Origin of the sequence: Bacterioplanoides sp. (genome assembly GCF_965219715.1) — a bacterium.
In the GTDB taxonomy this organism is placed as follows: domain Bacteria; phylum Pseudomonadota; class Gammaproteobacteria; order Pseudomonadales; family Oceanobacteraceae; genus Bacterioplanoides.
In genome coordinates this window covers 3,667,501-3,782,843 of sequence record NZ_OZ244785.1, presented here as the reverse complement: position 1 = coordinate 3,782,843, position 115,343 = coordinate 3,667,501, and the positions used below count along the sequence as shown (strand labels likewise).

General features: G+C 48.9%; 99 protein-coding genes and 2 rRNA genes (2 of these 101 only partly in view). 43 read left to right on the top strand and 58 right to left on the bottom strand.

Annotated features, from left to right (window positions below; genetic code table 11):
• On the bottom strand, positions 1-393 hold the 5' portion of the coding sequence (gene sfsA, locus ACOQOZ_RS17535) for a DNA/RNA nuclease SfsA (protein ID WP_420589445.1). Its footprint begins 336 nt before the window's first position; only the first 393 of its 729 coding nucleotides appear in the window; it begins with the start codon at positions 391-393; its stop codon lies beyond the left edge, outside the window.
• Between the two features lie 5 nt (positions 394-398).
• Positions 399-1,586, bottom strand: a complete 1,188-nt coding sequence (locus ACOQOZ_RS17530) for a pyridoxal phosphate-dependent aminotransferase (RefSeq protein WP_420589444.1) — start codon at positions 1,584-1,586, stop codon at positions 399-401.
• A gap of 239 nt (positions 1,587-1,825) precedes the next feature.
• On the opposite strand from ACOQOZ_RS17530, the gene dksA reads away from it, so the two are divergent.
• The 12 genes from dksA to ACOQOZ_RS17470 all read left to right on the top strand — a co-directional run bounded on the left by dksA (position 1,826) and on the right by ACOQOZ_RS17470 (position 17,757).
• Entirely contained in the window at positions 1,826-2,257 is a 432-nt protein-coding gene (dksA, locus tag ACOQOZ_RS17525) for an RNA polymerase-binding protein DksA (RefSeq protein WP_420589443.1), read from the top strand.
• A 219-nt stretch (positions 2,258-2,476) separates the two neighbouring features.
• Entirely contained in the window at positions 2,477-3,373 is an 897-nt protein-coding gene (gene gluQRS / locus ACOQOZ_RS17520) for a tRNA glutamyl-Q(34) synthetase GluQRS (protein ID WP_420589442.1), read from the top strand.
• A gap of 242 nt (positions 3,374-3,615) precedes the next feature.
• A complete protein-coding gene (locus tag ACOQOZ_RS17515) occupies positions 3,616-3,792 on the top strand; it encodes a hypothetical protein (RefSeq protein WP_420589441.1) in 177 nt (58 codons plus the stop codon).
• Positions 3,782-6,709: an ATP-binding protein gene (locus ACOQOZ_RS17510; protein ID WP_420589440.1), complete on the top strand. Its 2,928-nt coding sequence runs from the start codon at positions 3,782-3,784 to the stop codon at positions 6,707-6,709. Before ACOQOZ_RS17515 ends, ACOQOZ_RS17510 begins: the two co-directional genes overlap by 11 nt.
• Entirely contained in the window at positions 6,706-8,112 is a 1,407-nt protein-coding gene (locus ACOQOZ_RS17505; protein ID WP_420589439.1) for a sigma-54-dependent transcriptional regulator, read from the top strand. The genes ACOQOZ_RS17510 and ACOQOZ_RS17505 overlap by 4 nt, the downstream gene beginning before the upstream one ends.
• 1,743 nt (positions 8,113-9,855) lie before the next feature.
• Complete coding sequence (gene pcnB / locus ACOQOZ_RS17500; RefSeq protein WP_420589438.1) at positions 9,856-11,238, top strand: polynucleotide adenylyltransferase PcnB; 1,383 nt, start codon at positions 9,856-9,858, stop codon at positions 11,236-11,238.
• A gap of 5 nt (positions 11,239-11,243) precedes the next feature.
• Complete coding sequence (folK, locus tag ACOQOZ_RS17495; protein ID WP_420589437.1) at positions 11,244-11,738, top strand: 2-amino-4-hydroxy-6-hydroxymethyldihydropteridine diphosphokinase; 495 nt, start codon at positions 11,244-11,246, stop codon at positions 11,736-11,738.
• Positions 11,739-11,852: 114 nt separating this feature from the next.
• Positions 11,853-12,659, top strand: coding sequence for a 3-methyl-2-oxobutanoate hydroxymethyltransferase (panB, locus tag ACOQOZ_RS17490; RefSeq protein ID WP_420589436.1), 807 nt, complete (start codon positions 11,853-11,855; stop codon positions 12,657-12,659).
• A 12-nt stretch (positions 12,660-12,671) separates the two neighbouring features.
• The gene (gene panC, locus ACOQOZ_RS17485) at positions 12,672-13,556 is read left to right on the top strand and encodes a pantoate--beta-alanine ligase (RefSeq protein WP_420589435.1); all 885 of its coding nucleotides are present in this window, start codon (positions 12,672-12,674) and stop codon (positions 13,554-13,556) included.
• Positions 13,557-13,701: 145 nt separating this feature from the next.
• Complete coding sequence (panD, locus tag ACOQOZ_RS17480; protein ID WP_420589434.1) at positions 13,702-14,082, top strand: aspartate 1-decarboxylase; 381 nt, start codon at positions 13,702-13,704, stop codon at positions 14,080-14,082.
• A 193-nt stretch (positions 14,083-14,275) separates the two neighbouring features.
• Positions 14,276-15,931 (top strand): glucose-6-phosphate isomerase, encoded by a 1,656-nt coding sequence (gene pgi, locus ACOQOZ_RS17475; RefSeq protein ID WP_420589433.1) that lies wholly within the window; start codon positions 14,276-14,278, stop codon positions 15,929-15,931.
• A gap of 212 nt (positions 15,932-16,143) precedes the next feature.
• Positions 16,144-17,757 carry a methyl-accepting chemotaxis protein gene (locus tag ACOQOZ_RS17470; protein ID WP_420589432.1) on the top strand — a complete coding sequence of 538 codons (1,614 nt, stop codon included), beginning with the start codon at positions 16,144-16,146 and terminating at the stop codon, positions 17,755-17,757.
• A gap of 20 nt (positions 17,758-17,777) precedes the next feature.
• Here ACOQOZ_RS17470 and bluB read toward each other — a convergent pair whose 3' ends face one another.
• Complete coding sequence (gene bluB / locus ACOQOZ_RS17465) at positions 17,778-18,443, bottom strand: 5,6-dimethylbenzimidazole synthase (RefSeq protein ID WP_420589431.1); 666 nt, start codon at positions 18,441-18,443, stop codon at positions 17,778-17,780.
• Positions 18,444-18,656: 213 nt separating this feature from the next.
• On the opposite strand from bluB, the gene mtnA reads away from it, so the two are divergent.
• The 10 genes from mtnA (at position 18,657) to ACOQOZ_RS17415 (ending at position 27,741) form a co-directional block, all read left to right on the top strand.
• Entirely contained in the window at positions 18,657-19,658 is a 1,002-nt protein-coding gene (gene mtnA, locus ACOQOZ_RS17460) for an S-methyl-5-thioribose-1-phosphate isomerase (RefSeq protein ID WP_420589430.1), read from the top strand.
• An 11-nt stretch (positions 19,659-19,669) separates the two neighbouring features.
• Positions 19,670-20,317: a methylthioribulose 1-phosphate dehydratase gene (locus ACOQOZ_RS17455; RefSeq protein ID WP_420589429.1), complete on the top strand. Its 648-nt coding sequence runs from the start codon at positions 19,670-19,672 to the stop codon at positions 20,315-20,317.
• 41 nt (positions 20,318-20,358) lie between these two features.
• A complete protein-coding gene (locus tag ACOQOZ_RS17450) occupies positions 20,359-20,904 on the top strand; it encodes a 1,2-dihydroxy-3-keto-5-methylthiopentene dioxygenase (protein ID WP_420589428.1) in 546 nt (181 codons plus the stop codon).
• 30 nt (positions 20,905-20,934) lie between these two features.
• The gene (gene mtnC / locus ACOQOZ_RS17445; protein WP_420589427.1) at positions 20,935-21,651 is read left to right on the top strand and encodes an acireductone synthase; all 717 of its coding nucleotides are present in this window, start codon (positions 20,935-20,937) and stop codon (positions 21,649-21,651) included.
• Positions 21,652-21,769: 118 nt separating this feature from the next.
• The gene (locus tag ACOQOZ_RS17440; protein WP_420589426.1) at positions 21,770-22,966 is read left to right on the top strand and encodes a DUF917 domain-containing protein; all 1,197 of its coding nucleotides are present in this window, start codon (positions 21,770-21,772) and stop codon (positions 22,964-22,966) included.
• 2 nt (positions 22,967-22,968) lie between these two features.
• On the top strand, positions 22,969-24,552 hold the full coding sequence (locus tag ACOQOZ_RS17435) for an ATP-binding protein (protein ID WP_420589425.1): 1,584 nt from the start codon (positions 22,969-22,971) through the stop codon (positions 24,550-24,552).
• Positions 24,553-24,629: 77 nt separating this feature from the next.
• The gene (gene puuE, locus ACOQOZ_RS17430; RefSeq protein WP_420589424.1) at positions 24,630-25,559 is read left to right on the top strand and encodes an allantoinase PuuE; all 930 of its coding nucleotides are present in this window, start codon (positions 24,630-24,632) and stop codon (positions 25,557-25,559) included.
• A gap of 162 nt (positions 25,560-25,721) precedes the next feature.
• Positions 25,722-25,904, top strand: coding sequence for a DUF6435 family protein (locus ACOQOZ_RS17425; RefSeq protein ID WP_420589423.1), 183 nt, complete (start codon positions 25,722-25,724; stop codon positions 25,902-25,904).
• A gap of 258 nt (positions 25,905-26,162) precedes the next feature.
• Positions 26,163-26,819: a hypothetical protein gene (locus ACOQOZ_RS17420; protein ID WP_420589422.1), complete on the top strand. Its 657-nt coding sequence runs from the start codon at positions 26,163-26,165 to the stop codon at positions 26,817-26,819.
• A gap of 19 nt (positions 26,820-26,838) precedes the next feature.
• A complete protein-coding gene (locus ACOQOZ_RS17415) occupies positions 26,839-27,741 on the top strand; it encodes a sterol desaturase family protein (RefSeq protein WP_420589421.1) in 903 nt (300 codons plus the stop codon).
• Positions 27,742-27,834: 93 nt separating this feature from the next.
• Here the strand turns inward: ACOQOZ_RS17415 and ACOQOZ_RS17410 are convergent, their stop codons facing one another.
• The 9 genes from ACOQOZ_RS17410 to xdhA all read right to left on the bottom strand — a co-directional run bounded on the left by ACOQOZ_RS17410 (position 27,835) and on the right by xdhA (position 38,258).
• Positions 27,835-29,010, bottom strand: a complete 1,176-nt coding sequence (locus ACOQOZ_RS17410; protein ID WP_420589420.1) for a urate hydroxylase PuuD — start codon at positions 29,008-29,010, stop codon at positions 27,835-27,837.
• Positions 29,010-30,329 (bottom strand): guanine deaminase, encoded by a 1,320-nt coding sequence (gene guaD, locus ACOQOZ_RS17405; RefSeq protein ID WP_420589419.1) that lies wholly within the window; start codon positions 30,327-30,329, stop codon positions 29,010-29,012. The genes ACOQOZ_RS17410 and guaD overlap by 1 nt, the downstream gene beginning before the upstream one ends.
• A gap of 28 nt (positions 30,330-30,357) precedes the next feature.
• Complete coding sequence (locus ACOQOZ_RS17400) at positions 30,358-30,879, bottom strand: ureidoglycolate lyase (RefSeq protein WP_420589418.1); 522 nt, start codon at positions 30,877-30,879, stop codon at positions 30,358-30,360.
• 270 nt (positions 30,880-31,149) lie between these two features.
• Positions 31,150-31,500, bottom strand: a complete 351-nt coding sequence (gene uraH, locus ACOQOZ_RS17395; RefSeq protein WP_420589417.1) for a hydroxyisourate hydrolase — start codon at positions 31,498-31,500, stop codon at positions 31,150-31,152.
• Between the two features lie 3 nt (positions 31,501-31,503).
• Positions 31,504-32,028 carry a 2-oxo-4-hydroxy-4-carboxy-5-ureidoimidazoline decarboxylase gene (uraD, locus tag ACOQOZ_RS17390; protein WP_420589416.1) on the bottom strand — a complete coding sequence of 175 codons (525 nt, stop codon included), beginning with the start codon at positions 32,026-32,028 and terminating at the stop codon, positions 31,504-31,506.
• Position 32,029: 1 nt separating this feature from the next.
• The gene (gene alc, locus ACOQOZ_RS17385; RefSeq protein ID WP_420589415.1) at positions 32,030-33,142 is read right to left on the bottom strand and encodes an allantoicase; all 1,113 of its coding nucleotides are present in this window, start codon (positions 33,140-33,142) and stop codon (positions 32,030-32,032) included.
• A 78-nt stretch (positions 33,143-33,220) separates the two neighbouring features.
• Positions 33,221-34,117 (bottom strand): xanthine dehydrogenase accessory protein XdhC, encoded by an 897-nt coding sequence (xdhC, locus tag ACOQOZ_RS17380; protein ID WP_420589414.1) that lies wholly within the window; start codon positions 34,115-34,117, stop codon positions 33,221-33,223.
• Between the two features lie 171 nt (positions 34,118-34,288).
• Positions 34,289-36,700: a xanthine dehydrogenase molybdopterin binding subunit gene (xdhB, locus tag ACOQOZ_RS17375; protein ID WP_420589413.1), complete on the bottom strand. Its 2,412-nt coding sequence runs from the start codon at positions 36,698-36,700 to the stop codon at positions 34,289-34,291.
• Positions 36,693-38,258: a xanthine dehydrogenase small subunit gene (xdhA, locus tag ACOQOZ_RS17370; protein WP_420589412.1), complete on the bottom strand. Its 1,566-nt coding sequence runs from the start codon at positions 38,256-38,258 to the stop codon at positions 36,693-36,695. The genes xdhB and xdhA overlap by 8 nt, the downstream gene beginning before the upstream one ends.
• Positions 38,259-38,739: 481 nt before the next feature.
• Here xdhA and ACOQOZ_RS17365 point away from each other — a divergent pair, with 481 nt between their 5' ends.
• The 7 genes from ACOQOZ_RS17365 to ACOQOZ_RS17335 all read left to right on the top strand — a co-directional run bounded on the left by ACOQOZ_RS17365 (position 38,740) and on the right by ACOQOZ_RS17335 (position 46,325).
• Entirely contained in the window at positions 38,740-40,296 is a 1,557-nt protein-coding gene (locus tag ACOQOZ_RS17365; RefSeq protein ID WP_420589411.1) for an ABC transporter ATP-binding protein, read from the top strand.
• Complete coding sequence (locus tag ACOQOZ_RS17360; RefSeq protein WP_420589410.1) at positions 40,290-41,378, top strand: ABC transporter permease; 1,089 nt, start codon at positions 40,290-40,292, stop codon at positions 41,376-41,378. Before ACOQOZ_RS17365 ends, ACOQOZ_RS17360 begins: the two co-directional genes overlap by 7 nt.
• A 19-nt stretch (positions 41,379-41,397) precedes the next feature.
• On the top strand, positions 41,398-42,324 hold the full coding sequence (locus ACOQOZ_RS17355; protein ID WP_420589409.1) for an ABC transporter permease: 927 nt from the start codon (positions 41,398-41,400) through the stop codon (positions 42,322-42,324).
• Between the two features lie 56 nt (positions 42,325-42,380).
• Positions 42,381-43,457, top strand: a complete 1,077-nt coding sequence (locus tag ACOQOZ_RS17350; RefSeq protein ID WP_420589408.1) for a BMP family ABC transporter substrate-binding protein — start codon at positions 42,381-42,383, stop codon at positions 43,455-43,457.
• Positions 43,458-43,547: 90 nt separating this feature from the next.
• On the top strand, positions 43,548-44,303 hold the full coding sequence (locus ACOQOZ_RS17345; protein WP_420589407.1) for a hypothetical protein: 756 nt from the start codon (positions 43,548-43,550) through the stop codon (positions 44,301-44,303).
• A 134-nt stretch (positions 44,304-44,437) separates the two neighbouring features.
• Complete coding sequence (locus ACOQOZ_RS17340; protein ID WP_420589406.1) at positions 44,438-45,133, top strand: TetR/AcrR family transcriptional regulator; 696 nt, start codon at positions 44,438-44,440, stop codon at positions 45,131-45,133.
• Positions 45,134-45,386: 253 nt separating this feature from the next.
• Positions 45,387-46,325 (top strand): DMT family transporter, encoded by a 939-nt coding sequence (locus ACOQOZ_RS17335; RefSeq protein ID WP_420589405.1) that lies wholly within the window; start codon positions 45,387-45,389, stop codon positions 46,323-46,325.
• Between the two features lie 49 nt (positions 46,326-46,374).
• Here ACOQOZ_RS17335 and ACOQOZ_RS17330 read toward each other — a convergent pair whose 3' ends face one another.
• The 14 genes from ACOQOZ_RS17330 to ACOQOZ_RS17265 form a co-directional block, all read right to left on the bottom strand.
• The gene (locus ACOQOZ_RS17330; protein ID WP_420589404.1) at positions 46,375-48,006 is read right to left on the bottom strand and encodes a long-chain-fatty-acid--CoA ligase; all 1,632 of its coding nucleotides are present in this window, start codon (positions 48,004-48,006) and stop codon (positions 46,375-46,377) included.
• 277 nt (positions 48,007-48,283) lie between these two features.
• Entirely contained in the window at positions 48,284-48,967 is a 684-nt protein-coding gene (locus ACOQOZ_RS17325; RefSeq protein WP_420589403.1) for a DsbA family oxidoreductase, read from the bottom strand.
• Between the two features lie 84 nt (positions 48,968-49,051).
• Positions 49,052-49,549: a MarR family winged helix-turn-helix transcriptional regulator gene (locus ACOQOZ_RS17320; RefSeq protein ID WP_068658390.1), complete on the bottom strand. Its 498-nt coding sequence runs from the start codon at positions 49,547-49,549 to the stop codon at positions 49,052-49,054.
• A 122-nt stretch (positions 49,550-49,671) separates the two neighbouring features.
• Positions 49,672-50,856, bottom strand: coding sequence for a porin (locus ACOQOZ_RS17315; RefSeq protein WP_420589402.1), 1,185 nt, complete (start codon positions 50,854-50,856; stop codon positions 49,672-49,674).
• 46 nt (positions 50,857-50,902) lie between these two features.
• A complete protein-coding gene (gene choV, locus ACOQOZ_RS17310; protein WP_420589401.1) occupies positions 50,903-52,069 on the bottom strand; it encodes a choline ABC transporter ATP-binding protein in 1,167 nt (388 codons plus the stop codon).
• The gene (gene choW, locus ACOQOZ_RS17305) at positions 52,066-52,899 is read right to left on the bottom strand and encodes a choline ABC transporter permease subunit (RefSeq protein WP_420589400.1); all 834 of its coding nucleotides are present in this window, start codon (positions 52,897-52,899) and stop codon (positions 52,066-52,068) included. Before choW ends, choV begins: the two co-directional genes overlap by 4 nt.
• A 125-nt stretch (positions 52,900-53,024) precedes the next feature.
• Positions 53,025-53,948: a choline ABC transporter substrate-binding protein gene (locus tag ACOQOZ_RS17300; protein ID WP_420589399.1), complete on the bottom strand. Its 924-nt coding sequence runs from the start codon at positions 53,946-53,948 to the stop codon at positions 53,025-53,027.
• Between the two features lie 50 nt (positions 53,949-53,998).
• Positions 53,999-55,702, bottom strand: a complete 1,704-nt coding sequence (gene betA, locus ACOQOZ_RS17295) for a choline dehydrogenase (RefSeq protein WP_420589398.1) — start codon at positions 55,700-55,702, stop codon at positions 53,999-54,001.
• 12 nt (positions 55,703-55,714) lie between these two features.
• Complete coding sequence (betB, locus tag ACOQOZ_RS17290; RefSeq protein ID WP_420589397.1) at positions 55,715-57,169, bottom strand: betaine-aldehyde dehydrogenase; 1,455 nt, start codon at positions 57,167-57,169, stop codon at positions 55,715-55,717.
• On the bottom strand, positions 57,166-57,792 hold the full coding sequence (betI, locus tag ACOQOZ_RS17285) for a transcriptional regulator BetI (protein ID WP_420589396.1): 627 nt from the start codon (positions 57,790-57,792) through the stop codon (positions 57,166-57,168). The genes betB and betI overlap by 4 nt, the downstream gene beginning before the upstream one ends.
• Before the next feature lie 243 nt (positions 57,793-58,035).
• Positions 58,036-59,322 (bottom strand): HD-GYP domain-containing protein, encoded by a 1,287-nt coding sequence (locus ACOQOZ_RS17280; RefSeq protein WP_420589395.1) that lies wholly within the window; start codon positions 59,320-59,322, stop codon positions 58,036-58,038.
• Positions 59,323-59,358: 36 nt separating this feature from the next.
• The gene (gene modF, locus ACOQOZ_RS17275) at positions 59,359-60,798 is read right to left on the bottom strand and encodes a molybdate ABC transporter ATP-binding protein ModF (RefSeq protein ID WP_420589394.1); all 1,440 of its coding nucleotides are present in this window, start codon (positions 60,796-60,798) and stop codon (positions 59,359-59,361) included.
• A 16-nt stretch (positions 60,799-60,814) separates the two neighbouring features.
• Entirely contained in the window at positions 60,815-61,159 is a 345-nt protein-coding gene (locus ACOQOZ_RS17270; RefSeq protein WP_420589393.1) for a histidine triad nucleotide-binding protein, read from the bottom strand.
• Between the two features lie 104 nt (positions 61,160-61,263).
• Positions 61,264-62,523 carry a diguanylate cyclase gene (locus ACOQOZ_RS17265; protein WP_420589392.1) on the bottom strand — a complete coding sequence of 420 codons (1,260 nt, stop codon included), beginning with the start codon at positions 62,521-62,523 and terminating at the stop codon, positions 61,264-61,266.
• Between the two features lie 196 nt (positions 62,524-62,719).
• Here ACOQOZ_RS17265 and coaD point away from each other — a divergent pair, with 196 nt between their 5' ends.
• From coaD to elyC, 4 genes are all read left to right on the top strand, one after another.
• Complete coding sequence (coaD, locus tag ACOQOZ_RS17260; RefSeq protein ID WP_420589391.1) at positions 62,720-63,199, top strand: pantetheine-phosphate adenylyltransferase; 480 nt, start codon at positions 62,720-62,722, stop codon at positions 63,197-63,199.
• A 39-nt stretch (positions 63,200-63,238) separates the two neighbouring features.
• Positions 63,239-63,496 (top strand): YfhL family 4Fe-4S dicluster ferredoxin, encoded by a 258-nt coding sequence (locus ACOQOZ_RS17255; protein ID WP_420589390.1) that lies wholly within the window; start codon positions 63,239-63,241, stop codon positions 63,494-63,496.
• A 278-nt stretch (positions 63,497-63,774) separates the two neighbouring features.
• Entirely contained in the window at positions 63,775-65,496 is a 1,722-nt protein-coding gene (gene ggt, locus ACOQOZ_RS17250) for a gamma-glutamyltransferase (protein ID WP_420589389.1), read from the top strand.
• Positions 65,497-65,506: 10 nt separating this feature from the next.
• A complete protein-coding gene (gene elyC / locus ACOQOZ_RS17245; protein WP_420589388.1) occupies positions 65,507-66,241 on the top strand; it encodes an envelope biogenesis factor ElyC in 735 nt (244 codons plus the stop codon).
• A 70-nt stretch (positions 66,242-66,311) separates the two neighbouring features.
• Here elyC and ACOQOZ_RS17240 read toward each other — a convergent pair whose 3' ends face one another.
• The 5 genes from ACOQOZ_RS17240 to radC form a co-directional block, all read right to left on the bottom strand.
• Positions 66,312-67,139 carry an outer membrane beta-barrel protein gene (locus tag ACOQOZ_RS17240; RefSeq protein ID WP_420589387.1) on the bottom strand — a complete coding sequence of 276 codons (828 nt, stop codon included), beginning with the start codon at positions 67,137-67,139 and terminating at the stop codon, positions 66,312-66,314.
• A gap of 117 nt (positions 67,140-67,256) precedes the next feature.
• Positions 67,257-68,069 (bottom strand): bifunctional DNA-formamidopyrimidine glycosylase/DNA-(apurinic or apyrimidinic site) lyase, encoded by an 813-nt coding sequence (gene mutM / locus ACOQOZ_RS17235; protein ID WP_420589386.1) that lies wholly within the window; start codon positions 68,067-68,069, stop codon positions 67,257-67,259.
• 104 nt (positions 68,070-68,173) lie between these two features.
• The gene (gene rpmG, locus ACOQOZ_RS17230; RefSeq protein ID WP_068658359.1) at positions 68,174-68,332 is read right to left on the bottom strand and encodes a 50S ribosomal protein L33; all 159 of its coding nucleotides are present in this window, start codon (positions 68,330-68,332) and stop codon (positions 68,174-68,176) included.
• Positions 68,333-68,343: 11 nt separating this feature from the next.
• Positions 68,344-68,580, bottom strand: coding sequence for a 50S ribosomal protein L28 (gene rpmB, locus ACOQOZ_RS17225; protein WP_068658357.1), 237 nt, complete (start codon positions 68,578-68,580; stop codon positions 68,344-68,346).
• 336 nt (positions 68,581-68,916) lie between these two features.
• Positions 68,917-69,591: a RadC family protein gene (gene radC / locus ACOQOZ_RS17220; RefSeq protein WP_420589385.1), complete on the bottom strand. Its 675-nt coding sequence runs from the start codon at positions 69,589-69,591 to the stop codon at positions 68,917-68,919.
• A 66-nt stretch (positions 69,592-69,657) separates the two neighbouring features.
• Here radC and coaBC point away from each other — a divergent pair, with 66 nt between their 5' ends.
• The 5 genes from coaBC (at position 69,658) to slmA (ending at position 75,567) form a co-directional block, all read left to right on the top strand.
• Positions 69,658-70,893 (top strand): bifunctional phosphopantothenoylcysteine decarboxylase/phosphopantothenate--cysteine ligase CoaBC, encoded by a 1,236-nt coding sequence (gene coaBC, locus ACOQOZ_RS17215; protein ID WP_420589384.1) that lies wholly within the window; start codon positions 69,658-69,660, stop codon positions 70,891-70,893.
• 4 nt (positions 70,894-70,897) lie between these two features.
• Positions 70,898-71,353: a dUTP diphosphatase gene (dut, locus tag ACOQOZ_RS17210; protein ID WP_420589383.1), complete on the top strand. Its 456-nt coding sequence runs from the start codon at positions 70,898-70,900 to the stop codon at positions 71,351-71,353.
• 68 nt (positions 71,354-71,421) lie between these two features.
• Positions 71,422-73,920 (top strand): phosphomannomutase/phosphoglucomutase, encoded by a 2,499-nt coding sequence (locus tag ACOQOZ_RS17205; protein ID WP_420589382.1) that lies wholly within the window; start codon positions 71,422-71,424, stop codon positions 73,918-73,920.
• 118 nt (positions 73,921-74,038) lie between these two features.
• Positions 74,039-74,941 carry an acetylglutamate kinase gene (argB, locus tag ACOQOZ_RS17200; RefSeq protein WP_420589381.1) on the top strand — a complete coding sequence of 301 codons (903 nt, stop codon included), beginning with the start codon at positions 74,039-74,041 and terminating at the stop codon, positions 74,939-74,941.
• Positions 74,942-74,958: 17 nt separating this feature from the next.
• On the top strand, positions 74,959-75,567 hold the full coding sequence (gene slmA, locus ACOQOZ_RS17195) for a nucleoid occlusion factor SlmA (protein ID WP_420589380.1): 609 nt from the start codon (positions 74,959-74,961) through the stop codon (positions 75,565-75,567).
• 80 nt (positions 75,568-75,647) lie between these two features.
• On the opposite strand, the gene ACOQOZ_RS17190 is transcribed toward slmA, so the two are convergent.
• From ACOQOZ_RS17190 to ACOQOZ_RS17130, 13 genes are all read right to left on the bottom strand, one after another.
• On the bottom strand, positions 75,648-76,055 hold the full coding sequence (locus ACOQOZ_RS17190; RefSeq protein WP_420589379.1) for a ClpXP protease specificity-enhancing factor: 408 nt from the start codon (positions 76,053-76,055) through the stop codon (positions 75,648-75,650).
• An 11-nt stretch (positions 76,056-76,066) separates the two neighbouring features.
• A complete protein-coding gene (gene sspA / locus ACOQOZ_RS17185; RefSeq protein WP_420589378.1) occupies positions 76,067-76,693 on the bottom strand; it encodes a stringent starvation protein SspA in 627 nt (208 codons plus the stop codon).
• A 105-nt stretch (positions 76,694-76,798) separates the two neighbouring features.
• Entirely contained in the window at positions 76,799-77,557 is a 759-nt protein-coding gene (locus ACOQOZ_RS17180) for a cytochrome c1 (RefSeq protein ID WP_420589377.1), read from the bottom strand.
• 2 nt (positions 77,558-77,559) lie between these two features.
• Positions 77,560-78,807, bottom strand: coding sequence for a cytochrome b (locus ACOQOZ_RS17175; protein ID WP_420589376.1), 1,248 nt, complete (start codon positions 78,805-78,807; stop codon positions 77,560-77,562).
• A complete protein-coding gene (gene petA / locus ACOQOZ_RS17170) occupies positions 78,807-79,400 on the bottom strand; it encodes a ubiquinol-cytochrome c reductase iron-sulfur subunit (RefSeq protein WP_420589375.1) in 594 nt (197 codons plus the stop codon). Before petA ends, ACOQOZ_RS17175 begins: the two co-directional genes overlap by 1 nt.
• A 244-nt stretch (positions 79,401-79,644) precedes the next feature.
• Entirely contained in the window at positions 79,645-80,037 is a 393-nt protein-coding gene (gene rpsI / locus ACOQOZ_RS17165) for a 30S ribosomal protein S9 (protein ID WP_420592430.1), read from the bottom strand.
• A gap of 1 nt (position 80,038) precedes the next feature.
• Positions 80,039-80,470 carry a 50S ribosomal protein L13 gene (rplM, locus tag ACOQOZ_RS17160; RefSeq protein WP_420589374.1) on the bottom strand — a complete coding sequence of 144 codons (432 nt, stop codon included), beginning with the start codon at positions 80,468-80,470 and terminating at the stop codon, positions 80,039-80,041.
• A gap of 168 nt (positions 80,471-80,638) precedes the next feature.
• A complete protein-coding gene (locus ACOQOZ_RS17155) occupies positions 80,639-80,950 on the bottom strand; it encodes a hypothetical protein (RefSeq protein ID WP_420589373.1) in 312 nt (103 codons plus the stop codon).
• A 203-nt stretch (positions 80,951-81,153) separates the two neighbouring features.
• Positions 81,154-82,740, bottom strand: coding sequence for a peptide chain release factor 3 (locus tag ACOQOZ_RS17150; RefSeq protein ID WP_420589372.1), 1,587 nt, complete (start codon positions 82,738-82,740; stop codon positions 81,154-81,156).
• 106 nt (positions 82,741-82,846) lie between these two features.
• The gene (locus tag ACOQOZ_RS17145) at positions 82,847-84,820 is read right to left on the bottom strand and encodes a cytochrome-c peroxidase (RefSeq protein ID WP_420589371.1); all 1,974 of its coding nucleotides are present in this window, start codon (positions 84,818-84,820) and stop codon (positions 82,847-82,849) included.
• A 12-nt stretch (positions 84,821-84,832) separates the two neighbouring features.
• Positions 84,833-87,733, bottom strand: coding sequence for a M16 family metallopeptidase (locus ACOQOZ_RS17140; protein WP_420589370.1), 2,901 nt, complete (start codon positions 87,731-87,733; stop codon positions 84,833-84,835).
• A 9-nt stretch (positions 87,734-87,742) separates the two neighbouring features.
• Positions 87,743-90,505, bottom strand: coding sequence for a TonB-dependent receptor plug domain-containing protein (locus tag ACOQOZ_RS17135; RefSeq protein ID WP_420589369.1), 2,763 nt, complete (start codon positions 90,503-90,505; stop codon positions 87,743-87,745).
• A gap of 10 nt (positions 90,506-90,515) precedes the next feature.
• Positions 90,516-93,443 carry a cadherin-like domain-containing protein gene (locus ACOQOZ_RS17130; RefSeq protein WP_420589368.1) on the bottom strand — a complete coding sequence of 976 codons (2,928 nt, stop codon included), beginning with the start codon at positions 93,441-93,443 and terminating at the stop codon, positions 90,516-90,518.
• A gap of 431 nt (positions 93,444-93,874) precedes the next feature.
• Between ACOQOZ_RS17130 and ACOQOZ_RS17125 the strand changes: the two genes are divergently transcribed.
• From ACOQOZ_RS17125 to ACOQOZ_RS17115, 3 genes are read left to right on the top strand one after another with little or no spacing between them, the layout of a single operon-like run.
• Positions 93,875-94,603: a TetR/AcrR family transcriptional regulator gene (locus ACOQOZ_RS17125; RefSeq protein WP_420589367.1), complete on the top strand. Its 729-nt coding sequence runs from the start codon at positions 93,875-93,877 to the stop codon at positions 94,601-94,603.
• Between the two features lie 31 nt (positions 94,604-94,634).
• On the top strand, positions 94,635-95,732 hold the full coding sequence (locus ACOQOZ_RS17120) for an efflux RND transporter periplasmic adaptor subunit (RefSeq protein WP_420589366.1): 1,098 nt from the start codon (positions 94,635-94,637) through the stop codon (positions 95,730-95,732).
• Positions 95,733-95,735: 3 nt separating this feature from the next.
• Entirely contained in the window at positions 95,736-98,825 is a 3,090-nt protein-coding gene (locus tag ACOQOZ_RS17115; RefSeq protein WP_420589365.1) for an efflux RND transporter permease subunit, read from the top strand.
• Between the two features lie 98 nt (positions 98,826-98,923).
• Here the strand turns inward: ACOQOZ_RS17115 and ACOQOZ_RS17110 are convergent, their stop codons facing one another.
• The 3 genes from ACOQOZ_RS17110 to ACOQOZ_RS17100 are packed head-to-tail and all read right to left on the bottom strand — an operon-like array spanning position 98,924 to position 101,502.
• Positions 98,924-99,769, bottom strand: a complete 846-nt coding sequence (locus tag ACOQOZ_RS17110) for a lysophospholipid acyltransferase family protein (RefSeq protein ID WP_420589364.1) — start codon at positions 99,767-99,769, stop codon at positions 98,924-98,926.
• A 1-nt stretch (position 99,770) separates the two neighbouring features.
• Entirely contained in the window at positions 99,771-101,270 is a 1,500-nt protein-coding gene (locus ACOQOZ_RS17105; protein WP_420589363.1) for an AMP-binding protein, read from the bottom strand.
• Between the two features lie 4 nt (positions 101,271-101,274).
• Positions 101,275-101,502: an acyl carrier protein gene (locus tag ACOQOZ_RS17100; protein WP_420589362.1), complete on the bottom strand. Its 228-nt coding sequence runs from the start codon at positions 101,500-101,502 to the stop codon at positions 101,275-101,277.
• Positions 101,503-101,722: 220 nt separating this feature from the next.
• Between ACOQOZ_RS17100 and ACOQOZ_RS17095 the strand changes: the two genes are divergently transcribed.
• On the top strand, positions 101,723-102,970 hold the full coding sequence (locus ACOQOZ_RS17095; protein WP_420589361.1) for an ATP-binding protein: 1,248 nt from the start codon (positions 101,723-101,725) through the stop codon (positions 102,968-102,970).
• Positions 102,960-103,490, top strand: coding sequence for a response regulator transcription factor (locus ACOQOZ_RS17090; RefSeq protein WP_420589360.1), 531 nt, complete (start codon positions 102,960-102,962; stop codon positions 103,488-103,490). The genes ACOQOZ_RS17095 and ACOQOZ_RS17090 overlap by 11 nt, the downstream gene beginning before the upstream one ends.
• 96 nt (positions 103,491-103,586) lie before the next feature.
• Here ACOQOZ_RS17090 and ACOQOZ_RS17085 read toward each other — a convergent pair whose 3' ends face one another.
• The 11 genes from ACOQOZ_RS17085 to ACOQOZ_RS17035 all read right to left on the bottom strand — a co-directional run.
• The gene (locus ACOQOZ_RS17085; protein WP_420589359.1) at positions 103,587-105,008 is read right to left on the bottom strand and encodes an alanine/glycine:cation symporter family protein; all 1,422 of its coding nucleotides are present in this window, start codon (positions 105,006-105,008) and stop codon (positions 103,587-103,589) included.
• A 330-nt stretch (positions 105,009-105,338) separates the two neighbouring features.
• Positions 105,339-106,016, bottom strand: coding sequence for a hypothetical protein (locus tag ACOQOZ_RS17080; protein WP_420589358.1), 678 nt, complete (start codon positions 106,014-106,016; stop codon positions 105,339-105,341).
• A 35-nt stretch (positions 106,017-106,051) separates the two neighbouring features.
• Complete coding sequence (rimI, locus tag ACOQOZ_RS17075; RefSeq protein WP_420589357.1) at positions 106,052-106,504, bottom strand: ribosomal protein S18-alanine N-acetyltransferase; 453 nt, start codon at positions 106,502-106,504, stop codon at positions 106,052-106,054.
• Positions 106,501-107,253, bottom strand: a complete 753-nt coding sequence (locus ACOQOZ_RS17070) for a hypothetical protein (RefSeq protein WP_420589356.1) — start codon at positions 107,251-107,253, stop codon at positions 106,501-106,503. The genes rimI and ACOQOZ_RS17070 overlap by 4 nt, the downstream gene beginning before the upstream one ends.
• Before the next feature lie 12 nt (positions 107,254-107,265).
• Positions 107,266-108,813 (bottom strand): 2-isopropylmalate synthase, encoded by a 1,548-nt coding sequence (locus tag ACOQOZ_RS17065; RefSeq protein WP_420589355.1) that lies wholly within the window; start codon positions 108,811-108,813, stop codon positions 107,266-107,268.
• A 96-nt stretch (positions 108,814-108,909) separates the two neighbouring features.
• Positions 108,910-111,282, bottom strand: a complete 2,373-nt coding sequence (locus ACOQOZ_RS17060) for a DUF6160 family protein (protein ID WP_420589354.1) — start codon at positions 111,280-111,282, stop codon at positions 108,910-108,912.
• Positions 111,282-111,845 (bottom strand): hypothetical protein, encoded by a 564-nt coding sequence (locus ACOQOZ_RS17055; protein ID WP_420589353.1) that lies wholly within the window; start codon positions 111,843-111,845, stop codon positions 111,282-111,284. The genes ACOQOZ_RS17060 and ACOQOZ_RS17055 overlap by 1 nt, the downstream gene beginning before the upstream one ends.
• Before the next feature lie 12 nt (positions 111,846-111,857).
• Positions 111,858-112,922, bottom strand: a complete 1,065-nt coding sequence (locus ACOQOZ_RS17050) for a hypothetical protein (protein WP_420589352.1) — start codon at positions 112,920-112,922, stop codon at positions 111,858-111,860.
• A complete protein-coding gene (locus ACOQOZ_RS17045; RefSeq protein WP_420589351.1) occupies positions 112,912-113,883 on the bottom strand; it encodes a hypothetical protein in 972 nt (323 codons plus the stop codon). Before ACOQOZ_RS17045 ends, ACOQOZ_RS17050 begins: the two co-directional genes overlap by 11 nt.
• Positions 113,884-114,735: 852 nt before the next feature.
• Positions 114,736-114,851: ribosomal RNA gene (rrf, locus tag ACOQOZ_RS17040) — 5S ribosomal RNA — on the bottom strand.
• A gap of 185 nt (positions 114,852-115,036) precedes the next feature.
• Positions 115,037-115,343, bottom strand: a 23S ribosomal RNA gene (locus ACOQOZ_RS17035) (it continues 2,581 nt past the right edge of the window).

Genomic DNA, 115,343 nt, shown 5'->3' with positions numbered 1-115,343 from the left:
CTGAGGTGTATCCGAATCATCCTGATGTAACAGGAAATCCAACCTGCCGTCTTCGACTTTGGGCTCCCCCTGAACACGGCTGTAATCCGTCAGCTCTGAAATGACGTTATTTTCCAGCGCTTCTGCCACCAGCTGATTGGCACGGGCAGTATTGATACAGGCTTTAAACTGTTCCTGAACACCAACCCATTCCCAGCTGTACTGATATTTGCGTTTCGGATTCTGACTATCCGATAACCACACTGGCCAGCCCGGCTCAGCGCAGTTTTTCATCGAGCCGGTATTCGGGCAATGTACGGTAATTTCCGAACCATCTTGGAGACGCACATCCGCTAAAAAGCGTTTATAACGCTTGATGAGTTCGCCTTTAATTAATGGCAAATCATACTGCATAACCGTTACTTCCCCTGGCGTTTTTGTAGCCAGTCGGCAAGACGTTCAACCGCTTCTTTTAACCGCGGCAATTCCGTCGTAAAGGCAAAGCGCACGTGGGTATTGGCCTGATATTCACCAAAATCAATACCCGAAGTAAAGGCTACACCGGTTGCTTTTAACGCCTCAGAACAAAACTCCAGACTGTTATCCGTGAATCGACTGGCATCGGCGTAAATATAGAAAGCACCTTCGGGTTTAACCGGAATTTCAAAGCCAAGCTCTGGCAGTGCTGTTAATAAATAATCCCGACGCTGCTGTAACTCCTGACGACGCTGTTCATAAATTGCCATGGCATCATCATCAAACGCAGCCAACGCTGCAAACTGTGCGGGTGTTGGTGGTGCCAGGAATAAATTCTGAGCCAGAGTATCCATGGTTGGTACCCAGCTCTCCGGCACAACACACCAACCCAGACGCCAGCCAGTCATGCCAAAAAACTTGGAAAAACTGTTAAGAACAACGGCATCATCGGCGACAGATAATACGGTTTGAGGCTCGCTGTCGTAATTGAGTCCCTGATAAATTTCGTCGACCCACAGCTCTCCCTGACCATGCTGTTCACGCTTTTGTCGTACAGAGTCAGACAAAGCGGCCAATTCATCCAGAGATAAGACGGTACCGGTCGGATTCGCCGGGCTCGCTACCAGGGCTACCTTGGTATTTGCCTGCCAGTGTTGAGCAATCAGTTCTGGCGTCAGCTGATATTTACTCTCCGGGCCAGAAGGAACCAGCTGCCCGTGAGACTCAAACGTACGGGCAAAATGACGATTACAGGGATAGCCCGGATCCGCCAATAGCAGACCATCTTTCACTTCCAGTCGCGCCGCACTTAACAGCAATAAAGCACCGGACGCACCGGGCGTTAGCACAATTCGCTGCGGGCTGACGTTCACACCAAAACGACTGTGATAATAAGACGCTATTTTTTCCCGCAACTGCGGTAATCCCAGAGCTGGCGTATATTTGGTGTTACCGGCCTGCATGGCTGTGACTGCTGCATCCACCATCGGTTGAGCCGTAGAGAAATCCGGCTCGCCCACTTCCAGATGAATAATATCTTTGCCCTCGGCCTGCATGGCCTGAGCTTCAGCCAGAATGGCCATCACCTGAAAAGGCTGTATTTCTTGACTGCGTTGAGTGGAATTTGCCATACGAAGGTACTACTTTAGTCAGATAAAGACAGGGGAAACCGCGTGAGGGCGCATATTGTGCCAGAAGAAATGTTAACCGTAATCAAATTCAGCGCAGAAACAGTTGGCGCTGACGATGTTATCTGCTAATTTCCCCGCCTTGTCATTTGGAGCGCCCCTCACAAGTAGCGCATGAGGCGCATGAGGCGCATGGACTTGAATTACCGGTTAACCGGGTTACCAGGTGAGGCAGTAAAACCATGCCAGATAGTAAAGAATTTGCTCTGACCAACTTCACGCCGTACGAAGCGGCTGAAGGCGAAGAGTATATGAACGAAGCTCAGCAAGCTCACTTCACCAGCATTCTCCGCAACTGGAAGCAGGAGTTAATGGAAGAAGTGGATCGCACCAAAGAGCACATGCAAACCGAGTTAAACAACTACGCCGATCCTAACGATCGCGCCAGCCAGGAAGAAGAATTCAACCTGGAACTGCGTACTCGTGATCGTGAGCGTAAGCTGATTAAGAAAATCGATAAGACGCTGGATCTGATCGACGCGGGTGATTACGGCTACTGTGATGCTTGTGGTATCGAGATTGGCATCCGTCGTCTGGAAGCACGTCCAACCGCCGACCTGTGTATCGATTGTAAAACTCTGGCTGAAATCAAAGAGAAGCAGCTGGGCGTTTAATACAGTCTTAATAAGAATTTCGGCTGCATTGTTTTTCAGCCGCCGGATCGGACGGCACTTCCCTGTGCCGGCGATCCTAACGCGACTGCTCATTCAGTACATCCATGTACTTCACCCTTCGGGCAGATACGCTGTGCAAAAAATTGCAATCCTGCTTTTTTGTGTCGCTATGAAAAACAGTTCAACCGACATTCCGAGGCTTACTGATTCGGCATTAATATGTCTTCTTCCTATATCGGCCGTTTCGCCCCCTCTCCTACCGGACCATTACACTTCGGCTCTTTATTAGCCGCGCTTGCCAGTTACCTCGATGCACGCAGCCAGAATGGCCAATGGCTAGTTCGAATCGAAAATCTCGACCCTCCCCGGGAAGATCCTAATGCTGCCGATCAGATTCTGAATATTCTTGATACCTACCAGCTTCATTGGGACGGCGAAGTGCGCTATCAGAGCCAGCGCAATCAAGCCTATCTGGAAATCCTCAATCGCCTGAAACGTTCAAACCATGCCTTTCCTTGTGGTTGCTCACGTAAACAGTTGGCAGGTCAACTTCACAACGGTATGTGTCAGCTGCCAGAGCATCTGCATCAAAGCGGCGATTACGCCTGGCGCTTTTGTGTCGGACGTGGACAGCGCAGCTTTATCGATGGCCTTCAGGGGGAGTATCGCGAATCACTGGAAAACGACATCGGTGATTTTGTGGTGAAGCGCCGTGACGGCCCCTGGTCGTATCAGTTAGCCGTAGTCACCGACGACGCCGATCAGAACGTCACTCATGTGGTGCGTGGTATCGATCTTATCGACTCCACCATTCGCCAGCAGTGTTTACAGCAAGCTCTGGATTTCCCGATACCGCATTATTCTCATATCCCGGTTGCGGTTGAGAGTAACGGCCAGAAGCTCAGCAAACAGAACCTGGCCACCGCTCTGCAACCGGATGAGTCCGGTAACACGCTTTGGGATGCCTTGCTGTGGTTGCGCCAATCTCCACCCGCCGACCTGAGAAACAGCGGTAATGAAGCCGTATTAAAGTGGGCAATCACTCACTGGCAACGTCAGGCACTGGCCGGAATCAAAGAAAACCCCGCACCACTGGATTTTTTGCGCCACAATTAAGCCCAACCAATAACCAGAATTCGGTCAGACTGGCCAATATGCTAATCTGCTGCGTTTTAGACTTCGTATGATCTGAAGGCGTGAAGTCTGATTTCCTTTTATAGCAGCAACAGGACGTTGCGGAAGGGTCGCCAGCACAGGGATTTGCTGTCCGACCCGGCGAATGAAAGTAAATCGGGCTTTACGGCTCGTAGCGGACAATCCAGCGACTCTGACACCGTTAGTTCAGGAAATAACAACACATGTACGATTATCGCCTCGGCTTATTATTGCTGGTTGGCATTTATTTATTCTCACCCATCATGATGGATTGGTGGCTGGACGAAAAAGGCGCCTGGTACAAACCATTCGCCATCTGGTTACTGCTGATTGGCCTGTACATCTGGATGAATATGAAGCGAGGTGACGATGAGCTTTAGTCTCGGTCAGCTCGGCCTGATTATTCTGGGTTATCTCGGCGCTTTATTTACCACAGCCTACGCCGTTGAGCGCAACTGGGTGTCACGTCGCTTAGTGCGCCACCCGATGGTCTACATTCTGTCGCTAGGTGTTTATGCCAGTGCCTGGGCATTTTACGGCTCAGTCGGATTAGCCAATCAATACGGTTATGGCTTCCTCGCTTATTATCTCGGTATTTCCGGCGCCTTTGTTATGTCGCCGATTTTGCTGCGGCCATTGCTGAATATCAGCCGCATCTACCAGCTCAGTTCTCTGGCGGACTTATTAGCCTTCCGTTACCGCTCTCGTTTAGCCGGCATGCTGGTCACCCTGTTTATGCTGGCTGTGGTGATCCCGATGCTGACGCTGCAGATTCGTGCCATCGCCGATACCCTGCATATTCTGAACAGCGAATGGAAAGCCCCTCAGCTGGCGTTTGGTTTCTGTCTGATCATGATTCTGTTCGCGGTACTGTTTGGTGCCCGCCATGTCTCACCGCGTGAAAAACACGAGGGCCTAGTATTCGCCCTGGCGTTTGAGTCACTGCTGAAATTATCCGCCATCATCATTCTGGCGTTGGTCGCTCTGTTTGGCGTGTTCTCTGAAGTGGGTGGTCTGGAACAGTGGCTGATCGACAATCAGGAAAGCCTGAACCAACAAATTACGCTACAAGAAGGTCCGTGGCGTACCCTGCTGCTGGTGTTTTTTGCTGCCGCTGTGGTCATGCCACATATGTTCCATGTGACCTTCACTGAAAATGTAAACAGCCAGGCGCTGCATCCCGCCAGCTGGGGCTTCCCGTTATTTCTGTTAGCCATGGCGATGGCGGTACCACCCATTCTGTGGGCTGGTGTCTATTTAGATATCGATTTACCGGCTGAATATTACGCCCTTGGCATCGGCATGCAGCTGGAATCGCCCTTCCTCGTTGTACTGACTTTCCTTGGTGGTTTGGCTGCGGCCTCTGGCATCATTATTGTGATCACCATTGCCATGGCGGCCATGCTGTTAAATCACGTGGTATTACCACTACATAAACCAAGCCCCCGAGCGGATTTCTATCGCTGGCTACTGTGGGTACGTCGCAGTCTGATTGCTGCCATTCTGTTACTGGCCTACGGCTTCTACGCCGCGGTGGGTGCTGATCTCGATCTGAACCGCTTAGGCTTATTGGCCTTTGTTGCTGCTGTGCAGTTCCTGCCGGGTGTTCTTGGTCTGTTGTACTGGCCAAAATCCAATCGCAAGGGTTTCTTGTTTGGTTTAATTGCCGGCATTATCGCCTGGAGTTACTCCATGCTGTTGCCGTTCTCAGAACTGGCCCTTGGCTGGGATGTGCCATTCCCGCTGCCACCGGTGGATGAAAGCAACTGGCACCTGGCGGCACTGGCTTCCTTTGCTGCCAACCTGGGGTTGTTTGTACTGGTCAGCATCACCACTCGCCAGAAACCGTCTGAAGTATCGGCTGCAGAAGCCTGTTCAATCGATACCGTTTCCCGCCCAACCCGTCGACCCCTGATCGCAGGTACGTCTAATGATGTGATTGTGTCACTGAGCAAACCACTGGGCCGCTACGTCGCTGAACGAGAGGTGTATCAGGCATTGTCCGATCTGGATTTACCGTCCTACGAAGATCGTCCTTATGCTCTGCGTCGTCTGCGTGCACGGCTGGAAGCTAACCTGTCTGGCTTAATGGGGCCCACCGTTGCCCATGACATCATCAGCCGCTACCTGCCATTCCAGGAAAACGCTGAGCTGAGCGAGGACATTTACCAGATTGAACAGCGTCTCGAAGGCTTCCATGACCGTTTAAGTGGACTGGCCGGAGAGCTGGATAACCTGCGCCGCTACCATCGTCAGACTCTTGAGCGCCTGCCGATTGGTGTCTGCTCCCTGGCTGACGATGGTGAAATCCTGATGTGGAACCAGGCGATGGTGGACCTCACCAGTATTGAGTCCGATCAGGTCAGTGGTTCACATCTGGATCGCTTGCCTGCGCCATGGAAAAAACTGCTAAGTGATTTTGTTGCTAACCAACAAATGCACGAACACAAAAAGCGTCTCGAAATTGATGCTCGTCCACGCTGGTACAGCCTGCATAAAGCCTTGATTCAACCTTCCGGCGGTCAACCCGGCGGCATCGTCGTACTGATGGAAGATCAGACCGATACCCAGTTGCTTGAAGAAGAGTTGATGCACAGTGAGCGCTTAGCATCCATTGGACGCCTGGCGGCCGGTGTTGCTCACGAAATTGGCAACCCGATTACCGGCATTGATGGCCTGGCTCAACTGATTCGCTACGAAACCGACAATCCGGATCTGCAGGAAATGGCCGACCAGATTCAGGAGCAAACCAAACGCGTTACTCGTATTGTTCAATCGCTGATGAACTTTGCCCATGCAGGCCATCATTCTACCGAGCATGATGCGGTGGAAGTCGCTCATTGCATTGATGAAGCCATGCAGTTGTTACGTCTGAGTAAACGTAGTCAGGATATTGAGTTTTCCAACGAATGTTCGCCGGATCTGCTGTTGCTGGGGGATGCCCAACGTCTGGTTCAGGTGTTCGTAAACCTGTTAAGTAACGCCCGGGATGCCAGCCAGCGAGGCGACCTCATTCGTGTTACCGCGGAAGCCGACGAACATCAGGTTATCTTGCGAGTGATTGATCAGGGCCACGGCATTCCTGAAGATAAGCTGGATCATATCTTTGAGCCTTTCTTCACCACCAAAGAAGTAGGCAAAGGCACTGGCCTGGGCCTGGCACTGGTATACAGCATTATCGAAGAACATTACGGCCATATCAGCATCGAAAGCCCGGTGACCGAAGATCGCGGAACCTGTGTTAAAGTCAGCTTGCCGCGTTATACCCAAACTGAAGAAGTGGAAACCTCTGCATGAGCCAGATCTTAGTCGTTGAAGACGAATCCATTATCCGCCTGACCCTGCGTAAATTACTGCAGCGTCATCATCATGATGTTACCGATGTGGATAACCTGGACGATGCCAAGGCGCAGAATTTTGAAAACTTCGATCTGGTGATCAGTGATTTACGCCTGCCTGGTGGTGACGGTACCGAACTGATTGAATTAGCCGGTAACACCCCGGTATTAATCATGACCAGTTATGCCAGCCTGCGCTCGGCGGTGGATGCCATGAAGATGGGCGCTGTCGACTACATTGCCAAACCGTTTGATCATGACGAGATGATTCAGGCGGTGGACCGCATCCTGAAAGAATCCCAGATCAAAAGCCAAAGTGGTCAGCAAAGCCCTGCGATGCAGCAGGAAGTCAGTAAAGAATATCCGGTGAGCGGCATCATCGGCAGCTGCGAGCCTATGCTGCTGCTGTTTAAAAAGATCAGCAAAGTCGCACGCACCGATGCCACCGTATTGATTCAGGGTGAATCCGGAACCGGTAAAGAACTGGTCGCCAAAGCACTGCATAACCAAAGCCAGCGAGCCAACGCACCGATGATTTCGGTGAACTGCGCTGCAATTCCGGAAACCCTGATCGAATCTGAATTGTTTGGCCACGAAAAAGGCGCCTTTACCGGTGCGGCTGCACAACGCCAGGGACTGGTGGAAGCTGCCGATGGTGGCACCTTGTTTCTGGATGAAATCGGTGAATTACCTCTGGAAGCCCAGGCACGACTGCTGCGGGTATTGCAGGAGGGTGAAATTCGCCGCGTGGGTTCGGTACAAAGCCAGAAGGTTGATGTCCGGCTGGTTGCCGCAACTCACCGCAACCTGAAAGAGCTCGCCAGCCGTGGTGAGTTCCGTGAGGATTTGTATTACCGCCTGAATGTGGTTGAACTGCATCTGCCACCACTGCGTGATCGTGGTGAGGATGTTATTGAGCTGGCACAGGCCATGTTGAAGCGCGCCTGCGAAAAAATGGCTCAGCCGGAAATGACTTTCAGCGAAGAAGCGTTGTATGCCATTCGCCAATATCAATGGCCAGGGAACGTCCGTGAACTGGAAAATGCCGTTGAACGCGCCGTTATCCTGGCCGATGAAGGTGAGCCTATCGCATCAGAGTTCCTGGGAATCGATATCAGCAGCGACCGCTATGTTAGTCAGACTCTGCAAGACAATCTTCTGCAAAGTGAACCTTATGGGCCAGTTGATACCCAGGAAGAGCAAGGTGATCTATCGTTAGATGATTACTTCGTTCACTTCGTATTAGAAAACGAAGCCAACATGACAGAGACTGACCTGGCGAGAAAACTGGGTATCTCACGCAAAAGCTTATGGGAACGGCGCCAGCGCCTGGGTATTCCCCGTAAGAAGGGTAACAAATAGTGTAACCGCTCGGTTACACTCCACCTCCAATTCAGTCATAACACGCCAAAAACAGTAACACTTTCTGGTGTTTTTACTGATCCCAACCACGTAATCCTAAAAACCAAAACCCGTAAGTCATTGTTTTTAAAGGAATTACCAAAATAAAAACAAAACTTGGCACATCTTTAGCTTTAGTTACAGCAACTAATAACAACAACGCTCATAACAATAAAAATAAAAAAATGAGTGACGTGGTGACAACTGTTACCAACATGGCCCAACAATAAAAATAAAAAAGGGCTTTGAGTTCGAGCAATAACAATAATAAGCCCCGACTCGATGATAGCTGATTCCTTTGTTTGTGCCTGGCGCGACCAAAGCAATCAGCTTTCTTGTTTCTGGAGCACAGAAACCTGTCACTCCTCCCCTTAAATTTCTCTATATCTCACGCTTTACTCAGGACATTCCCTCTACCCGACCATCCCTGTCTAATCTGGTTACACAGTGTTACCTCACTCAGTCATGTGTTACCCACGGAAGCAGAATTGCGTAACACTTTGGTCGTAGAGAAGCTCCCCCCCTGCATAGAAAACCATAACCCATTGTTTTTAAAGAAAATTTTATTTTTGGCACGGTCAATGCTTTATCTCATTCACAACTTCAGGGCGGCACAATAAAAATAACAAACGCCGGAAGCTGAACAACGGGTCTAATAAAAATAACCATACCCGTGCAGAAAACGCCTCGATAATAAAAACAACAGAGGTGGAGTCATTGACTCAATGTTATGAGTTCATTGTTTTGGATACACAGCTTTGGCTGTACCAATAAAAATAACAAAGGGCGTAAAGCCGGTTTATTCAAAACAATGAACTCACCACTCTTATCCCTCTTTTGCTTGACCCCTGACTGAACCCAAATTTGTTTCAAACCAATCATTTCTTATATTTGATGTTTTAGTGCCTATCGCCATGCGAGCGGTTGATTCAGTCACGACGTCGGAAATGACGACATTCCTGCGAACAAACGTTCATTATTTCTTACTCCCGAAAAAACAACCGTCGTTGCGCCAATTTCTCCATTCACCCTGATGCTAAAGAATGATTTTTAGCCAGACAGGTATTCTCAATGACAGGATTCGTCCACATCGGTTACGCAGTGTTACCGAAGTTACGAATTTGTTACTTCAAAGTGTGCGCTGAGTAACACTTTGGTCGAACATTTGGGTAACAAAGTTTCTTCAAGAAATGTAAGTCGTTGTTTTACATAGACTTTCGACTTTTGGCATGCCACCTGCTTTATCCTAGTCAGATCAGACGCACACACTATAAAAATAACAATACAACAATAATAAGCGTCACAAGATCGAAGCAGCGATCAATAAAAATAACAAACAGCTGCTGAGTAGGTTCCACTAACAAAAACAATAAGGAACCTGAGTTATGAATTCATTGTTTTGGATGACCAGCCTTAGGTGCTGTTAAGAATAAGAAAAACAAAGGGCCTTAAGACCCTGTTTATTCAAAACAATGAATTCGCCCCAATTCAAAGCTCACCAGCTTCTCCTGAAATAATAAAAATAACAGATACAGGAAACTGAAAAGCCGCCAGGAGCGGCTTTTTTGTTGTCTGAACTCTGCTCCGCAGCAGGACTTTGACCATGTACAGCACATCACGATCACAGCCAGTTGTTTATTTGCCTCGGGTGAACCGTTACACTCAGCCGCTTTCCAATAACCATCAGCAAAGAACAGTATTTCCGTGAGCCGGTTAACCAAACTGATCAACCCTATCTCCCGCCTGTGGGGTAACAATAAAGCTTCGAAGGATGACGACATCCTGACCGTTATCCCGCGTGATGAGCATAACCTGAGTCGCAGCAACATCAGTGAAAATGCTCTGAAAGTACTGTATCGATTAAACAAAGCCGGTCACCAGGCCTTGCTGGTTGGTGGCGGAGTGCGAGACAACCTGCTGGATCTGCACCCGAAAGATTTTGATGTCGCGACCGATGCGACGCCGGAACAGGTTAATAAGCTGTTTCGCAATTCGCGCCTGATTGGCCGTCGTTTCAAACTGGTTCATGTGGTATTTGGTCGCGACGTTATTGAAGTTGCAACCTTTCGTGCGCCGCCAAAAGAAGAACATTCCAACAAGGTCGCGGCGACCGGCGATCAGGGCATGATTCTGCGCGACAACGTTTATGGCAGCAAAGACGAAGATGCCATGCGTCGCGATTTCACCATCAATGCTTTGTACTACGATATCGCCGATTTCAGTGTTCACGCTTACGCCGGTGGTTGGCAGGATCTGCAACAGCGCCAGATTCGTCTGATTGGTGATCCGGAAACCCGTTACCGTGAAGATCCGGTACGGATGTTACGTGCTATCCGTTTTGCGGTGAAACTCGACTTCGAGATTGAAAAAGAAACCGCGGCGCCAATCAAAGATATGGCGCCACTGCTGCTACAGATTCCTGCAGCGCGCATGTTTGAAGAAGTTCTCAAACTGTTTTTACACGGCCGCGCACTGGATACCTTCCGCCTGTTACGTGAGTACAACCTGTTTGAACCACTGTTCCCGGCCACCGAGCAATGCCTGCGTGATGACCCAATGGCACTGGCCATGGCAGAGAACACCATGCGTAACACCGATGCCCGCATTCGTTCGGGTAAGTCGGTAACACCATACTTCTTCCTCGCCTCACTGATGTGGGCGCCGATGCTGCGGGTACAAAAGGAATTTGAAGATAACGGCTTACCGCCACATCCGGCCATGCAGAAAGCTGCAGACCGGGTGATGTCGCAACAGGCGAAATGTACCGCAATTCCAAAACGTTTCTCGATTCCAATGCGCGAAATCTGGGAAATGCAGCTGCGTCTGCCAAAAACCCGCTCCAAGCGAGTTCACGAGCTGGCACAACATCCAAGGTTCCGCGCCGCTTACGACTTCGTACTGTTACGCGAACAATCCGGTGAGAATCTGGATGGCCTGGGTGATTGGTGGACTCAGTATCAGAAAGACCACCCGCTGCCGCAGAAACAATACAACCGTGGCCCTCGTTCTGAGCATGCTAACGATGATGGTGAAAGACGTCGTCGTCGCCCCCGTCGTAAGCCTCGTTCGCAACGACCACAGCAATAACTGTTATGGCCGTTTGTTACATCGGTCTCGGGGCCAACCTCAATGACCCCGAGCAGCAGATTCGTGATGCCCTGGTTGCCCTGAAACAATTACCGCAAACCCGGTTAACCGCTGTGTCATCTTTGTATGGCAGTAAACCGCTGGGCCCAAAAGATCAGCCAGACTATCTGAATGCGGTCGCCCAGCTACAAACCGAGTTAGAGCCATTGGCGTTACTCGATGTGTTGCAAGCTCAAGAGCAAGCTCAGGGCCGGGTGCGCAAACGCCATTGGGGCGAACGCAATATCGATCTTGATATGATTCTCTACGATGACCTGCAACTGCGCAGTGAGCGTCTCAATCTACCCCATCACGAGATGCACAAACGCAGCTTTGTGCTGCTGCCACTGGCTGAAATAAACCCGGATCTGACCTTGCCGGATGGCCGCAATGTCAGTGCGATTACTCCGGAATTTGACGGCGAATTGCATCGCCTCAAGCCTCTCACCGAGCTTTTGTAAAGCCTCGACCTACGACCATATTTATTGCCCCCGTTCTTGACATAGTTGCCACAATCCGCAACATACGCCTCCACGAAAAAACCTGTGTTTTGCAGGCAAGTTTGGAGAGAAGTCATGAAATCCATCAGTATTCCAGCACTGAAACAGCTGAAAGCCGAACAGCAGAAATTTGCTGTGCTAACGGCCTATGATGCAACGTTTGCTCAGGTGGCGGCCGATGCCGGTGTTGAAGTGTTATTGGTAGGCGATTCCCTGGGAATGGTATTACAGGGCAAAGACAGCACACTGCCGGTAACCGTGGATGAAATGGCCTATCACACAGAAATGGTCGCCCGCGGTAACGCCAAAGCAGAACGCCCGGCGCTGGTGATGACGGATCTGCCGTTTATGAGTTATGGCACGCTGGAGCAAGGTTTGGAAAGCGCTCGCAAAGCCATGCAGGCCGGTGCTCACCTGATCAAAATCGAAGGCGATGAGTGGCTGATTCCACTGATCGAATCCTTGTCCAAACAAGGCGTTCCTGTTTGTGCTCACCTGGGCCTGACACCACAAGCGGTAAACAAGCTGGGTGGTTATAAGGTTCAGGGGCGTGATGAAGCCAAAGCCAATGCCATGGTTGAACACGCACAGAAACTCGAAGCTGCCGGTGCCGACCTGATTCTGCTGGAATGTGTACCCAGCGAACTGGGCAAACGTATTACCGAAGCAGTAGAAGTGCCGGTCATCGGCATTGGTGCCGGTAGCGATACAGACGCTCAGGTTCTCGTGGTGTACGACATGTTAGGTATGAACACGGGCTACGTACCAAAGTTCGTGAAAAACTTTATGACCGATGGTCGTACCATTCCTGAGGCAATTTCGGCTTACGCCGAGCAGGTTAAGAGTGGTGAATTCCCATCGGCTGAGCACGGCTTCGGTTAAGGGGTAACACTGATGATCACCGTTCATACCATCAAAGAATTACGCCAGCACGTTAAGGCCGCTCGACTTGCAGGCCGTGATATCGGCTTTGTGCCTACCATGGGCAATCTGCACGCTGGCCATATCAGCCTGATTGACCGCTCGACCGCCGATGGTTGTTACACCGTCAGCAGCATTTTTGTAAATCCGCTGCAGTTTAACGACAAAAGCGATCTGAGCCGCTACCCCCGCACCTTGCCTGAAGATCAGCAAAAGCTGGAAGCGGCCAACTGTGACTTGCTGTTTGCCCCAAATGTCGAAGAAATGTACCCCGCCGGCCAGGATGAACAGAGTATTGTGCACGTGCCTGTGGTATCTGAAGGTTTGTGTGGCGGCAGTCGCCCGGGTCACTTTGATGGTGTCAGCACCGTAGTTACCAAACTGTTTAATCAGGTGTTACCGGATAAAGCGTATTTTGGTGAAAAGGATTTTCAGCAGGTTGCCGTTATCCGCAAGATGGTTAACGACCTGTGTATGCCGATTGATATCATTCCGGTGCCCACCGCCCGCGCAGCAGATGGGCTGGCGTTAAGTTCGCGTAATGGTTACCTCAGTGAAGAAGAGCGTGAGCTTGCTCCCGGGTTGCATAAAACACTGCTGGAAATAGCCGATGCGCTTAACCGCAGGGAGAATCTGGAACAGATCGTCCTGCAGGCACAGGAACGTCTGAATAACCGTGGGTTCAAAACAGATTATCTGGAAATTCGTCTGGCAGATAACTTGTCACAATTAACCGATAATGCGCTCCAGAGTGGCGAATATGCTAACTCTGCCGTAGTCATTTTAGGCGCGGCTTTCCTTGGCAGCGCACGCCTAATTGATAATATTCAGGTGACATTGAATCAGGCGTTTGAATGAGGCATACTTGCGCGCCTTGCGCCAAGAGGCCAAGAAATGAACAATTCCGGAGTCTCAGAACCCGGTAATTAAGGCTGACGTAAAAGTCAGAAAAAACAGGTTCTGTGACGAAGAAATCGTCCGATTAGTAGAGAAAGGGTTTACCATGCAAACCACCATGTTGAAAGCCAAGCTGCATCAGGCTCGAGTCACTCACTCAGTGCTGAACTACGAAGGCTCTTGTGCCATTGACGGAAAGTTGCTGGATCTCGCCGGTATGCGCGAATTTGAACAGATCCAAATTTATAACATTACTAATGGCAAACGTTTCACTACGTACATCATTCGTGGCGAAGATGACTCCGGTATCATCTCTGTAAACGGCGCCGCAGCTCACCTGGCCAGCGAAGGTGATCGTATCATCATCTGTGCCTATGGCAGCTACGATGACAACGAACTGGCTACCTTCAAGCCAAAAATGGTGTACATGAACGAAGACAATACTGTTAGCCACACCAGTTTTGATATTCCGGTACAGGTTGCATAAGCCAATCTGACCGTCAAAAACGCCGCTTAATGCGGCGTTTTTTATGCCTGCTCGTCAGCAATTTCACCGCCACGCCATATTTGCCAAACAAGACTTTTGCCCCAACGCTGATACCTACTTATACTCGCGCTCTATTGTTACCGTTTTACACGCGTTGTGAATATTTAAGCGCTTTCTCAGGGAATTCAAGATTATGAGCGGCACCAGCCTCACCCAGTCGGCCATCTGGCAACAGCTACAGCAGCATCACGGAGAGATCAAAGAACAACATATGCGCGACTGGTTTGCCGAAGACGTAAACCGTTTCGAGCGTTTTCAGCTGGAAGCCGCAGGCCTGACACTGGACTACTCGAAAAACCGTATCACCGCCGACACCATGTCATTGCTCCACACATTGGCCAAAGAACGTAATCTGCCAGGCCTGATCGACAGTATGTTCAGCGGTGAAGCAATTAACCGCAGTGAAAGGCGACCAGTATTGCATACTGCGTTACGTAACTTCGGCAGCCGCGAGGTGCTGGTCGATGGCATTGATGTTATGCCGGAAATCCGCCAAACCATGCAACGCATGGAAGAGTTCTGCTGGAAAATCCGCCGTAATCAATGGCGTGGATTCAGCAACCAGCCGTTTACCGACGTGGTGTCGATTGGCATTGGTGGCTCATTTCTCGGCCCGAAGCTGGCTTCCAGCTCGCTGAAACCTTATTGGGACAGCGGCCTGACCATCCACTACCTGGCCAATATCGACGGTACGCATATTACTGAGATTCTGAAACGCCTGAATCCGGCCACCACGTTATTTATCGTGCAGTCAAAGTCGTTTGGCACTCAGGAAACCCTGAAGAACGCCATGGCGTGTCGCGAGTGGTTCCTCAACAACGGCGGCACTGAAGTCGATTTACCGAAACACTTCACAGCAGTGTCTTCCAATGTCGAAAAAGCCAAAGCTTTTGGTATCGCAGAAGAGAATATCTTCCCGATGTGGGATTGGGTTGGCGGCCGTTATTCATTATGGTCGGCCATTGGTCTGCCACTGGCGCTGGCAATTGGTATCGATAATTTCCGTGATATGTTGCGCGGTGCTTATGAAATGGATGAGCACTTCCGCACCGCTCCGATTGAACAGAATATGCCGATCACCATGGCTTTGTTGAGCCTGTGGTACGTTAACTTCTTTGGCGTTAACAGCCAGGCCATTCTGCCTTACGATCATTATCTGCGTAGCTTGCCCGCTCACCTGCAACAGCTGGATATGGAGAGTAACGGTAAGTCGGTGACCATTGATGGTTATGAAACCGATTACAACACCGGTCCGATTATCTGGGGTGGTGTTGGTACCAACGGTCAGCATGCTTTCCACCAGCTGTTACACCAGGGCACACATTTCTCGCCGTGTGATTTTATTATGCCAATGTGCAGCCATAACCCGATTGATAACTTCCACGCCATGCTGGTTTCAAACTGCCTCAGCCAGAGTCAGGCACTACTGCAAGGTAAGTCAGAAGAAGAAGCTATCGCAGAACTGGTTGCCGCAGGTATGAGCAAGGCCGAAGCCATTGTTACAGCACCTCAGAAAGTGATTGAAGGTAACCGCCCGAGCAACACTCTGTATTTTCCGAAATCAAAACCACACACCGTTGGTGCACTGATTGCTTTGTATGAACACAAGGTTGCTGCACAAGGTTTCTTATGGGGTATTAACTCATTCGATCAGTGGGGGGTTGAGCTGGGTAAACAACTGGGCGGTAAGGTGCTGGATGCACTTGAAGGCGATGATATTCCACAGCATTTTGATGGTTCGACCAACGGTCTGGTCCGGGCATTCCACGATATGCAGAACCTGCTGTAAAACCCGGATATAAACAAAGGTTATACAAAAGCTTTATTCCCTTGATTTTAAAAGGGAATAAAGCTCAGATCGAACTTCTACCGCAAATCCTTTTCTCGAACTTATTACTGATATTTAAGCCACAGATTGCTCCATCAGGCCATTCTCCTTGAGACTGAAGAAAGCCTCAGCTAAGCCTAAATTCACCCCGACTCAATGCAGTGGTGACCGTTATGCTCAAAGGGCTCTCTTTACGTTCAAAAATTCTGGCAATTGCCGGCGCAGGTGTGCTGTGTTTTTTGTTTTACCTGGGCTACAGCCTGCTGGCCCAACAACAGCAAAATGATCGCCTGAATCATATTCAGAATGTCACCTTTCCACTGACGGAAAAAATCGACCACTCCGGCTTGCTGCTGTTTAAATTGCGTAATGAAATGGCGAATGCGATTACCGAGGGCGACAAAGATAAAATTGCCGAAGCCGCTCAGATTCAACAGAAGCTGAAACAAACCTTCTCCAGAATTGCCTCGCTGTCGCAGCCAGACCAGAGCCAGAATCAAAAACTGGCCAGTGCCTTAACCGATTATTGGGACAGCAGCAGCCAACTGGCCAACGGTATGATTAGTGGCACCATCGATTTCGACCAGATGGCGGGCATGGCACAACAAGCCAATCGTGAATACCAGCATCTCAGCGACCTGCTGGAGCAACGCAGACAGCAAAACTATCAACGCTTTTCTGAGGAAATTGCCGACGTTCAACAGCAGGGCCAGAAAACGATTCAGGTGGGTATGGCCATCGCTGCGGTGATGGTGATTGTGCTGTTATCAACCGCCTGGTTTATCGCCAACCTGATCACCCGCCTGATTAACCGCATTGTTGCCAGCCTTGAGGGAATGTCGAGTGGCCAGGGCGATCTGACAATACGACTGCACACCCGGGCAACCGATGAAATTGGCAGCCTGGTTGGTAACTTTAACGGCTTTATTCATCATCTGCAGTTACTGGTCAAAGTCATGGCTAACCTGGCGTTGGGCGTATCCGGAGGCTCCGATAAGGTATTGGCAATTGCCAGCAGCACACGCCATGGCATTGAAGATCAGCAGAATCAGATCGAACAAGTGGCAACGGCTGTCACACAAATGTCGAGCACCGCCGGTGAGGTCGCCCGCAGCGCCGAGTCTGCGGCTGAGGCAACCCAGCTGGCCAGCAGTGAAACACAGTCTTCGCAACAGGTTATGGAGTCCAGTATTCAGGCCATCAGCTCACTGGCAGAAGAGGTCAACCATGCCCGCGAAGTGATTCAGAATCTGGCCAGCGAAAGTGAACGTATTGGTGCTGCCTCGCAGACCATTCAGGGGATTGCCGAACAAACCAACCTGTTGGCACTAAACGCCGCCATTGAGGCCGCCCGGGCTGGAGAACAAGGCCGCGGATTTGCCGTGGTTGCCGACGAAGTCCGCTCTCTGGCCGCCCGTACGGAAGAAACCACCAGCGACATTCAGAATGTCACCAAACGCTTAAATGCCAGTATGCAACAGGCGGTGGATGTTATGGAAAGCAGTCAGAACAGTGCCATGACCGTGGTGCAGCAATCGCAGCAAACCGAAGCCTCGCTGCGCTCCATCATGCAACACGTGGAAACCATCAATTCAATGAACGCCCAGGTCGCCACAGCGGCTGAAGAACAAAGCAAGGTGGCGAATGAAATCAGCAACAATATTGTGGTGATTAATGAAGTATCCGATCACACGGTCGAAGAAGCAGCATCCACTTCTCGTGCTGCCGAAGAGCTGGCGGAGCAGGCTGAACAGTTACGTAATATTGTGAATGAATTTAAGGTCTGACAAGTGTCTCTGAAGTGATATTAGTACCCCTCGGACAGCACCACTTGTTGTTCTGCTTTACGCTCTTCCCAGCCCAGAGTCTCAAGCTCGGGCTGATCGTAAAACTTATCCACTTTACCAACACACAGATACGCCACCAGCTCACGATCCTGCGGCGCATTGAGCGCCGCTTTCACTTTCTGCGGATCAAGAATACTGACCCAACCGATACCGATATTCAGTGAGCGTGCCATCAGCCACATATTCTGGACTGCACACACCACGCTGTAGCGCCCCATTTCCGGCATACTGGTTTGCCCCAGTACAGGACCCTTCTTCGGGTTATAGAACACTGCAATATTCAGCGGTGATTCGACAATCCCTTCCAGCTTTAATGCCTGATATTGCTCTAATTTGGCGGCATCGTAGTTACCGGCACGAAACTGCTGCAGCGCTTTTTCATTTTCCTCAAAAAAGCTCTCAGCGATTGTGCAGCGACTTTGTTTATCTTTCACCAGCACAAATTCCCACGGCTGGGAAAAACCGACTGACGGAGCGTGTAACGCTGCTTTCAGAATCTTATCGATATCAGATTGGTCGAGTTCATCAGCCAGAAAGCGATTACCACGCACATCGCGCCGGGCAGCCAGCATCTGCATCAGAAGATCACTCTGTTCAGTAGAGAATTGTTGATTGCGATCAGGCATGGAGTCAGGAACCGGCAGCGATAAATCAGAAATGACGAACGCGCTATTGTCCGTAGCTCGGTGCCTATGTGCAATAGTCGATCGGTGTAATAGCGTGTCAGTGCCATCGCCCGGGAAAATGCCTGCATGCTCATAACTGTCGTTAGCGGGTGAAACTGAGCGGGCTTTAGGAGTAAAATGTCGCCCTTCTAATCGCCTTATTCAGGGTTCGGCATGACTCACACAGCCTCCTTTCACGCCATTGAATGGCACAACCAGCAACTGCACCTGCTGGACCAACGTGTCCTGCCACATCAACATCAGGTACTGAGTTATACCTCAGCGGCCGATGTTGCTGATGCGATTCGCGATATGGTGGTGCGTGGTGCCCCGGCCATTGGTATCACGGCGGCCTACGGTTACGCTCTGGATGCTTTAGCAGGCAAAGATTTACAGGCCGCCTATAAAGTGCTGGCAGAATCACGTCCGACAGCGGTCAATCTGTTCTGGGCACTGGACCGTATGGCCAGCCTGGGAACGGAAGATCCACAAGCTTTGGTTGCCGAAGCGAAACGTATTCATGAAGAAGATATCGCTGCCAACCTGGCCATGGGTCAGTTTGGCGCAGCCTTGATTCCGGAAGGCTCCAGTGTTTACACCCACTGCAACACCGGTGCGCTGGCAACCGGTGGTCATGGCACCGCGTTGGGCATTATCCGCAGCGCCTTTGCCGATGACCGTATCAAACAGGTTTATGCCGGAGAAACCCGCCCATGGTTACAGGGAGCACGTCTGACCGCCTGGGAACTGATGCAGGATAATATCCCGGTAAAACTGGTGGCTGATGGCGCAGCCGCTCAGCTGTTCCGTCAGGGCGATATCAGCTGGGTCATTGTTGGCGCCGACCGGATTGCCGCCAACGGTGATACCGCTAATAAAATTGGTACCTATAGCCTGGCGGTGTTAGCTAAACAACACGGGATGAAGTTTATGGTGGCGGCCCCTACCACCACCTTTGATTTATCCATCGCCAGTGGTGACGACATTCCGATTGAACAACGTCCGGTCTCCGAGGTTACCAGCCTGAATGGTCAGGCCATTGCGCCGGAAGGCTGCGACGCCATCAACCCGTCGTTTGACGTCACACCTTCCGATTTGATTGATGCCATCATCACCGAAAAAGGCATGATCCTCGCTCCAAACACTGAAACCGTTTCCATGTTGTTTGCGCGTTAAAGGTCAGGCTGATGACTCAGGTTTACGATATTAATCAGTTTAATCAGGCCACTGATGATTTATGCCGCTACGGTAAAATTCTCTACGACCGGGATTGGTCGCCGGCCACCAGCTCGAATTATTCCATCCGCCTGAATGCCGATTGCTGCGCCTTAACCAGCTCCGGTAAACACAAAGGTGAGCTGAACGCTGATGATATTCTGGTGGTTGATCTGAGCGGCCAGCCGGTTATTCATCCGCAACACAAAATCAGCGGCAAACCATCCGCCGAAACCTTATTACATACCCAGCTGTATCAGCGCGATAAAACCATCGGCGCGGTATTACACACCCACTCTCCAACCTGCGTAGTGTTATCTCAATTGTGGCGAGACGATGTTTTGTCACTAACCGGCTGGGAATTACAAAAAGCTTTCGCTGGTGAAACCAGTCACAAAGGCACAATTCATATCCCACTATTTACCAACGATCAGAATATCGAACGTTTGGCTGGCCAGGTTGAACAACGGATGCAACAACACGGACAAGGGCACGCCTATTTAATTCGTGGCCATGGCGTGTATACCTGGGGAAAAGATATTCAGGAATGTTTCCGCCACCTGGAAGCATTAGAGCATTTGTTGGGTTATCAACTGCAACTGCTGAAAATAAATAATTAAATCGGGTGTGAGTTTCGCACCTGCAATGACCGGAAAAAGCTATGAGTGAAATTCGTATTTATACCGACACGGATATGACGAACCTGCTGTTCACCAGCTCCGATAAAAGTCGCATCACCGAGAAATTAAAAGAGTTGGGTGTTCGTTATGAGCAATGGCAAACGGACACCAGCATCAGCGCAGGTGCGGATCCGGAATTTGTGATGAACGCCTACCGCAAAGACATTGATCGTCTGGTGGCGGAAGAAGGTTATCAAACGGTTGATGTGATCAGCCTGGCATCCGATAACCCGCAAAAATCAGAACTGCGTCAGAAGTTTCTCAGCGAGCATACCCACAGCGAAGATGAAGTGCGGTTTTTTGTTGCTGGTGAAGGTCTGTTTACTCTACACATCGGAGAAAAAGTGGCCGAAGTGTTGTGTACCCAGGGTGATTTAATCAGCGTACCAGCCAATACCCCTCACTGGTTTGATATGGGCCCTAACCCGAATTTCACAGCGATACGCCTGTTTAATAATCCGGAAGGCTGGGTAGCCAACTACACCGGTAACGAAATCGCACAACACTACAACCGCTTAGAAAACTGATTCGCCGATAATCAAAGGGTCGCTTCTCGTATGCCACAGTTTCATGATGTCAAAGTTATCCTGACCGATATCGAAGGCACCACGTCTTCGATCTCTTTTGTGAAGGATGTTTTATTTCCCTACGCCGAAAAAAACCTGCCCGCTTTTCTGCGTCAGCATCATGAAGACCCAACAGTTCAGCAGCACGTACAAGCCACTGTTGAACTGGCAGAGCAGGAAGGTAATCACCTGACTACAGGCAACCTCGATGGTGTTATTGAATGCTTATTGCAGTGGATTCGTGACGACAAGAAAGCCACTCCGCTAAAGGCCTTACAAGGCATGATCTGGAAGCAGGGCTACGAAAATAGTGATTACCAGGCGCATATGTACCCAGATGCCACGGCGCAATTAAAGCAATGGCACAATGAAGGCGTACCTCTTTACGTCTACTCCTCAGGCTCAATACAAGCGCAGAAACTGTTTTATGGCTACAGCCAGGACGGCGATTTATTGCCTCTGTTCAGCGGTCATTTTGATACCACTTCCGGCGGTAAACGCGACGAGCAGTCTTATCGGAATATTCTTGCTGACCTGCAAAAGCAGCATGATATTCAGGCAGATAATGTGCTGTTTTTATCGGATATTGAAGAAGAGCTGGATGCGGCTTACGAAGCAGGTATGCAGACAGTATGGATTCAACGAGAAGCTATAAAAACTAATTCAAGCCATACCTCAAGCACAAGTTTTTCAACGATTGTTATATAAACGCACGATCAGCAGATAGTACAACGTTATTCTGATATTTTTCATTATAAATACTGGCATTATTGATAATTAAGTATAAATTAGATGTACAAAGATTATGCGTAATGGAGTACATACGATGCCATCAGAGAATAACGTTGTCTCGGTTCAGGACATGAAAGCCCTCATTTATGGAGGATGCTTTCTCGCCTCAGGCGGCGGCGGCCCAGTGAGTATGGCGCTGAACTTCCTGGAGAAGATCAATCAAAGTATTCCTCTGATACCCACATCTCAATTAAAACCCGGTAAAAAATCAGCCATTGTGGCAGATCTTGGCTCACCAGATGCCGCTGCCGAGGGACGTGGCTATACAGCTCCGGTTAACGCATACAAATCTCTTAACGCTTACCTTAAACAACAAGAAAACAAAGAAATAGAATATTTCCTTCCCGCTGAAATAGGTGCAGTTAATACTCTGATTCCTTTTTTCATTGCGTCACAGTTTAATCCACCTCTTGCTGTTATCGATGCTGACCCTTCGGGACGAGCAGTGCCGCAAATGAACGAATCGATGCTTGAAGTTAATCAAGTCCCTTGCTGCCCAGCAATTATCGCCTCAGACACTAACGCTAGTGCAAACTGCAAATGGAGTAATGAAAGCTTCCATTCAGAATTGTTTACAAACAAGACCCCTACAGAGCTGGAAGATGCTGCTCGGGAAGTCGTAAGCCAACCAGCCTACGAACAAGTCGGTGGTATGGCGTGCTGGCCTATCGACAGTGACTATCTTTTATCGCAAGAAGCAGAAAGCTCTGTAATTCACAACTCAGTCAGCGCTGCGATTAAAGTTGGACACACCATACTTAATTCACCCGAACCAAGACATTTGGTTGAGACACTTAATGCACTGGGAATAGACAACTACGTTATTGATAACGGTTTGGTGCGCAAAGTAATTAACCGGACCAGTCACGGTTTTGATGTAGGTAAAATAGTATTCGCAACAATGGTTGGGGAGTTATGGGTTTACTATAAAAACGAAAGTCTTTTGGCATGGGACCCGCAAGCCAAGAAACCTCTGGTTATCGCTCCAGACTGTATTAACCTAATGAAGTTTGAGGATAGTGACCGCCTCTATGGTACTTCCCCCATTTCAACAGCCGATGTAAAAGAAGGGCAAGTATGTACGATCTGGGCAACAGCATGCGCTGAAGCAATGCGCAATGAAACAATTGAAAAGCTGTTTTTAACAGACATTGATCAGATTACCTCAGCATTTCCAGAGGATGGTGTGAAAGTTAAAGAGTATATTCCCGTACAACAACTGAACCCATAGTTATGATAAACCGTCAGGATAGGGAGCTATTAGAGTCAAGTTTGTTCTCAAAACTTTGGCAGAACTCTCCCGATAACATGTTTGTCCTTAAAGTTGTGGGTGATGATTTTTACATCGTCACCAGTAACGTCAAACAACAGGAGAAAGCGGAACTTGATGGCCCGAGTATCATCGACGTTCCGCTGCGCGAGTTATTACCTGACGACGTGTATCAACCCATACATCAGAACTATCAAAGATGCGTAGCAGCGAAAGAACCGATCCAGTACTCAGAAGAAGAAATATTCACCAGCAGTGATGGCAGCCCTAATTATTGGAATACAATTCTTCATCCGATGTTAGATGACTCTGGAGATGTCGAACTTATATTTGGGGTATCGCGCAATATAAGTGAATTAATTATCGCCCAAAAGAAAGCTGTAGAGGCTGCTGAAGCCGCTGAAAAGGCCAATAAAGTAAAAACTAATTTTCTGGCCAATATGAGCCATGAAATGCGCACACCACTAAACGGTATCAAAGGGGCCCTGGAACTTATCAAAAGCAGTGAAGACCCGAATGAAATCTCGGAGCTATTAACGGTTATTGAACATTCTGCCGATGCCCTATCACGACAAACGGAAGACGTCCTTGATTATGCAAAACTGGGTAATCAAAAACTGCAGCTTGATGAGCGTATATTTTCCATAATTGATTTATTAAAAACGAACGAAGCACAGCTCAGAAATTTGGCAGAGCAGCAAAATAATAAGCTCATCATCGACATCTGTGATCAGGTTCCAAAGAAACTACTGGGCGATCCGGATCGGATTCAGCAGATTCTTTTAAATCTTGGCAGTAATGCCAACAAGTTTACCGAAAACGGAACCGTTACTATAAAGGTAAAGCACGCCAACAGAGTTGAGAATAAACATCAGATTTATTTTTCTGTACGCGACAGTGGCATTGGTATTCGCGAAGAAGATCAACTCAAGCTATTTAAGCCGTTTAGCCAACTGGATGACTCAACTACAAAAAAGTTTCCAGGAACCGGGCTGGGTCTTGCTATCTGTAAAAACCTGGTTGAACTAATGGGCGGAGGCATAACTGTTAACAGCGCTCCTGCTGTTGGCTCTGAATTCAGTTTCTCTCTTTGGCTGCAAGAACCCCAAGCCTGCCAACTGGAAAAGCACACAAAACCCAAAAACCTATCTCTAGAGCATCTCGATTTACTATTGGTTGAAGACAATCCGACCAATCAGCTGATTACCGGCAAAATGCTACGTAAAGCAGGGGCTAACGTTGTCATTGCCGAACATGGCCGCCAGGCGTTAGAACTGTGTCAGCAACAGACCTTTGATCTGATTTTGATGGATTGGCATATGCCGGTTATGGATGGCCTTCAAGCGACGGAAGAGCTACGAGCGAACGAGGTCAATAACCAACGCACACCAGTCATTGGTTTAACAGCCAATGTTATGGAAAAAGATCGTGAGAAATGTCTGCGAGCGGGTATGAGTGAAGTTATTACTAAGCCAGTTGGCTACAACACGCTAATCGCAACGGTGATCCGTTACTCTCACTCACAAAGCTGTGAATTGTCCGGCTGACAAACAGCACATTCCCAACCACTTAGTCAGCTTTTTGTTTTACACTAAGGCAAAACAAAATACTGAGTACAACATCCATGACCTATCCGCGCGATATGGTTGGCTACGGCCAGCACGCTCCCGACCCTCAATGGCCAAATCCATCTGGTAACGGCAACGCCCGCATTGCGGTTCAGTTTGTGATCAATTACGAGGAAGGTGGCGAGAACTGTATTCTGCACGGCGACAAAGCCTCAGAAGCTTTCCTGTCAGAAATTGTTGGTGCGCAGGCGCTTGAAGGCGTGCGTCATATGAATATGGAATCGATCTACGAGTACGGCAGTCGCGCTGGCTTCTGGCGCCTGCACCGTATGTTCACCCAACGTAATATGCCGGTGACCGTGTATGGCGTAGCCACTGCTCTGCAGCGCAACCCGGAAATTGTGCAGGCGATGAAGGATGCCGATTGGGAAATCGCTTCCCACGGCCTGAAATGGATCGACTACCAATACATCGACAAAGAAGTCGAACGAGAGCACATCGCTGAAGCCATTCGTATCCATACCGAAGTCACCGGTGAACGCCCGCAGGGCTGGTACACCGGTCGTATGAGCCCGAACACGCGTGATCTGGTGGTTGAAGCCGGTGGTTTTGCCTACGACAGCGATTCCTACGCTGATGACCTGCCGTACTGGAGTCATGAGTACGATGAACCACATCTGGTCATTCCTTATACCCTCGACAGTAACGACATGCGGTTTGCCACCAATCAGGGCTTTAACTCGGGTGACCAGTTCTTCACTTACCTGAAAGATTCGTTTGATGTGTTATACGCCGAAGGCACAGAGAATCCGGCAGCGGCAAAAATGCTGAACATTGGTTTGCATTGCCGCCTGGTCGGTCGCCCCGGCCGTGCTGCGGCACTGGCACGCTTCCTGGACTACGTACAAAGCCACGACGACGTCTGGGTTACCCGTAGGATTGATATCGCCGATCACTGGCGCAAAGTGCACCCGGCAACCAAATAATCCGATTTACACCAGCTTCCTCCCTCACCGCCTGTGGTAACAACCCAGGCGGCTTTTTTATCTCCATGCATTAGCCCTGAAAGTTATACCCCTATAAAATTCGTTGTCGTTTCTGGTGCGGAAAATCCCTTAAAATAAAGAAATCCCTGATGAGGCTCCCTCATGTTTTCTTTATTCAAAACCAATCCACTGAAGAAACTGCAAAAGCAATATGACGCCAAACTGGAGAAAGCCATGCTTGCCCAACGCAATGGCGACATCCGCGGTTATTCTGAAATCACCGCAGAAGCCGAAGTCATCTACCTCAAACTGCAACAACTGAAAGCTCAGGACGCTGCCAAATAGCACTGCCCTGCGCTTTCTGATCGATGCAAAACGAATCACGATGTGCCTGCCCGGCGCAGAACACATCGTGACCAGCGTCTCTTATCGTTGCTGGTATTCACTTATCTTCGCCTGTCATCACTTACGATGTGACTTTCCTGCCTCTGCTGCATTCGCTCACAACGGTCTCACACTATCCTGTCAGTACAGCTGCCGTTCATCTTTTTTGTGATACACTAATGTCTCATATAAATTAAATCGCTAAATACGGTGAGAGTGATGAATCTGACAAACTCCATACTGACAAGCGCTGCGATTGTTGCCGCCATCTGGTTGTTAGTGGTCTACCAGCCTGTTTCAGTAAATCAGGCAATTGCTGCTCCGACAGACCGTTCTGACTGGACAACCGAGGCAACCAGCGAGGCCGACGTACCAGCAGCAAGCCCGGCTCCGAACAACGCGGTTCAGCACATCGCCCAGGGGCCGCAGACATCGGCACCGCTGGCATCGGCGTCAGAGCAAACGACAGCCAAATCACAGAGTGGTGCTATCGCAATTCGTGGTGTCAGCGACACCATGCCACTGACAGAAGTTGATCAATTATGGACGGACTTTATTCCGTTACTGGAAAAAACGTCGCAACGCCCGGAACGGATATTCGTTTATTACCGCAATTTTGATTCCGCCTACAGCCAGGCACGTATCACCATTGGTGTTCGTCAGCAATTGCTGCAAACCAACGGTACCAGTGTCGAAATTCCTGTCTTTAAGCGCTATCAGACCCTGTTAGCCAGACAAGATCGCAGCACCGCTGAATTGGCTGCGGGCTGGGACAAAATTGACTACAACCGCACGGTTAAGTCGGTACTGGAAATTCATTATCTGGACGCCGCCTACAATCCATCATCAAGCCAACTTTTTGTTGAATATCAATAATCATTGTTGAGAGAAGCTCATGGAATTTTTATCTCAGTTGTATCCTGCCGAACTCTTCTATTATTACGAACGCTTTGTTGATGACTGGTTCTTTGTGATCGCATTGGCTCTGTTTGTACTAGAGATGCTGCGTTACGCCATCAAAAAACAAATGGATCGTGGCCTGATTGCCGACAGTATTACCAACTACATTACACTGGCATTTTTTATCGGCATTACTTTCCTGGTCGGCCTGGCTTATCTGTCAGTATTTTTCTACGTGTATGACAATTTCCGCATCGCCGATATTCCATTAACCGGCTGGACCGTGATTGGCTGTTTAATTCTTGCCGATCTGGCGTATTACTGGGAGCACCGTTTTCTGCACTCGAATGGCTTTGCCTGGGCGACCCACACAGTGCATCACAGCTCGCCGCATTTTAATATTTCGGTGGCGTACCGTTTCGGACCGCTCGATTGGTTATTCCCAATGTTGTTCCATCTGCCACTGGCGTTGCTGGGCTTCCACCCGCTGTTGATCTTCCTGTGTGAAAAGCTGGTTCAGGTTTATCAGACACTGCTGCACACCGAAACCGTGTATAAAATGCCTAAATTTATTGAAGCCATTATGAATACGGCATCCCACCACCGGGTTCATCATGCAACGAACAGCCAATATCTCGATAAAAATTATGCTGGCATTCTGATTATCTGGGATCGCATGTTTGGCACCTTCGCAGAAGAGCAGGAAAAAGTACGCTACGGTGTGTATCCGCGCATCAATACCAATAACCCGATTAAGGTGTTCTTTGGTGGCTACGCCAAGTTGTTTAAGAAGATAGCGGATGCACCGGACTGGAAGTACCGACTGAATCTGATTGTCAGACCGCCTATCTGGGCCTGGGAACAGGAACAAGCTGCAAAAAAGAATAAGCCAAGCTAACAGTAAAAATAAAAAAGCCTTTGCTACTTACAGGAACTGCACCCCATAAGTTGGACAGTAGCAAAGGCTTTTTGCAGGACACAGTCCCAAACGTTATTCAGATAGCCACAGCAGCAATGCCTGGCGCTCTTCCTCTTTCATTTGAGTCAGGTTACCAAGTGGCATATAGCCGGTTTGCAGAGCAGGAATAGTCTTATCCTTTACCGCCCGGACTTGCTCAGCAGTCTCCAGCACAATGCCAGCCGGCGCAGAAGCAAACGCCGGATTAGTTGGCTGCTGTGCATGACAGGATGAGCAGCGCTGCTCAACAATCACCATCGCCTGTGCATCCGTCAGAATAGCCTCACCCGCTTTGGCTTCGATCTTCTTCGGTGCCATTACTGTCGCCAGAGAAATCAGCATCAGCGCCGCAATTAACAAAATCACGGGTTTAAATTCACCGCGATGACGCAGGTTAAAGAAGTGACGAGCAAAAGCACTGATAAAACCAATAGCCGCCAGCACCAACCAGCCGTACTCATGGCTATAGGTCATCGGGTAGTGATTACTGATCATGATAAAAATCAGCGGCAGGGTAAAATAGTTATTATGAGTCGAGCGTAATTTGGCAAACGCACCATACTTTGGATCCGGTGCTTCACCACGTTGTACCGCTTCAACCAGTGCGCGCTGAGCAGGCATAATGCCGAGAAATACATTACCCGCCATAATGGTGCCAATTATGGCGCCAACATGGATGTAGGCGCCACGCGCAGAGAAAATCTGGTTTGCCGCCCAGGAGGCAAACACCAGAATAGCAAACAGGATAACGCCAAATAATTTACCGTTATGACGTAATGGTGAGCGCACCATTAACTCGTAAATCGCAACTCCGGCGGTAATAAAGCCTAACCCAGCAGCAATGGCTTCACCCTGGGTGAGCTCCATCCGCGAGCTATCAATCAGAAAACTCTCGGCGCCGACATAATAAACCACCCACAGCATAACCATACCGGTCAGCCAGGTGGTGTAAGCTTCCCACTTAAACCAATGCAGATTGGTTGGCATGGCTTCCGGGCCTAACTTGTACTTGGCGACTTCATAAAACCCCCCACCGTGAATGGCCCATAAGTCGCCACCAATGCCTTTATCTTTTTTCCACTGCGGTGGCTCTTCTAGGCTGTTATCCAGCCAAACGAAATAAAACGATGCACCAATCCAGGCAACACCGGCAATAACGTGAAACCAACGGAAAAACAGGTTTAACCACTCGTAAAAATAGGCTTCCATTAACGCTTACCTCCATCACGACGGTGTAACAGCTCACCACCAACATAAGTGGATTTCACAGTGCGGTCGTCACCCAGAATAATCATGGCAAACAATTTTTCTGCCAGTGTTTTGCATTTGCTTTGTTTGAGTGACATCAGAGGTGTGGAGTTAAAATCCATCACAATAAAATCGGCTTCATTACCGGCTTTAAATGAGCCAATTTTATCTTCCAGTTTCAGCGTACGGGCGTTACCCAAAGTTGCCAGATATAAGCTCTTTAATGCTGACAGCTTATTACCGCGCAGCTGGCAGATCTTGTACGCTTCGTTCAAGGTTTGCAGCATGGAGAAGCTGGTACCGCCACCTACATCGGTTGCCACGCTGTAAGCCACTTGTTCTTTTTCCAGTTCGGCGATATCCAGCAGACCCGATCCTAAAAACAGATTCGACGTCGGACAGAAAGAAACACTCGAGCCGGTTTCACGGAAACGTTCGTGCTCACGCGGCGTCAGATGGATACCATGGGCGAACACACTGCGTTTGCCGAGCAGGTTATATTGATCATAAACGTCGAGGTAATCTTTCGATTCCGGGAACAGCTCCTGAACAAAGGCCACTTCATCTTTGTTTTCGGAAATATGCGTTTGCATATACACATCCGGATACTCATCCAGCAGTTGCCCGGCCTTCTCCAGCTGTTCCGGTGTGGAGGTAATCGCAAAGCGTGGTGTTACCGCATACAACTGACGGCCGTTGCCGTGCCAGCGCTCAATTAATTCTTTGCTGTCTTGGTAGCTGCTTTCAACGTCGTCACACAGGAATTCCGGCGCATTGCGATTCATCATCACCTTGCCGCAAATCATACGGGTATTGCGTTTTTCCGATGCTTCGAAGAAGGCATCAACACTTTGTTTATGGACGGTGCCAAACACCAGTGCTGTTGTTGTACCACACTTAACCAGCTCATCCAGAAAGAAGTTGGCGATCTTGCTGGCGTATTCTTTATCTTCAAACTGACGCTCAGCCGGGAAGGTATAATTGTTTAACCAGTCCAGTAATTGTTCGCCATAAGATGCAATCACTTCGACTTGCGGGAAGTGAATATGGGTATCAATCATACCTGGCATAATCAGGTAACCGCTGTAATCAACGATTTCGAAATCTTCCGGCAGATCTTTTTCAACGTCAGAAACCGGACCAGCTTTAATCACTTTGCCGTTTTCAACGACTAACGCACCGTCTTCGAAGAACTCGTAAGCAGCATCTCCGGCAATATCCGGATCATCCAGAAAATGAAGAATGCTGGCTCGATAAACAGTCGTGCTCTTTGTTTTCATTGTATTTCTCATCAACGTTATTAATCAGTTAAAGCCGGATCTCGATCAGCTCATCCTGACTAAAATAAAATTCTTCACAGTTGTTGCCTTCGCCCTTGCGATCAACAACCAGAAAATCACAGACTTTATTTAAACCAAGCACCGGGTGATGCCAGGTATTCATATGATAATTAATTCCCTGATCCGCTTGCGCCAGAAACAGGTGCAGATTTTCAGGTTTCAGATCCTCAACCGCATCCGCCACTAATACCAGATACGGCTCTCCAGACAGCGGGTGAAATGACTGACTGCCACGCGGATGACGTTCCATCATTTCGATACGCATACTGCTTTGGTCAGCGTCCGCCTCTACCATTCTTGGTTGAGCCCGAAAAATGTTAATCACCGCTGTATCTTGCGGGTTTTCGGTTTGTACTTTCACCAGCGAGTCATAACGCTCGGTGTTGCCGCCATTAATCATAATTGGCGTCGTTGTACCCGCTTCAACCACATCACCAAACGGCGCAAAGGCTTCTGCAGTTAATGGTTGAGGTTTTAAAATAAAGGTCATAATTTTTTCTTCTGAGATTCAGAGTCTTCGCAACCTGAAGCATGTATTCTTGCAAGTCGCAGCAAGTACATCCCTGTATGCTCGTTCGCGCCATCCATGGCGCCAAGGCTTGCCCGAACACATACTCCAGATTGCTGATCCGCACAAAAGATGTGATGAATATATTTCTGAGACAGTCTGCACCAGGGATGGGGCAGTCGAGCCTACAGGGACGTATTAACGCCGAGCCGAAAACATATATTCATCATAGTTTTTGTGTTCATCAAAAACTCAGCTTCCTCTGTAAGTCGACATACCATGTGCAGAAATCAACAGCGGTACATGGTAGTGCTCGTCCAGATTTTCGATACGGAACTCGAACGACACACTGGGATAAAAGCAGGTCAGCCCCTGTTTTTCAAAGTAAGGGTCGGTGGCAAATGAAATCTTATAAACACCGGCTTCACGCTGCTGACCAGCCAGCCAATCAAGAATGCGGCCGTCGCTATTGGTTTCACCGCTGGCAATCTCTGCCCAGTTTCCTGCGCCGTCACGCTTTTCCAGCACCACAGCCATACCCGCTGCTGGTTTGCCTAAATGCGTGTCTAACACATGAGTCGTAATCGGAGATGGTGCTGACATTGGTTATTCCTCAGGCAGTAGCTTATTAATTCGAATGGCGGTGATTTTTGCTTGCTCAGCCGCGGCATTTACCAGCTCTTGTTCGCGTGAATTCGGTAAACGTTGCTCCAGTAACTCCAGCATTTCAGCCGCAGACTTACCGGTGGCACAAACAATAAAAATAAAGCCGTTCTTATCGTGGTAATCGTTATTGCCTTTCGCCAGGCGTTCAATCACTTCATCACTGGCTTCATTCACAGAGCTTTGTTCACCAGAAGCCAGTTTTTTGGTGTGTGCGTATTTAGCTTTTAAGCTCGACACATCACCAATTTTTGGATGGCCTTCAAAAGCCTGCAGAAAATCACTTTCGCCAAGCTTACTCCATACAGTTTCAGCAACGCTCAGGCATTGTTCAACATTCGCATAAGGGCGTGCAGCGACCATACCCTCAATCCAGTTTTTTGAGGTGCAACAGTTTTCAAACGCAAACGCGGCGTCCTGTTCATTTAACTGGTTAAGTTGTTCTACGGTATACGTTAAATCTGCCATGTTATTTGCCCGTCACGCTTGCCAATGATTCAGATGGATACCCCCACAGACGAACACGGCTGATGCCACCATCCGGATACATTTTAACGCGTACGTGGGTAAAGGCCTGATCGTTATTCTGCACTTCTTTTTTGAAGGTATGCTCACGGTCATCATACAGACGTGTGCGATCCATAATTGGTTGCCAGTTAATTTCTGACGGCTGTGCACGGCCAGACATTAATGCATCCTGATGAGAATCGGCTTCCAGCGCCGCCACATCGGCGGCTTGTTCTTCGGTCAGCACTGCGGCTTCAATGGCAAAGCTGTGTGGGTAGTTGCCTTTAAAGTGTGCAGTATCCACCAGCACTTTTTCGATGCTGCCTTTGGCGGCTAATTTCAGAATTAACCAGTCATTAAAGCGATCTTTTTCGGCATCACCGATGGTACGACGACGTTTGGTTTCCCAACCGTCACCCATGTTCACACCACGGCCAGGCATGATCATGTTTTCCATATGAGAGAAGAACATATCGGAGCACACAACCGGACGTGCACCGTTTTTGATATAAGCTAAATCAATGAGTTCACCCGGCAGGAACAAATCCGCATCCGGAATCACTTCGCCGTAAACTTTTAACCGAGCGATACCGCCATCCGGGTACATGTTCAGGCGTACATGAGTCCAGACCTGCTCAGACTCAACGGCAAAATAATGTGGTGCACCCGGACCAACCTCAGAGCGAACCACAATTTCAGTCCACTCAGTATTGTCATCCGGATTGCCTTCACTGACACACGCTTCTAAAGAAACGCTCTGTGGTGCGTTACCCAGGAAATGGGCGGTATCAACATTAACACCACGAATAATCCCCTGCGCACCCAGTTTGATGATGCACCAATCGTACTCCAGACCATCATCTGTGGTGCCGTCTGGCAAGAAACGACGACGGCGGCTTTCCCAACCATCCATCAGTTGCCCACGTTCAGTAAACACGCCTTTCTGGAACACCGGATCTTCCAGCTTCAGCAGGTTTTCCATTTCAGCAAAAAAGTCGTTGCTGCAGGCAATCGCCTGACCACCTAATTTACGACTGGCCAGATCGGTGTATAGAGTTTCAAACGGGTCTTTCACAGAATCATCAGTATTCATAGTGTTTTTAAATTGGTGTTTTAAATAGGTGTTATTAAGTGTTTTCGTTTAAATAAAAGATCAATCTGACAGCTTTAATGATGCACCGGTACCCGTGGTATCCACACTACGCTGATCATTGGCCAATTCCTGCTTAATGCTTTTCCAGCTCAGGCCACGCTGTTTTTTATCTGTTTCCGCATCAGTGCCTTGGTGCTGCAGCGCGATTAACTCTCCGGCAATCGAAACAGCAACTTCCATCGGTAACTTACCCGGCACAGCACTTAAGCCCACCGGGCAAATAACCCGCTGAATATCGTCCTGAGAAAAGTCACGGGCTTCCAGGCGACGAATAAAGCGCTGAGCTTTGGTATCAGAACCAATTAAACCAATATGATTGAGCCCCGGATGCTTTAGCGCGGCTTCCGTTAACTCATAATCCAGCTGATGATTATGCGTCAGAATTAATACGTTAGCCCCGGCAGGCAGATTTTCCATCTCGTAGGTTGGATCGTCACTAACAACGGCATTAATATTCGCCGCTGTTTCAGCCGGGAATAACTCCGCACGGCTATCCACCCAGGTCACTTTGCACGGCAAGCCCGATAAAATGTTCATCAGCGCTTTAGCAACATGCCCGGCACCAAACACTGCGACCTGAAAATCGCAGGCGGCAAAGGTTTCAATTAATACGGTTGCACTGCCACCACAGCACTGGCCTAACGACGCACCCAGCGGAAAGTGATCTATTTGTTGTGAATCCACATTAGCAATCAATAGCTCACGTGCTTTATTGGTCACAACAAATTCGAGATGCCCACCACCAATGGTGTCGTAGGTTTTTTCTCCGGTAATCACCATTTTGCTGCTTTGATCGCGTGGTGTAGAACCAGTGCAACCCAATACCGTTACCAGTGCATAGGCTTCGCCTTTATGCTGGCATTTTTGTACCGCATCAAACCAATGTTGAGAGCGCATCAGCAGTTACCTCCGAAGCGTTTGGTGTCAGAGTCTGAATCAAAGCACAACGGTTGGTTGTTATTGTTCGAGGCCGTCTGCGACATGGATGTCGCAGCCGAGCGTACAGGGACGTATTTACCGCGTGCCTTCGAACAAAAATTACCAACTGAGTTGTGCGTTTTCATAAAATCAGCCTTTTGCCTGCACTTCCTGAACCGCAAATAGCACTTTCTCAGGCGTCGCCGGGGTATCCAGACGTGGATTCAGCTTGTAATCACCCACGCTGGCAATCGCATCTCGAATCGCACTCCACACTGAAATACCGTGCATAAACGGAGGCTCACCCACCGCTTTCGAGCGGTAGACAGTCGCTTCACCATTCGGACGGTCTTCCATCAGGTCCACATTAAATTCAAACGGGGTATCACCCACCGCCGGAATTTTATAGGTCGCCGGGCCATTACTGGTTAAGCGGCCATCGTTATTCCAAACCAGCTCTTCGGTGGTTAACCAACCCATGCCCTGAATAAATGCACCTTCGATCTGGCCCACATCAATATCCGGATTTAATGAACGGCCCACATCATGAAGAATATCGACGCGCTGCAAGCGGTGTTCGCCCGTTAAAGTATCAACAATTACTTCACTCACTGCCGCGCCATTAGCGTAATAGTAGAACGGGCGACCTTTTCCAGATTCACGATCGTAGTGAATCTTCGGTGTTTTATAAAAACCGGTCGACGACAGTGGCACACGACCCATATACGCCTGCTGCACAAAATCAGCAAACGGAACGCGTTGTTCTTCACCATCTTTTTGATAAACCAGATGGCTATCGAATAATTTAACGCTATCGACGTCCGCCTGATAATGCTCGTAAGCGAACGCGAATAATCCTTCTTTAATCCGTAAACAGGCATCGCGAGCTGCCATACCGTTTAAGTCGGTACCGGAAGAGGCTGCCGTTGGCGAAGTATTCGGCACTTTATCGGTGCGGGTAGCGGATACCTGAATGGTATCCAGGTCGACCTGGAATTCTTCAGCAACTACTTGAGCTACTTTCAGGAATAACCCCTGGCCCATTTCCGTACCACCGTGATTCAGGTGGATGCTGCCATCAGTGTAAATATGCACCAAAGCGCCCGCCTGATTGAGGAACTGTACGGTGAAAGAAATACCAAATTTAACCGGCGTTAATGCCAGGCCTTTTTTCAGAAGCGGGCTGGTTTTATTAAACTCATTAATCGCTTCACGACGGGCCCAGTAATCAGAGCTTTTTTCTAAATCAGAAATTAATTCCGACAATAAATTGTGTTCAACTTTCTGACCGTAGTGGGTTTCGTCACGCGGATCAATGTCACCGTCGGCGGTGCGGATATGATCATGGGTCACACCGTATAAATTACGCTTACGAATGGTCAGTGGATCTTCACCTAAATGACGGGCAATATCGTCCATCATTAATTCCGCCAGAATCACACCCTGCGGACCACCAAAACCACGATATGCGGTATTTGAGACTTTGTGAGTTTTCGCCCGATGACCGGTAACCGTGGCGTTATTCAGATAATAAGCGTTATCGGAATGGAACATCGCACGGTCAACAATCGCGTCACTTAAATCCGGCGAGTTACCACAATCACCGGTAACAATTAAATCGGCGCCGTGAATAATGCCCTGCTCGTCAAAACCAACATCGTACTGGTTATAGAATGGGTGACGTTTACCCGTCATCACCATGTCGTCATGGCGAGTCATACGGTATTTAACCGGCTTACCGGTTTTATGCGCCATGATGGCGGCAATACAGGCTAATGGTGCGGCCTGAGTTTCTTTACCACCAAAACCACCACCCATACGGCGCACTTCAACCTGCACCTTATTAATGCTGATATCCAACACTTCAGCGACCAGTTTCTGGACTTCGGTCGGATGCTGGCTGGAAGAATACACATGCATGCCACCGTCTTCGGTTGGCAACACAGAACACACCTGGCCTTCGAGATAGAAGTGCTCCTGACCATTAACGTGCATCTGTCCCTGAATACGATGAGCCGCATTATTTAATGCAGTTTCAGAATCACCACGCTTATGCTGGTGAGTCGGGCGAACGAAGAACTTCTGATCCAGAGCTTTTTCAACATCCAGCACCGGCTCGAGAATTTCATATTCAATGTTGGCTTTTTTAACCGCTGCACGGGCAATCTCAATACTGGTCGCGGCCACCGCAAAAATCGGTTGGCCAACGTATTCGCAGATTTCTTCCACCAACACCGGGTCGCCAGAAAAAACGGGGCCAATGTCAACGTGACCCGGTACATCTTCTACCGCAATCACATCAACGACCCCCAAGGTTTCTCTAACTGCGAAGAGATCGATCGACTTAATTTTCGCATGTGGGTAAGCACTGCCACCCACTGCGATGTGCAACTGATTGGGTAATTCCGGCATGTCATCAACATACACGGCTTTACCGGAAACGTGTTTTTCAGCACTTTCGTGCTTCATGCTTTGCCCCGTGTGACCTTTCGACTTTTTTGTCTTTACCGGGCGCTGACGCTGAGCCGCTTCATTTTCAGGAGTATCAATTAACTTACGCATTGTGATTCTCCATCAGGTTAATGGTGTCGCTTGCAGCCACCTGGCTGGAATGGATATTTTCAATACGGGAAATGCTGTCTGGCTGAAGCAACTCCAACGCACATTTCTGCACCAGATTTTTCGCCACCAATAAACGGTATTCATCGGTCGCACGTACGTCGGACATTGGTGTAAAGTCCTCGGACAGCTTTTCTGCCGCCTGACGGAACTGAGTGCCGTTTACCGGTAATCCGGTTAAAGCATTTTCAAGCTCAGCAGCCGCTTTCGGAATGGCAGCCATACCACCAAAGCCTGTGCTGATTGCGGTTACTTTTTTATCTTCAGATAGTGTGACTTTAAACGCTGCCAGAACCGCAGAAATATCGTCTTCCAGGCGCTTGGAAATTTTGTAAACCTTCAGCTGCTCAGCGGCTTTCAGTTTCGGTATCTTGATCGTACGAACGTATTCACCCGGCTGCTGGACGGTTTTCTTATAGTCGACAAAAAAGTCCTGTAATTTCAGCCAGCGCGAGCCGCTATCGTTCACCACACCTGGAGCGGAGGCAAGTTCAATACAGGCGCCTAGCGCTAATAACACCGGCGGCGTGTCACCGATAGGAGAAGCATTGGCAATATTACCGCCAAGGGTGCCGTTGTTGCGTACCTGGCGTGAACCCAGACGCTGCAGCAGTTGAGCAAATTCCGGGAAGTAATGAGCCAGCAGCGGCTCAATATCGCTATAAGTTGCTGCCGCACCAATTAACAGCGCATGCTCTTCATCGTTGATGGTTTTTAACGAATCAATGCTATTGATGGCGATCAGCTTGTCGATGGGCTTAAGGAACTGGGTGACATCCAGTGCCAGATCGGTTGCACCAGCCACCAATCGGGCTTGTGGATATTGCTGCAGCAGCTGTTTTAACTGATCTTCATTCTCTGGCGCCCAGGCCTGTTGCTCAGCGTTACCAAAACCTGCTTGCTCTGTTGCTTCAGCGATATCCGTTTTAACCTCGGGTTGCCATACCTGAACCGCGTTATCACGGTTGTCCGGGTAGTCATTGAGATGGGAGGCAGCTTCGATGATAGGACGATAACCGGTGCAGCGGCACAGGTTGCCCGACAGCGCTTCGATGATCTGATGTTGTGTCGCTTGCTGCTGAGCATCTTCGCCATTGTTAATGGACTCATGCAGCGCCGCCAAAGACATCACAATACCCGGGGTACAAAAGCCACACTGAGAACCATGGTAATCCACCATCGCCTGCTGCGCCGGGTGTAGCTGAGCGTCGCCATCTCCACCATTAAGCGTGCCGCGACCGGTCACCAGCGCATCAACCGTGACAACGCTTTTACCATTCAGCTGAGCAACAAAGGTGATACAGGCATTGATCGCTTTGTAGCGCCACTGACCTTCCTGTTTCTCACCCAGAAGAACGGAGCAGGCACCACAATCACCTGAACCACACCCTTCTTTTGTACCTGTCTGAGCCTGCTGAGATCGTAAATAGCGTAATAATGTCGTATCACTGGCTAAATCTTGTACGATTGTCAGGTTCCCATTCAAAAAAAATCGAACCACGTCTGCGTCTGCCTCTTCATTCTTATAACTGTGATTTCTTCTCACGGAATCACATAGCAATATCCTGACCAATTAGACAACTTAATATATATGTATGGCAAGTGCTGTTATGCGCCAGGCATATTTAGTCAGTTCAAAGCTTTGCTATATCGCTGATTATTTCTGTTACCAAAAGACTTATTCGTTAAAAATTTATAAGCAGTTGTTACCGCAATACCCAATCAATAATAATCTAACCATTCAGTCAGGTTTGCACCAATATAAAACAAGAGGTTATTAATACTGCACCGGATATGTGCATTTATATCCGACAAAAATACCAGTCGACCGAAAACGGAGCGCATTTTCGGCGCATTTAATCCCCCGAATAAGCTGACCTTTTGATTAAATTTTTATTAAAATGCCGCTTTTCTTCCTACACCCCAATAAAAATGGCAGGCGAATTGCTTTGTCATTTCGACCAGGCGGTCAGAAGCTGTATATGAAAAGAATAGAATTAAACAAAATTACCAAACGATATCCGGGGTGTGTTGCCAACGATCAGGTTAGCCTGACGGTCAATGCCGGAGAAACACATGCGCTGTTAGGCGAAAACGGTGCCGGTAAAAGTACCCTGATGAAAATCATTTACGGAGTGGTTGCTCCGGATGAAGGTCAGATGTATTGGCAGGGAGAAGCGGTACGCATCAGCGGCCCATCCCATGCACGGGAACTTGGCATTGGTATGGTGTTTCAGCACTTCTCGTTGTTTGAAACCCTGACGGTGGCAGAAAACATTGCGTTAAGTTTGCCACCAGAAGAAAGCAAAGATCTGTCGGCGTTAAGCCAGCGTATTCGCGAAGTGTCGCAACGTTATGGCATGACTTTGGACCCGGACCGATACGTCAACACCTTATCAATCGGTGAACAGCAGCGGGTCGAAATTGTTCGCTGTTTATTGCAGGACGTAAAACTGCTGATTCTCGATGAGCCAACCTCGGTACTGACTCCCCAGGAAGTGGAAGTGTTATTCCACACCCTGCGTCAGCTTGCTGAAGAAGGCTGCAGCATCTTATTTATCTCCCACAAGCTGGATGAAGTTCGGGCCTTGTGTGATAACGCCACTATTTTGCGTGGCGGCAAAGTTACCGGGCACTGTGACCCACGGGTAACATCCACCGAAGAAATTGCGCGTTTAATGGTGGGTGATGATACGCCACTCAGTGAACATTACGAGCGTGCCGAAGGTGGCGAAGCATTCCTGAATATCCGCGAACTGGATTTTAAATCCGATGATCCGTTCGCCACCGCATTAAAGAATATCAACCTGGAAGTAAAAGCCGGTGAAATTCTTGGTATCGCCGGAGTTGCCGGTAACGGTCAGGAAGAATTATTAAACCTGATCAGCGGTGAAGAAACCTGCAATGCTGAAAGCGTTTTATTTGCTGGTAAAGCGGTAGGTAACCATGGGCCGGAAAAACGCCGCCTGGCAGGCCTGGGCTTTGTACCGGAAGAACGTCTGGGCCGTGGTGCCGTGCCGGATATGTCACTGGAAGACAATGGTTTATTAACCGCCTATCAGGGCAACCTGACGAAAAATGGCTGGATTAATAAAAGTAAAGTGAGAGCTTTCGCTGAAACCATTATCGAAAAATTTAATGTAAAAACCGCTGGCAGCCTGGCACAGGCGAAATCATTGTCCGGTGGTAATTTACAGAAATATATTATCGGCCGGGAAATGCTGCAAAACCCGAAATTACTGGTGTGTTCTCACCCGACCTGGGGAGTCGACATTGGTGCCGCTATTTTAATTCGTCATGCGTTAATTGATTTACGTGATAAAGGCGCAGCCATTCTGGTGGTATCGGAAGATATCGATGAGCTGTATTCCATCAGCGATCGCATTTGTGCGATTTGTGATGGCCGCCTGTCACCTGTTGCCAAAACCGATGACGTCTCAATCAATCAATTAGGCTTGTGGATGGCCGGTGACTTTGATCATCAGAGCAACTCTTCCACTGCTTCATCCACCACCGAGCCGGATCAATCATTATGCTAACGCTGGAAAAACGTCCATCCGACAGTAAGGCGATGTCTTATCTGTCTCCGCTGCTGGCGATTTTGCTGACGCTGTTAAGCGGCGCTTTGTTATTCACCGCCATGGGGAAAGACCCGCTGGCGTCTCTGTATACCTTTTTTGTGTCGCCATTAAGTGATCTCTATGGCTGGACCGAACTGGGAACCAAAGCCGGGCCGCTATTACTGTGTGCCATGGGCCTGATGCTGTGTTTTAAAGCCAAGATCTGGAATATCGGCGCAGAAGGTCAGTTTATTTTAGGTGGCCTGGGTGGTGGTTATATCGCCCTGGAATTAATGGAAGCTGAAGGCCTCTGGGTATTACCGGCTGTTCTGTTTTTTGGTGCTTTGTGTGGCATGGCCTGGGCTGCACTGGCAGCGCTGTTAAAAACCAAATTTAACGCCAATGAAATTCTGACCACCATCATGCTGAACTACATCGCCTTAAACCTGCTGTTGTATGGCGTGCATGGGCCATTAAAAGATCCGGAAGGATTTAATTTTCCGGAGTCAGCGATCTTTTCAGAAGCCGCCACTCTGCCGGTACTGTTTGACGATTACCGCCTGAATATCAGCATTTTCTTTGCCCTGTTTGCGATGGCCGCCATCTGGACTCTGATGTCACGCAGCATGATGGGCTTCCAGATTGCCGTTCTGGGCGAAGACAAATCAGCCGCTGCGTTTGCAGGCTTTAAAGCCAACCGTCTGACCTGGCTGGCATTGTTAGCTTGTGGCGCTCTGGCGGGTTTAGCAGGTGTCAGCGAAGTGACCGGTACCGTTGGCCAGTTAACACCTTATATCTCCCCTGGATATGGCTATGCCGCCATTATTGTTGCCTTTCTTGGGCGCATGCATCCGCTGGGCATTTTGTTCGCCAGTATGCTGCTGGCCCTCACCTACATGGGTGGTGAAATGGCGCAGATGGATTTAGGCCTGCCGAAATCATTGACCGGCTTATTCCAGGGCATGCTGCTGTTTTATCTATTGGCCTGCGATCTGCTGATCAGCTATCGCATCGTAAAAGTTAAAAAACCATCAACCAGCCATTCAGTTGCTGCAGGCTAAACGGGGTTAAAGAAACATTATGGATCTCGATCTGATCGTAAATATTTTATTTGCCACCATTCGTACCGGCACTCCGTTAATTCTGATTGCGCTGGGTGAAATGGTTGCAGAGAAGTCCGGGGTATTAAACCTCGGTCAGGAAGGCATGGTACTGATGGGTGCTGTGTGTGGCTTTATGGCAGCAGTTGTAACCGGCAATGCTGGCCTGGGCGTGGTTGCAGCCATTATTGCTGGCATGGTGGTATCGCTGTTATTTGGTTTTCTGGCGATTTCTCTGGTCACCAATCAGGTTGCCACCGGCCTGGCGCTGACCATTTTTGGTATTGGTTTAAGTGCCTTTTTGGGTGCCGGCTATGTTGGCATGGCCATCGAAGGCATTACGCCATGGGAAATCCCACTGTTAAGCGAGCTGCCAATTGTTGGCAAGATTCTCTTCAGCCAGGACCCTCTGGTGTATTTATCCTGGATTTTATTTGGTCTGATTTTCTGGTGCTTCCGCAGCACTCGCGTCGGCCTGACGGTTCGCGCTGTCGGTGAAAACCCGGAAGCAGCCAACGCCATTGGTATTCCGGTAATGAAAGTTCGTTACGGCGCTGTGTTATTCGGCGGTGCCATGGCAGGCCTGGCAGGTGGCTACCTATCGCTGGCTTACACACCGATGTGGAACGAGGGTATGTCTGCTGGTCGTGGCTGGATTGCATTGGCACTGGTGGTATTCGCCAGCTGGAAAGCCGAACGTATTTTATTAGGCGCGTATTTATTTGGTGCCGCCAGCATTATGCACCTGGTATTGCAGGGACTGGGCTTTGAAGCGTCACCAAACCTGTTAGCCATGTTGCCGTATGTCGCCACCATCGTTGTACTCGTGGTGATTGCTAACGACTCGATTAAAGCCAAGCTGAGCACACCTCTGGCACTGGGGCAGCCGTATCGTCCTCAGGTGTAATCAGCGACACATAAAAAATTAATAACTGAAAGACTATCAGAGAGAAGGAGACCGTTATGGGTCGCAATAAAATCGCAACGCTGCTGTCTGCAGCTACCCTGGCACTGGGTGCCAGCTTCGCTAACGCTGAAGATCCGCTAAAAATCGGCTTCGTATACGTTGGCCCAACCGGCGACGCTGGCTGGACTTACGCCCACGATGAAGCGCGTAAGCACATGGAAGCTCAGCTGGGTGACAAAGTTGAAACCAGCTACGTTGAAAGTGTTGCTGAAGGCCCGGATGCTGAACGTGTTATCCGTCGTCTGGCAAAAGATCACGGCCTTATCTTCACCACCTCTTTCGGTTACATGAACCCAACCCTGAAAGTGGCGAAGCGTTTCCCGAAAGTAAAATTCGAGCACGCTACCGGCTACAAGCAGTCAAAAAACATGGGTAATTATTTTGCCCGTGCTTATCAGGGTCGTTACCTGACCGGTATGGTTGCTGGCAAAATGACCAAGTCTAACGTACTGGGTTACGTGGCTTCTTTCCCGATTCCGGAAGTAATCCGCGGCATCAACGCTTTCACCAAAGGCGCTAAAGAAGTAAATCCTAACGTGACCGTTAAAGTGGTTTGGGCCAGCACCTGGTATGACCCGGCTAAAGAACGTGAAGCGGCAGAAACTCTGATGCTGCAAGGCGCAGACATCCTGACCCAGCACACCGACTCCGCAGCCGTTATTCAGGCAGCAGAATCAAAAGGCAAATACGCTATTGGTTACCACTCTGACATGAGCGCCTATGGTGCCAAAGCACACCTGACAGCAGCCGTTCACAACTGGGGCGATCTGTATGTTGCAAAAGCGAAGTCCGTTATCGACGGTAGCTGGAAGTCTGAAGACCTGTGGCCAGGCATCGCTGAAGGCGCAACCGACTTAGCACCGTTTAACGACGCTGTTCCTGCCGACGTTAAAGCCCTGGTTGAAGCGAAGAAAGCTGAAATCAAAGCTGGCAAAGTACGTGTATTCGACGGCCCGGTTAAAGCTCAGGACGGTACTGTGAAAGCTGAAGCGGGTCAGTCTCTGTCTGACGGCGACCTGAAAGGCATGAACTGGTACATCGACGGCGTTGAAGGCAAGTTACCTCAGTCTTAATCACCCGTATCTTCAATTTTTAAGTTTGAAAAACCTGGTCCGGCTGCGGTGAATCCCGGCCGGGCAACAAAACCTCTGGAGAGAGAAATCATGAAAAAGCAATTATTAACTGCTGCTGTTATCGCTGCGGCTTCAGCTGGCGTTTCTGCTGAGCAATTCTGGGCAGACAACAGTTTTTCTGCTCTGTACGGCAACCAGTACACAATGACCCCTGACAACACCAGCACAGATAACGAGTTAACAACTCTGACTCTGGAGCACGTATCTGGTCATAGCTGGGGTGGTGTATTCTTCTTCGTTGACCGTCATGTGGGTGAAGACGAGTTCCGCGAAACTTACGGTGAAGTATCTCCTAAGTTCACTCTGACTTCTTTCGAGGACAGCATTGTTAAGAACATCAATGCTGCATTCACCTACGAATTTGGTACCTCAGCAAAAGGTGGCGCTAACGCATTCAGCCAGGACAACTACCTGTATGGTATCGGCGCTGATTTAGCGATCCCAGGCATGGACTTCGCAAGCGTTACTTACTACTACGCTCAGCGTAACAACACCTTCAGCAGCAATGATGATGATCACCAGATCACTCTGACTTACGGCTGGCACGCGGGTAACTTCAACATCGATGGTTTCCTGGACTACTCAACCGGTACCAGTAAGCACGATTCCGAGATGAACTTTACTCCACAGTTAACTTACAACCTGGGCCCAGCCTTAGGCGTAAAGAACAAAGTAAAAGTGGGTGTTGAATACAGCTACTGGAATAACAAGTTCGGTCAGAAAGGCGTTGAAGACAGCAAGCGCGACCAAAACGCTGTTAGCCTGCTGCTGAAAGTACATCTGTAATCGCTAATTTAGTGATGATAAATATGTAACAAAGGGGCGCATTCAGCGCCCCTTTTTTGTCTCCCTATGTAGAGTGTGTGTTAAACTGGTCCGACCTTTGTGTCTGCCACTACGCCTTAGGGCGGGAAACAGGAATGACTAAACAGAAGTACAAGCCGGGTAAAATCCGCGAACGTAACAACGAGAATATTCTTGCCGCAGCCGAACAGGAGTTCGTACTGCACGGTTTTAAAGGCACCAGCATGCAGTCCATTGCTGACCGCGCCGGTGTTCCTAAAGCAAACATCCACTATTACTTTAAAAACAAAGCGAATCTGTACCGGGCGCTGCTTGAAAACATCATGCAGGTCTGGAATGAAGTGTTAGCCGACATTACACCGGACAGTGATCCTGCCGATGTATTGAGCCGCTTTATCCGCTCCAAAGTTCAGCTGTCTTACACCCATCCCAACGCATCTAAAATCTTCGCCATGGAAATTATCCAGGGCGCTCCTCACCTGCGTGAGCATCTGAGCCAGAACATGCGTGCCTGGGTTAAAGAACGCTCAGCTGTTATCCAAAGCTGGATTGATCAGGGCAAAATCCGGGCGATCGATCCAACCCACCTGATTTTTATGATCTGGGCGACCACTCAGCACTACGCTGACTTCGAAACCCAGGTACTGGAAGTACTGAATAAACGCCAATACGAGCCGGATGACATTGATCAGATTACCGATTTTCTGATTGATATGATTTTCACCCGCCTCGGCCTGAGCAAACCTGAAATTCAGCCATTCCAGCCTGAATCAGATGATAACGAAGCGGAAGCTGAAGTCATCGCTGAGTAAACGCGACGACTTGTATCCCAATGGCCACAGGGTTACTCTGTGGCCATATCAACTCCCAAATTTCTGTTTTTTATTATGCAAACTCTGGTGCGTACATCATCCACACTGACACTTAGCCTGAAGCTATGGTGGAAGTCTGTGTGTGCAGCCCGGGTTAATCAATAATAACGAACCCATACTGGCTGCGGATTTACGTAGCCAGCTATCCTGAATTCGCAGCCATTTTTTAACTCCCAGGGAAAAGGAGAAAACCATGGCCAGCGCTTCATCAACAACCCATAGCCAGCCACATAATTCGATTCATACTGACGGCAGCTTTCAGCGAAATGGCCTGATCATCGCCGTGATTGCAGCGCTGTTATTTTCCACCAAACCGATTCTGATTAAATACCTGTACCAACTGGGTATTGAGCCACTGCCGCTAATGTGGATTCGTATGCTGATGGCGCTGCCAATCTATCTGGTTGTTGGTATTTATGCCTGGAAGAAACTGCCACAAAAACCGGCTAATTCTCAGCTGTTTAAAGCAGCAATGATTGGCTTGCTCGGCTATTACCTGGCGTCTTATCTCGACTTACAGGGGCTGCAATACATCAGCGCTCAGTTTGAGCGGGTAATTCTGTATGCGTATCCGTCCTTTGTGGTGATACTTGGCGCACTGTTTTTCCAGCAGACATTTAAAGCGAAATTGATTTTCCCTTTGCTGCTGACTTACGGTGGTTTATTACTTATGTATGCCGATGATTTATCAGTTTCCGGCATCTCAGCCGATACGCATCAATGGGGTGTGTTACTGATTCTCGCCAGTGCTTTATCTTTTGCTTTTTATATTTTATTCAGCAAAAAAAGCATCAGCACACTTGGTAGTTTATTGTTCACCAGTATTGCGATGGCCTCTGCATCATTAGCAATCAGTGTTCATCAGTTTGTCGTCAGTGGCGTACAACTACAAAGCTACGGTACAGAGGTGTGGTTTTATCTGGCAGTGCTGTCAATGTTTGCGACAGTGTTGCCATCTTTTATGACCAGCGAAGCGATTAAACGTATCGGCCCACAAAAGGCCAGTATGACAGGGACCTTAGGGCCTGTCGCCACCAGTATCATGGCGATTATCTTCCTGGGGGAAAACCTGAGCATCAGCGGTTTATTCGGAATGCTGCTGGTAATTATTGGTATCCGGAAATTAAGTTGATAAAAAAATACCGGCGATAAAAGCCGGTATTTTTTGGTTCAAAAAGGCGTTATGCACCTTCTAACTCAAGCAGGTAATTCTCATATTTCTGACGCAGCGGCACTTTGTGCAACTTACCGGTTGCGGTGTGTGGTAATTCATCAACAAATACCACGGCATCAGGTGTCCACCATTTAACGATTTTATCTTCCAGATAATCCAGCACGCCCTGCTCATCAATTGACGAACCTTCGTTACGGATCACCAACAGAATTGGTCGTTCATCCCACTTAGCGTGGCGTACACCAATAACACAGCATTCAGCTAATTCCGGATGGCCTACTGCAACATTCTCCAGATCGATCGAACTGATCCATTCGCCACCGGATTTAATCACGTCCTTCGAGCGGTCAACTATGGTCAGATAGTTTTTATCGTCGATGGTTGCCACATCACCGGTATCAAACCAGCCATCAACAAAATTGTCGGCGGCTTCGTTTTTGTAATAACCGTTAATGATCCACGGGCCACGAACCATCAATCGACCGTAAGCAACACCGTCACGTGGCAGTTCATTATTGTTGTCGTCGATGATCTTCATTTCGACACCAAAAATCGGGCGCCCTTGTTTGGCCTGCAGCTGGTAGCGTTCTTCCAGCGGCATATTTTCCATGTGTTTATTGCGCGAGTTTAATGTGCCAATCGGGCTCATTTCCGTCATGCCCCAGGCATGAATCAGGAAGGCGTCGTGTTTTTCCTGGAACGCGCGAATCATTGAAATTGGTGCAGCCGAACCACCAACAATAACATTCTCCACCGAGTCGAGTTTCTTACCAATGCTGTCCATATGATTAAGCAGCATCAGCCAGACCGTTGGAACACCCAATAATAAATCCGGTTCCTCAGCTTCGATTAATTCCCATAACGACGCACCATCCATCCCCGGGCCCGGGAATACCTGTTTAGCACCGGTGATCGCCGCTGAATATGGCGTGCCCCAGGCGTTAACATGGAACATAGGCACAACCGGCAGGAAACAGGAAGTTGATGCCAGACCCATGACTTCTTCACCAATCGATGACAGTGCGTGAATCACGGTGGAGCGGTGGCTGTACACCACGCCTTTCGGATTACCGGTGGTACCGGAGGTGTAACACATTGAGCAGGCACTGCGCTCATCAAACTCCGGCCATTCATATTCGTCGGATTCGGCGGCAATCATGGTCTCGTAACAATGTGCATTGTTGAGGCTGGTTTCTGGCATATGACTCTCGTCACACATCACAATAAAGCCTTCGACAGCGCTGATCTGATCTTTAATCGCTTCCAGCAGCGGCACAAACGTCAGATCCACAAAAATCCAGCGATCTTCCGCATGATTAATAATGTAAACCAGCTGCTCAGCAAACAATCTTGGGTTAATTGTATGCAGTACCGCACCGGTGCCGGAAATACCGTAATACAGCTCATAGTGGCGGTAGTTATTCCAGGCCAGCGTACCAATCCGGTCACCTTGGTTAATGCCTAAACGGCCGAGCAGGTTTGCAATTTTGCGGGCCCGTTTGGCCGCATCACGCATGGTGTAACGATGAATATCACCTTCACAACGACGGCTGACAATTTCGCTACAGCCGTGAGTGGTTTCTGCGTGTTCCAGTAGGCTGGAAATCAGCAGAGGACGATCCATGATCTGGCCTAACATAAGATTCTCCTGTCGGAAGTTTTTATCTTTATTTTTATCAGGATTTCTACACTAAAAGCCCAAACAGAAAAAAACAAGCAGTTGCTTGGTTACGTTTTGTCAGCATAGCTGGACACTGATTGATGCTTTTTTAAACAGACAAGAGGGAGAATGAGGAATGTGCTCACGGATTCTTACATTAATGAGCGATAGCTGTGATAAGGAGGAAAGATTGCTGTCATTAGTGAGATTTATTCGGCAATCTATCCATCCAAGGTGTGATAGCGATAACGACTATTTACGCCATCGGGGCATCATTTTCACTAACAACTTTTCGTAAAGCTTCAATAAAAACATCCACCGGCTGGCCACCACTCACCAGATATTTGTTATTCAGCACCACAGCCGGTACCGACTGAATGCCCATTTGCTGCCATTGCTGCTGCTCTGCCCGAACTTCGTTGACAAAGTGTTGTTGCTGCAGAATGTCGTTGCTTTGTTGTTGATCAAGCCCAACTTCTGCAGCGATTTCCAGTAACTGTTGGCGGTCACTGACATCACGTCCGTCTCTGAAGTAAGCAGTAAATAACGCCAGTTTTAACTGAGTTTGCAGATCATCCGGCCAATCCGGATTCTGACTCAGCTCCCCCGCCCACGACAGCAACTGATGGGCATCAAACGTATTAAAAATTCTCTGCTCATCGCTGAAGTTAAATTCAAACCCGAGATCGGCGCCCATACTGGTAATACGCTCACGAATCTCCTGGCTCTGCTCTGAGGTACTGCCATATTTTTCCGCCAAGTGCTCACGCAGATTCTGACCTTCATCCGCCATCTGAGGATTCAACTCAAATGGGTGCCATTGGATGCGGGCACTGACTTCAGGCAGAGATTGCAGGGCTTTGTTAAGGCTGGCGTAACCAATGGCACACCAGGGACACATAACGTCGGAAATAATATCGATTTGAATAGGAGTACTCATGTTTTGCCTGCGGTTTCAGATGAACTGAAAGTATGACACAGGCAAAAGTACAACAGATGGGATTATGTGTTCTGGGAACCCGGTTCAGGTCTGGGGTTTATTCGCCGAATCAACACGGTCGAGGGCGCCGATATCCAGAACCGGAGCAGCATCAATATGCTGGGCATCCATCATATAAGCAACACGCTCCAGCGACGACAGAATCATGGTTTGCTCCCAATCGTGCAGATCCTGGTACTGACGAATAAAGTCGTCCTGTAACGGCTTAGGCGCGGCCACAAGAGTACCGAATGCCTTGTCAGTCAGATACACATGCACTTTACGCTTATCGGTTTTGCTGCGCTCGCGGTAAACGTATTCGCCACGCTCCAGGCGATCAACAATGGTGGTCACAGTTGCCTGAGACAACGACACCTGACGCGCTACTTCGCCAACCGTCAGATCGCTGTTGTCACGCAATGTTTGCAACACCAGTAACTGCGGTGAAGTAAGACCGGAGGTTTTACTCAGCTTTTTCGAATGCAGATCGGTTGCACGAATAATGCGTCGTAACGCAACCAATACCTGATCGTATCTTTCCATTCAAATTCCCGGATTTCAGTGAATGCTGTAAAAGGCAGATAATAAACGATTGGCCAGGGATAAAACAAAAATCCCCGCAATTGCGGGGATTTTGATGACTTCTTTATACAGATAAATCTGTCTTAGAAGTCCTGACGCAGAGAAATCAGGAACACCTGTGCGTCACCTTCGACTTTCTTACCAGCATCATCTTTCTTGCTCAGAGACGCTTGTTCGAACTCAAAGCGAATCTGATTGCTGTCAGACAGAGTGTAAGTCAGCTGAGCGAATACGTTTGCATCCATTTGACGCTGAGTGTCCGCATCATCGGAGCCCGCGCCAAAACCAGCGTGCAGATTCAGATTTTCGCTTAACTGGTAGTCACCACCCAGTACCCACATATCACGACCGCTATCGCCTTTAGTGTCACGATCAGCAATGTAGTAGTTAAAACCTACGTTAGCTACATCAGAGATATCGTAACGAGCACCAACGCTGGCCACAGAAGGAGATGGAACATCGATATTTGCTTTTTTAGCGGCATCTGATTCGCTAACAACTGATTGTTGGTAAGCGGCAGTCAGCGCTAATTTATCCAGGTTAGACTCAACACCAACCGTTACACCTGTGATACCTGATTTATTCAGGTCAGCTGCTTCAAAGTTAGCCTTTGCTGCAAGCTCAGCCAAGGTAGGAGCATTTTTATTTGCAGGTTCTGGAGCTTCGGTTGTACGAGTATCTTCGTTGATATGTAATGCAACAGTGGCAGTAAAGGTGTCGCCACTAAATGCACCACCACCAAAGGTATAAGCCAGTGTGCTATCGGTACGGAAGGTCTGAGCCATGGAACCTGGCATTACTTCAGTCGCATAATAGTAGGCGCCATAACCATGTACTTCACTGTACTGGGCATTTAAGCCACCGTACATCAGCAGGTAGTTATCCTGAGTACCAGCCGTCAGAGTGTGCTGGCCATTAGAAATGCTTAACCAACCGTAACGAACAAATGGGTTAGCGTTACCATCCAGAATACGTGTACCCAGTTCATATTGGTAAGCAGTTGTCAGGCCGTTTGGTAATTGTGCTTCACCTTTAACACCCAGACGAGAGTTATTACCGTCACTCAGGCTAAAACCCTTCTCATCAGTGTTTGCTTTAGGGGCTTCCAGGCCAGCAAAAATATCAGCGCCACCCAGGTTTTCAGAGTCTGAATAATATTCCAGGCCCAGATCAACACGGCCATACAGGTCCAGTGTTGGCTCAGCGTAAACGCTGCTTGCGAATACAGCAGATGATACGGCAATCGCTAATGTACTTTTCTTTAACATGGTCTTCCTCCGGTTAATTATCAGGCGTTTCCACACCTTTTTAATATCAATCGTTGATGAGCATCTTGCCCAGTAGCGAGTGATATAATTCCTTATCGCCTATAAACCCGACGATTTTATTATTCTCTTCGATAAATACAGAGTGATCTGTATCGTATCGAATTTCCAATACATCTCGCATTGGAGTATTTGCAGCTACTATAGTGCCAGCATTTTTCAGCGACGCAATCTCTTGTTCAGCACTCCAACGTTGCAATTCACAACGCTGATCGCGATAGATTGTCGCCTGCTTATCGGTACTTAACCAATAATCATGACGCTTACTCAGACGCAAACCATTTTCACACTGTTCCAGCTCAGATAAAGGTTTCATCAGATCTTTTGCTAATAAAACATTCATCGGATTGGTATGGGCAACAAAATCCCGTACATAATCATTAGCCGGATTCATCACAATATCCTGAGGATTACTGTGCTGCACGATTTCACCGTCTTTCATAATCGCAATATGATTGCCTATCTTCAGGGCTTCATCGAGATCGTGAGATACGAATAAAATGGTCTTATTCAGTTTAGCCTGCAGCTGTAATAATTCATCTTGTAGCTGGCTGCGGATTAATGGATCCAAGGCAGAGAAAGGTTCATCCATTAACAGGATATCAGACTCTGTCGCCAGTGCCCGCGCCAGACCAACACGCTGCTGCATCCCACCGGATAATTGTCCGGGTTTATGATCAGCCCAGTCAGATAAGCCTACAATTTCCAGCTGATCTTTAACCCGTGACTGTATTTCTTGTTTGCTTAGTCCCTGAATTTCCAGTGGCATAGCAACGTTTTCAGCGACGGTCAGCCATGGCATCAGAGCAAATTTCTGAAACACCATCGAGATCGTTTTCATTCGCAATTCACGCTGAGTCTCAGCTTCAGCAGTTGCGAAGTTAATCATCTGTCCCTGGTATTCAATATTCACTTCACCACGGGAAATCGGATTCAGGCCATTCACACAGCGTAATAAACTGGATTTACCGGAACCAGATAATCCCATCAAGACACAGATTTCTCCGCGCTCTACTTTTAGGGAAGCGTTTTTGACACCAAGAACCTGTCCCGTTTTTTCCAGAATCTGTTCGCGGTCACCACCCTGATCCAACAACGCCAGTGCTGCTTCAGGCTTATCACCAAAAATCACATCCAGGTTTTTAATCTCAATCATGCTGCCACCTGCTCTTTCTGTTTAAACAGGCGGTCCAACAAAATCGCCAGCAGTACAATCGACAAGCCAGCTTCAAAACCACTGGCAATATCAACGGTATTTAACGCACGAACAACCGGTTTCCCCAGACCATCAGCACCAACCAGTGCGGCGATCACAACCATAGACAGAGACAACATAATACATTGAGTAATACCGGCGGCGATGTTGCTGGCTGCTGCGGGCAATTCGATACGGAACAGTAGCTGAGCCTTGGTCGCGCCAAACGATTGGCCAGCTTCAATTAATTCTTTTGGCACTTCAGAAATACCAAGATAGGTCAGGCGAATTGGGGCGGCAATGGCAAAAATGATGGTGGAAATCAGCCCCGGAACAACACCCAGACCAAATAATGTCAGGGTTGGAATCAGATAAACAAAGGTAGGTACGGTTTGCATTAAATCCAGTACCGGTCGCAGTGCACTAAATAACCACGGATGATGCGCGGCATAAATACCAATGGGTAATCCGATTAACATACAAAATATTGTGGCATACAGCACCAGAGATAGAGTCTCCATGGTTTCCTGCCAATAGCCCAGGTTCCAGATCAACAATAAAGAAATGACCGCAAAAACCACCAGCGGTATCGAACGGTGGAGCCAGAACGCTGTTGCGGCAATTAAAGTAATAAACGCAGCCGGATGAAGCCACAGTAACCCGGAGGTCAGCAGATCAATCAACCATTCCAGCGAATCGGAGATAACATCAAAAAAACCGGAGGCGTTATCCACCAGCCAGTCAAAAAATACTTCGGTATAGTCCCCAAGAGGGATTTTATAATCTTCCACGCAAACGCCTGTAATGATTGAACGGTCTATCAGTTGTATTTTGTTTTGCCGGAAATATTCACGGCAAAACAAAATTAATAAATGCGCCGATTATTAATCGGCGCTGCTGTTTTAATCGCTAACGATCAGTTGGTCAGAGCAACAGCTGATTTCAGTGCATCAGCACCGTCTTTGGTTTTCACACCTTCTAACCAGCGATTCAGCGCTTCCGGATTTTGTTTGATCCAGGCTTTAGCGGCTGCTTCCGGCTTTTTACCTTCATCCAGAATGGCTGCCATAATTTCGTTTTCAGCCTGCAGCGTGAAGGTCAGGTTTTTCAGGAATTTACCAACATTCGGACATTCGCTTGCGTAGCCTTTACGAACGTTTGTCGCAACAACAGCACCACCCAGGTTAGGGCCGAAGAAGTCATCACCACCTTCCAGGTAAGCCAGTTCGAAATTAGCGTTCATCGGATGTGGCTCCCAGCCCAGGAACACAATCCACTTATCACGACGGGTTTTACGTTTAACCTGCGACAGCATGCCCGCTTCGCTGGACTCAACCACTTCAAAGCCTTTCAGGCCAAAAGCGTTCTGATCAATCATGTCCTGAATCAGACGGTTACCGTCATTACCCGGCTCAATACCATAAATTTTGCTATCGAATTTATCGGCATTTTTGGCGATATCGGCAAAGTTTTTAACACCCGCGTCATACACATACTTAGGCACGGCCAGCGTGTATTTTGCGCCTTCCAGGTTGGTTACCAACGTTTCAACAGTGCCACGTTCGCGGTAAGGCTTAATATCCGCTTCCATGGTTGGCATCCAGTTACCCAGAAAAACGTCAATATCTTTGTTTTCCAGCGACTTATACGTCACCGGCACCGACAGCACCTGAGTTTTGGTGTTGTAACCAATGCTTTCCAGCACAACAGACGCCACTGCCGTCGTTGCAGTGATGTCGGTCCAGCCAACATCGGAAAAACGTACGGTGTCACATTGAGCCGCCTGGCCCGCCATAGGCAAAGTTAACAGTGCAGAACACACCAGATGTTTAAGTTTCATACCTTCTTCTCCCTAATTTTTAATGTTGTGTCGTTGTTATTGTGAAATTATCAAACCTGGCGCTGCGGACTGCCGGAGCGCTGTCTGGTTTGCCATTCAGGGTCCATCCCGATTTCTGCCGTACTGGCTGGCAGAACAGAATAATCCGGATCATGTGCCGCCTTGATCAGGTCTGCAGCACGCTCTGCGGTCATAATGGTTGGTGAGTTCAGATTACCATTCGGAATGGTTGGGAAAATCGACGAATCGACAACCCGTAAACCGGCAACGCCATGCACCTGAGTCTCTGAATTTACCACCGCCAAATCGTCTTCGCCCATGCGACAGGAACAGGATGGGTGATACGCACTTTCAACATTTGCGCGCACAAACTCATCAATCTGTTCGTCAGTTTGTACCTGCTCTCCGGGCTGAATTTCGCTATCGCGATATTCATCAAAAGCCGCCTGGCCAATGATTTCCCGAGTGCGTTTTACGCAATCACGGAAGCCTTCAATGTCATCTTCGTGCTGCAGATAATTAAACAGAATTTCCGGATGGTCTTCCGGATTAGCTGAGCGGATATGAACATGCCCGCGACTTTTAGGCTTGTTATGGCCAATGTGCACCTGAAACCCGTGGCCATCAAAGGCAGCCTGGCCGTCATAACGCATCGCAGCTGGCAAAAAGTGGTATTGCAGATCGGGCCATTCGACCCCGGCCTTAGAACGTATAAAACCGCAGGATTCAAAGTGGTTGGTCGAGCCCAAACCCGTTTTGGTGAAAAACCAGCGAGAACCAATTAAAAACTTATTCCATAAGTCGAGTTTGCCATTCAGGGTCACCGGCTGCTTACACTTAAACTGGAAATAAAACTCCAGGTGATCTTGCAGATTTTTACCAACTCCTGGTAACTCGTGCTGCAGTTCGACTCCGGCCTGACTTAATACGTCCGCATCACCAATACCGGACAGTTGCAGAATATGCGGCGAGCCAATGGAACCGGCGCTGAGAATCACTTCTTTTTCTGCACCGACCTGCACCAGAGTGTTTTTACGCTTATATTCCACCCCAACCGCTTTTGGTCCACTCTCAGATTGCTCCAGTATGACTTTTTGCACCTGAGCGTGAGTAATAACAGTCAGGTTGTTACGTTGCATCGCCGGGCGCAGATAGGCATTGGCCGTCGACCAGCGTACACCGTTTTTAACCGTCATATGCATAGCGCCAAAACCTTCCTGCTGCCTGGCGTTATAGTCTTCAGTAAAGTCGTAACCAGCTTGTTGCCCGGCTTCGATAAAAGCTTTATACAGCGGGTTTTTCATCTGATTGCCGTTATTAACTGCAAGAGGCCCATCAGTACCGCGATACTCATTTTCCCCAAACGCCCAGTCATCGGCTTTTTTGAAATACGGCAAACAATGAGCGTAATCCCAGTCTTTGGCACCGTGCTGTTGCCATTCGTCAAAATCACGCGCATGGCCACGAACATACACCATGCCATTAATCGACGATGAGCCTCCCAACACTTTACCTCGTGGGCAGTGCATGACGCGCTGATCGAGAAACGGTTCTTCAACAGTGTGATATTGCCAAGCATATTTTTCGGTATTCATCGGAATCGATAACGCCGTCGGCATCTGAATAAAGATACTTTTATCGCTGCCACCGGTTTCGATCAGCAACACCGAATGTTGTGGGTTTTCAGATAAACGATTGGCCAGAACACAGCCCGCGGAGCCCGCACCGACAATAATAAAATCGTACTTTTCCATGCAGTGTCTTCCTTAGAACGGGCTTTCCAGTGGATTCATACCAACATACACGGCTTTGAGCTGGGTGTAATGGTTCAATGTTGCTAAACCGTTTTCACGCCCAATACCCGATTGCTTGTAGCCTCCCACCGGCATTTCCGCTGGTGAAGCACCGTAAGCATTAATCCAGCAAATACCGGCTTCTAACTGATGAATCACCCGATGGGCGCGGCGAATATCATTACTGAACACACCTGCGGCCAAACCGTAATGGGTATTGTTGGCGCGCTGAATCACTTCGTCTTCGGATTCGAACTCCAGAACCGACATCACCGGGCCAAAGATTTCTTCTTTAACGATGGTCATATCATCGCTGCAATCGACAAATACGGTTGGTTCAACAAAAAAACCATCCGGAGCAGAAGCAGGCTTCAGTGCATTGCCACCACACAATAAAGTGGCTCCTTCAGACTTGCCTTTCTCAATATAATCGAGCACCAGCTGATAGTGTTTGGCGGAAATCAGTGCTCCCAGATTTACCGCAGGATCAAGCGGGTCACCCGCAACAATATTGCCTTCAGTGCGTTGTTTCAGCTTCTGTAAAAACGCGTCTTTGATACCGGATTGCAGAAATACCCGGGTACCATTGGTGCAGATTTCGCCCTGGGTGTAAAAATTCCCGAGCATCGCAGCACTGACTGCATCGTCGAGATCGGCATCGTTAAAGACGATCAGTGGTGACTTACCACCCAGCTCCATCGTCACTTCTTTTAACGTACTCGCCGCTGCCGCCATCACACGCTTACCGGTTCCTACTTCGCCGGTAAAAGACACTTTTTCAATATCCGGGCTGTGGGTCAGCCATTCACCGACTTCCCTCGCACCCTGCACGACATTAAATACGCCTGCCGGAACACCCGCTTCAATAAAAATTTCCGCCAGCTTGGCAGCACCCATAGGTGTTTCTTCGGATGGTTTAAAAATCATGGCATTACCACACGCCAATGCCGGAGCAGATTTCCAACAGGCTATTTGCAGCGGGTAATTCCAGGCGCCAATACCGGCACAAATGCCTAACGGTTCACGACGGGTGTAATAAAAATCACCACCGAGGTCTTGCTGATTACCCTCAATCGAAGGCGCCAGTCCGGCAAAAAATTCAATCGAATCGGCACCGGTAACCACGTCAACAACGCTGGCTTCCTGCCACGGTTTACCGGTATCCAGTACTTCCAGCTTGGCCAGTTCATCATTACGCTCACGTAACAAGGCAACGGCTTTATTGAGAATACGGCTACGTTCCATGCCCGTCATTTTCGACCATTCGGCAAAACCTTGTTTCGCACTGTCGATCGCTTGTTGCTGAATATAGTCATCAGCAATTTCCACCTGGTAGATAACCTCGGACGTTGCCGGATTCACAACATCAAATGTTTCGCCACTCTGGTTACTCAGGTACTGGCCATGGATAAAGTTTTTCAGTGTCATTCAGTTGTTTCCTGATCATGCTGAGCGATCAGCTGATCAATAAAAGATTTACAGTAACGCTCTGCGCCAACGAAAGATTGTTCTGGTTGCGGATCGAGTGTGCTGCGTAACCAGAAGCCATCAATCATAGCAGCGGTCATTTCTGCGGCTTCAACCGCCGCGGTTTTGTCAGCAATCAGACTTCGGAAAGAGTGCAATAAATTACTGCGCAAACGGCGGCTGTTAACCTGCTGCAAGCGTGATAATTCAGGAGAATGAGCGGCTTCTGCCCAGAAACACAGCCATGTAGAAGCTGCTGAAGAGGATTGCTGGAAACTGGCAAAGTTGGTTTCCACAATTTTATACAACCGGCTTTTCGCCTGCTGTCGCGGACAATCCATTAATTCAATACGATCAATGTTTTCCAACAAGCCCTGCTGCAATTGCTCGAGCAGGTGTCGGACGGCAGACTCAATCAGAATCTGCTTACTGCCAAAATGGTGGTTGATCAGCCCCACAGAAATATTGGCGATACCACTGATGGTTTTTATCGTCGTTCCCGACAATCCATACAGCTCTATCGATTTTAGTGTGGCTTCAATCAGTTCGTCACGCCTTTGGCTCTGAGGTTTAGTACGACTCATAGGCTTGATTGAATATTCATTTAAATTCAAGACTAAACAATTGAACTCTAAATATCAACATAGTGCTCAGTCGGATCGGAAATAAGCTGACAAAGGCAGCCGTATCAACAAACGCCGATGAAAAACGATTAGAGGTCTAACGAGTTAGATACACAGAAGAGAATAGCCCCAAATTCGAGGCACTATTTACAGGAGCACTATTTACCAAGGCAGTTACTGGTGAATATCAGCGTCTGTCCTGGTTTAGCGGTCAATACCGTAGTCGAAGCCCTTGATACGCAGGCCTTTGCTGATGTAGTCATTCACGTGAATACCAAAGCAGCCACTGCGGAAAACACCCGCCGGTTTATAAAACTCACCTTTTGCATCCTGAGGAGCATTGGCCAGATTAATAATTCGTTCCGGCTGTGGTTCTTTATCCGGACCCAGCACCATGATGGCTTTTGGCTTAAGTGAGTAACCCGGGTCGGCTGACAGGATGATTCCCACTTCACCGTTGGTCATTTCGATCAGGTAGCCGGGTGGATAAAGCCCAATCATGGCAATAAATTTACGGGCGATTTCTTCGTCGAACTGTGTACCGATATTACGGTGGATAATTTTCAGTGAATCGATCGACGACATACCTTGTTTATAACACCGGTCACTGGTCATCGCATCATAAGCATCCGCCACCGTCACAATGCGGGTAAACATAGACAGTTTGGTTGAGTCCACACCGCGAGGATAACCTTTGCCATCAAGCCGTTCGTGGTGACTGTAGGCGACATCAACCGCCCCCGGGTAAATATCCGAACGCCCCATCAACAACTGCCTGGCATAGACGGTATGACGCGCCATTTCCTCGAACTCTTCCGGATCCAGACTGGAGGGCTTATTAAGAATTTCCGGCGGCACCTTCATCTTGCCAATATCATGCATCAAACCGCAGATACCCAGATTTTCCAGCTCATATGGCGCGAGATCCATCTCCCGTCCGAGTGCAATCGACAGCAGGCAAACATTAACCGAATGCTCTGCCGTGTATTCATCCTGATGTTTTAAACGAGTCAGCCAGAGAATGGCGTTAGGATTATGCAGGACCCGGTCGACGCAGTCTTTCACCGCGATTTTTGCGCCATCCATGCTCATTGCCTGACCGAGATAGGCGGTGTTTAACAGATATTTAATTTGTTGTTTGGTTGCCTGATAAGTCCGGTTCGCCTGAGTCAGTTGTTGTGCCACATCCTGCTTTTCGACGTATTGAGTACTTAATCGGCGCTCGCCCGGTTTATTACCTTCATAGCTCACCCATTCCTCTTCAAGTACATCGACATATACAAATTCACAGGCATCCTGCACCATCGTAATGTCTTCAGCAGTTTGCAGAACAAACCCCTGAAACAAAAAGGGAGACTCAATCCATGGCCGGTCCAGCTCAATGATGTGCATCCCTATCGTTAATTCCGACACATCCAGGCGCTTGCGCGTGTGTCTTTTATTGACCTGAAACTTGCGACCATTACGCGTGGTTGTAATGGAACCTATCAATCTAATACCTTCACAATTATCGTTATTATTATCTATCTATTGGCTCAGCGGATGTTCGTACACATCAATGCGGCTACTGCCGCCACTTTGCGCAAACTGCAACCGGCTGGATATTTCCAGCGGTATCTCATCGGCTAAATGAGTTACGTACAACAGGGTAATATTTTGCTGTTGTGCCAAATGGCGGATAAATGCCAATACCAGATGTCGACTTGGATCATCTAATCCCTGACAAGGTTCATCCAGAATCAGTAGCGGCGGCTGTTTGATCAACGCCCGGGCAATCAATACCAGACGCTGTTCACCGTATGATAAATGCTGCAAGCTCTGGTTCGCTTTGTCCGCCAGCCCAATGATCTCTAGCCATTGCATCGCCAACTGCTTATCGTCATCACCACTGGCCTGATACAGGCCAATACTGTCATACAATCCGGAGATCACAGTTGTCAGCACATTGGTGCTGGCTCGGTATTCCCACTGCAGCGAGGCAGAGACAATACCGATATGTTTTTTAATATCCCAGATGGTTTCACCGGAGCCACGCTGCATCCCAAACAGCTTAAGGTTGTTGCGATAACATTGCGGATTGTCGCCGGTAATCAGCTGCAATAAACTGGTTTTGCCGCAGCCATTTGGCCCCTGTACCGCCCAGTGCCGTCCGGGTTGCACCTGCCAGTCCAGTCCGGAAAACAGAGGCCGATCGCCATAACGAATCGATACATCCAGCATACTGACCAGAGGGTCGCCTGGCTCCAGGTTGTATTCGTGCACAGCTGGCGGAAAGTCTGGCAGCTCGCGATCAAAGTGCAGTAAGCCCGCCAGCTCCGGCTGATTCAGCACCTCGTCTTTGGCGCCCTGATACAACATCTTGCCATCGTGCATAAACACCATATGGCTGATCCACGCTGGCAGCTCATCCAAACGGTTAGCCACCCAGATAATTGCCTGACCTTGTGCCTGGAGCTTTTCCAGCTCCTGCGACAAAGCATCGCGACTCTGGCTATCGAGTCCTTCTAAGGGCTCGTCGAGAATTAATAAATCCGGCTGCTGACGTAAACTGTTGATCCACAATACTTTGCGGCTTTCGCCAGTCGACAAAGAGCGAAAACCCTGATCAAGCAGGTGACGGATATTCAACACATCAATCCAATGCTCGACGGCATCCAACGGTTGCAGCAGCTCCCTGACCAAAGTCCCCTGGTCAGGAGTGTCGTTCAGATCACTCTGATCGAGTTTCCGTTCGATAGTAATCTGAGCCGCCTGAGCTTCGAGAGAAACGTAAGCAACAGACTCAGGAAGATTTTCAACAGAACCGTGGCTGAGCCGCAGCTCATCCGCGAACAGACAGGATAACGCGGTTTTTCCGCTGCCATTGGTACCCGTGATCGCCCAGAACTCTCCGGGCTTAATCTGCCAACGATCGAAACTGAGATGTCGACCGTCATGCAGGTGGGCAAGAATTTCAGAAAACAACATGGAGAAGGACCAGTAACTAGCCTGGTGGCCAGCTTAATGAACGTCCTCCGATGACGTGTAAATGCAGATGAAAGACACTTTGTCCGGCATCAGCGCCATTATTAACCACTAAACGAAACTTATCGCCTAAGCCTTCCTGCTCCGCCACTTTGTTAGCGGCCAGCATCAGATGGCCCAACAGAGCTTTATCTTCTTCCTGCGCATCACACAAACGTGGAATCGGTTTGCGCGGGATAACCAGAATATGCATCGGTGCCGCAGGGTATAAATCGCGGAATGCCAGACACATATCGTCTTCGTAAACGATATTGGCGTCCATCTCACCACGGGCGATTTTTCCGAATATAGTATCTTCTGACATTTAATAAACCTCTGTTAAGGCATCGGCGAGGGCCCACACAATAGGAAAAAACATCATGCATTACAATATGTTATTGGATTGTAAGCGCTCTGGACGTTGCTGTATCAGGAACCGTCGTCACTGACCACCAGATTACGCCCAGCCTCTTTCGCGCGATACAGATTATCATCCGCTACAGCAATCATCTGATCAAGACTGCCACTGCCATCAACCGAGGTACACACACCAATACTGACGCTGAGGCGCAAAAAGTCATCCGGAATATCAAAGATGCGCTCTGCAATGCCCTGCCTCAAACCATCCATCAGGCCGTAGGCTTTCTCCGCATCCAGGCCCGGCAACAAGATTGAGAACTCTTCACCGCCGGTTCTGGCCACCAGAAAACGTCCTAACCCTTGTTGCAACGTTTCACCGATTTGCTGCAACACCATATCACCAGCTGCGTGACCGTATTCGTCGTTAATTTTCTTGAAGAAATCAATATCGAGCATCGCCAGGCTGACTACCCGCTCTTCCGCAACACTCTTAGCCAACTGCTGTTCGGCTTCTTCGGTAAAGTAGCGACGGTTGTAGAGGCCAGTCAGATAATCCCGGGTCGCCTGATGTTGAAGCCGCTGCAGACTTTCCAATGCTTCAACGTTGTTAGTAACCCGGCAAAAGAACTCCTCCTGCTCAAACGGTTTGGGCAGGAAATCGTTCGCCCCATTTTTGATGAACTTCACCGATAGCGAATGATCGTCGTGTCCCGACAGGCCAATCACCGCGATATGACGGCGCTCAAATTGCTGACGAATGGCTTGCACCAACTCAAAGCCATCCAACTGAGGCATATGATAGTCAGTAATCACCAACTGTATGCTTTCCTGCTGATGCAGTATTTCCAACGCTTGCAGACCATCTTCGGCTTCATGCACCCGGTATTGATGAAGATTCAGTAATTGCACAATAAATTTGCGAAAGGCGCGTGAGTCCTCCACCACCAGCACATCAACCTGACGGTTCTTGTAAAGGCGATGCAGCATCTGGATAGCGTATTGATAGGAGAAGCGGGTTTCCTTAATTACGTAGTCAGCCACGCCTTTGCGCAGCAGGGTTTCCCGGGTGTCGCCATCACTGGTGCCGGTTAACACCACAACGGGTAATCCTTCTTCTAACAGGTAGTCCACCAGCTGACCATCGGGGGCATCCGGCAGTGCCAGGTCGATCAGACCAGCAACCAGTTCGTCTTTGTGCTCAAGGTACAATGCCTTTGCCTGTGCCATGGAGCTGGCGAACAGTACTTCAAATGGCAATTCCTGCTTGGCTATATGCTTGAGGATCTTAAGGATAACGCTACTGTCTTCAACGATCAGAAACTTGGGCATGGGCTGTCCATTTTTATTTGTCTGACTATCAGTGTAGAAGAAGCCAGTCATAGCGCTGGACATCACTAAAGAACTAAACTGACAGCTCCGTGGTCTGATCTGGATCAGCAACCAAACAGCAATGCAGTACCACTTTATTGAGCGCAAGGCCGATTTTGGATACTATGCGCGCGATTTCAGATAACAAGGCAGCGTTATGAATATCGTCGTTTACCCTGGCACTTTTGATCCTATTACCAATGGTCACACCGATCTGGTGGAACGTGCTGCGCGTATGTTCGACCACATTATTCTGGCAGTTGCCGACAACCCTAAGAAAAACCCCATGCTGGACGTCGAAACCCGTGTCGACCTGGCGAAGGATGTATTAGGTCACCTGCACAATGTTGAAGTCGTGGGCTTTTCCAGCCTGCTGGCCGAGTTTGTGCAAGAAAAACAAGCCAATATCATCCTCCGTGGCCTGCGTGCGGTATCTGATTTCGAATACGAATTTCAATTAGCCAATATGAACAGGGTACTGGCCCCTAATGTAGAAAGCATGTTTCTGACTCCGGCAGAAAAGTACTCCTACATTTCCTCTACCCTGGTGAGAGAGATTGCGTCCTTAGGCGGTGATGTCAGCAACTTCGTACATCCGGAAGTTGCTAAAGCCCTGCAGAAGAGCGTGCAAACATAACCTGCTATTGCAGCAGTTAGCCCCTGACGGAGGTATGTCATGGCTCTTATTATTACTGATGAATGCATCAATTGTGATGTATGTGAACCTGAGTGCCCGAACGAAGCGATTTCTGCGGGCGAAGAAATTTACGAAATCGAACCAGCAAAATGCACCGAGTGTGTTGGCCACTACGATGAGCCCCAGTGCCAGCTGGTATGTCCGGTTGATTGTATCCCTCAGGATGACAACAACATGGAAACCCAGGAAGAACTGGAAGCTAAATACGAACTGCTGACAGGCAAAAAAATCGCCTGATCGCAGCTCCGACAAAAACCCCTGCTTCGCAAGAATCAGGGGTTTTTTATTGCTTGTGCTTATTTCCCCAACCCGAATTTACATCACTGAGTTGTTTTCCGAAGCAGCAACAGGATGTTGCGGTAGGATCAAAAGCACAAGGACGTGCCTCTGATCTGGCGGATGGAAAAGAACTGAGTGATATAAATTCATTGTTCCAACCAAGTGATGGTCAATAGCTTGAACCATTGCGGTACCTTGCCCAAACTAGCGGCTATCCAATCGAAGGAATCCTCACCATGTTGAAACGCACACTGCTATTACTCAGCAGCAGCTTGATTATTGCCTGCAGCCAATCACCAACAACAAGCTCGCCACAACAAACAGATAATCAACCTAAGCCAACTCAAGCGGCCATCGCCAGTGCACACCCACTGTCAACGCAAGCCGGTATGGATATCCTGAATCAGGGTGGCAATGCTTTCGACGCTGCCATTGCAGTGGCAGCAAGTCTTGGTGTGGTTGAGCCATACAGCGCTGGCATTGGTGGCGGTGGTTTTTGGCTGATCTACGAGGCAGAAAAGGACAAATATACTTTTATCGATGCTCGCGAGATGGCACCTGCTGCAGCACATAAAGATTACTATCTCGATAAAGACGGCAAAGTGAATCGTGATAAAGCAGTGAATGGTCCAACAGCCGCAGCGATTCCCGGTCAGGCAGCTGCCTTTGCCCATCTGGCGGAAAACTATGGTGAACTACCATTATCAACTTCCTTGGCAGCGTCCATTGAGCAAGCCAAAGAAGGCTTTCCGGTCTACGAACACTATCGCAAGCTGATGGGCTTTCGCCTGAAAAATGTTCGTCGCTATGCCAATAGCCGTGAAATCCTGTTGGAAGATGGTGAAATTCCGGAAGTCGGCTACATCGTCAAACAGCCAGATCTGGCCAATACCTTGCAAGCCGTCGCGGACAATGGATTCGACGGCTTCTATAAAGGACAGGTCGCGAAGAAACTGGTTGAAGCTATTCAGACTGACGGCGGTGATTGGACGCTTCAGGATTTAGCAAACTACAAAGTGATCGAACGTGAGCCAATTCGTCTACAGTTCGGTGACTACGACGTGATCAGTGCACCACCGCCGTCTTCCGGTGGAATCGCCATCGCTCAAATGCTGAAGATGCTGGCACAGGGTTCTCTGCCTGACTGGAAATCATTAAACAGCGTTGACCAGACACACTTGCTGACTGAAGTCATGCGCCGGGCGTATAAAGATCGTGCCGAATACCTCGGCGATCCGGATTATTTCGACGTCCCCTTTGCCGAACTGCTTTCCGATACCAGAGCCAAAAATTGGGCAGCCAGTATCGATATGCAACAAGCAACACCAAGCTTAAGCCTGAATGGCGTTAAAAACCTGCAGGAAGGTTTCCACACAACCCATCTGTCGGTTATCGACCAACAGGGCAATATGGTTTCCGCCACCCTGAGTATCAACCTGCCGTTCGGCTCAGCTTATACAGCAAACGGTACCGGCGTATTGCTGAATAACGAAATGGACGATTTTTCCGCCAAGCCGGGCGAACCTAATGCTTATGGTCTGGTAGGAAATGAAGCAAATGCCATTGCACCGGGTAAACGCCCGCTATCGAGCATGTCGCCCAGTATCGTCAATACCGAAAACTCAACCGCCATTATCGGTACACCTGGAGGCAGCCGGATAATTACCATGGTATTCCTCGGCACGCTGGAGCATATGCAAAACAAACCTGTTGAAGATTGGGTATCGCGCAAGCGTTTCCATCACCAGTATTTGCCGGATGTTATTCAACATGAGCCTGATACGTTCACAGACAGAGAACAGGTTGCTCTGTTGCAACGAGGCCACCAGCTGAAAAATATTGGCCGCCAATACGGTAATATGCAGGCTATTTTATGGGATAAACAATCCGGCAAAGTTACCGCTGCATCTGACCCACGCGGTTATGGGCAGTCCCAGGTGAGTGAAACAGCGCAATAAAGGAAATCCGGTGTTCACGTTTTATCTGAAGAAAGCAATTGGCATGATGTTGATGCCAATTCCTCTGACCATATGTGGGCTGATTCTCGGCCTGCTATTGCTGCGTCGCTACCCTGCGTATGGAAAGTCGCTGATTGCAGCCTCAGCCTTATTTCTCGGACTGACCAGCTGGCATCCTGTGGCCAATCATCTGCTAAAGCCGTTTGAAAACGACTACCCGGCATTTGACCTGCAACAACCGGTTGCTGCGGTTGTCGTGCTTGGCGGTTGCCACAGCAGTTCAGACAATCGTCCTCCCGCTTCACAGCTGTGTGGCACCTCTTTGCACCGCCTGCAGGAGGGATTGAGAATTCTGCAATCTAACCCATCTGCATGGTTATTTGTTTCCGGTTTCAATGGCTCAGATAAGCGCTCCCACGCTGACGTTAGCCGGGAAGTGGCCATCGCTTTAGGTGTTGCTTCGGAACGCATTAAAACCTTTGCAGAAGCACGAGATACACAAGAAGAAGCTGAGTTGATGGCACCCCATCTGGGCAACAAGGCCTTTGCGCTGGTTAGCGAAGCATCCCACTTGCCACGGGCAATCACCTTCTTTGAAAAGCAAGGGCTGAAACCCATCCCTGCTCCGGCAGTTTGGCTTGCTGGTAGTAATAGTAACTGGAGAGTAGATGCCAGCGCCCAAAGGAAAAGTGAGCGGGCGTTTTATGAAGGATTGGGAACCTTATGGCAACACCTCAAAGAATGATGCCTGGAGTACAAAATAAAAAGGCCGCGTATAGCGGCCTTTTTATTTCAACCAAGTGCTGCAATTAACCTCAGAACATATAGCTGATGTTCAGATCGGCAGTGCCGATGGTTGATTTGTAGGTTTCATCTTCAAGTGAATAACGCGTGTACTCAACACCTATTCGCAGGTCGCGAGTTACAAACTTTTCAACACCGGCACCAAACAGGAATCCGGTACCGGAGAAAGACGAGCCTCCAGCGGCAGGCTTACGATCTGCGCTCCAGGAATGCATACCCAATTTACCCATAAAGTCCAATCCCCAGAAAGCGCGCTTACCGAAGCGGCTGGAAATCTGAATCGAAGATAATGAATCCTCAACCTGAGCGGCACCGGTTCCGATCTTCTGAGTACCCAGAGTGCGATAGCCTAACAACACGTCAAAGCGGCTTGAATCCGACAGTGCAAAGTGAGTTCCGAGGTAAAAACCACCAGATGCCGCATCCGAAGTTTGTGAGCGAGCAGTTTCATCGTATGAGCTGATACCTGCGCTCAGCATCGCAAAATGGCGAATGCGCTTGCCTTCACCTTCTTCAAGGTTGCCAACCTCATTATCAATTTTGCCGCAGCCTAAGCAGCGCACAAATGCAGCCTGTAATGGCGTAACAACCAACGCTTCTGCGGCCTCGTCAGCATTGCCACCCAGCAAGGTGAACGGCAGCGTCGCGCCATAAACCAAGGCACCACCCTGAGATAAAACGAAGTACAGTGGTCGGGCCAGAACCGCGTCGATGATCATCGCACCGGCACTGGGTTTTTCCTTGATGGTTTCAGCAGAAGTAATACTCCCTGAAAGCAGCAACAGGGTTGCCATCATCACAGGGACGGATTTTTTTAAAGCCGCCAGTAATCGCATCATTCGTCCTCTTATTCTGCGTACGCAATTACAGCCGACTATAACAGCCAAGTCTCGCTGCGTCACGGCTGGCTGCTGGAGATTTTCAGCCAAATCAACAGACTATATCGATGAATTAATCTAACGCTGACACTTCGGGCAATAGACAGTTGCACGTTGACCCTGACGGATTTCTTTCAGGGTTGAACCACAATGCAGGCAACTTTCGCCCCCACGGCCATACACCAGCAGTTCCTGAGCAAAGTAGCCCGGCTTACCGTCGCCACCAACAAAATCTTTCAGCGTGGTGCCCCCTTGGGCGATTGCTTGTTCAAGAACCAGTTTTATACAAGCGACTAACTTTTCATAACGCGCTTTACTCACCTTCCCAGCCGCACAAGTCGGACGAATGCCCGCCATAAACAGACTTTCATTGGCGTAAATATTACCAACACCGACGACAACCTTGCCGTCCATAATAAATTGCTTAATCGCCTGGGATTTACCGCAACTGCGTTGAAATAAATAATCCACATCAAACGCTTCGGACAAGGGTTCTGGCCCAAGGTGATCGAGGTGTTCACTCTCAGTGGCATCCGGTGCTTGCCACAACAACGCACCAAAACGGCGAGGATCGTGATAGCGCAGGATCTTGCCATTCGATAATAGCCAGTCGATGTGGTCGTGTTTGGCGACCGGCTCGTCATCCTCAACCAGTCTTAGAGAGCCAGACATGCCCAGGTGCCAGATCGCCGTTCCCACATCGGTTTCCACAAGAATATATTTTGCCCGACGACTGAGTTTGCGGATTTTCTGCCCTTCCAATAACTGAACAGAGGGCTCAACCGGCCATCGAAGTTTGGGCTGACGAACAGTAACCTGCTCGATTGTGATGTTTTCTAACCAGGGTTCAATACCCCGTAATGTCGTTTCAACCTCTGGTAACTCTGGCACGCTGACTCTCCCAAAACCCAAATTTCAGACATAAAAAAACCCGACCAGAGCCGGGTTTTCTTACAACACTCTTCATAACAAAGAGCTGCGCAGTAAAAAGAAACTTACTTAATTTTAGCTTCTTTGTACATTACGTGCTTGCGAATGGTTGGATCAAATTTTTTGATCTCCATTTTCTCAGGCATAGTGCGCTTGTTTTTGTCGGTTGTGTAGAAGTGACCGGTACCGGCACTTGAAACCAGACGAATCTTATCACGTGGCATAACAGGCCTCCTTAAACTTTCTCACCGCGAGCGCGGATTTCGGCCAGAACAGCATCGATACCTTTCTTATCGATGATGCGCATGCCTTTAGTGGTTACACGCAGACGTACGAAACGCTTTTCGCTCTCTACCCAGAAGCGGTGGTACTGCAGGTTAGGCAGAAAACGGCGCTTGGTTTTGATGTTTGAGTGGGAAACGTTATTCCCTGTTACAGGACGCTTACCTGTAACCTGACAAACCTTAGACATTGAATTAGCCCCGATTTAACTGTATCGAACAAATGAAAAATTCGTTACAACCGTGGGCGAGTCGGCCGAAATTCGGCTTCAGACAAGTGCCCTGGCTGAAAAGAGTTGCGCTTTATACCAAAAGGATTATGCCCAGGCAAGCGAAAGCTGGATTTTGGATGATTTTTCGGCGTTTTTGTCACTATCTGACACCCTCTTTCCTCAACCATGGTGTCTCTTTCATAATTCGGCAGGATTTACTTTTCGCAGCAGCAACAGGATGTTGCGGAAGCATCAAGGGCCATGGATGGCCCACTGATGCGGCGATAGAAAAGTAAATGCTGGCGAATTTTGTATTTATAACCAGCCTCGCTCAGCAAACGACACACAATAACCATCCCCCACCACCAGGTGATCCAAAACCCGGATATCCATCAAACCGAATGCCTCGGCCAGACGGTCGGTAATTGCTCTGTCTGAACGACTGGGCTCGGCGACACCAGATGGATGATTGTGAGCCAGAATCACAGCGGCGGCACCAACAGACAGCGCCTGCTTCACCACTTCGCGCGGGTAAACCGCTGCACCATCCAAAGTACCGTGAAACAACTCCTGATATCGAATCACGCGATGCTGGTTATCAAGAAACAAACACGCAAATACTTCATGAGAGCGATCACGCAGTTGCGATAATAAATAACGCTGAGTGAGCTGCGGGCTGGTAAGGGCATCGCCGCGTTCTAACTCCTGAGCCAGATGACGCTTCGCCATTTCTAACACCGCCTGTAACTGAGCGAACTTAGCGCTGCCCAATCCATGGGACTGACAGAAGGTATTCAGGTCCGCCGTAAGCAACGACCTGAGATTGCCAAAGTCTGACAGCAGCTCCCGCGCCAGATCAACAGCACTCTTCCCTTTAACACCGGTACGCAGAAAAATTGCCAGCAGCTCAGCGTCTGATAAAACCTGAGCACCATGGGTTAACAACTTCTCCCGCGGCCGTTCCATTTCCGGCCAATCACTGATTGCCATACCTACCTCCCTGTAGGCCACTGACTGATATATACTCGCCTCATTCTAATCAGCGTGAAGAAACACATGCAACAACTGACCAACAAACGCATCCTGCTAGGCATTACTGGCGGTATTGCTGCTTACAAATCCGCTGAACTGGTTCGCAGCCTGAAAAAAGCAGGAGCCGATGTTCGCGTCGTAATGACCAGCGGTGCCATGGAATTTATCACTCCACTGACACTGCAGGCTCTGTCAGGTAATCCGGTACATCATGCGTTACTCGACCCGGAAGCTGAAGCTGGTATGGGACACATTGAGCTGGCAAAGTGGGCCGATCTGCTGCTGATTGCTCCGGCATCCGCTAACTTTATTGCCCGGCTGTCTCAGGGTCTGGGAGATGACCTGCTGACCACCGTCTGTCTGGCAACCGAAGCGCCCATGGCCCTGGCGCCTGCAATGAACCAGGCAATGTGGAAAGACGGCACCACACAGCAGAATATTGAACGCTTACAAAACGTCAAAGGTAAGAGTCTGCACATTTTTGGCCCGGATGCTGGCGAACAAGCCTGTGGCGATGTCGGCCCGGGAAGAATGCTCGACCCGGATCTGATTGCCGCACATTGTGCCGATCTGTTTGAGTCAGGCCTGCTGGCGGGGATCAATCTGGTCGTAACCGCCGGACCTACCCGTGAAGCACTGGATCCGGTTCGGTATATCAGCAACCACAGTTCCGGCAAGATGGGTTATGCCATCGCAGAAGCTGCCAGAGAAGCAGGCGCCCGGGTGACGCTGATCACCGGCCCGGTAAATATCTCAGCCCCGGAAAGAGTCAATGTCGAGTGCGTATCCAGTGCCAGAGAGATGCTTGAATCCTCATTAGAGCAGTTACCGCAGTGTCAGATATTTATTGCCGCTGCCGCAGTCGCTGACTATCGCCCGCTGAACATTGCCAATCAGAAAATTAAAAAATCGGGCGACACCATTGAACTTAAAATGGTGAAAAACCCGGATGTGGTTGCCACAATTGCACAACACGAACAACGGCCATTTACAGTTGGCTTTGCTGCCGAAACCCAGGATGTGGAAGACTACGCGCGCGGCAAACTGGAAAAGAAAAACCTCGATATGATTGTCGCCAACGATGTTTCCCGCACGGACATAGGTTTTAACAGCGATGAAAATGCTGCAACCGCCATTTGGCCAGAAGGCCAGCAAGCGTTCGCCGCCATGAGCAAAACGACTCTGGCACGACAACTGATTGATCTGATAGCGCAGCGCTACCAGCAATACACCGATTTATCACGCACAAACGAAGATTAAATTCATGCAAAAGTTACAAGTAAAAGTTCTGGACTCCCGCATTGGTAACGAGATCCCGATGCCTGAATATGCCACTACAGGCTCGGCAGGCCTTGATCTGCGTGCCTGTCTTGATGCCCCTTTGACTCTGCACCCGGGTGAAACTCAGTTAATCCGCACGGGTCTGTCGATCTATATCGAAGATCCATCTTTGGCAGCCATGCTGTTGCCACGCTCAGGCCTGGGCCACAAACACGGCATTGTTCTGGGTAATCTGGTTGGCTTAATCGACTCAGACTATCAGGGTGAACTGATGGTCAGCTGCTGGAACCGTGGCAAAGACAGTTTCACCATCGAAATTGGCGAGCGCCTGGCGCAAATGGTACTGGTACCGGTTGTTCAGGCTGAATTTGAATTCGTTGAAGAGTTTCAGCAGACTGAGCGCGGCGCCGGTGGTTTTGGTCACTCCGGCCGACAGTAATAACTCAGCGGAAGTGATTCACAACCCTAGCTATACTCACAAATAATAAACCTTCGAAGGGAAGCAGGATGACGACTGAAGTACGCCGGCCCAAACGCACGATACTGATGTACAGCCGAATAACGATCTGGTTAGCGCTGTTATTTATTTCCGGCGGGTTAGCGTTCCAAAGCTTACAGGTCAACCTGTTTACTCAATCTGAAGTCGATAGCGCCTTTGCCAAAGCCATGGCCGGGCAAATGGCGCACGCGTTAAAAACGCAATTGAAAGATACCCAACAGCTGCAAACAGCCGCCAGCCAACACCCTCGCACACTAGCAGCCCTGATGGGAGAAGATCCCGCCTGGAAGTCCACGCTCAAACAATTTATGCCTGGAGCCTATCGAGTCCACCTCTATCAGCGCCATGAAGCAATGGGGTTGCAGGCGAGCATGGGCTTTGCCGTGCAACAGGTAGTCAGCCGCACCTTACGTGGCAGCCAGATGAAACTGGAAGCGGTAATGCGCAACAAGAAACAGCAGTTCTTCTGGGCATCGGCGATTCGCGACGAAAATCAGAAAATTGTTGGCGTTTTGCTGGTTGAATATGGCGAGCACTGGCTCAAACAATTCCGCTCAGGCGCGAACGACCAGCTGGGTCAGGTCATCGTCAACCAATATATCGACGAAGATCGCAGCAAAGGTTTCGAGATTTTTCGCTTCGGCAATGGCGCAGAAAAAACCGGTGCCATTGTTACTAAGTCGATTAATGATTTCTGGTATCTGACGTATATTCCGGCAGACGAAAGGCCACAACTGGCGTTAATGCCATTGGTCACGTCGTGGATTGTGGTTTTAGTCGCCACACTCGGCAGCTTGTTTGTGATCGTTTATCTGCAGAAGAAGGCACTGCAACAAAATCAGCTGCAATTACTGACCTACGTGCGCAATTTGAGCCGCAAAGGTAGCAATAATTTCCCTGAGTTCTCGCTGCAGATATTTTTTGATATTGCCCAACATATGGAGCACTTGTTGAAAACAGCCCGACCTGCCAGTGCTGAATCCAACAACTCAAAACAAGAACGTGAAAAGCAGGAAATTTCTCTGGAGCAACCCCAGAGAAAGACTCAATCAGCCAGCTCAATGACGGCAAACACCGCATCAGAGAGCCTGCCCGGCATGGAGGTGGAAGAAGTTGAGCAGGAACAAGTTCCGGAAATTTCTCAGTCCATTTTCCGCGCTTACGACATCCGTGGCATTGTTGGTCAGGACCTGACAACCGAGGTTGTGTACTGGATTGGCCGCTCTCTCGGTGCCGAAGTGCAGCAGCGTGGCTTCACCAAAATCAACATCGCCTGGGATGGCCGCCCATCCAGCCCTGAACTGGCGGAATCGCTGGAGAAAGGCATAAACGAAAGTGGTTGTCATGCCATCCGCCTTGGCGCACAACCAACCGGCCTGCTGTACTTCGCCACACACGAATTAGACAGCAACTGCGGTGTCGTCATCACCGGCAGCCATAACCCATCCGAGTTTAACGGCCTGAAGATTGTTATCGACAAACAAACTCTGGCTCAGGAAGAGCTTATGGCTCTCTACCACCGCATCGCCCGTGGCGATCTGCCCAAAGGCGAAGGTGACACCGAAGAACGGCACCTTGAACAAGCTTACCTTGAGCGCATCGAAGGTGATGTGCAGATCAGCCGTGATCTGAAGATCGTAATTGATGCCGGCAACGGCATCGCCGGACCTGCCGCCAAACAACTGATGGAAATGCTAAATATCGAATGCATCGCGCTATATTGTGATGTCGACGGCAGCTTCCCAAACCATCACCCGGATCCGAGCCAGCCACATAACCTTGCCGACCTGCAACAAGCCGTTATCGACAATCAGGCCGATCTGGGCCTGGCGTTTGATGGCGATGGCGACCGTGTTGCGCTGGTCGACAATACCGGCAAGATCATCTGGCCAGATCGTCTGCTGATGTTATTAATCGAAGATATCCTGCCCCGTAATCCAGGCAAAGACGTGTTATTTGATGTGAAGTCTTCACGTCATCTGACACCGCTGATTAACCGCAATGGCGGTCGCCCGGGCATGTGGAAAACCGGCCACTCGCTGATGAAAAAGCGCATGAAAGAAACCAACGCTATTATTGGTGGTGAGTTCAGCGGTCATTTCTACATCCAGGATCGCTGGTACGGTTTTGACGATGGCCTCTATACTGCTGTGCGCTTACTGGAAATTATCAGCTTCCAGAGCCGAACCACCGCAGAGTTGTTTGCCCGCTTACCGGAAGACGTCAGCACACCGGAAATCACCATCAGTACAACGGATACCCGTAAATTCGAAATTCTGAAAACCCTGAGCAAAGACCAGCAGTTAACTGCCGACGCAAGGGTATTTACCACCGATGGCCTGCGTATAGAGTTTAATGATGGCTGGGGCCTGATACGCCCTTCCAATACCACCCCTAAGCTGACGCTGCGCTTTGCTGGTAACGACCAGCAAGCAATCGAACGAATACAGCAGAGAATGAAGCAAGCACTTACCCTGCACGCACCGGATTTGCAGGTTCCTTTCTGATGTAACAGCGTGGATTCCTAGAACTTGCAGACGCTTTCACGCTATAATCGCGCTCACTGAAAACCGGCCACCAGGCCGGTTTTGTTTGTCGGACGCACACCTTTTTACGGAGCCCCTGATGCCATTACCACGCAAAGCTGCCATGCACACAGCCAACATCCTCAGTGAAGCATTGCCTTACCTGCAACGTTTTGTGGGGAAAACCATCGTGGTGAAATATGGCGGCAATGCCATGATCGACGAAGAGCTGAAAAACAGCTTTGCCCGCGACATGGTGATGCTGAAGCTGATTGGCATTAACCCAATTGTTGTTCACGGTGGCGGCCCGCAAATTGGTGAATTACTCGACAAACTGAACATCGAAAGCCGCTTTGTTAACGGCATGCGTGTCACCACCACAGAAACCATGGATGTTGTTGAGATGGTACTGGGTGGCCTGGTCAACAAAGACATCGTGAATCTGATTAACCAGAATGGCGGTAAAGCTCTGGGCCTGACCGGTAAAGATGGTCAGTTACTGCACGCTAAAAAGCTGAAAGTTACCCAAAGCTCCCCGGAAATGCAGAAACCGGAAATCATTGATATCGGCCACGTTGGTGAAGTTGAGCACATCAACACTCAGGTTCTGGATATGCTGACTCAGAGCGACTTTATCCCGGTTATTGCTCCGATTGGTGTTGGCCAGGACGGCGCCTCCTACAACATCAACGCCGACCTGGTAGCCGGTAAAGTTGCCGAAGTATTGCAGGCGGAAAAACTGATTCTACTGACCAATATCGAAGGCCTGATGGATAAGGAAGGCCAGATCCTCACCGGACTGACAACCGAGCAAGTTGATGACCTGATTGCTGATGGCACCATTTACGGTGGCATGCTGCCGAAAATCCAGTGCGCTCTGGACGCAGTTCACGCCGGTGTAACCAGCGCACATATTATCGACGGCCGGGTGTCACACTCGACGCTATTAGAATTATTCACCGACGAAGGCGTCGGCACCCTGATTACTAACGCTCGCGCTTAATCAGGCAAGGACACACAATGACAGAAAACGCTGAAAAAATTTCCCGACGCGACCAGATTCTGCAAGCGCTGGCACATATGCTGGAGACCAACCCGGGCGCCCGCATTACCACCGCCAGCCTGGCCAAAGCGGTTGGTGTATCGGAAGCGGCACTGTACCGCCACTTCCCCAGCAAAGCCAAGATGTTCGAAGGATTAATCAGTTTTATTGAAGAAACCGTTTTCAGCCGGATTAATTTAATTCTGCAGGAAATCAACGAAGCGGATCAGCGCTGCGAAAAGACTCTGACGCTAGTGCTGACCTTTGCTGAAAAGAACCCAGGCATGTGCCGGTTATTATCGGGCGATGCCCTGGCCGGGGAAACCGAACGATTACGCCAGCGTATTCAGCAGTTCTTTGAACGCATTGAGACTCAACTGAAACAGATCCTGCGCGAAGCAGAGATGCGCGAAGGCCTGGTGCCGACACAGACTATCAGCGCCGAAGCCAATATGCTGACTGCCCTTCTGGAAGGTCGCATCCGCCAGTACGTGCGTACGGAGTTTGCTGCCAAACCAACCCAATACTGGGATGAACAATGGCCGCTAATCAGCTCTACCCTGCTGCGCCAAAAGAATCTCGGCTGACAGCCGTTCAGAAGCGAGCATAAAAAAACCGCCTGATGGCGGTTTTTTTATGCTCTGTTGCTCAGCAACGGGATGGAAGATTACTTCACAACACTCAGCGATGGTCGGCCTGAGGATTTCTTCGGCGGCTCATCATCCGGTTTTGGCGGCTCCGGAGGCTGATTCGGATCAGGCGCACCTGCTTCCGAACCAAACACCATACCCTGACCATTTTCCCGTGCATAAATCGCCAGAATCGCAACAATCGGCACGTATACTTCCATCGGCACGCCACCAAAGCGGGCACTGAAGGACAAACCATCCTGATTAATCAGCAGGTTCTGAACCGCACTTGGGCTGACGTTCAGTACGATCTGGCCATTGTTAACGTAATCCTGCGGCACCTGAACGCCCTGAATGCCGGCATCCACTAACACATAGGGTGTGCAGTGGTTATCGAGTATCCATTCGTTCAACGCCCGCATCAGATACGGACGGCTGGGTGTCATATTGTTTTCCATCAGTCGCGCATCTCACGCTCAGCTTCAGATAAGCTGGCCTGGAAAGATTCGCGTTCAAACAGACGCTCCATATAGCTCAGCAGTGGCTTGCACTGCTTCTCTGGCAACTCAATACCCAGAGCAGGCAAACGCCACAGGATAGGTGCTACACAGCAATCGACCAGAGAGAAGTCTTCGCTCATGAAGTAAGGCATATCAGCGAAAATCGGCGCAATCGCAATCAGACTTTCAGTAAGTTCTTTACGAGCGACATCCGCGTCTTTGTCAGAACCCCACTGAACGGTTTCGATCAGCTTGGCCCAGTCTTTTTCGATGCGGTTAATCCACAGACGGCTTTGCGCGCGAGCAACCGGATAAACCGGCAACAGCGGCGGATGCGGGAAACGCTCATCGAGGTATTCCATCATCACATTGGCGTCGTACAACACCAGATCACGGTCAACCAGAGTTGGCAGCGAGTTGTATGGATTCAGGCTGGCCAGATCTTCAGGCTTGTTGTCCGGATCCACATCATGGATCTCAACGGCAACCCCTTTTTCCGCCAGTACAATACGTACGCGATGACTGTAATGATCAGACGCATCTGAATAAAACGTCATGGAAGAGCGCTTGGCTACAACTCCCATATTTTCCTCACTTTTCTCAGTAAACCTAAAAACTTCAATATTCTATAAACAACAACAGCCCGACCGCAAAAACGGCCGGGCTTTAGCATGTTTTCCTGAAGCGTGTTACTTAACGTCGCGCCAGAATTCTTTGTTCAGCATGTAAACCGGTACAAAGAAGATTGCCAGGAACAACAGTACCCACCAACCCAGACGCTGACGCTCAACAGCAATTGGTTCAGCAACATAGGTCAGGAAGTTCACCAGGTCGAATACCAGACGATCGTATTCTTTTGGTGTCAGAGTGCCCTCTTCTGCCAGATATAATACACCGTCTTTTTCTTCAGTGATTTCCTGGCCAGTCAGTGTGTCATAACCCACAGCAACCTGAGCAGTACCTTTCACCTGACGACCCTGCAGGCCAGCCAGAACGTGTGGCATACCAACGTCTTTGAATACGGCGTTGTTAACACCCCAAGGACGGCTTGGATCTTCGTAGAAGCTGCGCAGGTAAGTGTACAACCAGTCAGGACGACGTACACGAGCAACCAGAGTCAGATCCGGAGGTGTTGCACCGAACCATACTTTGCCATCTTCAGGACGCATCGCGTTGGTCATCAGGGAGCCGATTTTAGTATCAGGGAAAACCAGGTTTTCCATCATCAGCTCTTCCGGGATATCCAGGTCTTTTGCAACACGGTTATAACGTGAGTGCTCCAGAGAGTGACAACCCATGCAGTAGTTCATGTAAACCTGGGCACCACGTTGCAGAGACGCTTTGTCGTACAGGTCAGTTTTGTGCTCATCCAGGTGGATGTTAGAACCGCCAGCGGCAATAGCTAATGCCGGAACCATAGCAGCAATTAATGCGAATAATTTTTTCATGCTTAGTGGCCTCCTGTTACACGCTCTGGCACTGGTTTGGTTTTTTCCATACGAGTCCAGATTGGCATCGTCAGGAAGAAGGCGAAGTAGAAGATAGTTGCTAATACCGCCACAGTACCGTTAGAGAACAGACCCAGGAAGTAACCACTTGCAGGCTGAGTGCCTAACCAGGTCAGGATCAGGAATACCACACCAAATACCGGCAGCAGGATCTTGCTTGCCAGGCCTTTGTAACGCCAGCTGCGCACAGGGCTCTTATCCAGCCAAGGCAGAACGAACAGAATCGCAATCGCCGCACCCATCGCAACAACACCTAACAGCTTGTCAGGAACCGCACGCAGAATGGTGTAGAACGCACCGAAGTACCATACCGGAGCAATGTGCTCTGGCGTCTTCAGGCCGTTAGCTGGCTCGAAGTTCGGGTATTCCAGCATGAAACCGTTACCTTCCGGGAAGAAGAACATCACGCTACAGAACACCATCAGGAATACCACAATTCCGACCATGTCGTGCACGGTGTAGTAAGGGTGGAACGGAATACCGTCTAATGGCTTACCGTTCTCATCAGTGTGCTTTTTAATATCAACGCCGTCCGGGTTGTTAGAACCCACTTCGTGCAGCGCCAACAAGTGCAATACAACCAGACCAACAATAACCAGTGGCAATGCAATCACGTGCAGAGCGAAGAAACGGTTCAGAGTCGCGCCAGAAATCAGGAAGTCACCACGAATCCAGGTAGTCAGGTCATCACCAATAACCGGAATAGCACCAAACAGGGAAATGATTACCTGCGCACCCCAGTAAGACATCTGACCCCAAGGCAGTACGTAGCCCATGAAGGCTTCAGCCATCAGCAACAGGTAGATCAGCATACCGAAGATCCAGATCAGCTCACGTGGCTTCTGGTAGGATCCGTACAGCAGCGCACGCATCATGTGCAGATATACCGCAACGAAGAAGAAGGTAGCACCGGTAGAATGCAGGTAACGAATTAACCAACCCCATTCAACATCACGCATGATGTATTCAACAGACGCGAATGCCGCATCAGCGCTTGGAGTGAAGTTCATGGTCAGCCAGATACCAGACAGAATCTGGTTAACCAGCATTAACATAGAGATTACGCCGAAGAAGTACCAGAAGTTGAAGTTCTTCGGAGCATAGTACTTAGACATATGCTTTTCGTAGGTCTGGGTAACCGGCAGGCGGTCATCAATCCAGCCCATCAGGGTGTTCTGTTGCTTGCTCATTAAGCATTCTCCTCATCAACGCCAATAATCAAGGTGTCACCATCAAATGAGTAAGGAGGCACAATCAGGTTATCTGCAGCTGGAGAGCCGTTGTATACACGACCCGACAAGTCAAAACGGGAACCGTGGCATGGGCAGTAGAAACCACCTTTCCAGTCAGCATCAAATGGCTCTGGTTTTACTTCAGCGAAGTATTTTGGTGCACAACCCAGGTGTGTACATACACCCTCAAGAACAATCAGGTCAGGCTTGCGGGAACGGTTGATATTGTCCGCGTAAGCTGGTTGTTGTGCTTTGTTGTTGTTGTCCGGATCTTTCAGTCGGCTGTTCAGAGACGGCAGCAGTGCCAGAGTCTCTTCGGTACGACGAGCAATATAAACTGGCTTACCACGCCATTCGGCAGTCAGCATTGCACCTGGTTCGATTTTACTTACGTCAACTTTTGCCGGAGCACCCGCTGCCTTCGCTTTTTCACTTGGATTCCAAGATTTCACGAAGGGTACTGCGACAAATCCCGCACCGACAGCACCGACAGCAGCAGTCGCGCCTACGAGCAGAGTGCGTCGACTCTTATTCACGCCGTCTTGACTCATTACCATCTTCTCCCATCAAAAAAAATCTTATGTTGCCGACCGAGGACTGTAATATTGTTCACTTTTTGAACAGACCACGCAGAGCAAACAGAGCGGCGCACATACTAAAGAAAAGAGACCGCTGAGACAACTCAAAAACCCATGATTCATGGGGTTTTCAGGCATAAAAAAAGCGTCCATTGACATAAGCCAAGGGACGCTTTCTTTGTTCTCCATATTCCAGCGATGGAATACGAGTTGCGAATTAACGCTTGGAGAATTGTGGCTTCTTACGTGCTTTACGCAGACCCACTTTCTTACGCTCAACTTCACGAGCATCACGAGTTACATAACCCGCAGCACGCAGAGAAGGACGCAGAGTTTCATCGTATTGCATCAGGGCACGAGTGATACCGTGACGGATAGCACCCGCCTGACCGTTACCACCACCGCCGTTAACATTTACGATAACGTCGAATTTTTCTAAGTTTTCAGTCAGTTCTAATGGTTGACGAACAACCATACGAGCAGTTTCACGACCGAAGTAAACATCCAGAGGACGCTTGTTTACGATGATGCTGCCAGTACCTGGACGTAAGAAAACACGTGCAGTAGAAGTCTTACGACGACCAGTACCGTAGTATTGTGCTGCCATGATCTTATCCTACTTTCAGTTCTTGTGGCTGTTGCGCTGCATGTGGATGCTCGCTACCAGCGTAAACTTTCATTTTCTTGAACATAGCACGACCCAGAGGGTTCTTAGGCAGCATGCCTTTAACAGCCAGTTCAATTACTTGTTCCGGTTTGTGGTCAATCAGCTTGTCAAAAGAGATAGACTTCAGACCACCAGGGTAACCAGTGTGACGGTGATACATTTTATCACTGCCTTTATTACCAGTTACTTTCACTTTGTCTGCGTTGATTACAACAATGTAATCGCCAGTGTCCACGTGTGGAGTGTATTCCGGCTTGTGCTTGCCTCTCAAATGGCGAGCAACCTCAGTAGCCAGACGACCCAGCGTTTGCTCAGCTGCATCAACTACAAACCATTCACGTTTTACGGTTTCGGGTTTTGCGCTGTAAGTTTTCATCAATTTCTCGCCTTCAAGGGCAGGTTGATTCGAAAAGAGGGCGGCATTCTATAGGAAGGATTTGTCATTAGCAAGCAATATTCTTGTAAGATTTCGAATATTACTGAAGACGTTTTTTTCGCCCGGAAAACCCGCCATTTTTACCGTCTGACGGGCTCTCACAGGAGGTTAATAATGCTCTGGTTCGCGAAATTTAACCAAACCATAAATTAGTGTCAGTAAAGTCACCATGATATCCAACAGGATAGCCAGTGCCATCATCGTCGATGTGCTTTCACTCTGATCGTAGCCAACCACCTGACCGACGTAAAACCCAGCGGCGCTAACAACAAAACCAATCAGAATACAGGCAACCAGAAAATAGCCTTTACCATCATCCAGAGTCAGACTCTCATCCAACACCTTTTGCTGCAGCAAATAATACGCCGCAAAACAGACCGCCCCCGCAGCCCCCATACTTACAATAAAGAAAGCAATCATAACCTTTGATCCGATAATTATTTTCCTAGAGCAAGCCTAGTTCAAAAGTATTCGGTCGCAAGTTAAGGGGAAGATAATCAACAAGGCCTTATCAGTAATTTTCTTAGCAGGGACAGGATGTCCCGGTAGAATCCCAGGCATAAGGATGTGCCTGGGATTCGGCGGCTGAAAACTACTGAAAAGAGACTTGTCTGTATCAGATGCTAGTGCTCACGTGTAGCACGGAATTCAATTTCGGGCCAGCGTTCTTCCGTCAGACTGAGGTTTACCCGTGACGTCGCAATGTAGGTCAAATGACCACCACCGTCGATCGCCAGGTTTTCAGAAGCTTTCTTACGGAATTCTTCCAGCTTGCGTTCATCGTCACATTGCAACCAACGCGCGGTATTAACGTTCACCGGCTCGTAGATACATTCCACTTTATATTCATCACGCAGACGCTGCTGTACCACATCAAACTGCAGCACACCCACCGCGCCGAGAATCAAGTCGTTATTATTCAGTGGCTGGAACAGCTGAGTGGCGCCCTCTTCCGATAACTGCTGCAGACCCTTCTGCAACTGTTTCATTTTCAGCGGATCTTTTAAACGTACCCGACGGAACAGCTCCGGTGCGAAGTGTGGAATGCCGGTGAACTGCAATTCTTCACCCTGGGTGAAGGTGTCACCTATCTGAATCGTGCCATGGTTATGCAGACCAATGATCTCACCTGAGATCGCTTCTTCAACATTCGAACGATCACCGGCCAGGAAGGTCACCGCATCCGCCACCTTCACGTCTTTACCCAGGCGCGTATGCTTCATCTTCATACCCTTGGAATAGGTACCCGAGCAGATGCGCATAAAGGCGATACGGTCACGGTGTTTTGGATCCATATTGGCCTGAATCTTAAAGATAAAGCCGGAGAACTTGGCTTCATCAGGCTTAACAACGCGTTGCTTGGTTTCGCGTTCAATCGGTGCTGGCGCCCAATCCACGAAGTAATCCAACATCTCGCGAATACCAAAGTTGGCCAGGGCCGTACCGAAGAATACCGGCGTCATTTCACCGGCCAGATACTGCTCCAGATCGAACTCGTAACTGGCACCACGCACCAGTTCCACTTCGTCGATCAGCTCATCCACCAGCTCGTCACCTAACTCAGCACGGGCTTCGGCTGAGTCGATACCTTTAATCTGCACATCATCCGGTACGACAGACGCCTGCCCAGGCTGAAACAGATGAACGGTATCGGTGTACAGGTTGTATACACCGCGGAACGCTTTACCCATGCCGATTGGCCAGGTTACCGGGGCACACTTAATTTTCAGAACGGTTTCGATCTCATCCAGCACTTCGATGTGATCACGAACCTCACGGTCCATCTTATTAATAAAGGTGAAGATCGGCGTATCACGCAGACGGCAAACGTCCATCAGCTTAATGGTCCGGTCTTCCACACCTTTAGCGCCGTCGATCACCATTAATACCGAGTCCACTGCGGTCAGCGTACGATAAGTATCTTCCGAGAAGTCTTCGTGTCCGGGAGTATCGAGCAGATTAACCATGCGTTCTTTATAAGGGAACTGCATCACCGAGGTGGTAATCGAGATACCACGGTCCTGCTCCATCTGCATCCAGTCAGATGTCGCCATACGGCCAGTCTTTTTACCCTTTACTGTACCCGCCAACTGGATCGCGTTACCCAGCAGTAACAGCTTTTCTGTAATAGTGGTTTTACCCGCATCCGGGTGGGAAATGATACCGAAGGTACGACGTTGGCCAACGTCGGTTTTAAAAGCAGAGGACATGAAACACTCTCAAATCAGGTTAGCAGCACAGCTCTGGGATGCATTTGCTGCGCATTGTCGTTGAATCCATCCCAAAGCTCAAATGCTGCTTAACCTTTAAACAAACTTACTGCTGAGGCACCTCTTTGGCACTCAATGCTTTCAGGAAGCTTTCCAGTGCTTTTACCTCATCACCACCCAGATGCAAGACATGAAGTTTGTCTGACCCCGGCTGGAACAGCGGATCATGACGTCGTACTCCGATTTTTAGTTTTACCGGAATATTGGTCACCCCCATCGCATTGTTGTAAGACACCAGAGTTTCGAGCAAGTCGAAGCGACCGTGATGCATATAAGGCGCAGTGTGGGTTAACTCGCGTAAGCTCGGAGTACGGAACTTACCCACATCAGCTTCGTCATCTGTTACGGCATAAAGCCCCAGATCAGAGTTGGCATAATCCAGATCTGCCAGTCCCAGATTCTCAAATCCACCCTGGGTAAAATTCGGCCCGGAGTGGCAATTCATACAACGCGCCTTGGTGCGAAATACGTGCAGTCCCCACAGCTCACGATCAGACAACTCAATCTCTTGCTTCAGAAAGCGGTCGAATCGGCTATCCGATGAACGTATACGGCGCTGATAAGCAGCCAGTGCTTGAGCAATAATAGGAGGTGTTAGCCGTTCACTGCCGAATGCCTGATGCGTCGCAGCGTTGTAGTCATCAAACTCGCCGGCATCCACTCGTTGTTGTAACTCGGTCAGCGGCAGATTCATTTCAATCGGGTTTTCAATCGGGCCGAGCGCCTGTTGCTCCAGTGTTGCTGCCCGACCATCCCAGAAAAACTGCTGCTGCAAACCGATATTCAGCAGCCCAGGAGTATTACGATTGCCTGTTTGTGCCGCATGGCCGATGGCGGTGGCACGATTATCGTCCCACCCCTGACTCGGAATATGACAACTGGCGCACGACAACATACGGTTAGCAGATAGTCGCGGCTCAAAGAACAAGCGCTGCCCCAGTGACACTTTCAGTTTTTCAGCCTGATCCATATTCGGCAGTGGCGGTAATAACCCCAGAGGCTGCCAGTTAACACCATCATCAACTAAAGGCGCTGGCCAGTCGCGGCTATCTGGTGACTTATATTCCCGACGCAGCTCAGTCAACAAAGCACGCTGTTGGGAAGGCGTCAGATTTTCCGGAATACGAATACGCTCCCCACCAACGGCTTGCCACGCCTTTGCTAATACTGCAGCGCCGATTTGCTCGCCAGACTCATCAACAACCTGGTTATTACGCCAGTCATAAATCATCGGTGCAAACGTTTCACGCTGATCATCCGCATTAATCCAGACAAAATCCGGTGGATTCTGTTGCCATTGTGGAAAGCTCTCAGGGAAGCGCAACTGGCGCAGCTCAGAATATTTTTCACCAGAAGTTTTTATTTCAGAGCTGGTTATCTCAGAGCCAGGCGCAACATCTCCCAATAGTCGCTGTAATTCCGTTCGGGTGGGCAGGCCCCAGGAAGCAGAGCCACACCAGCGCTGTTGATTCAGTTGCGCCAACGAACTGCTCATCTGCTGCTTCGATAACGACTGCGCAAGCTGATGCTCATGCCAGAGATGAACCGCATAATTGAGATTGCGATAAGCACTGTGCGCCGGACTCATATCATCAACACACGCCCACGGAGAGTTACCAAAAGTACGGTTTTGCAATGTTAATACACTGCCGTGCTGATCCAGGCGAAAGAAAGAATTACTCTCGGGGTTATTCTCTCCTAGAAACTCTGACAGCTGTTGCAGGTCAGCAACGTCAGAATGTTTAAGCTGCTGTTGAATTAATGCAAAGTTACGAACCAGCACCAAACGAAATTGTCCGTCATGGTTCTGCAATCGCAGGCGTAAACGATCGACTCCCGTCGTTGCCACACCATCAAGTTTTCCTTGTTGTTCATATAGAGCAACCATCACATCAATCAACTGCTGGCGTTGAATTGCGGATAAAGGTTTAACATCAGCCAGACACAGGGATGACACCAAACAACATGCGGTTAATAGCAGCCCACGGAACAGACTGCGAATACAATAGAAATTTTTCACGGTTTTCTCTCATTAATTTTCTTGCCAGAACAATTCAACGCGTTCTGGTAGTGGCAATAATTGCCCACTGATTTCTTTTAATTTTTTTGTATTTATTAATTCGTCGGCATCAGGCTGTGCAGAATCCTGCTCTAGTGAGCTCCACTGTCTCAGCCACTGTCCGTCATCCTTCGCCAGATCACTTTGAATCAATGCACGAAGTTTTAAATGCGACATAACTCTGGACATTAATCGCGGGAATTGTGACCGGGATGCCGGTTGATAATCGGGTAAACGATCTGGTAATTGCTGCAGCACTTTTATCACTTCATCAGCCAACATCTCTGCCTGAGATGGCGCTGCGACAAAGCTTAATTGTGACTCTAACCGATCAGTTTGTGGATCGAGAGTTAAGCGGTAATCGACCGAATAAACACCACCCAGTTCAGTTCTTAAGCGCTGCTTTAATGCCTTTTGTACCAGAGGTGCCAGATGCTCGATTTGCTTCGCTAATTGCGGCGACCAGGTCTGCTGTCGATAAGCCCGTAGCTGATAACGAATGCGGACGTCATCGTTTAATCCCTCCGCGCTGAACGACATTCGGTGTTGACCGCTACGCTGTAAAACAGGTGCAGAATAAAGGTCTGATTTTCGCGACACAGGCTCAATATAACGAGCAAAGTTTTGCAACAACTGTTCCTCATCCAACTTCCCAACCAGGTACCAGGTCACCGGCTGACGCAACTGTTGCTGCCATAGCGCTTCCAGATCAGCCTTGCTGACATTAGCATTCGCTTGCTGGGATAGAGGAGTGGCATCAGAGCCATAAATAAACTGGCTACGCTGCTGTTGCTCCAGCGTTTGCTGTTGCCCTGACGTTTGGATTTGCCGTGCTAGCGCCTTACGTCCCTGCTCCCATGCATCATCCGACACCCAGCCCTGCTCGACCAGAGCGCGATACTGGCGCAGCCATAACGGTAAATTGCTGGCTTTACCAGCATGCATCCAGTTAAGCGATGCAGGCGTTTGCTGCCAGAAGCCAGCTCCACCATGGGTTACCAACGAATTTTGCCATTGCTGCTGTGACCAGCCTTTAAGGCCACTTTGAGCACCCAACTGCTGAGCCAGCTGACTTAAATCAGAGCGGATCCCCTGCATTTGATAACCCGCGCGACTGACGGCCTGTAAATTCAGAGAATCACCGACAGGCCACCAAACCAAACGATCGCCATTCGTCAGTTGCCATTCACGAACTTCACTCCCAGACTCTCCCTTATTCGTTGGCGAGTATTGCCAGCGTTTTGCTCTGTGACGTTCTGTTTTATAACTGGGTGTTGAAACAGCAGGCCAATCAGGCAAAACCTGTGCTTTTTCTTTTGCGTGATTGTTTTTTTGAACAACAGCCAACACAGGTAATTTTCGTGTCTGTTGCCATAATGCTGTCCAGCTTCCCTGATCTGGTGCAGACCAACTGACGGAATCATCAGCCTGTAGATAGATAAAAACATCGTCATCCAACAGCCAGTTATTCTGAAGATATTGATTAACCTGATCCAGGGTTAATTCAGCGATGAATTGACGAATGCGTGGATAACGCAAGTTCAGATCTTCTGCCACTTTTTGCTGCACAACAGCGGTTACCAGACGATCTTCCCAGGTTAAATAATCCGGGCGATTGTTACGTTTAATTAACCTATCGATTTGTGTCAGTATTTTTTCCTGCACGACACCAAATAACGATTGAGAAAATCCATGCTGACGTAACACGGCCAGTTGCTGAAGAATCTGATCCATCGAAGTTTTCGGATCTTCACTACGAACAGCAATGGTCATGGCGCGGGTATGTGGCGTCAGTTCATCAGCTCTGAGCGATAACGATTGGATTTCCGACGGAAGACCAGCACGCTGCTGCAGTGCCTGTTGTATCAACAGCTTACGAATAAGATTGTCTATTAACCGACTGCGATCAGCCAATAAATCGCGATCGCGCTTTATCGAAGATTTCAGCCCCAAAACCAACATTGGCGTTGCTTCTGACGATGCCGGCGACACACGTCCGGTTACTAACCTCTGATTTTTTGGCAATGTAAGTGCAGCCTTGGCCTGAGCAATAACCTGCGATACATCAGCTGGATTTTTCAGCGACGAAAATTCCTTTTCCAAAGCCTGCATCAAATTATCTGACGAAAAGTTCCCACTGACGATTAACGTCATATTGGCCGGGATATACCAACGTTGATAGAAACTCCGTAAGTCGGATACGGACGCGTTGCGAATCGCGGTGTAATTGCCAATCGTTGGCCGATTAATAAACGCAGAGCCCGCACGAATTACGGCACGTTTCTGCTCATTAATTGCAGCTCTGTGCGAATCAAAACGGCGCCACTCCCCTAATACTAACGAGCGCTCTTGTTGCCAATCATCCGCCTTCAGGTGAGCTTTGACTGCCATATTTGCCAGCAAATTCATCCCACGTTCGAGACTAACGTCACTGTCCGCAGGAATACGTAACATGTACTTAGTACGTGTTTGCTGCGTCAGCGCATTAATTTCCCGACCGGTTTGCCAGCCCTGTTGTGCCAGCCAGGTATGAATCCCATCCGGGTAATCATCAGTTTCATGGAACACCATATGTTCGAGCATATGCGCCACACCAATCTGCTGATCCGTTTCATGCACGGACCCTGCACCCACAAGCAGACGCAGTCGCAGACCGTCTTGCGTGTTATTACTTGGATAGGCGAGGTAACGTAAGCCGTTATCCAACTCACCTTGAATAATCTGCGGGTCCCAAACCAGTGGTTTATTAACAAACGCAGGCGAGGCATGATCCTTTGACCTGAATAACGCACACCCGGTTGATAGCAAAAGTACACATAAAACTGACAGGTACAGACCGTTCCGCGCTAACGCGCGTAAATTAAAACATTTCATATCAACCTCTTATTTGTAGTCGTATGAAATGCCGAGCCAGAAACTACGTCCGGTTTCTACACCTGAGTCACCTTTCAGCACAGTATGGGTACGGCTGTTAAACAGGTTTTCAATATCGGTGGTCAATTTCAGCTGATGTTCGCCCGATTTAATCAGGTCAACCTTTAACGCCGAGTTCACCAATAAACGCTCGGGAACTTTTACCTCTTCATAAATCGGCAGAAGTATTTCGTCACCGGTGCCACATGACGGACAAAGACGATCAAGTTGTTCACTGGCGCGCACATTCGATGTTTTACGAACGGTATCGAATGACTGACGATAGCTGGCGACAATTGAGGTCAATACATAAGGATTCCAGCGGTAGTTCCAGCCCATATTCATTGTAAATGGCTGACCGAATTCGCGCACAACACGACTCAGACTGTTCAGGGACGTTTCCTGATAGCGCTCATTTTCATCCAGATGTGCTCCGCGATCCAGAATCACCAGATCACTGAGCTGGGCATCATCGGCAGATACATCATAGCTGGTCGAACTGCTCTCACTGATTTGGTAACTGGTATTTGCCCAGAGATTATGGCCGTTAATCTGATAATTCCAGGAAAGGCTGATACGCTCAGATTTTCCACTCCCATCATTGGTCTGGGCGCGATAATAAAATCCGTCCTGTTCGTTATAAATACGCTCATCACCACGAACCAACTGATCTTCTCGCCAACGTTTTATATATTTAATCGCATACGTACCCACATATCCGGTGGCATGTTTCCAGCCCAGAACAAGTTCATTGCTGAATGGTGTACGCAGATCATTATAAGTATAACGCTCACCACTGCTTTCACGGACATCCTGCCAGCCCTGAACAAATCCTTCGTCATTCACGGTGCGTTTCTGGAAGGTATACGGTTTTCTTTTTTCGCGCACTTTATAAGTCAGCAGGTTACTGTCGTAATAACGATTTAACCCGGCTGTAATCAGCATATTCGCATCGCCATTAATACGATATCCAGCGCTGATTCTGGGAGCTATGTTGTGATTGCGTAAGAAATTCTCATAGTCGTAACGCAACCCGAGGTTCAGAGTAACCTGATTAAAATCAATGCTGTCTTCCACATACAGGCCCAGATTGGTCACTGAAACATCGATGTTTTCCTGGTGATACACACGGCGCTGAGAGAAGTATTGCGGTGCTGTGATTATTGTCGCTTCTCTGGCAATAATATGATCCGGGTTGTTCTCATCAAACGGCTCTCCCAGTTGCTGCTCCAACTGTTCAAGGGTGATACTGGTCGTACGTTCGACACAATCAAAAATAAAACCACTACAGTTAAAGTCTTCAAGAAACTTTTCTTCTCTGTTCGGTGAGTTATAAACATAAGTGTCACGAAAACGCTGTCGCTTCAGAGTTTCGTGATTTAACTGCAAACCTGCCGATACATTGTGATAACTTTTCCCCCAGTTGAAAAAAATATCATTAATACCGCTGCTTAATGCAGTAGTCGCCTGGGTTTTATCGAGATCACCATATCCGCCTTCACGCGATACCGAGGTACCGGTGCCTTCATCACCATTTCCCCAATCGCGACCGCGAATATCTGCCCATGGATAATAATGCGTTGGTGCCTGGCGTGAATTTTCACTGACCGAATAGGCCAGTCTGCCGTGCCAGTTAAAGCTATCAAACCCTTGTTTCAACTTAATACTGGAGCTGACACCACCGCCTTTTAACGTGATATCGCTGTTACGAACATCCCTTAAATAATTACGATTTTCGTAAGGCGCGTAGGTTGTGCTCCATTCCACCCGATCAAGCCATAAATTCTCCTGTGTCAGCTTCAGTAAGACATTGGAGTTTTCACGATACGACTGACGGCTTTCATTCAGAGAAATGCCCGTAACAGTACTTTTCAGGTAATTACCACTGAGCAAAACAGAGTGGTAAGGAGAAACCGGGCCACTCAGATAAGCGCTGTAAGATTGTTTGGAAAACTCTGGAGACTTCAGCTCAAGCTGACGATCTGTCGCTTTTTCACTCTGCGGATAAAAAATCCGGTATTTATTCCAATCACTGTTGGTTCCACGCATGCTCACGCCGTAGCGAAACTTCTTACGCGACGCTTCACGGGTAACAACATCAACAACACCACCGCTGAAACTGCCATAGCGTGCTGGAATATTATTATCAAATACCTCGATAGATTCGACGATTTGTTCGTTAATGTTCATCGCCTGAGCACTGCCAGCGACATCATTAATTTCATTGTTGTTCAGATCAAATGCCGCCGGGTCCTGGCGGCTGTTGAAATTAACACCATCGAGAAAAAAACCGGTTTGCCACGGCTGGCCTCCGGAGATGGACAAGCGCCGCGCGACAATTTCAGCCTGCTGTTCGGCGCTGTGTGTTTCGTCACCGGAATACACACCGGGAAGTACATCAAGTAATTCAGAAATATCACCGCCGCCTTTTGGAGAGGCGGCAATCATATCGCGGGAGAGACGATAGCGACCTTGTATTTCGGGTACTTCCGGGCCGATGTATTGGGCTGTGACTAACACATCCGGTAATGCCTGGTGTTCTATGTCCAGGCAGTCAAACAAGCGTTGCCACGCTTGTTTGTCAGCAGGGACCTGATCAGTACAGGCCCCCACTTGTTGGAGAGAACGATCATATTGCAATGCAATGTGTTTCAGCTCGTCGCTGGTTACCTCAGCAGCTTGCGCTGCTGAGGTACTCAGGATAACTGAAACCAGTAATGTCGAAGGTTTCATACGCATCCTGTTACAAGTTAGCAATTAACGGGGTGATGTCTTCAGTGTTCACAATGCCATCAGCATCATCGTCACTGTCGAGAATCAGTTTTGATGCTTCGATGGCTTGCTCTGTTGCTTCCGGTAAGAAGAAATTCGGCAGACCATCAAGATCAGTATCTACATTGGCAATTGCGAAGGACGGAAAATCATCCTGGGTACTTTGCGCCTTACTCACACTGACGAGAATCTCGTCATAGCTGGCTGTAGCAACAACGTCATCCTGCATGGCTGTCGTTGCCCGCTCAAAGTCACCAATTAAGGTGTATTGATCGATCAGTTTTTCAAACACGCCTTGCTTCGAACCTGCCGCAAAACCAGCTGCCTGCTGCTGAATGGATTGCAACAGTGCCAGTACTGCCGAGGTCTGTGTTTTCAGACTGCTGCTGTATTCCGCATGACGGCCTGCATGATGGCGAATGGCATGCAAATATGGATAACGCCCTTTGGTGTCCTGGCGCTCTGCAACCAGTGCTAACGCTTTAAACGTGGCATTAATAAAACCAAGCTGAGTGGCTTCATTGTTATTGTCGTCAGTAATAATGCCACCAGCCTGAGTCAGGGCCTGGGACATTACCGTTTGCGCCTTGCTGAGATTGCCAATGGCGACCAGACTGTTGGCGATATCGAAATGTGCTTCTAAGTAGTCTTCCAGATCATCGTCATCATCACGTGCCATAGCAGCCAATTCCGGAATCAAACGATCAGCAACCGCATTAGCATTGACGCTGTTGCCTACTTCACTCCAGGCCGTCATCAGTGCCTCCGTCGCATCCACAGCACGGGATAACACAACAACCTTACCGTCAGCTGGCAGGAACAGGTCATCAGCAATGGTCTGGCAGCGACTGATGACACCGGCTTGAGCAGTTTTACCATTAAGTGCACCTAACAATTCCGAGGATCGTAAGCAGCCACTACTCGCCAGTGCATCATTGATTGTGGTCTTGTTAGCCTGGATATAACCGTCACTTTCATTCAGTGTTAATGCCGCTTGTAACACCTGCTGTTGATGCGCCGTACGCCCACCTGCCAGTTTTAACAGGCTGTGCAGACCAATGCTGGTAACCGTTCTATCCTGAGTACTGTACTCAATCAGCGTGTCCCAGTGTCGATCGAAACGCGCGCTGGAAGTGTAGGTTTTGCTGAAGTAATTGCTGATAGGGGCAAGCTTAGCGGTGATATCGGCATCACCAGCGGAATCCGCAAACACCCAATAAGCCAAAGTCTGGCGATAAGTATGCGCTAACTGATTATCACGACGTTTTGCCTTGGTACGCAGCAGGTCAATTGCCACGTTGCCCGAGATCACACCGTCATCATCAACGGTAATTTTATTTGGATACAAAGCCGCATATAACGCAGCAATGCGATCCAGGCCAAAGCGATAACGGGCAAGAGTTGCATCCGCTTTATCATCAACGCTCACTTTGTGATTAACGTCGTAATCCGCCTCGGCATAATACGCAAATGCCTGGGCCGTTGCTTGTTTTGCTTTGGTAATCGCGAGTGGGTTGTTATCCGGCAAGCTCAGCAGATAATACAGCGTCGCTGCATCGTAGGTACTCTGGACAGAGTTACGTTCGTAACGGGTACCACGGAAGTCCCAGTAGCCGTGTTTACCGGCGTTATTTGCCATACGGTCGACGGCTGCCAGCGCGGCATCAAAGTCTTGATTAGCCGGATCTTTCAGATACCCGAAAACACTGTCGAGGGCAAAAGCTTCAAGTATACCAATCAGGGCAGAGTGCTCAGCCACACGACCAAAGCTGTTATCCGCATTGCCCGAATCCTGGGCTAAACGTTTAGCCAGTTCATCGGCAAAACCTTCAACCTGATTCAGTAGCTGAGCGGCTTGTGGATGCTGTTTGGCATCACGGTAGTCGTTAGCCAAACCACGATAGGCAGAGGCTTGTTCGGAGGAAATATTGTCAAAACCAACATCCGCCAGTGCTTTGTTGTAATTCGCCGAGGCCAGTAAGCGCAACTCATTCGCTACCGCTGTATTTTTGATACGATCTAACGCAACAGCAGACTTGCGATAAGCATTGCCTTTTGCCAGCAAATTATTAATTTCTGAATCAATAATGGTTTTAGCTCGCTCCGGAAATCCAGCCAAAGCGTAACCCACAGCCAGCTCAACATAAGCATTGTCTGCCTGAGCTGCATCACGCACCTGCAGAGCGTCATCCGCAGAGTTGCTGACAATCAGATTTTCGGCGTCGCGCAGGTGTGATTGCGTTGATGAATAGTAGTACTGACGACGGTTATCGCTCCCCGAATAAGATGGAGCTAATGTAATGTCACGCTCCACTTCAGCAGCACTGCCGTCACTCACCGCAACGCGGAAGTTACCGCCAGCCACTGTGGCCTTAAAACTGCCATCAGCGTTAAAGGTTAAATCACCCGTTGCTGCCTGCGACACCAGGCGATAAGTCAGCTGGTCACTGTCCACATCAGTGGCAACTACCTGTCCTTGCAGTTCTCCTAATTCATTAACGGTAACACTGGTTGCACCAAATTCAGGCGCATCGTTCACCGCGGAAATGGTGAAGTTCAGAGTGGCAGTCGCTTCGTCTGCGTTATCAGAAACCACAACCGTCGCTGTGTCGTTGCCGTTAATGTTGGCATTGGGTGTATAGGTAAAGCTGCCTGTTGCAGTCACCGACAACGTACCATTTGCTGGTGATTGCTGAACCCGATAGGCCAGACGATCGCCATCAGAATCTGACGCCGATAACTGAGCGGTAAACGGGGTATCTTCTGCCAGGGAATAAGCAAAGCTTCCCTGAGCAAACTGCGGGGCCGAGTTAGAGCTGCCGCCGCTACCACCACAAGCGCTTAACGCCAGGATGGTCGAAGCCAGAAGGCTCTTTGACCCTAATTGGATTAATCGCATCGTTCTCTCCCAAGTTGTGCGAGTTTGATTAGGTTCCGATCAATTCGAAACGGCCGTAATAATAATGATTTTCACTTAGATTAAAAAGTTGACATAAGCGTCAATCTACATGCCGCCGACAAGTTTCAGATGGGAGCGCTCTCCTCCAAAACCCTCAAAGTAGCGCCAAGGCCGCACTATCATTGACTGCTGACAAATCAGTAAAAAATGAAAACGGTTGAGTATGGAGGCAAGAGAGAAGACAAACAGAAATGTAAATATTTTTTACCGGCACATAGGTCCGACCCAAACACACTGAATAGGTGGCGTTGAATGGAACAATTCGTCCCGAAATTGTTAATTAAGGCCGGTTGTAGATTCTTTTTTAACCAATCAAAATATCATTCGAACATTATTCGAATAGAATTCACAATCGCCTGACAGGTTTACTTATGAGTCCAGCCCCGAAGTTTTCTGCCGAACAACAGCTGCAAATGGTGAAAGATGCGGCCGTGCAATGCATCGAAGACACCAGCCTGCTGTCGTTCACCATGTCTTCGGTGGCCAAGGCAGCTGGCTTGTCGATGGGCTCGGTATATAAACAGGTGCAAAGCAAAGAAGACCTGTTGATCGCACTGGCGGTGGATATGTTTGAGCATGAACGTCAGGCCTTTAAAAAGATCATGGCGCTGCCGCTGACCACGCCGGAAATTCTGATCGCCTTTAATCTGATGGATTTCCATAAAACCTGGTTTTACAGCTTCTCAGACGAACTCAACACCCTGGTCAGCAGTGATTCCATCATTAAACGGGCCTCGCCATTGTGGCTCAGTCGCATGAGTGATGCCGCCAACGCATTAGGCCAGGAGTTCACCAACCTGATTGGCAAAGCTGTTGATACCGGCGAGGTGGATAACGAAGGCCGTGACCGTGAACAGCTGGTCATGGAGATTGAAGTTGGTGGCTGGGCGCTATGCCATGGCTACATGCAGGCGGTGTTACGTCACCATACCCGTAATGCCCTAGGCCCAGATGCCCCGCTGCCATTCCCACTGACAACAGATGACCATCTGGTACGCAATACTCAGCGCCTGCTGAACACCTACAAGTGGCAGCAGCCGTTAACAGACGACGGCATACAAAAGGCCGCGCAATTATTAACCAACATTGGCTATCGCTAATTAATTTCAAAAATTTCAGGAGGTACAACCTATGACAATCCGACGCTGGTCCATCGCCGTGTCCGCCTGTGTGTTATTAACCGGAGCGCTGGCCACTTATAAAACTCTGGAAATTAAAGCCGCTATCGCTCAGGGCGAAGCCTTTCCGGAACATTCTGAAACGGTTAACAGCGCTCAGACCCAGGCCGTGGTTTATCAACCAAACCGCGAGGTATTGGCCACGTTAATCGCGCCGCAACGCCTTGAGTTACGCAATGAATTACCAGGAAAAATCACCCGGGTTAATTTTGCCTCCGGTGAACTGGTGGAAAAGAATCAGCTATTACTGGAACTGGATATCGCCAACGAAAAAGCACAACTCGCTGCGGCTAAAGCGCGCTTTAAGCTGGCACAAAGCAGCTGGAAACGCAGTCAGAAATTACGCAAAGATAACAGCATCAGCGAAGAAGCTTATGATAAAGCCCAGGCGGATTATTTAACCACCCAGGCGGATATCGCCAACCTGCAAGCCACCATTGATAAAAAACAATTACGCGCGCCATTTGCTGGCCGTGCCGGTATTCATAATCTCGAAGTTGGCCAATACCTGCAGAACAACAGCGTTATTACGAATTTAATTGGTGTTCCGGGCTACCTGTGGCTCGATTTCCATTTGCCTCAAGGCACCCAACCCATTGCCATTGGCCAGAGCATTACAATTAATGAACAGCAAAAAGCTGAAGTGATTGCCCGTGAAGCGGAAGTGTCTGCCAATACCCGCCAACTTAAATATCGCGCCAAACTGGCTGTTGATGGCAACAGTGCATTACAACCAAACAGCGTGATTAATATTCAGGTACCGGACGGTGATGCCATTAATGCTATTGAAGTAGCTGATACCGCCGTGGGCCACGATCGTTTCGGCGCTTATGTGTATAAATTAAATCCGGATGGTGATGCATTCCGTGCAGAGCGTATTGCAGTCACTGTGCTGAGCAAAAATAACGGCCGCGTTATTCTCACCGACGGCATTACCGCTGATGAAAAAATTGCCAGCCTGGGTACGTTTAAACTTTATCCGGGGTTAAAAGTGTACGTTGCCCAGAGCAACGAAAATGAAACAACTCCTGTTGCCAGCAGCGAGGAATAAATCATGAGTCATAAAGCAAACGTTATGGATATTTTTGTCCAGCGTCCGGTGCTGGCTCTGGTGTTATCGGCGATTATTATTCTTGCCGGTATTGGTGCCGCCCGTACCATTCCGATTCTGCAGTTTCCACAAATGGAAAGTGCTTCGTTGCAGGTCAGCACAACTTATGTAGGCGCGTCTGCCGATGTGGTACAGGGTTTTGTTACCGAACCAATCGAACGTGTTATGTCGACCATTCCTGGTGTCGATTATGTTGATTCCCGCACCTTAGCTGGCGTCAGCACAGTTACCGCCTGGTTAAAATTAAATGAAAACAGCACCGATGCTCTGGCCGAAGCCACTGCACGTCTAAGTCAGATCCGTTTCGAATTACCAGCGGGGGCTGAAGATCCGGCAGTATCGGTCACCCGTGCCGATTCTCAGAATGCCCTGTTTTACCTGGATGTATTCAGCGAACAAATGAGCCGCGCTCAGGTATCGGATTATCTTAACCGCAATGTAAATCCGATTTTATCTTCGATTGATGGCGTACAAAAAGTTGCTCTGGAAGGTGGGCGCAATCCAGCCATGCGCGTATGGATTGATCCGGTAAAACTGGCCAGCTTTGATTTAGGCGCCAGCGATGTTATGACGGCATTACAAGCGAATAATATTATTGCAACGGTTGGCAACAGCGAAAACTCTCGCCAACGTATTAACCTGTTAGCCAACACCACATTGCGTAATATTGAAGACTTCGAGAAGATCGTTATCAGCCGTAAAGAAGGTGCGTTATTACGCTTAAAGGATATCGCCACAGTTGAAATGGGTGAAGAAGAAGGTGAAGTCGACGCTCGTTATACCAAACGCAGTAACACCTTTATTTCAGTATGGCCAATGCCAGGCGCCAATGAAATTGAAGTGGGTGACGCGGTATATGCTGCACTGGATAAAATAAATCCAACATTACCTGCGGATATGCGTATCGATCATGGTTATGACGGTACCATTTACATGCGTAACTCGTTAAAAGAGATTTTTACCACGCTGGCAGAAACCGTGGTTCTGGTTGGCATTGTGGTGATTGCTTTAATGGGCTCTTTCCGTACCGCACTGGTTCCACTGGTGACCATTCCGATTTCGATTTTAGGTGCCATTGCCGCAATGTCGTTATTGGGTTTCTCGTTAAACCTGTTAACCGTGTTGGCCATCGTATTATCAGTGGGCCTGGTGGTAGACGATGCCATTGTGGTGGTGGAAAACGTTGCCCGTTATATGCGTGAAGGTATGTCGCGTACTCAGGCCGCTTTAATCAGCTCTCGCCAGTTGTTGGTGCCAATTATTGCGATGACCTTAACGCTGGCAGCAGTATATGCTCCGATCGGCTTTTTATCCGGTTTAACCGGTTTATTATTCCGCGAGTTTGCTTTCACCCTGGCGGTTGCCGTTTTAATTTCCGGTGTGGTTGCTATTACTTTATCACCAATTATGAGTGCCTATGTTTCGCCGGAAGGTGGTAAAGAAGGCCGTTTAACTGTCTGGGTTAACCAACGTTTTGAAAAGCTGCAGAACGTCTATCTGAAATTCCTCGATGGTGTTTTCGCCTGGCGCCCACAGGTGCTGTTTGCAGCAATTTTTATTGCACTGTTATCGGTGCCTTTTTATCTGTTATCGCAAAAAGAACTGGCGCCGGTTGAAGACCAGAGCAGCATTATGGTGATTCTGGAATCTCCACCAGAATCGTCCATCGACTATACCGTGCGTGAAATGGACAACGTGGTTGATAAGCTGATGTCGTTAGAAAGTGCTCAGGGTGTGTGGCAGATTTTACGTGCCGCCGGTGGTTTCTCAGGTGTAAATCTGGGAGAAACGAACGAGCGCGACCAAAGTGTGCAGGAAATTCTGCCACAACTGTTTGGTGAACTGTCTTCCGTTCCCGGAGTACGGGCATTACCCATTCTGCCATCGGCTTTGCCTACCGCCGGTCAGTTTGATGTCGAACTGGTGGTTCAGGGGCCAGATGATTACGCCACCATGCGTAACTATGTTGATCAGTTATTAGGTGCTGGTTTTGCCAGTGGTAAATTCTTATTTGTCGACAGCGATTTAAAAGTTGACCTGCCACAAATGAAATTAAAACTGGATCGTGAGCGTATTGCGGATCTGGGCATGGATATTAATACCGTCAGCCAACAGTTATCGGTATTAATGTCGGGCAACTTTGTGAATCGCTTTGATGCTGATGGCAAAGCGTACCGGGTTATTCCACGAGTTAAAAATGACGCACGTGATAATGCCGAACAGATATTAAATCTGCGCATCCGTACGCCATCCGGTGAATTATTACCACTGTCGGCGATGGCCACTCTGGAACAGGAAGCGGCACCACGTGCATTGGGTAAATTTAACCAGCAAAAATCCTTCCGTATTATGGGCGGTATTATTCCTGGCTTTACCAAAGAACAAGGCTTAGCCGCACTGGAAACCGCTGCGGCTGACATTCTGCCGAAAAGCTACAGCATTGATTACGCCGGTGAATCACGCCAGTTACGTCAGGAAGGTAATACTCTGATTGGTGTATTACTGGTAGCGTTAGTTGTGGTGTACCTGGTGTTAACCGTGCAATTCAACAGCTTCCGCGATCCACTGGTGGTATTGCTCGGCAGTGTGCCTCTGGCGCTGGCGGGTGCTTTGATGTTGCCATTTATCAGCCTCACCAGTGTGAATATTTATTCACAGATTGGTCTGATTACCTTAGTAGGCTTAATCGCCAAAAACGGTATTTTGATTGTGGAATTCGCCAACCACCTACAGGAGCAAGGACTGGATAAACTGAACGCTGCCAAACAAGCTGCAACCACTCGTTTACGTCCGGTATTAATGACCACCGCGGCGACAGTGCTGGGTCACTTCCCTCTGGTACTGGTTACCGGCCCGGGGGCAGAAGCACGTAACAGCATCGGTATTATTCTGGTGGGTGGTATGATTATTGGTACCCTGTTTACCCTGGTGATTTTACCTGTGATTTATCAGATGCTGGCAGAAGATCGCCATGGTCATAAACACGAAGAGGAAGAGTGTGAAATCGAAGGAACCTTTGTTGCTCACAGCTAACAAACTTCCGGAAGCTCGCTGGTATTGGCTTATTGCCTTTAAACCTTCTTAAAATAAAAACGGCTGCAATCTGCAGCCGTTTTTTGGTCAAAGCAAAACTATTTAATCCGGAAGCGGTTATACAGCCATAACCAATATTGAGGATAACGACGGATAACCTGCTCCATGCTCTCTACCAGTCGCTGGGTAAGCAGGCTCAGAGCTTCTTCACGAGGCATCTGCAGGCCTTGCACTTCATCAACGTCGGCCAGTTTGTCGATATACACCACCAGCTCATCCTGCTCACGAATGCCATAAATAAAATACAACGGCACTTTTGCCAGTACTGCTAACGAGGCTGCCGTTTTTGGCACGGTGGTTTTTTGCCCGAGAAACTCAACTTCAGGGCCTTTATCACGCAAATCACTGTGAATAAACACGCAGTGCTTTTTATGCAGCTTAGCGATCAGGTCAAACAGAATACCTTTGTTTTTAGTCAGATAAGGTAAGCCGGTTTGCTCCAGCATGGCGGCACCGAGATGATGTAGTTGAGGATTATCGTCACCCGCACCAATAATGGTACACACCTCATGACCCAGCTGCTGAATGGCATAGGTCGGTGCTTCGGTCTGGCCAATATGCACAGAAGCAAACACCGCTCCCTGAGTTCCGGCTTCGGGCAATAACTCTGCACCAACAACACGATAATTCTCCGCCGGAATCTGCAACATATTGATGATTTCATCACAGGCAAACCGGGTGGAATCTTTTGCCACCGCTTTTACCTGGCTGGCATCATATTGTGGGAAAATCGTCTGCACACGTTTATGCAAACGTTTTTTCTGAGCCAGATACAACAGACTAGAGATAGACCGGGAGAAGCCGCTACGAATAGGCTTGGGTGCATTTAACACCCGCCACAGCAATTTATAACCACCGGTTAATTTTTCTGAAGACGGTGCCATCTCAAGCAATCTCCGCCAATTCATCAACCTGAAGCGTCTGAATGTCATCCGCCTGATAAAGTGCCAGCAACTTTTTGCCATCTACTTTATGGTTGTTGTTAAACGGAATACACCCAACATCAGCTAACAATATTTCAGACGGCACCATATATTCCGGTAAACGTGCCGCCAGCTGCTGTTGCAACATCTGACTTCTTTCTGACGAATAATCTTTTGAGTTCTGAAAAGCGAATGCAATTAAGCGCACCACTTTATCGCCTCGTTTTAACCCCAGCACCACAGAGCTTTCAACACCATCAGCCTGATCCAGTACTTTTTCAATTTCCGTGGTTTCAATACGGTAACCGTTTAATTTGATCTGATCGTCGCGGCGGCCGAGGTAATACAATACCTCACCTTTAAAATAGCCATAATCACCGGTGCGATACGCACGCATACCGTTACGAGTGAAAAATGCTTTATTCGCCGGCAACTGTGGGTCGAGATAACCAACCGACACGTTGTTACCGCAGATAACAATTTCACCTTCACCATCCGTCACTTCACCCTGCTCGTCTAACACCACCACTTCACCACTGGTTTTGGTGTAACCAATCGGCAGGTTACCCGGATGTTCGGTTAATAATTGCTGATCAACCTTTAGTAAGGTCACCACTACCGTCGCTTCGGTCGGGCCATAGGCGTTATAAACACAGCCATCACCAAAACGCTGGTTTAACTGGCTGGCAATTCGATGCGGTAACGCCTCACCCGCAAGAGTAAAACGTTTCAGCGCCGGAAAATTCTGTTGATTAAAATCTTTCGCCATCAGCCATTTGGTCACGAACGACGGAGTCGAGACCCAATCAGTACAACCGTGATCTTTTAATAACGCGAAGAAGGTCTGATGGTCCTGATAAATATCACGATCAATCAATAACAAACTGCCACCATGGCCCATCGCCGTGGCCATATCCATCATGGAAACATCAAAGGTAAACAACGACTGGCTGAGAGTGACGCTGTTGCTGTTCATAGGGAAATCGCTTTCCACCCAGCCCCAGAAATCCTGAAACGCGTCGTAGGTAATCTGCACCCCTTTGGGGTCGCCGGTACTGCCGGAAGTGAACAGGATATACATCAGCTGCTGATCCGGGTTATTTACCCAGCATTCCCCCAGATCAAAACGACTCCATTGCTGTTGCTCTAAATCCACCAGCAGACCACAACCTAATTGCTGTTGAATGGCCAGTAAACGATCTCGCGGATAAATGGTATCCACTGGTACATAAGGTACAGATAGCTGGATACAGGCCAGCATGGTAATCACAAACTCATGCTGCTTATGACCATAAATCACTACCGGGCCATCACCCGCTTGCTGGGCAATACGTTCGCGGGTTTGCTCAACCTGTTGTTGTAACTGCTGCCAGCTGGTGATCTTCTGATGTGAAATCAGTGCGGCTTTATCGGAGAACTCCTCGACAGCGACGAATTCACGGCGGTAGAAATCAAACTTCATAGTTTCAGCCCGCTTGTTTTTCAGTAACCAAGGCCGCTATCTGATCAACGGTTTCCAGCTTTTCCGGCGTCAGGTCTTCGATGTCCAGCGACAGGCTGAACTCGCTTTCCAGAGCCAACACCAGATCCACCATGGCGACGGAATCTAACAAGCCAGTGCTGACCAGAGGTTGTTCGGCCGTAACGGTTTTAAAGGTAATGTCTTTGATTAAGGCGATAATGATGTCGTTCACGATATGCTTCCGGTAAAACCAGGCGCCAGCGGCGCTACCAGTGTGTTTGCCATGGCTGGCAAAATTCGCGGCAACTCTAGTTGCTTTGCCAGTATGAATCAAATATGTCTCACATCTTAGTTTACGAGACATAGATGAATCAGAACTGAACCACACAGAAAGTGCGACAAATTAACGCAGCAAACCGGTAAATCGCACCCGGGGTCGTTATACTGACGCCATGAATCATGATCTGAATCTTGTATTAAAACGTCTGGCCTTATTGCGCTTATCAATCGCATCGATCTGGCTGATGTTTCTTGGCTATCTGCAGTTTGGCGGCTTTTCTCAGCTGCAACCGGCGTGGGCATTGTTAGCTACCTATATGCCGTTATTGCTGATCAGTGCCTGGCAGGGTCAGAAGCAAAACGTCAAAGAATGGCATTTGTTCTGTCACCTCGCGTTTGAAGCACAGTTGCTGGCAGGCCTGCTGTTTTTTACCGGTGGTGCAACCAACCCGTTTATCTCTTATTTTCTGGTGCTGCTGGTGTTTGCCGCCTACAGCCTCAGCGGTACGCTGGCATTCTGGATTACTGCGCTCTGTATTGCAGACTACAGTGTGTTGAGCCAGTGGTATCAGCCCTTACTGCTGGCAACGCATCAACATGATATGACCAGCAATTCGTTATTCAGCTGGCACCTGGCCGGAATGTGGCTGACGTTTGTCATCAGTGCGCTGATCGTGATCACCTTTATCCCGATGTTATTAAAAGCGCGCCAGAGCCAGCAGCAGGAAATTCAGCAGCTACGGGAACAGCAGCTTAAAAACGAGCAGCTCATCGGTATCGCCACCCTGGCCGCCGGTACCGCCCACGAAATGGGCACGCCACTGATGACCATGAATATGATTCTGGATGACGTCGCCCAACAACCACAACAACCGTTATTAGCAGAAGATCTGGAGATTCTGCGCGAACAGGTCGCCACCTGCCGACAGTCGCTGCAACAACTGGCCAACGCCGGTCGTAGCGCCCATGAGATCGGCAGCCAGGATGCTTATCACTGGCTGAGCACGCAGCTGCATCGCTGGCGCCTGAGTCATCCGAATGCTTTATGGCTCGACAACGGCATCAGCAGCGCGGCGCTGCTACCAAGCTCACCATTGCTGGACCAGGCACTGCTGAACCTGCTGGATAATGCCGCGGAAGCTGGCCGGCAGCCGATAGAATTAACCACAGAGATCGTTGGTCACCATTGGCAGCTGTCAATTCTGCAGCCGGATGCAGCGGCAGCCGATCAGCTGAATCAACAAAGTCTGTTTCACAGTCAGAAAGAAGACGGAATGGGAATTGGGCTTTACCTCAGCAACGCCAGTGTCGAACAATTTGGCGGCTCTATTCATTTATCAGCATCCGACGACGGCGGCAGCCTGTGCCAGCTTCGCCTTCCGCTAACCGCAACCACACAGACAGCAGCCCATGACCAATAAACGCGTTTTAGTCATCGATGACGACTTACATTTTGCCAAGGTATTGTGTCGCAGCCTGGAGCGTAACGGTTACACCAGCTGGCATGCGGAAAACGCTGAACAGGCACTGTCACAGGCCAGCGAACACAAACCGGACTGGATCACCCTAGATCTGCGCCTTGAGCAAGACTCCGGTCTACAACTGATCGAACCACTGATACAGCGGCTGCCGGATGTCCGAATTGTGATGCTCACCGGTTACGCCAGCATTCCAACAGCAGTTGAAGCGGTAAAATTGGGCGCTCACAATTACCTGCACAAACCCGCCACCTTACAGGAACTGGTGAATGCGTTTTCCGACAATCCGCAGACACAGGAAGTCGAACAGGCACCGGAAGTAATGTCGGTTGATCGCATGGAATGGGAACATATTCAGCGCGTGCTGAATGAGAATAACGGCAATATTTCAGCCACCGCGCGGGCACTCAATATGCACCGTCGCACGCTACAGAGAAAGCTGCAGAAGTACGCCCCCCGTTAATAAAACAATGGGGAATAATGGCAAACAGAAGAAAGAAAAGAGATTAAAAATCGCCTGGTCAAAGCCAGGTGGCTTTGACCAGAGACAGACTGATAATCAGCCTTTGTCCTGCCAGATGTTACGATCAATTTCACCCGGGAAATCATCCGCCGCAGTGAACTTAGGCACCTGCTGACTGTTGAGCTGGGCTTCGTAATCACGGGTCAGTTTAACCACCACACCCGACAACATCACCAGTGCAACCAGATTCACCATCGCCATCAGGCCCATCGACGCATCAGCGGTATCCCAGACGATACCCACTTTTTCAATCGCGCCCCAAACCACCATCGCAACAACCAGTACACGAACCACCAGCAGAACCGGTTTTATCGAGCGGTTGCCAAGCAGGTAAATCAGATTGCTTTCAGCGTACATGTAATTACCGATAATCGAAGTAAAGGCAAAGAACAGAATCGCAATCGCCACCAGCGCTTTACCGCCACCACCCAGGGTTGCGTCCAGTGCTGCCTGAGTCAGCTCAACACCACTCACACCATTACCCGGCTCCATAACGCCGGACAACAGAATCACCAACGCAGTACAGGTACAAATAACGATGGTGTCGATAAATACACCCAATGATTGTACGAAGCCCTGAGACGCCGGATGATGAGGCCGTGGCGCAGCACTGGCTGCAGCATTTGGCGCACTGCCCATACCCGCTTCATTAGAGTACAGACCACGCTTAACGCCGTTCAACAAGGCCACCATTAAGCCGCCCATAAAACCACCAGCAGCCTGTTCCAGTCCAAAGGCACTGCTGAAGATCTGAGCAAACATCGCCGGAACCTGCTCGATGTTCATTGCCACAACGGCCAGCGCAACCAGCAAATAAACCAGCGCCATCATTGGCACTAACGCTTCCGCAGCACGGGCAATGGAATGAATGCCGCCAAAAATAACGACCCCGGCAATCGCCGCAATCACCAAACCAGTAACCAGCGTATCGATACCAAACGCACTCTGCATCGCCACAGCAATGGAGTTCGCCTGAACCGCATTAAAGATAAAACCAAAGGAGATAATCAGCAGTACCGCAAACAGCATTCCCATCCAGCGCTGGCCCAGGCCACGCTCCATGTAATACGCCGGTCCACCGCGATAGGTGCCCTGATCGTCCTGGGTTTTATACAGCTGTGCCAGTGCACTTTCTGCATAACCTGTGGCCATGCCCAGCAGCGCCGTCATCCACATCCAGAAAATGGCACCCGCACCACCGATGTACAGCGCCACCGCAACACCGGCCAGGTTACCGGTACCAACACGCGAAGCCAGTGACGTACACAAAGCCTGAAAAGGTGAAATACCAAAGTTATCTTTTGCCCGGCCACTGAGCAAAATCGCAAACATATGTCTGAAACGTCGCAGTTGTAAAAACCGCAAACGCAGGGAGAACATAACACCAACACCCAGCAATAAAGGCACCATAAGCTGACCCCATACCAGGGAGTTAATTGCACCGATGATCGATTCCATAAAAACCTCAAGTTCAACCCGAAAGTAATGTGAAATACCTTTCATCAAACGTGGCTCTTGCATGATCAGAAAACAGACCAGTAAAAAGCAGCGACGTTACAAGCGTCGTTGTTGTGAGTTCCTTCTGGCGGGGCGCGTCAGAAAACAGCGCTGTCGTTCTTACTTTCGGAAAGTGTGATTAGATAGACCCGATTACGCTATCACAAAAAACCAACCAATCGGTCATACCTTTCCGGAACAAAGGCAAATACAGTAGAAAAACCGCACAACTACCTAAGTAGTTATTTTGCACACAGAGAGCTTTCACCAATAAATTCGGCGTTAACGGCATTAATGAAAATAAGAGTCTTCATCAAAAGTACTGAGCCAGCGATTATGAAATGCCACCATACCAGTAATAAACATGCCGTTTACCACACCTTCGGGGAACATCATCATCGGCAAATAACGTAAATAATCCCGCCAGATGGTATCCCAGCTGTGAATATCCAGCCCCCACATCAGGCCACTGCGTAACACGTCCGAAAATGCGTGGGTGAATCCGGCGTTCAGAAAACCCGCCACCAGAATATAAACAAACGGGTTATGCACCATGCGTTTATAAACCGCTAAATAAAATGCGTAACTGAATAAAATGGGTAAAACACTGAAAAACAGGTACTGAAAACCAAATTCGAGCCATTCCAGCTTGCCGGTTAACAACATAATTAACTGCACAAAAGCGGCCGCAATCAGTGCCAATGGCCAGCCCATCAACAACATGATTGCGGTGTAGCCAAGAATATGAAAATGCATGCCGGGAAGAATACCGGCGCGCATCTGCCAGAACACCGCCAGCACCACCACGCTGCCCCAGAAAAAGTGTTGGGTACCACGGTATTCTTTCAATGCCGTCCAGCTTACCGCACGAGCCGCAATCGCCAGTACCAGCAGGCTCACAACCGCCGTCGTCAGCAATAAACTGTGGGGAATTAACGCAACAACAGAATCAGGAGTGGATTCGGCCATCTGGATAGTTCTCTGTTCAGGTCAGAGTGAAAGCATCACAGCGGTAAGCCATACAACAGCGCATCTTCACGGCCGCAGCTTTTGCCGCTTTCATCAAATAAAGGATAGTAGTTGGTACGTCGGCCTAATTCACAAAAGCCGGAATGTTCATACAAGGCAATCGCAGTGGTATTACTTTCCCGCACTTCGAGAAATATCTGCTCTGCCTGATGGCGTTGCGCCTGTTCTATCACCTGATCTAGCATCTTACGGCCAAGGCCCCGGCCCTGCATATCAGGATGAACCGCAATGGTTAACAGCTCGGCTTCGCCTGCTACGGCGGACACTACCGAGTGCGCCTGAATAACTCCAGCTTCTTCCCACACCCAGCAAGTGTCGGGCTTTTCCAGATAGCGCTGCATAATACTGGCCGCCCAGGGATGAGAGTGGGCAGCTTGTTCAACCCGCATAATGGCATCCAGATCAGACCTGAGTGCCTGACGAATCACAGCTGACCATCCTGAGCCAACAAGGCTTGCCATAAACGGCGTTTTTCAGCTGGCGATTGCATCGCCGTCTGAATATCGGTTGCGGTAAACGTCAGTTGAGCACCACACTCAGGTAACCACTCCTGAGCCGCGTCACCGAAAGTAATCAGGTATTTAACACCCTGACCGGCAAAGTGCTGCCATTGAGCGGACAACGCCTGCTGCGCCACTGCACGTCCCTGATCCTGATGACTGGATTCAATAAACGGCCAGCGGAAACACAAAGGTGCCTGCATCATTTCGATTGGTTGTTTCATACCCATCATTACCCGATGAGCAAAACGCATCATGGCATCCAGCTGCTGGGCATCACTGCACACCCATAAGCCGTGTTGACCGATACGCAGGAAATGTAATTCAAACCGTGGTGGCGTCAGGTCAGCTGGCGCCTCATTGGCTGCTGGTGAGCCAGCCGCTTGTGAATCGACAACTGCCGTTTCTTCCGCAGCTGGCTTAGCAACAGGCTGCTGATTGGCCGCTAACTTTTCAGCGACTTTTTCTGCGGCATCACCCACTGCCAGTAATTCCGCAGCCATGACTGGCGGAATATGATGCGATTGCGCTAATTGCTCAACTTCGGCATGGGAATGATGGTTTGCTGCCACCTGCGGCAGCCAACGAGGTTCAGGAGCGTGAGGCAGCGGCTCACGAGGCATCCACTGAGTGATGCCCATCGCCTGTAAATATTCGAGCCGCGTTTGCTCCAGCATAAAAGGAAGGGCTTATACGCCGTCTGCTTGTGGATGCTGGCGTTCGCCACCATCCAGCAGGTTTAATGCATGAATATAAGCTTTAGCAGACGCAATCACGATATCGGTATCAGCACCGTTACCGTTGACAATGCGACCGCCTTTTTCCAATCGAACGGTTACTTCGCCCTGAGAGTCGGTACCTTCGGTAATTGCATTCACAGAGTACAACAGTAAGTTAGCACCGGATTGAGCAACCGCTTCAATCGCTTTGAAAGAGGCGTCTACCGGGCCACTGCCGTCAGACTTGTTTTTAAACTCTTCACCGTTACGACTAACCACTACTTCAGATACCGGAGTTTCGCCAGTGGCTGAATGGCTTTCCAACGATACCAGCTTGTAGACATCCTCAACGGCTGCGGCTTTGGCTTCAGATACCAGCGCCTGCAAATCTTCGTCAAAAATTTCGTGCTTTTTGTCCGCCAGATCTTTAAAACGAGCAAAGGCTTCGTTCAGCGCCGCATCGGTTTCAAAGGTCACACCCAGTTCTTCTAAGCGGCTACGGAACGCCGCACGGCCAGAGTGTTTACCCATAACCATTTTGTTAGCGCCCCAACCTACGTCTTCAGCCTTCATGATTTCGTAGGTTTCGCGGTGTTTCAGTACGCCGTCCTGATGAATACCAGACTCGTGAGCAAAGGCATTAGCGCCAACAATGGCTTTGTTTGGCTGAACCGGGAAACCAGTGATCGAAGACACCAGACGGGAAGTCGGAACGATATGAGTGGTATCAATACCGGTGGAGATATTAAACAGATCGCTACGGGTGCGGGTTGCCATCACCAGCTCTTCCAGAGATGCATTACCAGCACGCTCACCCAGACCGTTAATAGTACATTCCACCTGGCGTGCGCCGTTGGCTACGGCAGACAGAGAGTTCGCAACTGCCAGACCTAAATCGTTGTGACAGTGCACAGAGAAAATCGCTTTATCCGCATTCGGAATACGTTCGATCAGAGTTTTGATCTTAGCGCCAAACTCTTCCGGGATGGCATAACCAACAGTATCCGGGATATTGATGGTGGAAGCACCGGCATCAATCGCTGCTTCGATAATACGACACAGGAAATCGATTTCAGAACGACCGGCGTCTTCACAGGAAAACTCAACGTCTTCAACAAAACCACGCGCTTTCTTGACTGCATATACAGCTTGCTCAATCACCTGATCCGGCTGCATACGTAACTTGTATTGCATATGGATTGGCGAAGTCGCGATAAAGGTGTGAATACGCGCACGTTCGGCTTCCTTCAGTGCAGCCGCTGCGTGCTCCAGATCGCGATCAACCGCGCGCGCCAGAGAACAGATAGTGCTTTCACGCACGTTGGCAGCAACCGCTTGAATGGCTTCAAAGTCGCCCGGGCTGGCAGCAGCAAAACCGGCTTCGATCACATCGACACGCATTTTCTCCAGCGCTTTACCGATGCGGATCTTTTCATCTTTGGTCATCGACGCGCCAGGGCTCTGCTCGCCATCGCGCATCGTGGTATCGAAAATGACCAAACGGTCTTGCTGACTCATATGCTACTCCGCTGCTTATGCTTATAAGTTGATATCGCGCCATTATACGCGCGATACCAGCTTTCTGCAGCAGCGAAGCGGCAGATTAAGAGAGGTTTAACGGATAGGAGTAGCCGTCAGATTGGTGGTCATATTCAGGTTTTGCAATACGGCACCCGAGAGTATTGTCTGAGGTGCAGCCACATCAGGGTGTTTTAACTGAATCTGATCAATTTGCAGCTCTTTAACCGCAATACTGCCTTGAACTGCGAAACCTAATGGTCGAAGCGCCTGCTGGGCGGCATTTGGGTTCGCGACATAGGCATATCCGGTGCGAGTACTGTCGTTATAAATCAGCTCATCATTGATATCACCATTCACACCTTGGGCATCTGGCCCTGACGACTTTTTCAATACACGAGTTTCATATACATCGATTTTCAGATCGGCCTTCAAACCGAAATTGTTACTGTCAGATGCACCCAAACCATCATTGGTGCTATAGCCATCAAAAATGATCTGCGTCCCCGTATCATTGACTGCATTTCCGGAGGCATCAGTATCACGGTTATTTTCCCAGGTTAATCGGTTTCTGGCTGTTGTTCCTGCAGAAGTCTGCCCCTCCGCAGCTAGTGCCGCTTTCAATGCAACTGTGATGCCCTCATTACCCCGGTCTTCCCAACGTCCACCAGCGCTGCTGCAACTGCCAGCATCAACAGCGGTAGCACCAACACATACGGCACCGGCACCACCAGGGTTAACAGTTAGCGAAGAACCTTTTTCAAAACGTTCTAACTTAATACGACCGAGACTTCGACCTGTATTCCGGTCTCCCCAGCGCATATCGTTAACGTCCATCGTACTCCATTGCTCGGTTCGGTTTATTGCCAATCCACTATTACTGACATCAATCTGAAACCCTCTTAGGTGCACATCATAGTTAACACCTGTAGCCCAAACGCCACTACCATTTTCATCAATCGACAAACCAATATTGGTATCACTAAACAGATAATCAACGTCGATTTGAATACCACCACCGCTGGAACCACCAGCCGTGATGTATGTATATCCGTCAAGATTAAAATCCATTGCCTGAAAAACTTCTAATGATAGTAGTAACTCTGCTCCACCTTGAATAGGTGCATTGCTATTACCAACTTTGAGCCCATCGATACTGTAACTACCTTTAAACTGATTCATACCCACAGCAATCGCTGCTTTATCAGCTGTGCCCGCATTCTGGTCATGATCGAAGGAGCGAAAGTCCAACGTTAAGTCTCCACGGCCAAAACTTTCGATACCACTTACAATAACGGTTCGTCCGTTATCAACATAAGACAAATTAGCGTTGGTCAAATTCCATTCAAGGCCTGTAGACAACCCCTCACTGTTACTATTTAGACCCGAATAAAAACTTTGAGCATAAGGGCGTATTGCGGCGGGCTGTGCTGCGAAAACGGGCTGTCGAATACCTGGATAAAATTTAAATAAGTTTCGATAGGTTTCCCCATTGTGAACACCATCTTTTAATAAATAATCCAACCGAATAGCACCAACCGGATTTACACTATCGCCGATCAGGATCCGATCGGCATTGAAAGAACCATCTATTTGCTCGAACGCGAGTAGTAGATGGTCAGACATTACATCAAGCGAGAGGTTCTTAAGGTTCACCGCGCCATTGAAATCACCCATTATCAGGTGGTTGCCGTCATCAGTGAAACGTACAAAATTGGTTGAGTCATTTAGAATATTAATATTAGCATTCAAATGAATTCCTTCAGTTCCTTCGCGACCCCCGCCAAATACTTCTGCGCTACCGGACAATGCTAATTTCCCTGATAATGTACCTAAAGAAACACCCCCCAGCTTCAAGCCACCAGTAGAAAAGTCGTAAGAAAATTCGTCCAAATCGAATCTCAGTCCGGCCTTACCATCTATATCTGTCGTAGTCCCAATCCCCAGACGCGTAATGTTGGCATTATAGCCAATATCATCGAAGCTCAAAGAGCTCCCATTAGTTGTCCACGTCAGTTCCGCATCATCGATAGAAGTCTGAAAAGCACCTTCAAGGAAATTATCGGGCTTACTACTACCTCCTAGTCGAACCGTGCTATTGCCAGAATAGTCCAGACGGAACTGCCCCAGGCTTCCGTCAGAGTTATTTATTCGTACCGAACCAACAGTAATACGAGATGGATCAATTTCTGTTGTAATATGAAGTCGACCATCCGCATCAATATCCATGACCTGCTTAACCAAGCTGTTTTCATTGATGTTAGATTGTTTTCCGCGGGCAATATCGTTGATCTGAAGACTATTACTGTCGTCAATATATGAAAACTGACCAATAGAGTAGGAGGTGTCAGTTTCGACAGTTAATCCTGCCTGGCCAGTAACTCGATCTAATTCCTGATCAGGAATAGGCTGGAGAGCATCTACTTCAGCAGCCAGAAGAACGACCCCAACTGTTAATATTCTTATCATTATGGAGCACCTGTAGGAAATAACAGCAAATTCCCCTGCTGGTTAGAAAAACCATTCACATTAACGGTAAAAATATTCGATTGCTGAAAACCTGACTCTGTAGGTCGAGCTGCATTGCTGTTAGCAACAGTAAACTTTAATTCTTCGAACTCGATACGATTAGGCAACCCGAGCTCCAAAACATCTTCGTTAAATGCAGCGCCATCGCCATTGAACCCGCTATTAATTTTCCGTGTGCGGAGTGTTAACCCCTCAAATGAAAAACGCCCACGAATATTATCCAACACCAGCCAACCACCACTTTCATCACCCCCATTCAATGCTAATCGAGCACCGCAACGAGCATCGGAGGAAGTTGGAGAGCAACTTTTTTGCCAAATGCTTGGTCCATCAACGTTAAGTGGTCCACCATTTTCATTAATAGTTAAGTCGCCTGTCAGGTAGACACCACCCTGAGCGGTTACATTCCCCAGTTCATCACCTGAGAGTGGCTCTAATGCTACAAGGCTCGTAAAAGGGGTTAGCAACAAAAAAATAAGTGAGGTGTTTATTATTTTTTTCATAATGAGTATCCGCTACTGTGTCAGATCCCTGCTACGTACATTCAAGTATTGAATTTGTAGATTGCTGATAGTGCTGCTACCGAAATTTTGACCACCGACACTGACATTATTTATATAAACATCAGCTCGAGGGCCATTATTATAAAAGTCTTGATACCCCGCACTGCCTAAACTGCAGCCACCTGAACTATTCAGATCCGCACAAGCAGAGGTTTTACTACCAATATTTAATTCAAAGTTACCATCACCGTTGACTTCAAATGATACTGGCTGCTTGTCTCCGTAACCAAGTTCAGCTGATATAGCAACATCCTGAAACACCACGCTGGTGCCACGTCCACTACCATCCGGATTCGATGCATAAACAGTAAGATCATCGGCGACAAGAGATATTGCCAAGTTCGACAATGCTGTTGAACGGCTGTCATCCCCCCAAATACGCACACTGCTTCCATCCACTGCAACACCACGAGCATGAATATCAAGCTTTTGAGCGGGAGTCCCGTTTTCAACCATATCGAAGCGTATGCCAGTATCAAATCGCTCGCTTGACCGACTGCTTAATACACTACGATTTATTCCAGAAACTGAGTCCACTCTGCTATTACATGCTGTGCCATGATTACAGCGGTTATCGGCAGGCCTTGCAGACCTGCTTTCATTTAACAAACTTCCGTTGTTTGCGCGTTTGGGAGCGGAAAATTCGAAAACCGCTTTATCTTGAATGCCAATCGTATCGCCATCTACCAGTTCAAGATTGTATGGATTATTTAATCTTCCAAGATTAACGGTATTCCCAATAACGTTTGCCCCTTCATTACTATTATCACCAGCAATGTAGAAACGACTAACGCTCAATACAACAGGCTGACCCTGGTCATTAACGAGCTCACTGATATCCAACCGATTATTTGGGTCTAGGTCTTCACCAGCTTCAAAAGCAAAGTCTTCCCAAACAAGTCCTATCCCTTCACCATCAACAGCACTGAGTTCCGCGTCGCCTAGTTGCTTTAACTCAGCGATACACGGGTTAGCAAAAATAACAATCGAGCTAAGTAACAATGGCTTAATTATCATAGTATGGGTCCAGCATTTTCGTACGAACACGCGGAATACCACCAAATGATTGTTCAAAATCGACAGTAATCCCACCATTAGGAATATTTACAAAAGCACCTGAAACCGTTTGCGTATTAGAGTTACCATCACGCCAGGTGACTGGCTGAGACTGGAAAGAAAGAAACATACCTCTTGCTGGAGTATTACCACTGCCGATGTCCAGACTACGGAAGTCTCCAAGTGAGAAACAGGTTGGTAACCCAAGAACGCCACAATTGTTCGAGCCAAACAACCCAAGCAGAAAATCACTCAGTCCACCCAGATTACACCCTGATTCACATTGGAGTGTGCTACCGTTTGGCACACCAACCTGTTGAGCTCTTACATTAGTTGGATTACCTGCTGAGTCTACGAGTACTGCATCAGCTCTGAGCCTAGTATCACGACTAACGCCGGCGAAGAATAGCGCGCTTCGTTGGAAAAAGTTTGCGCGATCATAAATAGGCCTAGCAGTACCAACAACATTAACTTCGATATTACCGGTTAACGATTTGATATCTCCACTCAGCTTCCCTAAAGCTTCGCCAAATCCGATACGCACACCAACAACTTTTTGTGAACCTCCTGACTTATCAAATGCTAATTCGATAAAAGGATCTTTAATTTTAAAGGGAGTAATCGAACCATCTGCATTAACCTCTCCGAGAGCGAGGTCGCGAATCCTTACATCAGCACCTGCGGAGCCGTTACGCTCATAATTTCCCAATTCAACTAAATCTGCATTCAGAGATGTTTCTACATCAAGACCCAAGGTTACCTTAGTAAAATCAAGGCCATTTGCAGCAGAGCGATCAAGTTGCAGAAAGGCCTGACCAGTCGAATTCGACATTTGGTCATCCGTCATTGGTTTCAATGCTGCTTGTGAAAAATGAGTAAATAACACAAGTATGTAGCAAGTTATTAATTTATAACTCAACATGTAGCCTCATGAGAACTTTGACATCACTGTTGTATAAATTCAGTCTAGCGCTGAATTAAATGAGATATAGTGACATCGTGTTTTTATTATTAATCTTCAGTTACAACAGGATATGAATTGAAGCGAGCTCTTCAACAATTATTAGAGGTACGATCGTACACTTTACAAAAAAGTCAGAAATATTTGTGTAAAACCCTATAAAAATAGGCTTTTATGCAATCTATTGGGCTAACCAATATTTATTTTTTGTACTTTCGTTTTATTTTAATTTCTTTCGAGAGATTACACACATCAATAGATTTAAAAACATTCAAACATAACTACATTGAAATTATTAAAACACACCCTCCCTCCTGAAAACTTATAAATTAGCATAACGTTTAGTGTCTTATAGGCCCCCAACCGTTACACGAGCAGTTGTACTCACCTGCCTCGTATGGTCGAGACTCGTGGTGGGGATTATTTCTTTATCCCAAGTATCACCGCACTGGAGATGATTGCTCAGGGGATTGTTGATCCGGCTTAGCGTTCATACGAACAGATCCGGAACAACCGTCTGCTGCAGGACGCAGCAGCCGAGTATACAGGGACGTACTTGCTACGTGTTGTAAGGGAGTAACCGGGAGCTGTTTGTTGCGGAGCTGGCCGAGATAGAGCCCCACTATTATCTTCGCGACACGCGGTAAATACATCCCTGTACGCTCGACTAACGCGTCCCTGCGTTAGACGGTCGCTCCAGATAACAGTGGAGCTCTATCTCTTTCATTCTTTAAATACACTTCTGGTTCAGAACATTTTTTCCAGGCAAAGAAAAGCCCCGACCGCGTAAGCGATCGGGGTTTTAGAATAAGAGCTTGACGATGACCTACTCTCACATGGGGAAGCCCCACACTACCATCGGCGATGCTGCGTTTCACTTCTGAGTTCGGAATGGATTCAGGTGGTTCCACAGCTCTATTGTCGTCAAGCAAACTTGTATGCATTGTGGTCGTCTTACGATGTCTGCGACTACGTTGCAAATAAGGTTGGATACATGAGTTTTTTTAAGTTGTTCACCTAAAAAGAGATTCTCTAACGAACCGGCGGCTGCCGATTGTTCTTTACTCTGTTTTATTCAGAGTTGGCTTGTTAACACAACCAGTTTGGGTGTTATATGGTCAAGCCTCACGGGCAATTAGTACAAGTTAGCTCAACGCCTCACAACGCTTACACACCTTGCCTATCAACCAGGTAGTCTTCCTGGGCCCTACAGGGAACTCGAAGTTCCAGTGAGATCTCATCTTGAAGGGGGCTTCCCGCTTAGATGCTTTCAGCGGTTATCCTGTCCGAACGTAGCTACCGGGCAATGCCATTGGCATGACAACCCGAACACCAGAGGTTCGTCCACTCCGGTCCTCTCGTACTAGGAGCAGCTCTTCTCAAATCTCAAACGCCCACGGCAGATAGGGACCGAACTGTCT

Bases quoted from the DNA above. Each gene is read 5' to 3' on its own strand.
- ACOQOZ_RS17530 (WP_420589444.1), bottom strand. From the start codon at position 1,586: ATGGCAAATTCCACTCAACGCAGTCAAGAAATACAGCCTTTTCAGGTG.
- dksA (WP_420589443.1), top strand. From the start codon at position 1,826: ATGCCAGATAGTAAAGAATTTGCTCTGACCAACTTCACGCCGTACGAA.
- gluQRS (WP_420589442.1), top strand. From the start codon at position 2,477: ATGTCTTCTTCCTATATCGGCCGTTTCGCCCCCTCTCCTACCGGACCA.
- ACOQOZ_RS17515 (WP_420589441.1), top strand. From the start codon at position 3,616: ATGTACGATTATCGCCTCGGCTTATTATTGCTGGTTGGCATTTATTTA.
- ACOQOZ_RS17510 (WP_420589440.1), top strand. From the start codon at position 3,782: ATGAGCTTTAGTCTCGGTCAGCTCGGCCTGATTATTCTGGGTTATCTC.
- ACOQOZ_RS17505 (WP_420589439.1), top strand. From the start codon at position 6,706: ATGAGCCAGATCTTAGTCGTTGAAGACGAATCCATTATCCGCCTGACC.
- folK (WP_420589437.1), top strand. From the start codon at position 11,244: ATGGCCGTTTGTTACATCGGTCTCGGGGCCAACCTCAATGACCCCGAG.
- panB (WP_420589436.1), top strand. From the start codon at position 11,853: ATGAAATCCATCAGTATTCCAGCACTGAAACAGCTGAAAGCCGAACAG.
- panC (WP_420589435.1), top strand. From the start codon at position 12,672: ATGATCACCGTTCATACCATCAAAGAATTACGCCAGCACGTTAAGGCC.
- panD (WP_420589434.1), top strand. From the start codon at position 13,702: ATGCAAACCACCATGTTGAAAGCCAAGCTGCATCAGGCTCGAGTCACT.
- pgi (WP_420589433.1), top strand. From the start codon at position 14,276: ATGAGCGGCACCAGCCTCACCCAGTCGGCCATCTGGCAACAGCTACAG.
- ACOQOZ_RS17470 (WP_420589432.1), top strand. From the start codon at position 16,144: ATGCTCAAAGGGCTCTCTTTACGTTCAAAAATTCTGGCAATTGCCGGC.
- bluB (WP_420589431.1), bottom strand. From the start codon at position 18,443: ATGCCTGATCGCAATCAACAATTCTCTACTGAACAGAGTGATCTTCTG.
- mtnA (WP_420589430.1), top strand. From the start codon at position 18,657: ATGACTCACACAGCCTCCTTTCACGCCATTGAATGGCACAACCAGCAA.
- ACOQOZ_RS17455 (WP_420589429.1), top strand. From the start codon at position 19,670: ATGACTCAGGTTTACGATATTAATCAGTTTAATCAGGCCACTGATGAT.
- ACOQOZ_RS17450 (WP_420589428.1), top strand. From the start codon at position 20,359: ATGAGTGAAATTCGTATTTATACCGACACGGATATGACGAACCTGCTG.
- mtnC (WP_420589427.1), top strand. From the start codon at position 20,935: ATGCCACAGTTTCATGATGTCAAAGTTATCCTGACCGATATCGAAGGC.
- ACOQOZ_RS17440 (WP_420589426.1), top strand. From the start codon at position 21,770: ATGCCATCAGAGAATAACGTTGTCTCGGTTCAGGACATGAAAGCCCTC.
- ACOQOZ_RS17435 (WP_420589425.1), top strand. From the start codon at position 22,969: ATGATAAACCGTCAGGATAGGGAGCTATTAGAGTCAAGTTTGTTCTCA.
- puuE (WP_420589424.1), top strand. From the start codon at position 24,630: ATGACCTATCCGCGCGATATGGTTGGCTACGGCCAGCACGCTCCCGAC.
- ACOQOZ_RS17425 (WP_420589423.1), top strand. From the start codon at position 25,722: ATGTTTTCTTTATTCAAAACCAATCCACTGAAGAAACTGCAAAAGCAA.
- ACOQOZ_RS17420 (WP_420589422.1), top strand. From the start codon at position 26,163: ATGAATCTGACAAACTCCATACTGACAAGCGCTGCGATTGTTGCCGCC.
- ACOQOZ_RS17415 (WP_420589421.1), top strand. From the start codon at position 26,839: ATGGAATTTTTATCTCAGTTGTATCCTGCCGAACTCTTCTATTATTAC.
- ACOQOZ_RS17410 (WP_420589420.1), bottom strand. From the start codon at position 29,010: ATGGAAGCCTATTTTTACGAGTGGTTAAACCTGTTTTTCCGTTGGTTT.
- guaD (WP_420589419.1), bottom strand. From the start codon at position 30,329: ATGAAAACAAAGAGCACGACTGTTTATCGAGCCAGCATTCTTCATTTT.
- ACOQOZ_RS17400 (WP_420589418.1), bottom strand. From the start codon at position 30,879: ATGACCTTTATTTTAAAACCTCAACCATTAACTGCAGAAGCCTTTGCG.
- uraH (WP_420589417.1), bottom strand. From the start codon at position 31,500: ATGTCAGCACCATCTCCGATTACGACTCATGTGTTAGACACGCATTTA.
- uraD (WP_420589416.1), bottom strand. From the start codon at position 32,028: ATGGCAGATTTAACGTATACCGTAGAACAACTTAACCAGTTAAATGAA.
- xdhC (WP_420589414.1), bottom strand. From the start codon at position 34,117: ATGCGCTCTCAACATTGGTTTGATGCGGTACAAAAATGCCAGCATAAA.
- xdhB (WP_420589413.1), bottom strand. From the start codon at position 36,700: ATGCGTAAGTTAATTGATACTCCTGAAAATGAAGCGGCTCAGCGTCAG.
- ACOQOZ_RS17365 (WP_420589411.1), top strand. From the start codon at position 38,740: ATGAAAAGAATAGAATTAAACAAAATTACCAAACGATATCCGGGGTGT.
- ACOQOZ_RS17360 (WP_420589410.1), top strand. From the start codon at position 40,290: ATGCTAACGCTGGAAAAACGTCCATCCGACAGTAAGGCGATGTCTTAT.
- ACOQOZ_RS17355 (WP_420589409.1), top strand. From the start codon at position 41,398: ATGGATCTCGATCTGATCGTAAATATTTTATTTGCCACCATTCGTACC.
- ACOQOZ_RS17350 (WP_420589408.1), top strand. From the start codon at position 42,381: ATGGGTCGCAATAAAATCGCAACGCTGCTGTCTGCAGCTACCCTGGCA.
- ACOQOZ_RS17345 (WP_420589407.1), top strand. From the start codon at position 43,548: ATGAAAAAGCAATTATTAACTGCTGCTGTTATCGCTGCGGCTTCAGCT.
- ACOQOZ_RS17340 (WP_420589406.1), top strand. From the start codon at position 44,438: ATGACTAAACAGAAGTACAAGCCGGGTAAAATCCGCGAACGTAACAAC.
- ACOQOZ_RS17335 (WP_420589405.1), top strand. From the start codon at position 45,387: ATGGCCAGCGCTTCATCAACAACCCATAGCCAGCCACATAATTCGATT.
- ACOQOZ_RS17330 (WP_420589404.1), bottom strand. From the start codon at position 48,006: ATGTTAGGCCAGATCATGGATCGTCCTCTGCTGATTTCCAGCCTACTG.
- ACOQOZ_RS17325 (WP_420589403.1), bottom strand. From the start codon at position 48,967: ATGAGTACTCCTATTCAAATCGATATTATTTCCGACGTTATGTGTCCC.
- ACOQOZ_RS17320 (WP_068658390.1), bottom strand. From the start codon at position 49,549: ATGGAAAGATACGATCAGGTATTGGTTGCGTTACGACGCATTATTCGT.
- ACOQOZ_RS17315 (WP_420589402.1), bottom strand. From the start codon at position 50,856: ATGTTAAAGAAAAGTACATTAGCGATTGCCGTATCATCTGCTGTATTC.
- choV (WP_420589401.1), bottom strand. From the start codon at position 52,069: ATGATTGAGATTAAAAACCTGGATGTGATTTTTGGTGATAAGCCTGAA.
- ACOQOZ_RS17300 (WP_420589399.1), bottom strand. From the start codon at position 53,948: ATGAAACTTAAACATCTGGTGTGTTCTGCACTGTTAACTTTGCCTATG.
- betA (WP_420589398.1), bottom strand. From the start codon at position 55,702: ATGGAAAAGTACGATTTTATTATTGTCGGTGCGGGCTCCGCGGGCTGT.
- betB (WP_420589397.1), bottom strand. From the start codon at position 57,169: ATGACACTGAAAAACTTTATCCATGGCCAGTACCTGAGTAACCAGAGT.
- betI (WP_420589396.1), bottom strand. From the start codon at position 57,792: ATGAGTCGTACTAAACCTCAGAGCCAAAGGCGTGACGAACTGATTGAA.
- modF (WP_420589394.1), bottom strand. From the start codon at position 60,798: ATGTTGTTTTCTGAAATTCTTGCCCACCTGCATGACGGTCGACATCTC.
- ACOQOZ_RS17270 (WP_420589393.1), bottom strand. From the start codon at position 61,159: ATGTCAGAAGATACTATATTCGGAAAAATCGCCCGTGGTGAGATGGAC.
- ACOQOZ_RS17265 (WP_420589392.1), bottom strand. From the start codon at position 62,523: ATGCCCAAGTTTCTGATCGTTGAAGACAGTAGCGTTATCCTTAAGATC.
- coaD (WP_420589391.1), top strand. From the start codon at position 62,720: ATGAATATCGTCGTTTACCCTGGCACTTTTGATCCTATTACCAATGGT.
- ACOQOZ_RS17255 (WP_420589390.1), top strand. From the start codon at position 63,239: ATGGCTCTTATTATTACTGATGAATGCATCAATTGTGATGTATGTGAA.
- ggt (WP_420589389.1), top strand. From the start codon at position 63,775: ATGTTGAAACGCACACTGCTATTACTCAGCAGCAGCTTGATTATTGCC.
- ACOQOZ_RS17240 (WP_420589387.1), bottom strand. From the start codon at position 67,139: ATGATGCGATTACTGGCGGCTTTAAAAAAATCCGTCCCTGTGATGATG.
- rpmG (WP_068658359.1), bottom strand. From the start codon at position 68,332: ATGCCACGTGATAAGATTCGTCTGGTTTCAAGTGCCGGTACCGGTCAC.
- rpmB (WP_068658357.1), bottom strand. From the start codon at position 68,580: ATGTCTAAGGTTTGTCAGGTTACAGGTAAGCGTCCTGTAACAGGGAAT.
- radC (WP_420589385.1), bottom strand. From the start codon at position 69,591: ATGGCAATCAGTGATTGGCCGGAAATGGAACGGCCGCGGGAGAAGTTG.
- coaBC (WP_420589384.1), top strand. From the start codon at position 69,658: ATGCAACAACTGACCAACAAACGCATCCTGCTAGGCATTACTGGCGGT.
- dut (WP_420589383.1), top strand. From the start codon at position 70,898: ATGCAAAAGTTACAAGTAAAAGTTCTGGACTCCCGCATTGGTAACGAG.
- ACOQOZ_RS17205 (WP_420589382.1), top strand. From the start codon at position 71,422: ATGACGACTGAAGTACGCCGGCCCAAACGCACGATACTGATGTACAGC.
- argB (WP_420589381.1), top strand. From the start codon at position 74,039: ATGCCATTACCACGCAAAGCTGCCATGCACACAGCCAACATCCTCAGT.
- slmA (WP_420589380.1), top strand. From the start codon at position 74,959: ATGACAGAAAACGCTGAAAAAATTTCCCGACGCGACCAGATTCTGCAA.
- ACOQOZ_RS17190 (WP_420589379.1), bottom strand. From the start codon at position 76,055: ATGACACCCAGCCGTCCGTATCTGATGCGGGCGTTGAACGAATGGATA.
- sspA (WP_420589378.1), bottom strand. From the start codon at position 76,693: ATGGGAGTTGTAGCCAAGCGCTCTTCCATGACGTTTTATTCAGATGCG.
- ACOQOZ_RS17180 (WP_420589377.1), bottom strand. From the start codon at position 77,557: ATGAAAAAATTATTCGCATTAATTGCTGCTATGGTTCCGGCATTAGCT.
- ACOQOZ_RS17175 (WP_420589376.1), bottom strand. From the start codon at position 78,807: ATGAGCAAGCAACAGAACACCCTGATGGGCTGGATTGATGACCGCCTG.
- petA (WP_420589375.1), bottom strand. From the start codon at position 79,400: ATGAGTCAAGACGGCGTGAATAAGAGTCGACGCACTCTGCTCGTAGGC.
- rplM (WP_420589374.1), bottom strand. From the start codon at position 80,470: ATGAAAACTTACAGCGCAAAACCCGAAACCGTAAAACGTGAATGGTTT.
- ACOQOZ_RS17155 (WP_420589373.1), bottom strand. From the start codon at position 80,950: ATGATTGCTTTCTTTATTGTAAGTATGGGGGCTGCGGGGGCGGTCTGT.
- ACOQOZ_RS17150 (WP_420589372.1), bottom strand. From the start codon at position 82,740: ATGTCCTCTGCTTTTAAAACCGACGTTGGCCAACGTCGTACCTTCGGT.
- ACOQOZ_RS17140 (WP_420589370.1), bottom strand. From the start codon at position 87,733: ATGAAATGTTTTAATTTACGCGCGTTAGCGCGGAACGGTCTGTACCTG.
- ACOQOZ_RS17135 (WP_420589369.1), bottom strand. From the start codon at position 90,505: ATGAAACCTTCGACATTACTGGTTTCAGTTATCCTGAGTACCTCAGCA.
- ACOQOZ_RS17130 (WP_420589368.1), bottom strand. From the start codon at position 93,443: ATGCGATTAATCCAATTAGGGTCAAAGAGCCTTCTGGCTTCGACCATC.
- ACOQOZ_RS17125 (WP_420589367.1), top strand. From the start codon at position 93,875: ATGAGTCCAGCCCCGAAGTTTTCTGCCGAACAACAGCTGCAAATGGTG.
- ACOQOZ_RS17120 (WP_420589366.1), top strand. From the start codon at position 94,635: ATGACAATCCGACGCTGGTCCATCGCCGTGTCCGCCTGTGTGTTATTA.
- ACOQOZ_RS17115 (WP_420589365.1), top strand. From the start codon at position 95,736: ATGAGTCATAAAGCAAACGTTATGGATATTTTTGTCCAGCGTCCGGTG.
- ACOQOZ_RS17110 (WP_420589364.1), bottom strand. From the start codon at position 99,769: ATGGCACCGTCTTCAGAAAAATTAACCGGTGGTTATAAATTGCTGTGG.
- ACOQOZ_RS17105 (WP_420589363.1), bottom strand. From the start codon at position 101,270: ATGAAGTTTGATTTCTACCGCCGTGAATTCGTCGCTGTCGAGGAGTTC.
- ACOQOZ_RS17095 (WP_420589361.1), top strand. From the start codon at position 101,723: ATGAATCATGATCTGAATCTTGTATTAAAACGTCTGGCCTTATTGCGC.
- ACOQOZ_RS17090 (WP_420589360.1), top strand. From the start codon at position 102,960: ATGACCAATAAACGCGTTTTAGTCATCGATGACGACTTACATTTTGCC.
- ACOQOZ_RS17085 (WP_420589359.1), bottom strand. From the start codon at position 105,008: ATGGAATCGATCATCGGTGCAATTAACTCCCTGGTATGGGGTCAGCTT.
- ACOQOZ_RS17080 (WP_420589358.1), bottom strand. From the start codon at position 106,016: ATGGCCGAATCCACTCCTGATTCTGTTGTTGCGTTAATTCCCCACAGT.
- ACOQOZ_RS17070 (WP_420589356.1), bottom strand. From the start codon at position 107,253: ATGCTGGAGCAAACGCGGCTCGAATATTTACAGGCGATGGGCATCACT.
- ACOQOZ_RS17065 (WP_420589355.1), bottom strand. From the start codon at position 108,813: ATGAGTCAGCAAGACCGTTTGGTCATTTTCGATACCACGATGCGCGAT.
- ACOQOZ_RS17060 (WP_420589354.1), bottom strand. From the start codon at position 111,282: ATGATAAGAATATTAACAGTTGGGGTCGTTCTTCTGGCTGCTGAAGTA.
- ACOQOZ_RS17055 (WP_420589353.1), bottom strand. From the start codon at position 111,845: ATGAAAAAAATAATAAACACCTCACTTATTTTTTTGTTGCTAACCCCT.
- ACOQOZ_RS17050 (WP_420589352.1), bottom strand. From the start codon at position 112,922: ATGATAATTAAGCCATTGTTACTTAGCTCGATTGTTATTTTTGCTAAC.
- ACOQOZ_RS17045 (WP_420589351.1), bottom strand. From the start codon at position 113,883: ATGTTGAGTTATAAATTAATAACTTGCTACATACTTGTGTTATTTACT.